Here is a 113,091-nt window from a genome sequence, read left to right as displayed (position 1 = left end):
CCGGCGGCACCGCCTTCGGGTTCAAAGGCCAGCACGAGGGTATCCGGGAAGCGTGTGCGCACCTGTTCCATGGCCTTCGCGGGCCGCTCCCGGTCCGTCAGGATGACCTGGCAGTAGGCCGTTTCGGCCTCAATGTGGGCGGGGTCTGCAAGGAGATCGGCCAGCCGCCCGCGCAGCACGGCCAGCCGCCGGGGCGCAGGCCAGGTGACCGCTTCCACCGAGACCGGCACGCCGTCGTCGAACTCCAGGAGCCAGCCGCCTTTGTCCTGGCGCGCCTCGGAGAAGGAATACGGCAGCGGGGACCCGCTGTACCGCGCTGCCGGACTGAGCTGCTGGCGCCCGTGCAGGTGCCCCAGGGCGGTGTAGGCGAACCCGTCGAAGAGGTCCAGCGGAACAGCGCCCAGGCCGCCGACGGCGAGATCGCGTTCACTGTCGCTGGTGATGCCGCCGCTCGCGAAGGTATGTGCCATGACCACCGCCGCAACGGGCTCGCCGGCCTGTTCCCGGGCCTGGAGATCCGCACGGATGCGTGCCACGGCTGCCGCAGTGACCGTGAAGTGGCTCGGTTCCTCTACCCCCAGCTCCGCGGCTGCCAGCCGGGGCTCGAGGTAGGGAATGCCGTAGACCGCCACGGGCGTGCCGGCCGCAGGCAGGATCACCGGCCGGGCAATGTCCGCATAGCGGGTCCGCAGATGGACCCCTGCCCGTTCAAAGAGTGCGCTGCCGAAACCTAGGCGGGCCGCGGAGTCGTGGTTGCCGCTGGAGAGCACCACCACGGCCCCGGCGGCCGTGATGCGCTCGAGGGCCGAATCCAGCAGCCGGACAGTGTCCACCGCCGGGAGGGCACGGTCATAGACGTCGCCGGCAATCAATACGGCGTCCACCTGCCGTTCCCGGACCGTATCGACGAGGGCGTCGATGAACCCGGCCTGGGCCGGGAGCATCCCTACGCCATGGAAGGATCGGCCCAGGTGCCAGTCTGAAGTGTGCAGTATCCGCATGTCTTCAAAACTACCCGCCGCCTCCGACAGTTAACGGATCGGGGGCAGCGGCGTTCGCCACTGCCCCCGGAGGTTGCTACGGTTTTGCGGTCCTAGCCGCGGGTACCCGGCGTCCCGTCCTGCGGGTCCTCCGGCGAACCGGCGGCCGGCTTGTCGAAGAAGCCGCGGGCTTCCTCGTCCACCACGGGAGCCTCGGTGTCCCGGGCTCGAGCGGCGGACTTGGTGCCGGCCGGGGCCGCTGCGGAGGTGTCCACCGCTGCGTCCGTTGCCGGCTCTGCTGCATAGAAGTCAGGCTCGGAGCGGCGTGCTGCAAGCGTCATGTCCACGCTGCGGAAGATCAGGCCCGCGATGACGGCGCCCAGCAGGGGCGCGGCCCAGAACAGCCAGAGCTGCTGCAGCGCCCATCCTTCAGCGAAGATCGCAGTGGCCGTGGACCGTGCCGGGTTGATGCCGCCGTTGGTAACGGGGGCCAGCACGGTCAGGAGCACGGCGTAGGTCACGCCGACGGCGAAGGCACCGGCGACCGCGCCGGACCGGCGGGCCACTGCACCCAGGAATACGGCGGTCAGCAGGGCACCGGCAATGACCTCAAGAAGCAGCGCACTGGGCAGCGGGAACAGGTTCACGGAATGGTCACCGTAGCCGTTGGAGACGCCGGTGAGGAACTGGCGGGTCTGCTCGCCGATCTGCTCGTGGCCGGTGATGGCCACCCAGAGGATGGCGACGGCAAGGATAGCCCCCAGCAGCTGCGCCAGGATGTAGGGCAGCACGTACTTCCACTGGGTGCGGCCGGCAACCGCACTGCCCAGGGTGATGGCGGGGTTGAAGTGTCCGCCCGAGATGTAGCCCAAGGCGACCATGGCACCGGCCAGCGCCAGGCCGAAGGCCAGCTGCGGGCTGATGCCGCTGCCGGCGGTGAAGATGCCCACCCCGATGCCCGCGAACACGAGCAGGAATGATCCGATCCCCTCGGCCACGGTCCGTCCCACGAACCCGTAGTCGTGGCCGCGGGTGTCGGACGCTGCGTCGCGGACGGGCGTTACGGCCCGGGCTCCGCCGGTTGATAAGGGCTCAGATGACATGGGAGAGACATTCCTAACGTGTGGTGGGCGGCGTTGAACAGGCGTGCCGCCGGTACATAAGCTTCTTGTTGGACTCACAACAAACTACCCCACCGTGTCAGTGCAGTCTGTTAATCCGCTGAATGCCCGCTGTGCAGGAGGTGAATCGCGTCTCCCCGGCCGGATTCCGGCCCCTATGCTGGAAGGGTGAGCACCGAACCGCATTCCGTCCCCTTGTCCTCTTCTTCCACGGCGCTGGCCGCCAAGATCCGTGCCGCGCTGTTGGGCGGGGCATTGGGCGACGCGCTGGGGACAGCCGGTCCGGGATCCGATGAGACCGCGTTGTCGGTTTCCGCGCACACCCAGCTGGCCCTGTATTCATTGGACGGACTGCTCGAAGCCGTCGAATGGGCAAATTCGGGCGTCAGCGCCGATGAAACGGCCTGTATCTGGCTCGCGTACCTCCGCTGGCTCCGGGGCCGGGGCATCGCGCTCCCCGAGACCGGACTGGTTCCCCTGCCCCGTCCGATTGATGCCGAGGAACTGCTGCAGGGTGCGGCGGCAGGCACGGCGGACGCCGGCCTGGATCCCGAGGTGGTTTCCGCCCTGTCCAGCGGCGAAATGGGCACGCGCCAGCGCCCGGTTAACGCCGGATCGCCCAGTCCTGCGGCGCTGGTGCGCTCCGCGCCCTTCGGCCTGCTGCCCTATGTGCCTGCGGAAACCGTCTGCAAGCTCGCCCTGGACGCCGCCTCGCTGACCCACGGCCATCCTGCGGCACGTTCCGCGGCAGCTGTTTTTGCCGCCACCGTGCATGGGCTGTTGACCCCGGGGACAACGCTGGCCGCGGCAGCGGAGAAGGCACTCGAACCCGTTCAGGCGGCGGATTCCGACGGCGGCGCGCCGGGCCTGGCTGCGCGGCTCCGCTCGGTCATCTCCGGGGCGGTCCCGGACAACATCCCCTCGGGCGGCCCGGTTGCCGACGGCAGCACCGCGGAAGACGCGCTGGCCTTCGGACTGTCAGCCGCACTCAGTGCGGAGAATTCCATTGCACGGCAGGCGGAGGCCGGATCTCCTGCCGCCGCCGAAGACACCGTCTCGGCGGCCCTTAGCGAAGCCGCCGCCCGCGGCGGAGCGCCGGCCGCCGTCGTCGCCGGCAGCCTCCTGGGGGCGCTGTTCGGCGAGCTGCCCGAGCCTCTGCTGGCCCGGCTGCGTGAACGCCCTGCGATCGAGCGGCTGGCCGACAGCTATATCTCTGCCACGCTCGCGCCCTAGGCCGCACCCGGCCTGAACTGGTCCCGCCCGGGCTGATTACTGCGAGCCCCGGGGCCAGATACCACCCAGGGTTTGCAGGAATTCGGCTTCGGAGAGCACCTCGATGCGCTGTCCGCGCTCGTGCAGGTCCAGGACCCGCCGTGCCTTGCCCGTGAGGCGTCCGCTGCGCAGGTCCGCCGGTTCGAAGCCGTCCCCCACCACCAGCACCGTAGTGGCACGCGTGACGTTGCTGGCGGTGCGGGCACCTGCCTCGGCCGCGCGGTCCTTCGCGGTCTGGCGGGGCATCCCCAGGTTTCCCGTGAAGACCACCGTCTGGCCGAACAGCGGATGGCGCGGATCCGCCAGCGGGTTGGGCGGCGGATTCTCGCCTTCGGACGGCCAGCCCTGCCAGGGCGTTCCGGCGGCCGCCACGGCAGCAGCGGTTCCGGTTCCCCGGACCAGTGCGTCCCGGGTTGCCTTGGACAGCTGGTGCGCGCCCGGCACATACGCCGGCAGGTGGGATGCCTGCATACCCTGCCGAAGGAAGAAGTCCGGCATGGACACGGCTTCGGCGCGGCGGGCAATGTCGATCATGATGCCGGCGCAGGCGCGGGCATCCTCGGTGGCATCGTGATGGTTCAGCAGCGGAACACCCGCTGCCTCGGCCGCAAACGGCAGCGAATGCGAGGGCAGCTGGTAGGTGCGGCGGGAATGCACCACGGTGCAGGTGTAGTCATAGGCCGGGCCCGCCAGCTCCGAGACTTCCAGTGCGGAGCGGATCACGCCCAGGTCAAAGGCGGCGTTGTGCGCCACGAGCAGGTCGCTGCCGATGAAGGCACCGATTTCCGGGAAGAGCTCGCCGAACCGCGGAGCTCCGGCCACCATTTCCGGTTCGATCCCGTGGATGCGGACATTGCGCGGATCGAAATAGTCGTGCCCCTCCGGGGGACGCATCAGCCAGGAGGCTTCCTCGACAACCTGCCCGTTCCGCACCCGGACCAGACCCACGGAGCAGGGTGAGCCGCGGAAGCCGTTGGCGGTTTCAAAATCTATTGCGGTGAAGCTAAGCCCGGTTTCAGGCATCGGTGCCGGACACCGGCTTCCGCCGCGCACTGCGGATCTTGGCGGTGATGAACCAGACGGCTGCGATGATGACCGCCACGATGACAATCTTCTGGAACACGCCGGCGTAGGCCTCAACCACGTGCCAGCTTTCGCCCAGGTAGAAGCCGGCCACGATGAAGATGGCATTCCAGATCAGGCTGCCGGCGGTGGTCAGGGCGGTAAAGGTCAGCAGGTGCATGCGTTCGATGCCCGCCGGGATGGAAATCAGGCTGCGGAACAGCGGGATCATCCGGCCGAAGAACACCGCTTTGTAGCCGTGACGCTCAAACCAGGCCTCCACCTTGTCAACGTCTTCAAGGTCCACCAGGGGAACCTTGGAGACCAGGCGGCGCATCCGGTCCCGGCCCAGCCAGGCGCCGAGCCCGTACAGTGCCAGCGCACCCACCACCGAGCCGAGCGTGGTCCAGAACAGTGCCGCTGCGATGGAGAAGTTGCCCTGGCTGGCGGTGAAGCCGGCCAGCGGAAGGATGATTTCGCTCGGCAGCGGCGGGAACAGATTCTCCAGTGCGATGGCCAGGCCGGCCCCCGGGGCGCCGATGGCCTCCATCACCCCGACCGCCCAGTCCGCCACACCTCCGAGGGCCGAGGGCTCGGCAGTAGTAGAAGAGGTGGCTGCGGGAACGGCTGCTGTAATAGTCATCTCGCGCTCAATTCTGCCCTAGGCCCCCGGCCCGGGAAGAATCCCCGCGCGCCGCCGCGGCGTGTTTGGGACGCATCACACATCCCTCGCCCTGCGGTCAGGCGCCCGCTGTATCGGCGGCCAGGGCCGAGACCAGCGCGGGAACCAGGGCCCGGAACGCCTTGCCGCGATGGCTGATGGCATTCTTTTCGGCTCCGCTGAGTTCGGCGCAGCTGCGCTCTTCTCCGGCCGGGAGCAGGATCGGGTCGTAACCGAAGCCGCCGTCACCGCGCGGGGTATCCAGCAGGGTGCCGCGCAGCTCCCCGCGTTCGACGGTTTCACCGCCGCCGGGCAGTGCCAGGGCGGCGGCGCAGACAAACGCCGCACCGCGGTGTTCAGCGCCAATATCGGCGAGCTGGGCCAGCAGCAGGGCCAGGTTCGCGGCGTCGTCGCCGTGCCGGCCGGACCAGCGGGCGGAGAATATGCCCGGCGCCCCGCCGAGGACGTCCACGGCCAGGCCGGAATCGTCTGCGACGGCCGGCAGGCCGGTGGCAGCTGCGACCGCGTGTGCCTTGAGCAGGGCGTTTTCCTCGAAGGTCACGCCTGTTTCCGGCACATCGGGAACCCCTGCGGCGGCGGCGTCGATGACCTGGGTGTCGACGTCGAGCCCCGGGACCTGCCCGCGCAGCAGTTCGCGCAGCTCACGCAGCTTGCCCGGGTTGCGGGTGGCCAGGACCAGGCGGGGTGCGGGCGCCATTTACGCTCCGCCCAGGGTCCGGCGCTGGATTTCGGCAAGCTCCGCGGTTCCCTGCAGGGCGAGGTCCAGGAGGGCGTCCAGCTCGGCCCGGTCGAAGGGTGCACCTTCGGCGGTGCCCTGGACCTCCACGAACTTCCCGGATCCGGTCACCACCACGTTCATGTCGGTTTCCGCGCGCACGTCCTCCACGTAGGGCAGGTCCAGCATCGGAACTCCGTCAATGATGCCCACGCTGATCGCGGCCACGGAATCCGTCAGCGGGTTGGCGTTGCGGGCAATCAGCTTGTTGTCCCGGGCCCAGGCCACTGCGTCCGCCAGCGCCACGTAGGCGCCGGTGATGGCTGCGGTGCGGGTGCCGCCGTCGGCCTGCAGGACGTCGCAGTCCAGCACAATGGTGTTCTCGCCCAGGGCCTTGGTATCGATGATCGAACGCAGGGAGCGGCCGATCAGCCGGGAAATCTCGTGGGTGCGCCCGCCCAGCTTGCCCTTGACCGATTCACGGTCGTTGCGGGTGTTGGTGGCACGCGGCAGCATGGCGTATTCGGCAGTGACCCAGCCCTTGCCCTCACCCTTGAGCCAGCGGGGAACCCCGGGGGTCAGGGAGGCGGTGCACAGCACGCGGGTATTGCCGAACTCGATCAGGGCCGAACCTTCTGCCTGCTTCGACCAGCCGCGGGTGATCGTGATGCTGCGCAGCTGGTCGGGGGTGCGGCCGTCGGCGCGCAGGCTTGATGCAGGGGTGGGTGCGGTAGTCATGGGTTCAGTCTATCGCCGGGGTTCTGTCCGCCCGGACAGGGACTAGACGCTGCGTGCCTTCTGTACCGCCAGCGGAGCGGTGAAGGGGCAGCCGACGTCGTAGGAGACGCCGGCGACGGCGACGGCGAGGTCTCCGCTGTAGGACTGGCGTGCTTCGGCGACGCTGACGCTGGCATCGTTCCAGACCGGCAGGTGCGTGAGCAGCAGGCGGCGGGCATTGGCGGCCGTCGCGGCCGCTCCGGCACGCAGGCCGGTGAGGTGGACGCCCTCGATCCCGTCATCGCGGCCCTCGTGGAAGGCGGCCTCGCAGAGGAAGACATCGGTATCCCGGGCAGCTGCCTCCAGGCCGGGGCAGGAATCGGTATCCCCCGAGTAGGCCAGGGTCCGCAGGGTTTCCACACCGTCCACGTCAATGCTGCGTGCTTCCACGCGCAGTGCGTAGGCCTCTTCGGCAGGATGCCGCACCGGGTAGGGAGTGACGGTGAACGGACCGATCTGCTGCGGCTGGCCCGGCGTCCAGTGGGAAAACTCAAAGTCCTCGTGCATGCCCGGATCCAGTTCCAGCCCGTACGCCGTGGCCATCCGGTCCGCCGTGGCGGCAGGCCCCCACACCTTGATGCGGTCCCGGTTCCAGCCCGCGGGGTCCCAGTGCACGGCAACGTGCAGCCCGCACAGGTCCATGCAGTGGTCCGGATGGAGATGGGTCAGGAGAACCGCATCGATATCGCGCAGGTCCATGTAGCGCTGCAGGGCCCCCAGGGAGCCGTTGCCGAGGTCCAGCAGGATCCGCCAGTCGCGTTCGCCGTCGTTGGCGGTCACGAGATAGCACGACGCCGGAGACGCCGGTCCGGGGAATGAGCCGCTGCAGCCCACAATGGTCAGTTTCATGCTGTGCCGTTCCAGAGGGCGCCCTGCGGCGCCCCCGTGCGTTCGGGGGCGTCTGCCCGGGCTGCGGCAATCATCTGCGGAGTAACCCGCGCCATGCTGCCGGTGGGGTAATGCGCTGCCACGTGGTCCACTTGCTGGACGCTGAGCACTTCGGGGCCCAGGAAACGCCGGGCCAGCAGTTCAAAGGAGGCCGCGTCCCCGGTGGCGACAAAAGTGTGCTGCGGAGCCGTCCGTGCCTGCCGCTCGATTCCGTGGCTGATCAGGGCGCGGTAGACGTCCTTGGCGGTTTCTTCGGCACTGGATACGAGGGTCACGCCGTCACCCATGACATAGGAGATCACGCCGGTGAGCAGCGGATAGTGTGTGCAGCCCAGCACGAGCGTATCGACATCCTGTGCACGGAGCGGCGCGAGGTACTCCTCGGCCGTTGCCAGGACGTCCGGTCCCGATGTGACACCGGCTTCCACGAATTCCACGAAGGCCGGGCAGGCGACCGAGGACACCCGCAGGTGCGGTGCGGCGGCAAACGTATCGTCGTAGGCGCGCGAACCCACCGTAGCCGCGGTGCCGATGACGCCGATCCGCCCGGTACGGGTGGCCGCCACGGCACGCCGTACGGCCGGCTGGATGACCTCGATGACCGGAATCCCGTACCGGTGGGTGTAGCGTTCGCGGGCGTCCCGCAGCACCGCGGCCGAGGCGGTGTTGCAGGCAATGACCAGGAGCTTGACCCCTGAATCCACCAGTTCGTCCATAACGCCCAGCGCGTTGGCGCGGACCTCGGCAATCGGGAGGGGGCCGTACGGGCCTTTGGCGGTGTCCCCCACGTACATCACGGCTTCGTTCGGCAGCTGGTCCAGGACGGCACGGGCCACGGTCAGCCCGCCCACGCCGGAGTCAAAGATTCCGATGGGAGCATCCGGGTTCCTGACACGGACCGAAGAGTCAGCGGACATCCTCGGAGCCCGGCCCTGCGGCGACCCCGGGGCGCCCGGTCCGGGTTCCCTCGGAGGCTGCCCCAGAGGATTCTCCCCTGAATGTGCGGACGGGTGGACCGGGTTTGAAATCATAATGTACTGACAATAGTCCTCCCTGCGGCGAGCGCACATTCACTTCCGCGTGCCCTTGCTCACACGTAGTCCCGCACGAATCACATGTGATCCTGCCTGCCCGCGCGCTGCCGCGGCGGAACCGGTCTCAGGGCAGGGATTTCAGCAATGCCTGCATAAGGGTGTCCTGCAGCCATGTGACGAAGTTGTAAACCAGCGCCAGGTATCCGTCCACGTCGCGGGCCTTCGCCGGGTCGGTGATGTCCTGCAGACGCTCGGCGTCTTCATCACTGGCCAGCCCCAGCCTGTCGCCAAGGACCAGCCGGACGTCGTTCAGCGCCCGCGCAAAGAGCTGGGCCTGGGCCGGGTCCAGCCGCAGCGGCGTCGTTTCGAGCTGCAGGGCTGCCGCGCGCAGGGCCGACTGCTTGGTCTCGCGCAGCGAGCGTTCAGTGAACCGGCGGAATTCCAGGGCATCCTCGTCATTGCCCTCAATTCCGTTGGGGAGCAGGCGCAGCAGGGCAGGGTCCTGCGGGACGGCAGCGGTCGTGTCAATCCCGACCATCGCCGCCAGGGGGTCGCTGTCCGCCGCCGTATCGGGTTCCAGCAGCTCCTGCACATCGGCAAAGAGCTTGCGCAGCAGGTCCCGCTCCCCCGGTTCGAAGGTGGCGGTAATGCCCTTGCGGGTGAGCTTGAATCCGGTTGCCACTACTGTCCGTTCCTGTTGACGCGATGTTCGAAGCCTGCCGCCCGGTGCCGGCTCACGCGGCATCCGCCTTCTGGAAGGTGGCCCACAGTCCGTAGGAGTGCATGGCGAGGGTGTCCCGCTCCGCCGATTCCCGTGATCCGGTGGCCACCACCGACCTGCCGGCCTGGTGGACCTCCATCATGAGGCGGTGGGCCTTTGCCTCGGAGTAGCCGAAGTAGCTCTGGAAGACGTAACTGACGTAACTCATCAGGTTCACCGGATCATTCCAGACGATCACGACCCACGGGACATCCGCAGCCGTCAGGGACTCTGTCTCCTCAAGCGTCAGGGTGTCCGTGCCGGGGGCGGTGCTGGTAACCATGGGTTCAATTGTAGTGAGGAATCCGTACGGACCCCGCCCGGGTCCCTCTTCTACTCAACGGGGATGCGCGGGTTAGAGTTTTGCGTGTGAACAGTCCCGCCGCGTGGCACACCCCAAACTCCGCCCTGTATACCGATCACTACGAGCTCACGATGCTCCAGGCTGCCCTCCATTCGGGCACCGCCTCCCGGCGTTCCGTGTTCGAAGTCTTCGCCCGGCGCCTGCCGGACGGCCGCCGCTACGGCATCACGGCCGGCACCGGCCGCATCCTGGAAGCGCTTGAGAGCTTCCGCTTCGAGGCGCCGCAGCTGGAATTCCTGGCCCGCAGCAACGTGGTGGACCAGCGGACCCTCGACTGGCTGGCCGATTTCCGGTTCTCCGGAAACATCTACGGCTATGCCGAGGGCGAGGCCTACTTCCCGAACTCACCGCTGCTGATCGTGGAGTCCACCTTCGCCGAGGCGTGCATCCTCGAGACCATGGTGCTGTCCATGCTCAACCATGACAGCGCCATTGCCTCCGCCGCATCCCGGATGACCTCCGCCGCGGACGGCCGCCCCTGCATCGAGATGGGTTCGCGCCGCACGCATGAGGAGGCGGCAGTGGCTGCAGCCCGTGCCGCTGTGATTTCCGGTTTCCACAGCACCTCCAACCTTGAGGCAGGGCTCCGGTACGGGCTGAAGACCGTGGGCACGGCAGCGCATTCCTTCACCCTCCTCCACGACTCCGAGAAGGAAGCCTTTACGGCGCAGACCGGCGCCCTGGGCCTGGACACCTCGCTGCTGGTGGATACGTACGACGTCGAGCGCGGCGTGCGCAACGCCGTGGAAGTGGCCGGGCCCGCCCTGGGCGGGGTGCGGCTGGATTCCGGCGACCTGGTCGCCCAGGCCCGCTGGGTCCGGGACCTGCTCGATGACCTGGGCAACACCAACACCCGCATCATGGTGACCTCGGACCTGGACGAGTACGCCATCGCCGCACTCGCCTCGGCGCCGGTGGATGCCTATGGCGTCGGCACCTCCCTGGTGACCGGCTCCGGCGCCCCCACCGCCGGCATGGTCTACAAGCTGGTCAGCCGTGAAGGCGACGACCACGAGTTTGTCTCGGTGGCCAAGGCGGCCAAAAACAAGATTTCCCGCGGCGGCCGCAAGTATGCGCTGCGGCGGCTCGACGAACGCGGCAGGGCCACTGCCGAAGTCATCGGCGTGGGCCACGCGCCTGCCGACGACGGCAACGACAGGCCCCTGCTGCACCAGTTTGTGGCTGACGGACAGATCCTTCCCGGCTGGACCGGGCCGGAAGCCGTAATCCGCGCAGCGGAGCGGCATGCACTGTCCCTGGCCGAACTTCCGACCTCGGTGAACCGCCTGCAGCGCGGAGAACCGGTAATCCCGACCGAATACGAGGAGTAGGCATGGCCCGCGCCCTGATTATTGTCGACGTACAAAACGATTTCTGTGAAGGCGGCTCGCTGGCAGTGCCCGGCGGGGCGGATCTGGCCGGTGAAATCACCGACTACGTGGAGACTTCCGCGGGCCGCTATGACTTCGTGGCAGCCACCCAGGACTGGCACATTGATCCGGGGGCACACTTCTCCGAAACGCCGGATTTCGTGGACTCCTGGCCCCGGCACTGCGTGGCAGGGACCCAGGGAGCCCAGCTCCACCCGGACCTGGACACCGAGCTGGTGGACGCGGTGTTCCGCAAAGGCCAGTACGAGGCCGCCTACTCGGGCTTCGAAGGTGTCCTGGCACCGGAGGAGGAAGTCCCCACCGGGGATCCCGAAGCCAGCCCGGAGACTGATGAAGAAACCCTGAGCCTGGATGACTGGCTGCGGGAAAACGACGTGGATGAAGTGGTGGTGGTGGGCCTGGCCGCGGATTACTGCGTTCGCGCCACCGCACTGGATGCCGTGGCCGCCGGCTACACCACTGCCGTGATCCCCGAGCTGTGCCGCGGCATCACCCGCCAGGGCGCCCTGGCGGCCTGGGCCGAGGTGGAAGACGCCGGCGTGGAGATCATCGACCTCTAGGCCGGAAGATCCCCGTGCGGCCAAACACCCGAAAACGCTAAAACGCCCGCCGCATTGCGGCGGGCGTTTTAGCAGTACGGAACTACTTGCGGCCGATGAACCAGTCCTGCAGCTTCTTCAGCCGCTTGTTCAACTGTTCCTCGTTGGCCTGGGCCACGGGCGGGCCGCCGCAGATCCGCCGCAGCTCGCTGTGCACCACGCCGTGGGGCATCCCGGAGCGCGCGGACCAGGCGGACACGTTCTTCGCCAGTTCTCCGCGCAGCTCGGTGAGCCGGCGGTGGTCCACCACCTCGGGCGGTTCGGCCGGCGCCTGGGCCTCGGCACCGCTGCGCTTGCCGCGGCGGGAGAGCTGCTCGTGCTGGCGCTGGCGCAGCAGCACGCTCATCTGGTCCGCGTCCAGGAGCCCGGGAATCCCCAGGAAGTCCTGCTCCTCCTCGCTGCCCAGTGCTCCGCCGGTACCGAATTCGCCGCCGTCGAACAGGACCCGGTCAAAGGAGGCCTGGGATTCCAGCGCTTCGAACTTCTGCTTCATCAGCTCGCCGGAGGCCTTGTCCTCGCGGTTGGCTGCCTCCATCAGGCTGTCCTCCAGCCCGAAGCCCTCTTCTTCCAGATGGTTCTCCGGCCGGTCCAGGGCGTGGTCGCGTTCCAGTTCCATCTGGTTGGCCAGCGCCATCAGGTTCGGCACCGAGGGCAGGAACACGGACGCCGTCTCACCGCGCTTGCGGGCGCGGACAAAGCGGCCCACTGCCTGGGCGAAGAACAGCGGCGTAGCGGTGGACGTGGCGTACACCCCGACCGCCAGGCGCGGGACGTCCACGCCTTCGGACACCATTCGCACCGCCACCATCCAGCGCTGGGTCCCGGCGGAGAACTCCTCGATCTTCTCCGATGCCTTCGCATCGTCGGAGAGGATGACCGTGGGCGATTCGCCCATGATTTTCTTCAGCCAGCCCGCATAGGCCCGTGCGTCGTCGTGGTCGGTGGCAATCACCAGGCCCCCGGCGTCGGGGACGGACCGTCGGACCTCGGTGAGTCGCTTGTCCGCGGCCGCCAGGACGGCCGGAATCCACTCACCGGTGGGGTTCAGTGCCGTGCGCCAGGCCTGCGCGGTGATGTCCTTGGTGACGGCTGCTTCCCCCAGGGAGGCGGCCATTTCGTCGCCCGCACTGGTGCGCCAGCGCATCTGGCCGGAATAGGCCATAAACATCACCGGGCGGACCACGTGGTCCTTCAAGGCCTGGCCGTAGCCGTAGGTGTAGTCGGCTTTCGAGCGCCGGATCCCGTCCCGGTCCTCGACGTACTCGACAAAGGGAATCGCCGCGGTGTCCGAGCGGAACGGCGTACCCGTCAGGGACAGCCGTTTGACCGCCGGTTCGAAGGCCTCCCGGATGCCGTCGCCCCAGGAGAGCGCGTCGCCGCCGTGGTGGATCTCGTCCAGGATGACCAGGGTGCGGGCCGCCTCCGTTTTGGCGCGGTGCAGCATGGGCTTGGAGGCCACCTGGGCGTAGGTGACGGCCACGCCGATGAAGCCGTGGCCGTGCCGGCCGTCGGCGTTCTTGAAGTTGGGGTCGATGGCCAGTCCCACCTTCGCCGCGGCGTCTGCCCACTGCCGCTTGAGGTGGTCGGTGGGCGCGACGACGGTGATGCGGTTGACGATTCCGCGCTCCACGAGTTCGTTGGCAACCCGCAGCGCGAAGGTGGTTTTGCCGGCGCCGGGGGTGGCGACGGCGAGGAAGTCGCTGGCGTTGGAGGCGAAGTACTTCTCCAGCGCTTCCGCCTGCCACTGGCGCAGCTTCGGGGCAGTGCCCCACGCAGCGCGTTCGGGATAGGCGGGAGGCAGGGACGCACCGGCGCCGAAAAGCGTTTCGGAACTCACGCTGGGAACGCAACCTTTCCAGGTACTCGATTGGTTGTTGCCTTGCGGGTGCCGATGTAGGGCATTGCGGGCCGCCTGCACTCAGGCGCAGGCGTAAACACGTTGGTCATGCAGGCATCAGGACTAACTGCCCTCACAGGTGAAGGCTGGAAAACGGGTGGACGCGTCAGGACGGACGGACTACTTCTTGTCCTTGGGCTTGTCTCCGCCGGGGCGCAGGCCCTCGTAGATTTCCTTGCAGGTGGGGCAGACGGGGAACTTCTGCGGATCGCGTCCCGGGGTCCAGACCTTGCCGCACAGCGCGATGACGGGTTCCCCCGACAGGGCGGACTCCATGATCTTTTCCTTGCGCACGTAGTGGGCAAAGCGCTCACTGTCGCCGGGTTCTATCTCTTCACGCAGTTCTTCGCGTTCGATGGTGGCCGTGGACGTCCCGTTGTCATCCAGGCGGCGGGGATCGGATTCGAAAGGATCTGGGGGCAGGCTCATGGCTTCCATCTTAGTACCCGCCGTCTACTTGTTGACGGAGACCTGCTGCAGCAGTTCCGGACCCCGGGCGTCCATCCAGCGCCCGCCCAGCCGGATACCGACCGCCAGCAGCACCGAGCCCAGCACGATGCCCGCTGCCAGGGTCGCATAGCCCCATGCCAGGTTCTCCGTCACCACGGCGAGCACCGCCGGGACCAGCACCGGCACCAGCAGCACCAGCAGGATCACGCCCAGAAGACCCTGGACGAGAAAGGTCCGGCCGGCCGATCCGGGCGGGGTCTTGAACGCGTTCTCACCGGGGAGCGGCACGTTGTAGGTGTATCGGGCGGACACGGCACTGGAGACCCCCATGCCCATCAGCAGTACGCCCAGGCTCACGCCGAGGACGGTGGGAGCCAGATGCGCCAACCCGCTCAGGAACGCCGGCAGGAGCGAGGCCAGCACCACGGCCGGGACGGCGAACACCGCGCAGGCCAGCACGCGTCCCGCCCGGTCTGCCCGCCCGCTGACACCGGTGGCGAGGTGCAGGGCGAAGGCCGTGTTGTCGTAGGAGACATCGGCATGGAGGGTATACCCCAGCAGGAACCCGATCAGCGGGCCGATCACCAGGGTGACCAGCAGCCCGGGGTTGCTGTCCGGCCCCGCATTGTTGGCCATGAACACGACCAGTACCGGCAGGATCGGAATAATCAGCAGCGAGGCGCTGTACCGGGGATCGCGGAACCAGTATGTCAGGGCACGGGCAGCCACGGCGCCGGTGGGAGTGGCAGGAAAACGGGCGAATAACCCGAGCCCGGCGGACTTCCGGCCACCGGCGGAAACCTGCGGCGGATTTACCAGCGCCCGCAGCAGCAACGCTTTCCATACGAGAACCAACACTGCCAGGAACACGAGGCTGATGGCGGTTTTGGCGGCCGCGGCGCCGAAGTGGCCCAGGGCAATGTCCCCCGGGACGGCCCAGACGGCGCCGAGCGGTGTCCAGGAGAGCCCGTCAGCCAGGCGGAGGAGGAACGCGCTGTTCAGGCTGATTCCTTCCACGGCCGCGAGCAGCGGGCCCAGCAGGACCAGCGGAACAATCAGCAGCAGCCCGGTCACGTCCCGGAAACGGCGCGAACCGGTGAGGGATCCCGCGACTGCCACGGTAACCCTGGCGACGATCAGGCAGGTGAAGAGTGCGACGCCCGCCAGCACCAACGCAGCTGCCAGGGCCGCCGGCGAGCGGAACCAGCTCAAGGACTGCGCGAGCACGGCCAGGGCCATGGTCGCCCCTGGGATACCGATCAGGCCGCCCAGTGCCAGGCCGGTGAGCAGCTGTGGCACCGGAATGGCGAACGTGGTGAAGCGTGCGGGGTCCAGGGTCAGGTCCAGGCCGGAGAACACCACCGGAATCAGCGCCCAGCCCAGGATGGCGAGGGCACCGCCGAGGATGACCCCGGCACGGGCCAGGGCAGGATCCGCCCCGGCTACAAACAGGGCTGCCAGCAGGACGGCCAGGATGCCCAAGCTGTACAGGCAGCCGAGTACGATGCCGATCAGCTGCCAGGGGCTGCGCCGGAGCGAGTTGCGCAGCAGAACAAGCTTCAGCTTCAGGAGGTGCGCAACCATTCCAGCCCTTCCGAGTGGGTCCGGCCGCCTACCAGTGAGACGAAGCGGTCTTCCAGGCTGCCGTTGCCGCGGACCTCGTCCACGGTCCCGGCTGCCAGCAGGTTGCCGGCTGCCACCACCGCCACGTGGTCGCACATGCGCTGGACCAGGTCCATGACATGGCTGGAGACGATGACTGTGCCGCCGGAGGAAACATAGCCGGAAAGAATGTCCCGGATATTCGCCGCCGAGACCGGGTCAACCGCCTCGAACGGCTCGTCGAGGACAAGCAGCCGCGGGGCATGGATCATCGCCGCGGCCAGGGCAATCTTTTTCGTCATGCCTGCCGAGTAATCCACCACCAGCTTTCCGGCATCCGCGCTGAGGTCCATTGCCTTGAGCAGGTCCTTGGTCCGGGACGCCACCGTGTCCCGGTCCATTCCCCGGAGCAGGCCGGCATAGGCGACCAGCTGCTCGCCGGTCAGCCGGTCAAAAAGACGCACGCCGTCCGGCAGGATGCCCATCATCCGTTTGGCGTCGAGGTGGCGGGCCCAGACGTCGGTTCCGTGTACCCATACCTGGCCGTGATCGGGCCGGAGCAGGCCGGTGGCCAGGGACAGCAGGGTGGTTTTGCCGGCACCGTTGGGTCCCACCAGTCCGTAGAAGGACCCGGCAGGGACATCCAGGCTGATGCCGTTAACGGCGGTCTTCGGGCCGAAACGCTTTGCGAGTCCCCGGATGGCCAGGGCCGGGGCGGCAGCCGCTGAATCTGTCACAGGCACGGGATCTGTCATACGCCCAGATTAGCGGCCGCCGGTTTCAATGACCTCGGCAGCAGGGACCAGATCCGACGCGCGCAGGCGCCGGTTCCTCCCCCGCGCGGACTACTGCCTGCGGCTAGAACCCGCCGGGACGCCTACCCCGCTCATACTGCGGCACCCAGGGCAGCTTCTGATCCAGCTCGGCGGCTGCCCGCAGCCACCAATGCGGATCCCGCAGGGCTGCCCGGGCTATCAGGGCGGCGTCGGCGGAACCCGCCTGCAGGATGTCCTCGGCCTGGGCACCGGTATCGATCAGCCCGACGGCAGCCGTGGGGATTCCGGCCCCGTGGCGGACTGCCGCCGCGAACTCCACCTGATAATTCGGTGCGACAGGGATGGTTGCGCCCGGAACGGCGCCGCCCGTGGAGACGTCAACCAGGTCAACCCCACGCTCACGGGCCTGGCGGGCGAGCACCACGGAGGATTCGGCGTCCACTCCCCCGGTCATCCAGTCAGTCGCGGAAATCCGGAGCAGCAAGGGCATGGATTCCGGGATGACGGCCCGCACTGCGTCGATGACTTCCAGGGTCAGCCGGTTGCGTCCGGCTTCGTCGCCGCCCCAGGCGTCGGTCCGCGTGTTGACGAGAGGGCTGAGGAACTGGTGCAGCAGGTACCCGTGCGCGCCGTGGATCTCGATGGTGTCGAAACCGGCATCCACCGCACGGACGGCGGCCGCGGCGAAGTCACTGATGACACGGCGGATGCCGTCCTCATCCAGCTGCCGGGGTGCGGCGTAGCTGCCGAATGCCTCGGCGGTGGGGCCGACGGTCTGCCAGCCGCCGTCCGCGGCCGGAACACTCCCGTGACCGGCTGCGAAGGGGGCATAGGTGGATGCCTTGCGGCCGGCATGTGCCAGCTGGATGCCGATCCGGGCGTCCACCGCACCGTGCCGGTGCACGAACTCCGTAATCCGCTGCCACCCCGCAGTTTGTTCCTCATTCCAGATACCGGCGTCCTGGGGACTGATGCGCCCCTCGGGGCTGACGGCTGCCGCCTCGGTGATGATCAGGGCCGCGCCGCCGGCGGCGAAGGAGCCCAGATGCATCAGGTGCCAGTCGTTGGGTACGCCGGGGGCGTTGCCCGGAACATCCGGCAGGACCGGGTCAGCGGAGTACTGGCACATGGCGGCCACCCAGCCGCGGTGGGACAGTTCCAGCCCGCGCAGGGATAGCGGGTCAAACAGTGAAGCCGTTTCCATGGAGGTTCCTGCCGCCTAGAAGAGGGCCCGGGCCAGCGCCGAGCGGGCCTTGGTCACCCGGGGATCGCTAATGCCCACGATTTCGAACAGGTCCAGCAGCCGCAGCCGTGCGGTCTCCCGGTCCTCGCCGTGGACACGCGCGATCAGGGAAATGATGCGCCGGAAGGCATCCTCGACGTGTCCTCCGGCAATATCCAGGTCGGCCACGGCCAGCTGTGCCGCCACATTGTCGGGTTCATCGGCACCGGCCCGGCGCACTGCCTCGGCGTCCGCTCCCCGGAGCCGGATCATCAGCTCCACCTGGGCCAGCCCGGCCTTTGCCTCGGCGTCGGCGGGCTGCTCGGCGAGGGCCTTGCGGTAGGCTGCGGCAGCGCCGTCGTAGTCCTCGGCGTTAATGGCGTCGAAGGCTTCCTGGTGCAGCGGCGGCAGCGGCGCCTCTGCTCCCGGCTCCTCTGCCGCGGCGCCGTCCAGGGACCCGTTCACGCCGTTGGCGGCAGCCACCTGCAGCAGCTCGGCCACCACGGCACGGATCTGTTCCTCCGGCAGTGCGCGGTCAAACATCGGCACCGGCTGACCCTTCAGCACAGCTGCCACCGTGGGCACGGCGATGGCCTGGAAGGCCTGGGCGATCTGCGGGTACGCGTCCACGTCCACCCGGGCCAGGAGCATCCGGCCGTTCTCTTCAGCGGCAATTCCCGCCAGTACTGCCGACACATTCTGCGAGTCCGCGTTGGTCCGCGAGTACAGGTCGATGACCACCGGCACCTCGGCGGAAAGCTGAACAATCTGCGGGAACGTCTGTTCCGAAACCTCCACCACGAACGGCGACGGCGCAGCGGGGGCGCCTGCATCCGACGGCGCGGCCTGTGCAGCCGGTGCGGCAGCTGCCGGCGGGGCCGCGGAGCGGGCCTTCAGCGCGGAGAGGTCAACGGCCCCCCGGAAGTTCATGGAGGACGGGGCCGCCGGTGAGGGGCGGTGGTTCGGTGTGCTCATTTCTTCACCTTATTACCTTGCGCCCGGTCACCGGCAAGCCTGCCTCCGTTCCGGAGCCGTCAGCTACTTCAGGGTTGCTGACAGCAGCTGCTGGGAAGCACCGACGACCAGCGCCTTACCGGTGCCGCCGGCGGCGGGGACGTAGATCATCACTGCCTCGCCGTGCGTCACATCGATGCCGGCGTCCGTATCCGGCGCCCCCGTCAGTGCCTCGTAGATCGTCCCGGCCAGGTTGACGGAATCACCGGCGTCCTTGGGAGTGCTGGAGAACGTGTTGGAGAGGTAGCCGAAAACCAGCGCGCCGCCGTCCTCGGTCCGCAGCGCCTGCGTGGCCTCGGGATCCGGGGTGTGGCTGAACGTGATGTTGGCGAACTCGTTCTTGGGATCCTTCTTCACCCCGTCTTCGAAGGCCACCACGTCGTCGCTGAAGCGGTTGGACTCGAAGGTGTCCTTGTTGCCGCCCTGCGGGTTGGTGAGGGAATCCGCCAGGGCGCTCACGGCCGCCTGGGGTGCCATGGCCAGGCCGTTGTCCGAATCGGCCGGAATCTGGTCCGTGCCGGTTTCGGCAGCGGGAGCCTCGGGGAACGTGCTGGCCGGCAGCATTTCAACCGCGGAGGCGAGCTTGTAGTTATCCCTTGCGGAAGCCTGGACCAGCAGCAGTGCCTGCGGCACCTCGTTCCCTTCGCCCTGGGTGACCGCCACCACGGTGCGGGGCCAGGAGAAGTTGGAGCTCACGGACTGGGTCAGCAAATCCTCCGAAGCCACGGGCACGGGCGCCTTGTGATCCGGGATCTTTGCTGCGGCTGCGTAGTTGGCCTTGCGCATGTCCAGGGCCGCGCCGGTTACCCGCGGATCCAGGGCAGAGGCGTCCTTGGCTGTGTCACCCGCCGCCACCGTGTCGGCCACGGAGGTGAGGATCCGGTTCAGCTGCGAATCCAGAATGACGGGGTGGCTGTCAGCAGGATCTTCTCCGGCAAGCGCGGGAGAGGGTGCGGCCACCAGGACCAGGGCGGCGGCGGCCGCAGCGGCCAGGCCCGGACGACGACGGCCCCGGGACAGGGCGCTGAACGGCACCGTGCTTCCGGAAACGGTTTCGGTGCTGCGCACAGGCGCAGTACCGGTGTCCGGTCCGCTGCTGCGGCGTCCGCTGCGCGGGCCGTCGCCGCCGCTGCGCAGGAAGCCCAGTGCCAGGCCCAGGACGGCCAGCAGTGCGCCGAGAATGATCAGGGGGACGGCAAACGGGCGGCTTGCATCGTTTTCCCAGCTGAGCGTGACATCGGTGGGGGCGGGAGCGGTACCGTCGGTGGCGAGCAGGATTTCCCACTCGCCCTCAGCCGGTGCTTCCCAGGTGTAGGACAGTTCGCCTTCCGCCGCTTCCTCTGCCACCCACATGTCCGAGCCTGCGGGGTTCGGGGCGGTGATGCCGTTGTCGTCCGTGCCCACCTGCAGGCCGAGGCTTCCATCACCCGGGCTCAGGCGGGTGGCAGACGCATCCCCCACCCAGGCCTGCACGTCATTGGCGCGCCCCACTGCCAGGGTGAACGGTGCTTCGGAGCGGACGGTGATGTCCACGCCGTCCGGATATTCGGCCAGCAATTCCGATTCCAGCACGGTAACTACGCCGCCCTGTACCTCCCCGTCCGACGCCCCGGCGGCGGAGACCGATTCGGTCTCCGGGGGTGCCCAGATGGTGCGCTGTCCGATGCCGATCAGCATCAGCAGCACCCCGAGGACTATCAGCGGAACTGCAAATTTGTTTCGCACAATTTACCTATCTTCGGTGAAGTGACATCTCCGGGTCGGCGCCGTCCGGCAGGCAGGAACAAAGCCTGCGGATGTGGTCGGCGGAAGCGCAGCGGTTCATCGGTGTCCTGGCACTTTATAACCCAATGGTAACGAAGTCCCTTGACACGGCCCATTCGAGGGGCCCGGCCCCGATGTCCTTTGAGGTCCCGAAGGAATGGAAACGCCTCCCGGAGCCGGTGCGGCTGATAAGGTTTCGCAACGTATCAGGCACCGCAAACGGCACAGGAAGAGGGCACGGCATGAGCGAAAACGAGGACCTTCCCGTCCACGCACCGCTCCCCGGCCCCGAGCAGGCGCCGGCAGGCGGAGACGTGTCTCCAAAGGAGGCGCCGGGACCCAATGCTGCAACCCCGCGCCGGCTGCCCGGTTTGATCGCCGCGGTCACCGGCCGCCTGCAGCGGGGATTGCCCGGTGCCAGGCCGCGGCCGCGTTTTGAGATCCCGCCGGAGGATCTTTCGGGCCCCGAAGTCGCCGTGGATCCCGATGTCCGCCTTCCGGATGAGCGGCTGGGTATCGGTGGAGCGCAGGCGGTACCGGACCCGGACGCCGGCAGCATGCGGGCACACCCCATTTATTTCGGTTTTATGCTCACCGTGGGCGTGGGCCTTGCCCTCCTGCTGTACTTCGTCATCACCAACGTCGGCGAACTTCTGGTGTGGATCGGTGCCGCACTGTTCATCGCGCTGGGCCTGGACCCGGTGGTCCGCTGGCTCGGTGCGCGGCGCATTCCGCGTCCGGCCGGCATCGCCATCACGGTCCTGGCACTGGCCGGCATCGTTACCGCGTTCTTCGCCACCCTGATTCCCACCATCGTCAGCCAGACCTCCGACATTGTCTCCAAGGCGCCGGGGTACATCGACGATTTCCTGGCCTCCGATTTCTTCGTCAATATTGACCGGCAGTTCCAGGTCCGTGACCGCATTGACGAAGAGGTCACCAAGTTTTTCTCCAACAGCGACGCAGTGGGCGGCATTTTCGGCGGCGTGCTGAGTGTTGGCACCGTAATTGCCAATGGCCTGTTCGGTGCGTTGATCATCCTGGTGCTCACCCTGTATTTTCTGGCTTCCCTGCCCTCGATGAAAAAATGGGCGTACCGGCTGGCTCCGCGCAGCCGCCGCCGGCGGGTGGAGGCACTCTCCGAGGAGATCACCGGCAGCGTGGGCAACTACGTGATCGGCCAGGGCTTCGTTGCCCTTTTGGACGCCACCTATGCGTTCATCGTGATGACCATTACCGGGGTCCCGTTCTCGGTCCTGCTGGCCTTCGTGGTGGCCCTCCTGGCATTCATTCCCCTGGTGGGCCCGCCCATTGCCCTGGTCCTGGTGTCGCTTGTTGCCCTGACCGTGGGCTGGCAGACGGCGGTGGTGTTTGCCATCCTCTACATGGCGTACCTGCAGTTTGAGGCCTACTTCGTTTCGCCGCGCGTGATGCAGCGTGCGGTGGCAGTGCCCGGCGCCGTCGCCGTCATCGCCGTCATTGCCGGCGGCACGCTGCTCGGCGTCCTGGGGGCACTCATCGCCATCCCGACGGCAGCGGCCACGCTGCTCCTGCTGAAGGAAGTCTTTATTGCCCGGCAGGACCGGCACTGACCCCGGCCTGCACTTGCTGCCCGCCTAGTAGCGCCGGCGGGTCCGCCAGCAATGGCTGTGCCAGTGCCGCCTGCCCTCCACGGCGGCCTGCCTGCCGAACAGTGAATCTTCCTGCCAGACCACCAGGTGTGCGGTGCCGGGCGGGATCAGTACGCCGCAGCCGGGGCACCGATAGTCCTTGGCAGCGTTCTGTGCCGTGATCTGCCGCACGGACCACTCGCCGTCGGGACCGCTCTCATGCCGGGGAAGTCCGGCGCGCGTGCGCTCCAAATCGACTTCCGGCGGAGCGGAGGCCCACTTACGGCGGGCATTGCGCCCGGCGGGGCTGCCGGCCGACGGCGCGCGGCGGGGACGGTTGGAGCGGGGCATAGAAGTCATTTTGCCGCAGTGGAGCCGGTAAAGTGCAACTGTGCGTTTAGTAATAGCCCGCTGCTCCGTTGACTACGTCGGCCGCCTCCGTGCCCATCTGCCCCTGGCCGTCCGGCTCCTGATGGTCAAGGCCGACGGTTCCGTCCTGATCCATTCCGATGGCGGATCCTATAAGCCGCTGAACTGGATGAGCCCTCCCGCGACCATGCGCAGCGTGGCGCCGGACGAGACGGACGCAGAGGCCGGGGTTACCGAGGTGTGGAACGTCCAGAGCGCCAAGACCGATGACCGGCTGGTGATCAGCATCCACGAGCGCTTCTCCGACGTCTCCCATGACCTGGGGGTTGATCCCGGCCTGATCAAGGACGGCGTTGAAGCGGACCTGCAGCGGCTCCTGGCCGAGCAGATCAGCCGGCTCGGCGAAGGGCACACCCTGATCCGCCGCGAATACATGACGGCCATCGGGCCCGTGGATATCCTGGCGCGGGACGCTTCCGGGACCACGGTGGCCGTCGAACTCAAACGGCGGGGGGACATCGACGGCGTGGAGCAGCTCACCCGTTATCTGGAACTGCTGAACCGGGATCCCCTGCTGGCACCGGTGAAGGGTGTTTTTGCCGCCCAGCAGATCAAGCCCCAGGCACGCGTCCTGGCAGAGGACCGCGGAATCACCTGCCTGACGCTGGATTATGACGCCATGCGCGGAGTGGATGACCGGGATTCCAGGCTGTTCTGACACCCTGCCCGGGCGGGCATGCCTAGAATCGGTGCATGACGTCCACAGCCCCTGATCAAAGCCGCGGTTGGATCCGCGGTGCCCTGCTCGCCCCGGACGGGCTGGTCCGCGACGGCGTGCTGGCGTTCGAGGGCGACCGTATTGCCCACGCCGGGCCCGCGGACGCGTTCGACCGCGACGGCTGGCCGGACCCGGTTACCGCGCCGGACGGCGCGCTCATCATTCCCGGGCTGGTGGACCTGCATTGTCACGGTGCCGTCGGGAGCGACTTCACCACCGCGGACGGTGAGGGTATACGCCGGGCTGCCGCGTTCCTGCATTCCGCCGGCACCACCACGCTGCTGGCGAGCACCGTCTCCGCCCCGAAGGGGCAACTGCTGGCGGCCGCGGGCCGGCTCGGCGCCCTTGCCCGCGAGGGAACCATTGCCGGCATCCACGCGGAGGGTCCGTTCCTCTCCCCCATCCGCTGCGGAGCGCAGGAACCGGCTTCCCTGCTTCCCCCGGACCCGGACTTCGTGGATGAACTCCTCGCCGCCTCCGACGATGAGCTGGTGACCATGACCTACGCCCCGGAACTGGACGGTGCGGAAGAGCTGGTGGACCGGCTGATCACCCGGGGAGTGACACCCTCCCTGGGCCATTCCGACGCCTCGGACACCACCGCTGCCGAGTCGCTGGAATCTGCCCGTGAGGAGATGGAGGAAGCAGGCTTCGACGGCTACGCCCCGCGCCCAACAGTGACGCACCTGTTCAACGGCATGGCCCCGATGCACCACCGCTCCCCAGGGCCCGTCTCTGCGTGCCTGCGGGCGGCGTCGCAGGGTGATGCGGTGGTGGAAATCATTGCCGACGGCGTGCACCTGGACCCGGCCATGGTCCGCACGGTCTTTGAGCTGGCCGGCGCGGCCAACGTGGCGCTGGTGAGCGATTCCATGGCCGCAACCGGCCTGGGCGACGGCACCTACTCCCTCGGGCCGGCGACCGTCGTCGTCAGCGGCGGTACCGCCCGTTTGGACAACACGGACGGCGGGCTGGCCGGAGGCACCGCCACTCTGCTCCAGTGCGTCCGGACCGCGGTCGGTGCCGGTGTTCCCCTTGCCGATGCCGTGCTGGCAGCCACCGCAGTACCGGCTGAGGTGCTCCGGCTTGCGGATGAAGTCGGTGCCCTGAGGCGGGGGCTGCGGGCCGATGCCCTGCTGGTTTCCCAGGAGCTGGAGCTCCTCGGCGTCCTGCGCTGCGGGGCCTGGCTGAGGCCCCCGGAAAACACGTAGGAAAAACTTGTAAATATTTCGTTTTTGGCATTGACCATCGAAATGGCTTATGCGACTCTATTACCAGTCTTTGTGTAGGTGTTTTTTCATGCTCGCAAGACCGTTGCGAGCGAGAGGCTCCTCAAGGAACTGCTGAACGGCAAGAACTTGGGCTTTCTTGCTTCAGTAACATAAGCCGCACGGAGCGTGCAGGTAAGTTCCATTTATGAGGAGAAACAATGGCTCAGGGTACCGTCAAATGGTTTAACGCCGAAAAGGGCTTCGGCTTCATCACTCCGGACGATTCAGACGGCGACGTCTTTGTCCACTACTCCGAGATCCAGACCAACGGATTCAAGACCCTCGACGAGAACCAGCGCGTTTCCTTCGAGATCGGCCAGGGCGCCAAGGGTCCCCAGGCCACCGGCGTCACCGCCCTCTAAGGATTAGCCAGCAGTAATTCCCGGAAGGGAAACCAGGAAAGCCTCCGGCATATGCCGGAGGCTTTCCTGCGTCTGTACCGTTTCTAACCCCGACCGTTTCTAACCCCGGCGGCGCACCACGTTCGCTCCAAGTCCGCGAAGGTTTTCCATAAACCTTTCATAGCCGCGGTCAATATGGTCAACACCGCGCACTTCGCTGGTCCCGTCCGCGGTCAGCCCGGCAATGACCAGCGCCGCACCGGCTCGGATATCGTTGGCCACGACGGGCGCCCCCGACAGCCGCGGAACACCCTGAATCAATGCATGGTGCCCGTCCAGGCGCACCACGGCGCCCAGGCGTGCCAGCTCCGAGGTAAACCCCCAGCGGGCCTCGAAGACATTCTCGGTCACCATGCCCGAGCCGGTGGACACGGCGTTCAGCGTCACCACAAACGGCTGCAGGTCTGTCGGGAAACCCGGATAGGGCAGGGTGGAGACATTGATGGGCTCCGGCCGCGCCGGCCCCTTGACCGTGAAGCTGTCCTCGCCGGTTTCCACTTCGCACCCGGCCTGGACCAGCTTGTCCAGCACCACGGCGAGGGCGGACGCATCCGCGTGGCGTACTTCAATCGATCCGCCGGTGATGGCGGCAGCGAAGGCCCACGTACCCGCGACGATCCGGTCCGGCACAACCCGGTGCTCCACCGGGTGCAGCTCCTGCACACCGTCGATGACCAGCGTGTTGGTCCCGACGCCGCTGATCTTGGCGCCCATACCGGTCAGCATGAGGGCGATGTCGGTGATTTCCGGTTCGCGGGCGGCGTTGTCGATGACGGTCCTCCCCCGTGCCAGCGTTGCTGCCATCATGAGGTTCTCCGTCGCACCCACGGACGGGAAATCCAGGATATGGGCCGCACCGTGCAGCCCTTCCGGGACCGAGGCCATCAGGTATCCGTGGTCGATGCCGATGGTTGCCCCCATAAGCTCCAGCCCGGCCCGGTGCATGTCCAGGCCGCGTGAACCAATGGCGTCCCCGCCGGGCAGTGCCACCTCGGCACGGCGGCAGCGGGCCACGAGCGGGCCCAGCACCGAGATCGAGGCACGCATCGCCCGCACCAGGTCATAGTCCGCCTGGTGACCCGGCATCGCCGGCACGTCCACGGCCACCGATGCGGCGTCGACGTCGTAATCCACCGCGCACCCCAGCCGGCGCAGCAACTCGGCCATGATCCAGACATCCTGGATGTTGGGCACATTGGTGATCACGGAGCGGCCCTCGGCCAGCAGCGTGGCGGCCATCAGCTTCAGCACGCTGTTCTTGGCACCCGGGACGGTCACTGCTCCGCGGAGCGTGCTGGGACCGGTAACAACAATGACGTCTTCCATTACTCCATCCTAGGCGGACGCAGCCGGACCGCTTCGTCCAACGGGGCCGGGCCGCGCGCGCCTGCGGCTGTAACCGGGCAGCAAAAAAGGCACAGGGATTCTTCCCTGTGCCTTTTTGGCGTTCTCCCGGCTACCGCCAGGTGCCGATGCCGATCACCGGACCGGCCTCGAGCCACGAGGAGAGGCCCGTGTAGGTTTCGTACTTCATGGCCACCAGGAATTCGCTCCCCTGGCAGGACAGAGTAACCACCACGGCGCCCGGCTGGATACGGGGCCGCTCTGCTTCGGTGGGCTCCCGCCAGCCGTTGATTTCCAGCGAGCTGCGCAGGAAACGGTACGGCGGACGGGGACTCAGCGAAACAAGCCGCAGCCACTCCAAGTGGGTGTCCGTATAACGGCAAACCCCCATCCGCCACCCGGCAGGCGGGAGGCAGATGGAGGCATCAAAGGTCCCCAGGGTGCGCCGCAGGGAACTGCGGCGCACCCAGAAAAGCACTACTGCCAGGACCAGCAGCCCGAAGAGGGCTGCCACAGCAATGAACACGTAGGAGCTGTCCATCGGTGGGGGTCAGCGGATCCCGGCGGTTGCTTCGTTGGTCACCTTGGCATTGTCGGCCACAATGACCACGCGGTTGTTGTCCACGGAGAAGAATCCTCCGTCAACGCTTACCTCAATGCGCGAGCCGGACACCGGCTCGATGGCCATGGTGCCCTCTGCCAGGATGGCCAGCACCGGTGAGTGGCCGGGAAGGATCCCGATCTCGCCGTCGCTGGTGCGGGCCTTGACCATCTTTGCTGCACCGGACCACACGAAGTGGTCTGCTGCAACGATCTCAACTTCGAGTTCAGCAGTGTCCGCCATGGGGCTCACTTCCCGGTCTGCTCTTGGATCTTCGCCCACTGACGCTCGACATCGTCCATGCCGCCGACGTTGAAGAAGGCCTGCTCGGCAATGTGGTCAACGTCGCCGTCGCAGATGGCCTTGAAGCCTTCGATGGTGTCCTTGATGGAAACCGTCGAACCTTCAACACCGGTGAACTGCTTGGCGGTGTAGGTGTTCTGGGAGAGGAACTGCTGGATGCGGCGTGCACGCGACACGACGATCTTGTCCTCTTCAGAGAGCTCGTCAACACCGAGGATGGCGATGATGTCCTGCAGTTCCTTGTTCTTCTGAAGGATCTGCTTGACGCGGATGGCCGTGTCGTAGTGCTCCTGGCCCACGTACTGCGGGTCGAGGATGCGCGACGTCGAGGTCAGCGGATCCACGGCCGGGTACAGGCCACGGGAAGCGATTTCACGGGAAAGTTCCGTGGTCGCATCCAGGTGCGCGAACGTGGTGGCCGGAGCCGGGTCGGTGTAGTCATCTGCAGGCACGTAAATGGCCTGCATGGACGTGATCGAGTGGCCCTTGGTGGAGGTAATGCGCTCCTGCAGCAGACCCATCTCGTCAGCCAGGTTCGGCTGGTAGCCCACGGCGGAAGGCATGCGGCCGAGAAGGGTGGAAACCTCGGAGCCTGCCTGCGTGAAGCGGAAGATGTTGTCGATGAAGAGCAGCACGTCCTGGTTCTGCACATCGCGGAAGTACTCCGCCATGGTCAGAGCCGACAGTGCCACGCGCAGACGCGTTCCCGGCGGCTCATCCATCTGGCCGAATACAAGGGCGGTGTCCTTCAGGACGTTCGCCTCTTCCATTTCAACCCAGAGGTCGTTGCCTTCACGGGTACGCTCGCCCACACCGGCGAATACCGAGGTACCGCCGAAGTTGCGGGCAACACGGGTGATCATTTCCTGGATCAGCACGGTCTTGCCGACGCCGGCGCCGCCGAACAGGCCGATCTTGCCACCCTTGATGTACGGGGTGAGGAGGTCGATCACCTTGATGCCGGTTTCCAGCATCTCGGTCGAGCCCTCGAGGTCAGCGAAGTTCGGTGCCGAGCGGTGGATGGGCCAGCGCTCGGAGATCTCCAGCTTGTCTTCGGTAACATCCAGGGGCTGGCCCAGGACGTTGAAGATGTGGCCCTTGACGCCGTCGCCTACGGGGACGGAGATGGGGGCACCCGTGTCGACCACGGCTGCGCCGCGGACCAGACCGTCGGTGGCCTGCAGGGAGATGGCACGGACGAGGTTGTCACCCAGGTGCTGGGAAGTCTCGAACGTGATGGTGCGGGTCTGGCCGTCGAGCGTGAGCTCGGTGGTCAGTGCGTTGTAGATGGTGGGGATTGCGTCAGCCGGGAATTCGACGTCGACAACCGGGCCGATGACACGGGCGATACGGCCGGTGGCACCCGAGGCTACGGAATTAGCTCCGTGCTCGACAGTTTGGGCAGTCATCTCTCTCACTTCACTCAGTTAGATGGCGTGTGGACTAAGTTTTTTATGCGTTGGAACTTATCTTCGACGGCAGATGGTCAGGAGGCGCTGAGCGCGTCCGCACCGGCTACGATCTCGGAAAGTTCCTGGGTGATTTCGGCCTGACGCGCGTTGTTGCGAAGTCGGGTGTACTTCTTGATCAGGTCCGTGGCGTTGTCCCCTGCGGCCTTCATGGCGCGCTGGCGGGCTGCAAGCTCGGAAGCGGCTGCCTGGAGCATGGCTGCGAAGATGCGCGACTCGATGTAGCGCGGCAGCAGTGCGTCCAGAACCTTTTCCGGCTCCGGCTCGTATTCGTAGAGAGGCAGGAACTCAGAGCTTGTCTGGGCTTCTTCCTCGACTACTTCCAGCGGCAGCAGTCGGATAACCGCAGGTTCCTGAATAACCATGGACTTGAAGCGCGTGTACACGATGTGGATTTCATCCACGCCGCCGTCTTCGTAGGCCGTATTGAAGTCATCGAGGAGTGCCTTACCGATTTCACGGGCTGTTTCGAACTCGGGTGCATCGGTACCGCCGGTCCAGACCCGTTCCACGGAACGGTTACGGAATTCGTAGTACGCCTGCCCCTTGCGGCCAACAAGGTAGGTCTTAACTTCCTTGCCCTCTTCACGGAGCAATTCATTGAGTGCTTCGCCCTGCTTGAGGACACCGGCGGAGTAGGATCCGGCAAGACCGCGGTCGGAGGTCATGATGACCACGGCTGCACGCCGAATCTGCTCCGGTTCGGTGGTCAGCGGATGATCGATCTCCGACTGGGATGCCACAGCAGAAACGGCACGGGTGATCGCATTGGAGTAAGGCAGTGACGCAGCCACACGGGTGCGCGCCTTTCCAATGCGAGAGGCAGCAATCAGCTCCATCGCCTTGAAGATCTTCTGCATCGACGTGGTCGACGCGATCTTCTGGCGGTAGACCCGAATTTGGGCTCCCATACTCTTCCTTTCAGTTCCTAGCGTTGGAGCTAGGGGCTAAGGCAATGGCTCTGGGTTCCGCTGCCGGGCACAAGGCCCGGCAGCGGAACTCCACAGCCGCTAGCGCTTCTGCTTGACGATCTTTTCCTGGTCTACGGAGTCCTCGTCCAAGGCCGAGGTCTCTTCGTTGCCGGCGGCAACCATGCGGTTGTCACCTTCGCCGAAGAAGCCCTGCTTGAAGTTGGTGATGAGGTTCTTCATCTCATCCACCGTGGAATCCTCGAGCTTGTTCGTCTCGGCCAGGACGGTCATGACGGACGAGGAGTGGCGTACGTGCTCCAGGAACTCGGTCTCGAAGCGGCGCACGTCCTCAACGGGAACGTCATCCAGGTAGCCGTTGGTGCCCATCCAGATGGAGACAACCTGGTCTTCCACCGGGTACGGAGCGTACTGGCCCTGCTTGAGCAGTTCCATCAGGCGAGCACCGCGGGTCAGCTGCTGGCGGGAAGCCGCATCCAGGTCCGAGGCGAACATGGCGAAGGCCTGCATGTCGCGGTACTGGGCCAGTTCCAGCTTCAACGTACCGGAGACCTTCTTCATGGCCTTCTGCTGAGCTGCACCACCGACGCGGGACACGGAGATACCGACGTCGACGGCGGGGCGCTGGTTGGCGTTGAAGAGGTCCGACTGCAGGAAGATCTGGCCGTCGGTGATGGAAATAACGTTGGTCGGGATGTAGGCCGAGACGTCATTAGCCTTGGTTTCGATGATCGGCAGGCCGGTCATCGAGCCTGCACCGAGCTCGTCGGAGAGCTTGGCACAACGCTCCAGCAGACGGGAGTGCAAGTAGAAGACGTCGCCCGGGTAAGCTTCGCGTCCCGGCGGGCGGCGCAGCAGCAGCGACACGGCGCGGTAGGCTTCAGCCTGCTTGGAGAGATCATCAAAGATGATCAGGACGTGCTTGCCGCCGTACATCCAGTGCTGGCCGATGGCCGAGCCTGCGTACGGTGCCAGGTACTTGAAGCCGGCGGGGTCGGATGCCGGGGAGGCCACGATGGTGGTGTACTCCATGGCGCCCTGGTCTTCCAGCGTGCGCTTGATTTCAGCGATCGTGGAAGCCTTCTGGCCGATGGCAACGTAGATGCAGCGAACCTGCTTCTGCACGTCGCCGGACTCCCAGTTGGCCTTCTGGTTCAGGATGGTGTCCACGGCAATGGCGGTCTTACCCGTCTTGCGGTCACCAATGATCAGCTGGCGCTGGCCGCGGCCGATCGGGATCATGGCGTCGATTGCCTTGAGGCCGGTCTGGAGGGGCTCGTGGACCGACTTACGCTGGGTAACGCCGGGGGCCTGGAGCTCCAGTGCACGGCGTGCCTCAGCCTGGATCGGGCCCAGGTCATCCATCGGCTCGCCCAGCGGGTCGACTACGCGGCCCAGGAAGGCATCGCCTACGGGTACGGACAGGACTTCACCGGTGCGGTGTACTTCCTGGCCTTCTTCGATACCGGCGAAATCGCCAAGTACCACGACACCGATTTCACGGGTGTCCAGGTTCTGGGCGAGGCCCAGCGTGCCGTCCTCGAACCGAAGCAGCTCGTTCGCCATAACGGAGGGCAGGCCCTCCACACGGGCGATGCCGTCGCTGGCGGTGGTTACCCGGCCAACTTCAACGCGCTCTGCGTTTCCGGGTTCGTAGGACGCCGCGAATTCGTTCAACGCATTACGGACGTCGTCGGCGTTGATGGTCAATTCGGCCATCTGCAGTCCCTGCTCTCCTATGTTGTGATCATCGCTTACTTCCGATGACCGTGATTGGTTCTCAATTGTTTCTCTGGCCGTTGCCGGCCCTGAAGGTGACTAGACAGCGAGCTTTCGGCGCAGTTCGGTCAGTCGTGTCGCAACGGTGGAATCAACTACTTCATCCCCCACTGTGACACGGATGCCGCCCAGAATCGTCGGGTCTACGTTGACGTTGATCTTCAGCTCACGGCCATACAGTCCGTTGAGAGAGGACTGCAGACGCTTCTGCTGCTCCTGCGTCAGCGGACGGCTTGACTGCACTTCTGCAATCCACCGCTGCTGCCGGCCGGCTACCAGTTCCATGAACCGCGTGACCAGTGCCGAAGGACGCAGTCCGCGCGGGGCGGTGACCGCCTGGCGAACCAGCACCTTGGCTTCGGCTCCCATACCGGGTACCAGCTTCATAGCCAGTGCCGAACGGGCTTCAGCTGAAGCCTGCGGTTCCTGCAGTGCCCGCTGGACCTCGTGGTTGGCTGCTACTGCCTGGTTGAACCGGAACAGATCGCTTTCCAGGTCTTCCAGGCCGGAGAGGCCGGGGCCCTTGTTTTCCGCTACTGCGGAAACAACCGTTGCACCCAGGGTTTCCAGGGCATCGCCCAGGTCGCGCGGCGTGCGCCACCGGGACTCCACCAGAGAAGCAACAAGCTGCTCGGCATCGGTCGAAACCTTGCCGCCTACCAGCTTGGAGACCAGGGCTGCCTTGGCAGAGGCTTCACGAGCCGGATCCGTCAGGGCACGAAGCAGTCCAGCATCGCTGTCCAGCAGGCCCAGAATTCCAAAGAGTTCCTCGGCCAGGGACAGGCGGGCGCCGGGAAGCATTGTTTCCAGCTTTTCCTGTGCCACGGCCAGTGACTCGCTCGATATACCTGCCATTACTGGACCGCACCTGCGTTCTGGGATTCCAGGTCGTCAAGGAAGCGGTCAACGACACGGGCTGCACGAGCGTCGTCGGCGAGCGACTCGCCAACGATCTTGCTGGCCAGTTCCGTGGCGAGGGTGCCCACTTCGCTGCGGAGCGCAACGACAGCTGCCTGCCGTTCAGCTTCAATGGCGACGTGGGACTGTTCCATGATGCGGGCGGATTCCGCGCCGGCCTTGGCCTTCAGGTCAGCGAGGATCTGGGCGCCTTCGGCGCGTGCTTCCTCACGGATCCGATTGGCTTCGGTACGGGCGTCGATCAGCTGCTGCTTGTACTCGTCCAGAGCTGCACTGGCCTCGGCCTGGGCGGCTTCAGCCTTCTTGAGTCCGCCTTCGATGGCCTCGGTACGCTCTGCATACGTCTTCTCGAACATCGGGACGACGAACTTGACGACGATGTACATCAGCACGGCGAAGCCAAGCAGTGTTACGAGGATCTCCCAGATGTTTGGGACCAGTGGATTCGCGCCCTCTTCGGCGGCGAGGATTAGTGCCTCGTTCATTTCAATCCGTCCTATCTACTTGGTGAGGAAAATTCGCGCTGACGTTACAGAACGAACGCGAAAACCAGACCAAGGATAGCCAGTGCTTCGGTCAGTGCCAGGCCGAGGAAGGCGATGGGCTGCAGGACGCGCTGGGCTTCCGGCTGGCGGGCAACACCGTTGATGTAGGCAGCGAAGACCAGGCCCACGCCGATGGCGCCGCCGATGGCGGACAGACCGTAGCCGACGAGGTTGATGTTGCCGTTGATTTCACCAATCATTATGGCTTTGTTCCTTTCAAGATGCCCGAAGGCAGGTTGTATGGTTCAGGGGGTTCCCCGGGAAGGGGAGGTTTAGTGTTCCTCGGCCAGGGAGCCTTGGATGTAGATCGCAGTCAGCAGGGTAAAGACATAGGCCTGCAGGCACTGGATCAAAACTTCGAACAGGAACATCCCGACGCCGCCAACCAGGGTGAGCACACCCAGCGGCTTCAGCAGTCCTTCAGCCTCGAGCAGCAGGAACGAGGTTCCGGCACCCGCCAGCATGATGATCAGGTGGCCCGAGAGCATGGTTGCGAAGAGTCGCAAGCTGTGCGTGATCGGGCGGACCAGGAAGGTGGAGATGATTTCGATCAGCACCACGAGGGGCAGGATGGCCATCGGCACACCGGAGGGCACAGTGGCGAACTTGAAGTACGAGATACCGTGCTTCCGGATGCCGACAATGATCCAGGTGAAGTAGACAATCGCTGCCAGCGCATAGGCGGTACCCACGTGGGACGTGGTCGGCAGCTGGGCCAGCGGGATGGTGCCCCACAGGTTGTTGATCAGAATGAAGAAGAACAGCGCAAAGAGCAGCGGAGTAAAGGACCTGAAGTCCTTTTCACCGATGATGTCCCGGCCGATCGAGTTGCGGACGAAGTTGTAGCTGAACTCGCCGAGGAACTGCAGCCGGCCCGGAACCATCTGTCCCTTGCGGGCAGCGGCTATGAAGAACCAGCCGATAAGGATGACGGAGAGGAGGATAAGCAGCATCTGCTTTCCAAACCCTTCACCATATTCGGCGCCCCAGGGAAGAATCTCAGGGAGGTGCATGTCTTCGAGGGTGGGTGCGACGAATCCCTCGTCATTGGAGGCGGGAAGCGCAAGCGCGATCAACGCGTTTCCTCTCTGCTGTGTCCATCGTTGGGCATATCATTGGCGGGCGCGCTCAAGGTGCGCCCGTTGTTTCGGTTTTGTGAAATCAATTCGATTTATCCGTATCCGGCTGTTTTCCGCCCTTGGCGGGTCGGTCTGCACCCGAGGCGCGTCTGTGTGCGAAGGCGACATAGTAGCCGCTGACCACACCCAGGACGATACCGGCCGGTAAAATCCAGCGAGTTCCCAGGAGACTATCCAGGCTCCACCCTATCAAACCCAGGGCGATGATTCCCGCCAGCACATACTGCAGTACTGCGCGGCGTCCGGAGGCCGGGTCCTGGAAGGCGGAAGGGGCGGAGGCAGGCTGTTTATTGGGCATGTCAGTCTCCCTTGCGGGCGGGTTCGGGGGCTTCGGAGTAAATCAGGTGGCGGGTCCGGGAGAAGGCCCGGATCTCGGCAGCCTGCCAGAGGACCACTGCACCGACCGCCGTAAGCGCAAACCATTCACGGTGCATCCATTCAGGGACACCCAGCATAAAAAGAATGACGGCGAAGCCGACAACCTTGATGGCGTAGGTGACCACGAACATTCCAATGGCACCGGACGGATTGCTGCGGCCCACAAAGTGCCCGACCAAAAGGCTGATTCCGAAGAACGCAACAATAAGGAACCAGCCAAGGAGTGAACTCGCGGCCGCTTCCGGACCCGATATCACCGCGGCAGCAGCGGCCGCCAGGACTGCACCGCTGCCGGTGACTGCAAGAGCCGCCTTGAGGATCCCCAGCCAGGGGGCCGTCGTTGGCCCGGAGGGTGTCAGGTACCCGCCGGAGCGGGAACCGTCGTCGGATCTCATGGTGTGGGCAGTCTTCCTTGCCTGGGGAGTTACGGGTTTCGATAAGGCGCGGGCTACCGCGACCCTTGAATTCTACAGTACATAGAAGTCGCCGCTTACAGCGCGGCTGACGGGCCCGCACGGGCTCACCATGGCCGCCACGCGAACGGCGTCCGGACCGGGTGCGGCCAGGCCGCGTAACACTAGGCCACGTAGCGGCGGGCGAAGAGGCGCGGGGAGCTCAGGTAGAAAACCACCACGGCTACGGCGAAAAGGGCACCCGCAGCCGTAGCCCCGGCACCGGCGCCTGCCGTCAGCAGCCCGGTTCCGCCGATGGCGAGGGTGCAGGCAGTAACAAAGAGGGAAACCTGGACGTGGCTAAGCCCGCAGTCGGTCAGCCGCTGGTAAACGTGCTGGCGGTGCGCGGTGTACCACCGCTCGCCCCGGCGCACGCGCCGCAGAAGGGTGGAGAAGGTATCCACCAGGTAAATGAGGATCGGGAACAGCAGGTACTCGATATACACGCCTGCCAGGAAGGCAGCTACTGCAATTCCCGCGACGGCGGAACCCAGCAGGTAACTGCCGACGTCGCCCAGGAAAACCTGTCCCCTGCCGAGGTTCCAGGGCAGGAACGCCGCGAAGGCGGCCGCCGTCACGGCGCCGGCAACGGTAAGCCACATATGGTCCGAAAGCACACCGCTGACGGAATAGAGCCCGCCGACAGCCACACCGTGCAGGCCGGAAATCCCGTTGATGCCGTCCATAAAATTGGCCACGTTGATGTAAGCGGCAATGGCAAGTCCCCCCACGGGAACCCACCACCAGCTCTGCTCCATGGTCCAGGCCAGGGCTGCAGTGCCGGCAAGCCCGATCAGCAGCTGGGTACCGGCCCGGGTCCGGACGGAGACGCCCCGCCAGTCTTCGATCCACCCCAGCAGGGATGCCAGTCCGGTAATGACGATGAGGATGGCCACGATGGAGCGGTCCACGGCCACCAGACCGGTGAGCAGGGCGAGGACAAGCCCGGCCAGCACGCCCGCGGCAACGGTGACGCCCACACCGCGGATCACCACGGTGGTGTGGGAGGAACGCTCATTGGGCACATCCAGCACGCCCAGGCGCCGCAGCAGGGGAATGAAAACGAACGGCAGCAGGAGGCTCGTCAGGAAGGCTGCCGCGATGCAGAGGCCCAGCAGCATTAGCCCGTCCGCCGTTCCCGGTAGGCGCCCTCGGCATCCGGACCGGGCAACGGCACAACGTCGTCGGGCGGGGTTTGAAGTCCGCAGCGGCGCAGCCAGTCGGCCAGGTCAAGGTCACCGGGGTTGAGGACGGCTACGGACGCGTGGGAGATCTTGGGATGGAACGGCCTGGAGTCCTCTTCGCCCGAGCCCACCAGGATCTCGTGCATTTTTTCGCCCTGCCGCAGGCCGGTGAAGACTATCTCCACATCCTTGCCGGACATGGCAATCATCCGGCGCGCGACGTCGAGGATCTTCACGGGCTCGCCCATGTCCAGGATCATGACCTCGCCCCCGCGGCCGATGGCTCCGGCCTGGATGACCAGCTGGCAGGCCTCGGGAATGGTCATGAAGAAGCGTGTCACTTCGGGATCGGTCACCGTCACCGGGCCGCCCTGGCGGATCTGTTCGCTGAACAGCGGCAGCATGGAGCCGCGGCTGCCGATCACGTTTCCGAAGCGGACGGAGACGTACCGCTCCCCCGTGGCCCGGGCCATCCATGCGGTGAGTTTTTCGGCCACCCGCTTGGAATGGCCCAGGACAGTGGTGGGATTGGCCGCCTTGTCCGTGGAGATGTTCACGAAGTGGCGCACATCCGCCTTGCGGGCCGCCGCCAGGACATTGGCTGTACCCAGCACATTGGTCTTCCAGGCTTCGTGCGGGTACTGCTCCAGCAGGGAGACGTGCTTCAGCGCTGCGGCATGGAACACGACGTCGGGACGGCGTTCACGGAAGATCTTCTCCAGCGCGTCGGGGTCGCGGATGTCCGCAAGCACCGTGTCCCGGCCGTCCAGCAGGCCGCGGCCGGTGATGGACAGCTGGGTCAGCTGCAGCCCGGTCTCATCCCGGTCCACCATGATCAGCTCGCCCGGATTGAAGGCCGTGATCTGCCGGCAGAGCTCGGAACCGATGGAACCGCCGGCGCCGGTCACCAGGACCTTTTTCCCCGAGAGGTAGCCCGCTACCTCGTCCACGTGGATGTCCACGGGGCGCCGGCCGATCAGGTCCTCCACCGCAACGTCGCGGAAGTCGGTCAGCCCGGCGCCGTCGCCCTTGGCCAGCATGTCCTTGAGCGGGGGAAGCACCAGCACCCGCAGGTCCAGGCCTTCAGCGCGGTCGGAAATCTCGCGCACCTGCTTGGCTTCGATGTCCGCCATCGCCACGATCAATACGGTGGCGCGGGTCCGGTGCACCAGATCGGGCAGGTCAACCAGTTTGCCGATGACGGGAACGGTGGCCAGCCGCAGGTGTTTCTTGGCCGGATCATCGTCGATCAGGCCCACCGGGTAGTAGGGGGATTCGGGGTCCTTCATCATCCGCGAGACCAGGGAGCTGCCCAGGAATCCGGCTCCGTAGATAAGGGCACGCTGGGCTTCCTCGCCCGGACGGGCCCGGCTTTCCACATACATCCGCTTCAGGTAGCGGATGGCGGCCATAAACAGGCAGGCGAAGGGGAAAGCGATCATGCCGGTGCTGCGCGGAATGTCGATCACCAGGCCGAAAAGGGCGCTGGCCAGGACCAGGATGGCCGAGACAATCAGCGTGACGACGGCCAGCAGGCGCATCTCGTGGAAGCTGCCGAAACTGTAGCGTCCGCGGTACAGCGCGAACGAGTATCCGACAACCAGCTGGGTCAATACCGCGACGCCGCAGAAGACCGCCAGGCCGCCGGGGCTGATCTGCTCCACGGTCAGTTCGTAGCGCAGCACCAGGGCAAGCACGATGGACACGATCCATGCCAGCGAGTCCAGCATGTACTGCGACCAGAGCCACAGAACCGGCTTTTCCCCCCGGGGAAGGCTCTTGTTGTCCGTAGGTTTTTGCCTCATGGTCCTCAACGGGTGGATACCCGGCTCTCTTCTCGATGGTGCATAGAACTGGTGGAAGAATCCGGTGTAATAGACTGGAATCTATTCAGCATACTAACTGCACACCCTCTCCTGTTTCGGCTTTGGCCGATGCTCCGGGGTGCTTCGAAAGGAACATCTTGCCGGACTCAGTGGCGGTAGCAGCGGTCACCTTCGACCGCCCCGACGACGTCAAGACGCTCTTGGAAGCCCTGGCCGCGCAGACCGGAAACATCACTTCCGTGGCCCTGGTGGACTCCGGGAAGAGCCCGGTCAAGGATATCGCCGACACCTCGTCCGCGCCGGTCAATTACATCCGTTCCAACACGAACCTCGGCGGCGCCGGCGGATTCTCCCTCGCTATTCTCTCAGCAATGGCTTCGGGTGCCGAATGGATCTGGATTATGGACGACGACGCCCATCCTGAAGATCCGGAATGCGTTGCCACACTTCTTGCGGCGGCAAAGGAACGCGGGCTTGATGTTGTCCTGCCGCTCGTGGTTGCTCCCGGAGCACCCGACACGCTCTCCTTCCACTTCCGCATCGACGGAAAACTCACCCACGACCGCGCCCTGGTGGCTGAACGGGGCTTCCTGCCCAACGTGGGGCATTTCTTCAACGGTGCGCTGATCCGGACCGATGTGTTCTACCGGGTCGGGCTGCCGGATCTGCGGCTGTTCATCCGCGGGGACGAAACCGACTTCATGATCCGGCTGCGGCGTGCCGGCGTCGAGTTCGGCACGGTCACCACGGTGGCCCTGACCCACCCTGCCGCATGGGCGGAGGTGCAGCCGGTGCTGGGCGACCGGATGCACGTGCTGGTTCCGGAAAACGCGTTCAAGCAGTTTTACTTCTACCGCAACCGCGGCCACCTGACGCGCCGCTACCGGCGGGTTCGGTCCCTGGTGGCCGACACGGTGGGCTACCCGGTCCACTTTGCCCGGACAAAGGATCCCCGGGGATTTGTGCAGTGGCTGCGTGCCTACGCAGCGGGCCTGGGCGGCCGCCGCTTCGGACCGCCCTCGGATTTCGGGTTCTAGCGGTGCCCGCCGCGCAGGACCTGCCGGCCAACGAGGCCGCACTGACCATCGTTATCACCACGTTCAACCGCTCGGGTTTCCTGGCCGGCCTGCTGCAGAGCATCCGGGCACTGGATCCCGCCCCCGCGGGCGTGCTGGTGGTGGACAATGCCAGCACAGATGACACCCCCGACGTGGTGGAGGCGGCCAGGGCGGATTTCCCCGTTCCGCTGCAGTCCATCCGGCTGGAGACCAATACCGGCGGAGCCGGCGGATTTGCGGCCGGCACCGAGGCGGCCCTGGCCAACGGGGCACAGTGGCTGTGGCTGATGGATGACGACGTCGAAGTCCTCCCCCATGCAGTGGCCGCACTGCGCAAGTGGACCGGCCGCTACGAGTGCATCCACGGGCGCCGGTACGACGACGCCGGGGCGCCCTTCTTCTGGCAGCACCGCTTTGTGCCGTTCCTCGGCGTGCATCTGCCGGTGCGCGGCAACGTTTTCCGCGACTCCCCCGTTTTCGAAACCAATGTGGGCTGCTTTGAAGGCATGCTTATCAGCGCCGCACAGGTCCGCAGGATCGGGCCGCCGGACGCACGATACTTCATCAACGGTGATGACCTGATCTACGGCTGGCTGGCGTCCCTGGACCGGCCGGTGGCGTACGTCAACGACTTTGTGCTGCGCAAGGTCCGCCCGCAGAAACAGATCGACCTTGGCATCCGGCACCTGAACGATTCAAGCAATCTGGGCCGTTTCACGTCCATGCGCAACCGCGGACACACCGCCCGCTACCTGCAGGCGCACGGCCGCTTCAGCCCGGTGGGCTTCGGGATAGGCACGTTCCTGACCGCGGCTAAGGAGCTGCTGCGCCTGCTGGCGGTGGAGCATACGCTGCACGGCGTGGAACGGCTCTGGACCGGCTGGCGCGGCTCGCGCCGGATCCTGCGGGATCCGTCCTGGACTCCCATGCCTCCGCTGGCAGAACCATCACCACGAAAGCAACAGGTTTGAGCACTCCCTCCACGTCCTCCGGTTCCGCCTCCGTTCCCTCCTCCGCACCTGTGTGGGTGGTTGTGGGCGCCACCGGGTTTATCGGCTCCTCCGTGTACGCCGCGCTCACAGCCCGCGGTGCCCGCGTCCGGACAGTTTCCGCGCCCCGCCTGCAGGCCGCGGACGCCGACGCCCGTACCCTGGCAGCCGCCGCAGCCGGCATGATCTCTGACCGGGAGTCGCTCACCGCAGCCTTCACGGGAGCCGACGTGGTGATCAACGCCGCGGGCCTGGCAACTCCCGGCGCCGGAGATTCTCCCGAGCTGCGGGGCGCAAACGCACTGCTGCCCGTGCTGATCGCCGACGCCGCAGACGCCGCCGGAGTCCGTCGGTTTGTCCATCTGAGCAGTGCTGCCGTTCAGGGCCACCGGCCGTTTTTGGACGAGAGCAGCCACGTTGAGCCCTTCTCCGCGTATTCGCGGGCCAAGGCCCTGGGCGAGCAGGCACTCGCCGCCCGGCAGGCCGGCTCCTGCAGCGTCGTCACCGTCCGGGCGACCTCGGTACAGGGTCCCGGCAGGCCGACGACGGCGAAGCTGGCCAGGCTGGCAGCCTCCCCGCTGGCGTCCGTGGCGGCGCCCGGCACCGCCCCGAGCCCCGTCAGCTCCGTGGATGCCCTGGTGGATTTTGTCCTGACCGTTGCCAGCCATCCCGGCCAGGTACCCGCTGTGGTCCTGCAGCCCTGGGAGCAGGCCTCGGTTTCCTCGGTGCTCGAATCGGCCGGCGGACGCCGGCCGGCCCGGTTGCCTGCCTGGTTCTGCAAGGCCATGCTCCGTACCGGCTACGCGGTTTCATCGCTGGCCGGAGAACGCTTCCACGGTCCCCTGCGCCGCGTCGAAATGATGTGGTTCGGTCAGCGGCAGGAACCGGGCTGGGCCGAGGCTACCGGCAATGTGCCCGAACCGCGGGTGCAGCACGTTTTGGAGTCCTCCCGCAGCTAGCGGCCGGCGGGAGGACCCATCCCGGGAGGGTCTATTCCTTACCCAGGGAAGGTGCAGGCGCCTGGGGCTCCGGTTCCGGCTGCTGTGCCGTCTCCTGCACCGGTTCTTCGTCCAGGTCCAGGATGCCCGGCACCACGGCCCGCAGCGCTTCGAGGCTGACTGCACCGCGGCGGACCACGCGCATCGGCTCACTGGTGGCGTCCACGATGGTGGACGGGATGCCGTCTTCCTTGGCCTCCGGGCGGTGGCCCGCCTCCAGATAGACCTCCACCGATTCAGCCAGCTGGCTCTGCGCCTCGGCTGCGGTCTGTGCTGCCGGGGAGCCGGTGCGGTTGGCGGAGGAAACCGCCAGCGGGCCGGTGACCCCGAGCAGGTCGAGTGCTATCCGGTCATCGGGCATCCGCAGCGCGACGGTCCCCAGGGTGTCGCCCAGGTCCCAGCTCAGCGACGGCTGGGCGTGGAAGATCAGCGTCAGGCCACCGGGCCAGAAGGCTTCGGCAAGGCGGCGGGCATCCTCGGGGATGTCCGTAGCGAGCCCGTCCATGGTCTGCAGCCGCGGGATCAGGACGGGCGGGGGCATGCTCCGTCCACGGCCCTTGGCGGCCAGCAGGGTGGCCACGGCCTGCGGCGAAAACGCGTCCGCGCCGATTCCGTACACCGTGTCGGTGGGCAGCACGATGCAGGCTTTCGCAGCAATGGCCTGCTGCGCGGCCGCAAGGCCTTCGCTGAGTTCTTCGGGGTTGGTGCAGTCATAACTGGTGCTCACGGCAACATTCCTTCATGTGTGGATGCCATCGGTTCGGTTCTCACGGGTTCGGCCGTGACGGGCCGCCGGACGCCTGAGGTGGCACGGGGCCGGCCGTTGAGGTCAAGGTGGGAACGGACATCCGTCCAGGCCGGATCGCCGGCCAGCATGCGGGCTACGGCGGGTGCCTGGACTTCTGCGTGCTCCATCACGAAGTATCCGCCCGGAACCAGCAGCCGTGCCGCCGTGCGCGCAGCAGCCGCGGGCAGTTCCATGCCGTCCGCACCGCCGCCGTAGAGTGCCATCGCCGGATCATGCTCAGCGGCTTCGGGTTCGATGGGAACGGCTTCTGCCGGAATGTAGGGCGGGTTGGAAACCACCACGTCGAAGCGTCCGTTGTAGTCCCCAAACGCGGTGCGCAGGTCCCCCTGTACCAGGTGCACGCCCAGCGGTGAGAGGTTCCGCTCCGCCCAAGCGTAGGCCAGCGGGCTCAGCTCCACGGCGTGCACTTCGGCATCGGGAACTTCGGACGCCACGGCGGCTGCAATGGCGCCGGAACCGGTACCCAGATCCACGACCATCGGCGAGGGGATCCGCCGGGCAGCGTCAATGGCCAGCTGCGCCACGGTTTCGGTTTCCGGACGCGGCACAAACACGCCGGGGCCCACCGCCAGTTCAAGATAACGGAAATGCGCCTTGCCAGTGATGTGCTGCAGCGGCACGCGCGCTGCGCGCTCGGCCACCACGTCGGCAAAGCCTTCCGGAGCCGGGGCATCGGTGAAAGCCAGGGCCCGGACCCTGCCCACCGTCTCCCCCAGCAGGTGCGCGGCAAGCAGTTCCGCATCCACCCGGGGCGAGGGAACACCGGCCTCCGCCAGGCGTGCCGTGGCGCTCCGAAGCGCGGCGTCCAGGGTCTCCCCTGCCGGTCCTGCCGGGTTAGCTTTCGTCACCGATGGCGTCCAGCCGGGCCTGCTCATCCATCTCGATGGCAGCCTGGACCACGGCTTCCAGCTCACCGTTCAGGACGGTATCCAGGTTGTAGGCCTTGTAGCCGGTGCGGTGGTCCACAATCCGGTTTTCCGGGTAGTTGTAGGTACGGATCCGCTCGGACCGGTCCATGGTGCGGATCTGTGACTTCCGGATGTCCGAGTTCGCGGCGTCGATCTTCTCCTGCTCATGCGCGAGGATGCGGGAGCGCAGCACACGCATGGCAGCCTCACGGTTCTGCAGCTGGGACTTTTCGTTCTGCATGGCCACCACAATGCCCGTAGGCAGGTGGGTAATGCGCACGGCGGAGTCCGTGGTGTTCACCGACTGGCCGCCCGGACCCGAGGACCGGTACACGTCAATCTTGAGATCGTTCTGGTTGATCTCGACTTCTTCGGGTTCGTCAACTTCGGGCAGTACCAGCACGCCGGCAGCGGAGGTGTGGATCCGGCCCTGGGATTCGGTGACGGGCACACGCTGGACGCGGTGCACGCCGCCTTCGTACTTCAGCCGGGCGTAAACGCCCTCGGCCGGGTCATTGGAGGAACCCTTGATGGCCATGGAAACATCCTTGTAGCCGCCGAGGTCGGACTCGGTGGCGGAGATGATCTCGGTACGCCATCCGCGGTGCTCGGCGTAGCGGGTGTACATACGCAGCAGGTCGCCGGCGAACAGAGCTGCTTCGTCGCCGCCTTCGCCGCCCTTGACCTCAATGATGACGTCCCGGCCGTCGTTGGGGTCACGCGGAATCAGCAGGCGGCGCAGCTTTTCCTGGGCCTCCGCCAGCTGGTCCTTCAGCACGGGGACCTCGGCGGCGAACTCCGGATCCTCATCTGCCATTTCCGTTGCCGCGGCAAGATCGTCCTCGAGTCCGTGCCACTGGTTGTAGGCATCCACGATCCGGCTGAGTTCGGCGTAGCGGCGGCCGAGCCGGCGGGCCAGGCCCTGGTCCGCGTGTACTGCCGGATCGGAGAGCCGCAGCTGAAGCTCAGCGTGCTCATCCAACAGACCCTGAATGGACTCAAACATGTTTTAGGTTCCTCTTTCGACTGTGTATCCCACAGGCAGTTTATCGGCCCCGGCGGGGTGCGGGCGCGCGGGTGGCTCCGCCGTCCGGTGTTAACGGACAAACCGCCCAGGCTCCGGCCCCGGGTTAACCGGGACCGGAGCATGAGCGGCTCGTAAGGCAGCTAGTCGTCCTTGCTGCCCAGGGTGGTCTTCTGGACCTGCATCAGGAACTCCACGTTGGACTGGGTTTCCTTGATCTTGCCGGTCAGCAGTTCCAGCGCCTGCTGGGTGTCCAGCCCGGAGAGAACACGGCGCAGCTTCCACATGATCTTGACTTCATCGGGAGACAGCAGGTTCTCTTCGCGGCGGGTACCCGAAGCGTTGACGTCCACGGCCGGGAAGATGCGCTTGTCCGCGAGGTTGCGGGACAGGCGCAGTTCCATGTTGCCGGTGCCCTTGAACTCTTCGAAGATGACTTCATCCATCTTGGAGCCGGTCTCGACGAGCGCGGTGGCCAGGATGGTGAGCGAGCCGCCGTTTTCGATGTTGCGGGCAGCACCGAAGAAGCGCTTCGGCGGGTACAGCGCGGAGGAGTCCACGCCGCCGGAGAGGATACGGCCCGACGCCGGAGCGGCCAGGTTGTAGGCACGGCCCAGACGGGTCATGGAATCCAGCAGCACCACAACGTCGTTGCCCATTTCCACCAGGCGCTTGGCGCGCTCGATGGCGAGTTCGGCCACGGTGGTGTGGTCATCGGCGGGACGGTCGAAGGTGGAGGCAATAACCTCACCCTTGACCGTACGCTGCATGTCGGTGACTTCTTCGGGACGCTCGTCTACCAGGACCATCATCAGATGGACTTCCGGGTTGTTGATGGTGATTGCGTTCGCGATGGACTGCAGGATGAGCGTCTTGCCGGCCTTCGGCGGGGAGACGATCAGGCCGCGCTGGCCCTTGCCGATCGGTGCGACGAGGTCAATAACACGCGGACCGATCACCTTGGCCGAGGTCTCCAGGCGCAGGCGCTCGGAGGGGTACAGCGGAACCAGCTTGGAGAAGTCCACGCGGTCCTTGTTGTCTTCGGCGGGCTTGCCGTTGACGGAGGTGAGGCGGACCAGTGCGTTGAACTTCTGGCGCTGGTTCCCGCCCTGGTTTTCACCTTCGCGCGGTGCACGGATGGCGCCAACCACGGCGTCGCCCTTGCGCAGGTTGTACTTCTTGACCTGGGCGAGGGAAACGTACACGTCGTTCGGGCCCGGGAGGTAACCGGAGGTGCGCACAAACGCGTAGTTCTCCAGCACGTCCAGGATGCCGGCTACGGGCAGCAGGACATCGTCGTCAGTGACCTCGACGTCGTCGACCTCGGGGTTCTGGTTGCGGTTGCGGCGACGCTCGTTGCGGTCCCGGAAACGGTCGTTGCGATCGTTACGGTCATTGCGATCGTTGCGGTTCCGGTTGCGGCGGTTGCGCCCGCGGCCGTTCTCTTCGTTGTCGTCGCGGTTGTTGTTCTCGCGGCTGTTGTCGCGGTCGCGGTTATTGCCGCCGTCGCGGTTATTGTCGCGGTCGCGGTTGTTCTCGCGGTTGTTGCCGCCGTCACGGTTGTTCTCGCGGTTGTTGTCGCGGTCGCGGTTGCGGCGTTCACGGCGTTCGCTGCGCTCGTCATCGTTGGAACGGTTCTCCGAACCGTTCCCCTGGGACTGGGACGCACCGTTGGAAGAAGCTGCATCGCTGCTGCCGTTAGAGGATGCGTTGCCGTTGGAGGAAGCAGCTCCGTTCGAGGATGCGTTGCCGCGGTTCTCGCCGTTCTCCTGTGCTTCCGCGCCGGAGGTGCTGGTCTCGCTGCTGTCGCTGCGACGGTTGCGGCTGCGGCGGTTGCCGCGCTCACGCTGGTTTTCGTCGCGGCCGTTGTCCTCGCGGGCCGGGCGCTCAGGTGCCGTCTCGGCCTGCGGAGCCTGCTGTGCGGCTTCCGGGGCGGTTTCGGCCGGGGCTGAGGTGACGACACCGTCACTGGCTGCACGACGGTTGCGGTTCCGGGTCCGGGTGGGACGCTCGGTGGCGGTGCCCTGTGCCGGGGCTTCCGCGGACTGCGCCGGGACTGCCTGTGCAGAGTCGGATCCTGCAGCGGCGCCCTTGCCTGCGGTCTCTTCGCCCGAACGGGATCCCCGCACCGGGCGGTCGGCTACTGCGCCGCCACGCTGGTGGTTGGAGATGGCCGTAACCAGGTCTCCCTTGCGCATCCGGGAGCCGCCGGTGATGCCGAGCTGACCGGCAAGCGCCTGGAGCTGCGCAAGCTTGAGACCGGCAAGACCGGCGCTCTTTGAAGTGTTCTCGCCGGTGGAACCGGCGGATGCTGAATCCACGCCTGCAGTCAGGCTGGTGGTATCTGTCACGAAGGATCCTTCCCCCTCGTCGGGCGGTCCGGCGCATTGCCGGCCGCGGTGATTGACCCCGGACCGATGATCAGACATTGGACCGGGTCCGCCACAATCCGGCCGGAGCCGGGAAAGGGGCGATTCTGCTGGGTGCCTTGTTTAGAAGAATCCACACGGGGTTTCGTCAGCGTTGCTGCCGAACACGCGGCATTCAATGGGACTCGCCGCTTCTTGGCGGTACCGGATGAAGGCTACACCGAAGACAGTGCTTCCGCGGGTAAGGGCGATTGCGTCAACCAAATCACCGGAACGGGTGCAGTTACACCTGGGGCGGTGAAGTGTTTTCAACGAAAGCCCGGGCGGCCCGAAACGGACGGCCATGCCTGCGGGAGCACAAGAACGGTAAAACTACCGCTGGTGCACTTCCACTCTAGCACCATCTCGCTCCACGCCAAGCCGGAGAACACGCCAGTTTTCACCGGCTGCCTGCAGCTCCCGGGCCATCAGCTCCTCCGCCGCCTCTGCGGCAGACGACCCCTCGGCCAGGCACAGGACGGTGGGGCCGGCCCCGGAAACCGTTGCTGCGAACCCCGCAGCGCGCAGCGCCCGGATCAGCGCGGCGCTGGCGGGCATGGCGGGGGCGCGGAAGTCCTGGTGCAGGAAGTCCTGTGTTCCTTCCGGAAGGAGGGCCGGGTCCGTGGTCAGGGCATGGACCAAAAGCGCGGCGCGGCCCGAGTTTGCGGCGGCGGTCCGGTGCGCAACTGTGGCAGGCAGGAGCCCGCGCGCCCGTTCGGTGGACAGCTCGGTGGCGGGGATTGCCACCACCGGCACCACCTCGGGATGGACGACGGCGCGGGCCGAGCGGAAGACGCCGTCGGTCTCCCAGGAAACCGCAAGGTCGCCCGCCAGCGCGGGTGCCACGTTATCGGGGTGGCCCTCCAGAGCCGAGCAGGCGTGCAGGACCCCTGCGGCGTCCAGCCGGTCCTCCTCCGGCAGGAGGGCATTGGCGGCCAGCACGCCGGAGACGATCGCCGCGGCGGACGATCCCAGGCCCCGGCCGTGCGGGATGACGTTCTCGGCGCTGAGGTGCAGGCCGCGGACGGCATAGCCGGCGTCCGCCAGGGTGGAGAGAATCGTGCGCACCACCAGGTGGGAGGAATCCAGCGGAACCTGGTCCGCGCCCTCCCCCGTCACCTGCACGGTAATGCCCGGTTCATCGGCGGTCCGCACCCGGACGGTGTCATACAGCGACAGCGCCAGCCCCAGGGAATCAAATCCCGGTCCCAGGTTGGCGCTGGTGGCCGGGACCGTAACGGTCACTTCCCTGCCGGGGGCCAGCACTGTTGCGCCGGGGAGCTGTCCGGACTCTTCCACCTGCACGGCGGCCCTACTTGGTGCCGGCGGCTGGTGCAGCTGCTTCCAGCCCCAGTGCCGCGGCAACGCTGACGACGTCGAAATCGACCTTCGTGGGCTCAACGTCGGAGCCGTCGGCGGTGCGCAGCGCCCACTGCGGATCCTTCAGGCCGTGTCCGGTGACCGTGATGACAATGGTCTTCCCGGCAGGCACTTCCCCTGCTGCGTGCTTCTTCAGCAGTCCGGCAACGCCTGCCGCGGAGGCCGGTTCAACGAACACACCCTCGCGGGAGGAGAGCCAGCGGTGCGCCTCCAGGATCTCGGTGTCCGTCACGGCTTCGATGAGGCCGCCGGATTCATCCCGCGCAGCGATGGCGGCGTCCCAGGATGCCGGGTTGCCGATCCGGATGGCGGTGGCAATGGTGTCCGGGTCCGTCACCGGATGGCCCTTCACCAGCGGCGAAGCGCCTTCAGCCTGGAAGCCCCACATGTGCGGCGTCTTGGTGGCGACCGGCGCGATTTCCTCGCCTGCCACGTTGGTGTAGGGCGCGGCGTACTCTGTGTAGCCCTTCCAGTACGCGGTGATGTTGCCCGCGTTGCCCACAGGCAGCAGGTGGTAGTCCGGGGCGTCGCCGAGGTAGTCGACCACTTCGAAGGAGGCAGTCTTCTGGCCTTCGATGCGGGCCGGGTTCACGGAGTTCACCAGGAACACCGGGTACGCCTCGGCGAGCTTGCGGGCCACCTCCAGGCAGTTATCGAAGTTGCCGCGCACCTGCAGCAGCTCGGCGCCGTGTGCAATGGCCTGGCTCAGCTTGCCCATGGAGATCTTGCCGTCCGGAACCAGCACGGCGCAGGTGATTCCGGCCTGCGTGGCGTAGGCGGCGGCGGAGGCACTGGTGTTGCCGGTGGATGCGCAGACTACGGCCTTGGCGCCGGATTCAACGGCAGCGGTCATGGCCATGGTCATGCCGCGGTCCTTGAAGGAACCGGTGGGGTTCATGCCCTCCACCTTGAGGTAGACCGTGGAACCGGTCAGTTCCGAGAGCGCCTTGGCGTGCACCAGCGGGGTGCCGCCTTCACCCAGGGTGATGATTTCGGTGCTGTCGGTAACCGGCAGCCGGTCGGCGTATTCGCGGATAACGCCGCGCCATTGGTGAGCCACGGCTCAGACTCCTTCTACCCGCAGGACGGATTTGACGTTTGTGATGACATCGAGGTTCCTGATCGCCTCGACGGTGGCCGCCAGGGCGGCCTCAGATGCACGGTGCGTGACGAAGCGCAGCTCGGCGCTGGCCCCTTCACCGTGGATGGTCTGGCGCATGGTCTCAATGGAGACGCCGTGTTCGGAGAAGACACGGGCGACGGCGGCCAGCACACCCGGCTGGTCTGAAACCTCCAGGCCGATGGAGTAGCTGGTGGTGACCTTGTCCATGGGCAGTGCCGGCAGCTGGCCGGACGGCTGCCCGGCAGGCACGGGCCCGCCGAGGACCAGCCTTCGGGCCGCGGTAACCACGTCGCCCATCACCGCCGAGGCTGTGGGGGCACCTCCCGCGCCCTGCCCGTAGAACATGAGTTCGCCGGCGTTCTCGGCCTCGACGAAGACGGCGTTGAAGGCTCCGTGCACCGCTGCCAGCGGGTGCATGCGCGGCAGCAGGGTGGGGTGCACCCGCACGCTGACGCCTTCGCCGCCCTCACCGTCCGCGAATTTCTCCGCGATGGCCAGGAGCTTGATGACGAATCCGGCGTCCTTCGCGGCGCTGATGTCTTCGGCGGTCACCGAGCTGATGCCCTCGCAGGACACGGCGGAGAGGTCGAAGCCCGTGTGGAAGGCCAGGGACGCGAGAATGGCGCCCTTGGCGGCGGCATCATGCCCTTCCACATCGGCCGTGGGATCCGCTTCGGCGTAGCCCAGCCGCTGGGCCTCGGCCAGGGCGTCGCCGAACTGTGCGCCGGTGGAATCCATGGCGTCCAGGATGTAGTTGGTGGTGCCGTTGACAATACCCATGACCTTGGTGATCCGGTCGCCGGAGAGACTGTCGCGGATGGGCCGCAGGATCGGAATGGCTCCGGCCACCGCTGCTTCATAGGAAAGCTGGACACCGGCGGCGTCGGCCTTCTCATACAGGGCCGCGCCGTCTGCGGCGAGCAGTGCCTTGTTGCCCGTAACGACGGCGGCGCCGTGGCCCAGGGCATGCAGGATCAGGGTGCGGGCCTGTTCCATCCCGCCCATCAGTTCGATGACGATGTCCGCGTCCTTCACCAGGGCTTCGGCATCCGTGGTGAACAGCTCCGCGGGCAGGTCAACATCGCGGGGAGCGTCAACGTTGCGCACGGCGATGCCGGTCAGTTCCAGGCGTGCGCCGAGGCGGGCGGTGAGGTCCGCGGCGTCGTTAATGAGGATCCGGGCAACCTGCGATCCGACGTTTCCGCATCCCAGCAGGGCTACTCTCAGGGTCTTCATTGTGCGTGCCAACTCCTCTAACGGTTAGGAAACGTCGCGTGCCAACAGGTCGTCTTCGGTCTCACCACGCACAATCAGCCGCGCGGTTCCGTTCCGCACTGCGACAACGGGCGGACGGGGAACATAGTTGTAGTTGCTTGAAAGCACCCAGCAGTAGGCTCCGGTGCCCGGAACAGCCAGCAGATCCGACGCGGCCACATCTCCGGGCAGGTAGACGTCCCGCACTACTATGTCCCCGCTTTCGCAGTGTTTGCCAACCACACGCGAAATAACCGCGTCATGTTCGGAGGTGCGGGAGGCCAGAACCGCGGAGTAGTCCGCGCCGTAAAGCACCGGACGGGCGTTATCGCTCATGCCGCCGTCCACACTGACGTAACGCCGCGGGGAGGTGCCGCCGTCGGCCGTGTCCACCCGGACCGTTTTGATGGTTCCGGTGCGGTAGAGCGTGAAGGTGCTCGGACCCGCAATGGCCCGGCCGGGTTCAATGGAAATCCTCGGCACCGCCAGTCCCAGCGCAGCGCAGGTACTGCCGACGACGGCGGCCATGGCGTTGGCGATCTCGGCCGGCGGGCGCGGAGTATCGGCTTCGGTGTAGGCGATGCCGTAGCCGCCGCCCAGGTCCAGCTCGGCCAGTTCGACGCCGTAGGCAGCCTTGACCTCGGCCAGGAAACCCAGCAGCCGGCGGGCGGCCTCTTCGAAGCCGGCCGCATCGAAGATCTGCGAACCGATATGGCAGTGCACGCCCACCAGGTTCACGCCGTCGTGCTTCAGCGCCGTTTCCACCGCCGTCAGAGCCGGGGACCGTCCGTCCAGTTCGGGGTCCGCGACCATGGACAGGCCGAACTTCTGGTCCTCGTGGGCGGTGGCAATGAATTCGTGGGTCGAGGCGTGCACGCCCGGGGTCAGGCGCAGCATCACGTTGGCGCGTTCGCCGCGGGACGCCGCCAGCTGCCCCAGCAGTTCCAGCTCACCCAGGCTGTCCACCACGATCCGGCCCAGCTGCATGTCCAGCGCCCGGGTCAGCTCGGCCACCGACTTGTTGTTGCCGTGCAGGCCCAGCCGGCTGCCCGGCAGTCCGGCGCGGCGGGCGACGGCCAGCTCGCCGCCGGAGCAGGTGTCCAGGCGCAGGCCCTCGGAATCGACCCAGCGGGCCACCTCGGTGCAGAGGAAGGACTTGCCCGCATAGTAGACATCCACTCCCCCGCACAGCGGTGCGAACGCGGCGTCGAAGGAATCCTTGAAGTTTCGGGCCCGGGCACGGAAGTCATCTTCGGACATCACGAAGACCGGCGTACCGAAGTCCTCCGCGATCTTGGAGACGGGAATCCCGGAGATTTCCAGCTCGCCGGTCTCCCCCCGCTGCACGTCGCGCGCCCACATCTGCGGGCGCAGGGCATTGGGGTCCTCCGGGTGGCTCAGCCAGGCGGGGGCCAGGGGTGAAGCAGTCATTACTTACATCCGTTCGGGTGCGGAAACTCCCAGCAGGTCCAGGCCGTTGGCCAGAACCTGGCGTGCGGCGAGGTTCAGCCACAGCCGGGTGCGGTTGGTGTCGGTGATTTCCTCGTCGCCCTGGGGTGCGATCCGGCAGGCGTCGTACCAGCGGTGGTAGGTGCCGGCAATGACCTCAAGGTGGCGGGCCACGCGGTGCGGTTCACGGAAGGCACTGGCCTGGGCGACGACGCCGGGGTACTGGCCCAGCGCGGCAAGCAGTGCGCTTTCGGTCGGGTGGGTCAGCAGCGAGGCGTCGAAGGCGGAATCGTCGACGCCTGCTGCTTCGGCGTTGCGGGCCAGGGCGTGCGTACGGGCGTGGGCGTACTGGACGTAGAACACCGGGTTCTCGTTGCTGCGCTTGGTCAGCAGGTCCAGGTCCACGTCGATGTTGGAGTCTGCGGAGAAGCGGGCCAGCGTGTAACGCGCGGCGTCCACGCCCACGGCCTCCACGAGGTCTTCAAGGGTGACCACGGTGCCTGCACGCTTGGACATCCGGACCGGCTTGCCGTCCTTGACCAGGTTGACCATCTGGCCGATCAGGACCTCCACGCACTCGGGGTCGTGTCCCAGAGCTGCTGCTGCGGCCTTCAGGCGGGCAACGTAGCCGTGGTGGTCCGCGCCGAGCATGTAGACGTTCAGGTCGAAGCCGCGGTCGCGCTTGTTCTGGATGTAGGCAATGTCGCCGGCAATGTAGGCGGCGTTTCCGTCCGACTTGATGACCACACGGTCCTTGTCGTCACCGAACTCGGACGAGTTCAGCCACCAGGCGCCGTCCTTTTCGTACAGGTTTTCCGAGCCCTTGAGCTGTTCCAGGAGCTTCTCGACCTGGCCGCCCTCGTGCAGGGAGTCCTCGTGGAAGAAGACGTCAAAGTCCACGCCGAAGTTGTGCAGGGATTCCTTGATATCGCCGAACATGAAGTCCACGCCGACGGCGCGGAAGCGTTCCTGCGCTTCGTCACCGGGCAGTTCCATGATGCCGGGCTCGGCGGCCAGCACGCGGTTGGCGATGTCCACGATGTACTCGCCGGCGTAGCCGTCTTCCGGTGCCGGCTCGCCCTTGGCCGAGGCCAGCAGGGAGCGGGCGAAGCGGTCGATCTGCGCGCCGTGGTCATTGAAGTAGTACTCGCGGGTGACATCGGCACCCTGGGATTCGAAGACCCGCGCCAGGGCATCGCCGACGGCGGCCCAGCGGGTGCCGCCCAGGTGGATGGGACCGGTGGGGTTGGCGGAAACGAACTCGAGGTTGATCCGGGTTCCCTTGAGGATTTCGGAGGTGCCATAGGCGGGGCCGGCGTCGACAATGGTCTTGACCAGCTCACCGGCGGCACCGGCGTCGAGGGTGATGTTCAGGAAGCCGGGTCCGGCGATGTCCACCTTGGCCACGCCCTCGATCTGCTCGAGGCGGCCCTTGAGGATCTCGGCGAACTGGCGGGGGTTCATGCCGGCCTGCTTGGAAAGCTGCAGGGCAATGTTGGTGGCCCAGTCACCGTGGTCCCGGTTCTTGGGGCGCTCCACGCGCACCTCCCCCGGCAGTTCGATGCTGAAGTCACCGGCATCGATGGCGTCTTGGAGGCAGGCAGTTACGGCGGAGGAAAGTTCTTCAGGAGTCACCGGTTAAGCATAGCCGGGTACGGCGGGCCTCCCGTCGGATATGACAGGGCTTACGCTCTGCGGGCGCGGCACCGTGTCACGGGATGCGATCTAATGAAAGGGAACCGTTTTTCCCGACCCCGTTTCCCGGGGGATCCCCCTTCCAAGGAGAACCGTGAACCGAGCGAGCAAGTCCCTGCTCTGTGCCGCTGCCGGCCTGTCCCTGTTGACCGCCGCCGGCTGCGCTGCGGATGAGCAGGAAGCAGCATCCGAATCCCCGGCCCCGGCAGCCCCTTCGTCAGCAGCACCGACGTCGCCGTCTTCCGGGGGATCCTCCGGCGCGGCATCCGACGCGGCGCAGGCTTCTTCCGGCAGCTACGCCGACGGCGAGTACTCCGGCACCGGCAGCTACATCCCGCCGTCGGGCAAATCTGAAGATGTGGACGTCAAGCTCACGCTCAAGGACAACGTGGTCACCGAGCTGGAGGTGGAGGCCTCCGGCAAGAACCTGCAGTCCAAGCAGTACCAGCGCGAGTTCACCACCAACATCCAGGACCAGGTGGTGGGCAAGAACATTGACGAGCTGGACGTGGACAAGGTGGCCGGTTCCTCGCTGACCAGCCAGGGCTTCAACCGGGCGCTGGATGCCATCCGTTCCGTGGCGGCGTCCTAACCCATGCATTCCTCCGGGTTCGAAGCCATCGGCACGCAGTGGATGCTCTCTACTGCCGAGCCTTTGGCCGCTTCGACCCGGGCTGCGGTGGCCGAGCTGGTGAAGGACTATGACCGCACCTATTCACGGTTCCGCAGCGATTCCACCGTGGCCCGGATGGCGGAGGGCGCCGGAAGCTTCGAGCTGCCCGCCTCCGCTGCCCCGCTGCTGGGCCTTTTCGATGCGTTGCACCGGCTCACCCGGGGCGCCGTCAATCCCCTGGTCGGGCGGTCCCTGGAAGTTCTGGGCTACGACGCCGGGTACAGCTTCCGTGCCTCGGGCGGGCCTTCTCCGGCTGCGGACTGGACGGACACCGTGTCCTGGTCGGCCGGCGGCTCCGGAGTGGAGATCCGGACCGCCGCGCCGGTGACCTTTGACATAGGTGCTGCCGGCAAAGGCCAGCTGGTGGACCTGGTGTCCGCCGTGCTGGAATCCGCCGGGCACCGGGAGTATGTGGTGGATGCCGGATCGGACCTGCGCCATGCCGGAGGCACTCCCCTGCGGGTGGCCCTGGAGCATCCCTATGACACGGCACGGGCGGTTGGTGTCCTTTCCGTCAGGGACCGGTCCCTGTGTGCCTCGGCGGTGAACCGGCGGCAGTGGGGGGACGGGCTGCATCATGTGCTCGATGCCCGGACCGGCACCCCGGTTCAGTCTGTGGCAGCCACCTGGACACTGGCTTCGGACACGTGCACCGCCGACGGCCTGGCTACCGCACTGTTCTTCGCCGAGCCGCAGGAGCTGGCCGCCGAATTCGAGTTTGATTATGTCCGGATGTTTACCGACGGCCGGGCCGACTATTCCCCTGCAATGGCTGGAGTCCTGTTTACATGAGTGTTTCCGCCCCGGTGCAGCCGCGCACCCTGAAAACCTTCCTGGGCCGCTGGACCATGTACCGGCTGACCGTCTGGCTGCTGCTCGCCTGTGTGGCCTGGTCCTTCGTACTCTCCCTAACCGGAGTGCTTTTTTACACGCCCGCCGAGCTCGCTGCGACCGCCGGCACCGCCGTCGTTTCCGCACTGGTCACCAGCCGGGTAGCCGGGCTGCTGCTGCGTACCCGGCCGCAGACCGACTCCTCCCTGATCACCGGGCTGATCCTGTACTTCCTGTTCTGGCCGTCTACCGACGGCGCCCAGCTGGGCATCGTGGCCCTGGCAGCAGGCGTGGCCACAGCCTCAAAGTATGTCCTGGCAGTCCGGCGCCGGCACATCTTCAACCCTGCGGCCGTCGGCGCCTTTGTGGTGGCAGCGGCCGGTTTGGGCGGGGCGGTCTGGTGGGTGGCCACCCCGTGGATGCTCGTGGCCGTGCTGCCGGCGTCCGTCCTGATCCTGTACCGCAACCGGTTGCTGCCGATGGCCGGGGTGTTTGTCCTGACAGCGGCAGCCATCATCTTTGTCCGGTTCCTTGCCGCCGGTGAACCACCGGTCGAAGCGCTGACCGTCATCGCCGGCTCTTACCCCCTCGTGTTCCTGGCCGGTTTTATGCTCACCGAGCCGCTGACCCTGCCTCCGCTGCGCTGGCAGCGCCTGGCCGAGGCCGCCGTCGTCGGCGTGCTGTTTGCCGTGCCGCTTTCGCTGGGTCCCGTAGCCATGTCCCCCGAGCTGGCGCTGCTGATCGGCAACGCCCTGGCCTTTGTGATGGGGCAGCGCGGGGCTGTGCGGCTGCGGCTGAAGACCACCCGTGACCTCACGCCCACAGCCCGCGAACTGGTTTTCGAACCGACGCGGCCGGTCCGGTTCCGGGCCGGCCAGTACCTGGAACTGGCTGTGCCGCATTTTGAGCCGGATTCGCGCGGCTCACGCCGGATTTTCAGCATCACTACAGCACCGTCTGAACCGGACACCGTAGCCGTGGGGTTGCGGGTGGCTGAACCGTCCAGCAGCTTCAAGAAGTCGCTGCTGAAGATGCGTCCGGGAGCCGAAGTGACGGCTACCGCTGTTGCCGGGGATTTCCTGCTGCCTCGGGACCAGAGCAGGCCGGTGCTCATGATTGCGTCCGGTATCGGCATCACACCGTTTATCAGCCAGTTGCGGGAGGCACACGGAGACGGCCGCGACGTGGTTCTGGTGTACGCGGCTTCTTCCACGGATGAGGTGGCCTATGCTGCCGAACTGCAGGAGCTGGACGTCCGGGTCCTTATCTGCACGCCAACAGATCCCGGGATTTCCGGCTGGACCTCGCTTGGTCCGGGGCTTCCCGGTGCGGACGTGCTGAAACGGGAAGTCCCGGATCTTGCGTCGCGGGCGGTCTACGTTTCCGGCTCTCCGCAGGCCGTAGCGGCAGCGCGCAAGGCTGTCCGCGAGGCCGGTGGCCGGGGTGTGAGAACGGATCCGTTCCTGGGGTACTAGTTTCGGGTGTTGGTGGTTCGGGGGTTGGCGCCGGGGGAAGAGTTCTTCTGGCGGGTTGGCACCGCCGGATCAGAAGGGGGCTGCCTCTTCCGGTCCGGGTGCTGAACGTGTGTGTGATTCCGCGTCGTTGAGTTCCAGGAAGGGCTCGGTCCGGTAAACCCGTCCGGTGGGCGAGGTCCATTCCAGCACCCCGGGTTTCGGCTGGCAGGCCTTCCAATAACCGAGGGTTTTGAACCGATGGTGCCTCCGACACAGGTGAGCCAGGTTCGAATGCTCGGTGTTCCCGCCTTTCGCCCAGTCCGTGGTGTGGTCAATCTCGGTCACCCCGGTACTGACCCGGCATCCGGGGAACCGGCAGGTTCCGTCCCGTGCACGCAACCATCGGGCGAGTCCGGCGGGGACTTTCCTCCGCCTGCCCACACCCAGGATCTCGCCGGTATGCGGATCCCGGACGAGTCCGGTCCAGCGGGTGGCGTTGCGGGCCAGCCGTCTGGCCGCTTCGGCGCTGATAGGTCCGTAGCCGTGGAGTTCGGCGGGTTGATCGTCGGCACCGAAGAGGGTTTCGGCATTGATCAGGACCATGATCTCAGCGCGAGGGATGGTCCCGGATTCGTCCGGGTCGGTGGGCACGCGGACGTCGCGAACGGCACCGGCTCTGCCAGCGTGCCTAGCTCCGTCAGCCGGGTCCGCATGACCGCCATGCTCGGCAGTGCCCGCGTGGCCTCCATAGTTGGCCGTTCCAACATGAGCTTCGCTGCAGACCAAGCCCGCGTGACCACCGTCGGTGTTGCCCGCATGCTGACGGCGGCCGCCTGGTCCGAAACTGCCCATCAGGAGTTGGGTCAGGATGTCGGCCCGCAACTGGTCCCTGGTCCGCGGGTCACCGGCCTGCTGTTCTCCTTGTGCACTGGTGCTGAGGGCGGTGTATATCTGCTGGGCCTCCGGGGCCGGTAAAAGGGCTGAGAGCCAGGACATGCCGTCCTCGACCGGATCCAGAATGACCTTCCGCTTCTCGAACGCGCTTTGGTGCCGGGCGGGAATGGTTTGCGGAAACTTCTTTTCCCGGATCCGACGGGCTTTGGCAGAGAACTGGGCCCTGGTCTGACCTTCGGCAGCACTCAGCAGGTCCGCTTCAAGCTCGGGCAGGTCAGCAGCGGGAACGTTCTCGCACTGGTCCAGAAGAACCTGCGCATGCCCGTAACTGAGCGTCCCCTCTTCCAGGGCGGTGAGGGTAGCGGTGTGCGGGCCGCAGAGGCTGCCTGCTTCGTCCATCAGCCGTTGGGCGGTCATTTGCGGGACTCGCAGAATGGCCGCACACTCGGTGGAGGCGAGGCTGAAGGCCATGCCCGGTTCCAGCCGGCCGGTTGCGTCCCGGTAGCTGTCCCGGAAGACCTCCTGCATCCGGTTCATCAGCCGGGCCTGCTGCGCCTGCGCCCAGGCAATCAGATGCGCCATCCGGCCCAGAGCTTCACCGGTCGTGACTTCGTCGAAGCATTCCAGGTTCGCCAGAGCCAGGGTTCCGCTAAAACCGTCCGGGTAGTCGTCGGCGGTGGAGGCAGTGTGCCCCGTCCGGATGGGCTCGGCAGAATCCTCAGCCGGATCAGCACGGTAAACCGCAAGGCTGGGCGCCGCCTTCGAGGGCGCATCCGCACTGCCGGCTGACCCCTCCCGCGGGACGTGGTTACCGGGGGCATCCCCGGTAACGCGCCTGGTTTCCCTGTCCTGATCCATACCTCAGGATTTCATCCGGCACTGACATTTCGGGGCCAAAAACAGGCCGAAAACAGCATCAGGGGAAACCCGAAATACCCGTCTTTTTCGGGCAGCTACCTGCCCCACGTGTCCCGTCGCCAGAGACGCCGAAGACAGGGCCAAACGCCGCCGAACCCACCACAATCCTTCTCCACAGTTCCCCTCAGGAAGCAGGGTTTTCCCCGACCCGCGGAAACCTGCTAAGCTTCTTGAGTCCCACAGGGCGTCCGGATTACCGGAGCCCTTGCCCTCGTAGCTCAGGGGATAGAGCGGTTGCCTCCGGAGCAACAGGCCGTAGGTTCGAATCCTATCGAGGGCACTTTGAGACGCAGAGAAACCCCGCAGCCCAGCTGCGGGGTTTCTCTGTTTTACGGTTTCAAGGGACGGGCAGCGCACACGGACTTCCGGCGCATAAAGCCCTGAAAAGACCCGCCACGATTCCCCACGCCCTGCCTCCGGTCAGGCCTTCCGAACGGCCAGGCACTCCGAACAGGGCCAGGCCCACCGCACAGTCAGGCACTCCAAACAGGGCAGGTCCGCCCTCGGAATCAGTAGCGGATCGCGTCGATGACCTTGACCCGCACCGCCACCAGCGCCGGAATAAGCCCGGCCAACGCACCTACCAGCGTCGCGGACCCCAGCCCGATCAGCGCAGCTTCCACGGGGAACGGCGGCAGCTCGGCAATGCCGCCGCCAATCACCCGTTGGACCGCAGGCAGTTTCACCACCGCAACCGCCACCATGACCCCCACAACGCCGGCCGCAAAAGTGGCGACAACCGATTCCAGCATCACGCCGAAAAATACGCGTCCGGACGTTGCCCCAAAGCTGCGCCGAATACCGATTTCCCGTATCCGGTACTTCACGGTCACCATCGAAATATTCAACAGGCCGAGTGCCCCGAGCAGCATCACCAGAGCGGCGATACCGCCTACCGCCCAGGTCAGACCGCCTAACGGATCACCGTAGGCGGCATAATCCGTCCGGTAAGCGTCCACGTCGGCACCGGGAAACTGTGCCGCCAGATCGCCCTTGATCGCCGGCATCAGCGGTTCACCTAGTTCTTCCGGAACCCACAGCTCCAGGCTCGGTGCCTCCACGTCCAGCCCCAGCCCCGCAAACGCATCGCTGAGCATAATCGCTGCCGGAAGTTCGTCCTGGTACTGGTCGCGCCGGACTCCCACCACGACGGCGTCCAACGGATTGGCGGATTCGATACGGACCACCGGGTGGGTCCTCAAATCCGGGCTGCCCATCTGTCGATGGAAGGCCTCGTTAATGACGACGGCGGGAGCGAGTCTGCGGGCATCGTCCGCAGTGAACCAGGCACCTTCAACCATCGGAATGCGACGCATCTTGGCATAGGCGGGGTCCACCACCTGCGTCTGCATCGGAATGACGCCGTTCGGCAGTTGGAACGGCACAAGAGCCTGATGGGTCAGGGAGGAATACTCCACCGAATACCGCTCGGTCACGTCCCGAAAGGCAGCAGTCACGCTCTCGGTATCCATGGCGGAACCATCCCGCTGGTACACCACGACCGCCAGGGTCGCCGGACGTCCGCTCTGGGCTTCGCTGCCCTGGGCTATCGATTCGCGCACCATATTGCCCAGTGCCACAACCGACGTCAGCGCGGCCACGGACAGTGCAACGCCGATGAGTGCGAGAAGCACGCGGGTCTTATGGATCCGCAGCTCGGTCCACGCCTCCACGAGTGAGGCGACAACCCCGGAGAGGCTCATGCCGCCACCTGCTGGCCCGGTTCCAGATAGCCGTCCTGCAGCAGATAGTGCCGGCCGGCCAGAGCTGCAACTTTCGGGTCGTGTGTGATTGTCACCAGTGCGGCCCCGGATTCCGCCGCCACCTCCGCCAACAGGTCCATCACGGAGGTACCCGTGGCAATGTCCAGCGCACCGGTCGGTTCATCGGCCAGGATCAACCGCGGTGACCGCACCAGGGCACGGGCAATCGCCACCCGCTGCTGCTCACCGCCGGAGAGCTTGGCGGGCCGGTCCTGCAGCCGCTCCCCCAGACCCACCCGCTCCAGCATGGCGGAGGCCAGCTGCTCCCGCTGCCAGAACTGCCTGCCGCGGGCATACAGGAGCGGGGTCATGACATTCTCCAGGGCCGTGCGTTCAGCCAGCAGGTTGAACTGCTGGAAAATGAACCCCACCGACTCGCCCCGGGCTGCGGCCCTGCGTCGCTCGCTCATCCGCTCCACCCGTTCCGAGCCGAACAGCACCTCACCGGAACTCGGCACATCCAGCAGGCCGAGAATATTCAGCAGGGTGGACTTGCCCGAACCGGACCTGCCGACAATTGAGACATGGTCCCCGGGATACACCGTCAGATCCACGCCGGCGAGGATCTGGAGCGAGCGGCCCGGAAGGCTGACTACGCGGGTCACTCCCCTCAGTGACACCAGTGCCCCGTCCATATGCACGGAGCCCGGGGGCTCTTCAACGACCCTGCCGACGGCGTGGTCCCCGGACGCGTGCCCGCCGGCAGTCTCGGCGATACTCACCCGCCCATCACTCCCGGCAGACCCGTCATCGGATCAATATCGGCGGCGGCGCCGGGAACAAACTGCAGGACCATTTCCCCTTCGGCCAGCCCGGAGACAATTTCCACCGTGCTGCCGTCGTTCAGGCCAAGGCCCACTTCCCGCTCCACCGCATCCCCGGCACCGTCCGGTCCGGCATCCCCGGGAGCCACCCACACGATGCCCGACTGCACACTGCCACGGACCGCCGTCGTTGGCACCGTCACCACGTTTTCGGCGTGACCGGCCGTGATCTCGATCGTGGCGCCAAGCCCGGCAAAAACGGGGACTTCCGAAGGCACCGTGCAGCGGACGCTTCCGGCTGCCTCCGGCTGGTCCTGGCCCGCCCCCGTAGGAACACGCTGGGCCTGGGCGCTGGTCCCGCCCTCCGCTGCCGGTGACCCGCCCAGGCTCACGTTGGTGCAGGGGAAGGGCGCCGGACCGCCGTTGATACTGACCTGCGCCGTATTTGTCCGGTCGAGGATCCGGAACTGCTGGTCGCTCGTCAGGGTACCTGTGACCGAGTATGTTCCCGGGTCCAGGGACGCGGCTTCGGCACCTACTGAGAGTTGCTGTTTGGGCAGGACCATTAGCTCGGCGACCGTCCCCGCCGCGGTGGCAACGACGTCGTTGTAGGCGTAAGCGGGCGGCGCAACAGGGCCCGGCTCATCGCCGACGGGCTCAGGGACCTCCAGCCGGGTTTTCACCTGGAACAACGGCTCACCCTTGAGTACGCTCTCCCCGGCCTCAACGAAGATGAACTCCACCGTGCCCTCAGCCGTGCTTTTGACACTCACGAGCGGATCGCTGATGACCGAACCCTGCACAGTCACGAGGTTGGTTACCGTCCCCAGCGAAGCGGGCACCAACGGGGTGGTCAGCTGTGCGGAGGGCTGCTCTGAGACGGCCGCGGCGTCAGCCCGGAGTCCGTCAACGAACGCGAGCTTAAAGAGAGCAGCGGCAATCACGGCGAAGACCACCAGCCACAGGATCGGAAAGACATAGCGCCGCACTGCAGCCATCGGTTCCCCCGTAAAAAGTGACCGCGGCGCCGGTCGCTGTGGTCTGTTGGGCAGGCTACCAGCGGTGCTGCGGCAGAAACCCTTCGGACACGCTCAGGACACGTCGGACGCTTTAATTCCAGCACCGCCAGCGACCGCCACGGCAGCCCGGACCTGGGGAGGGGCCAAAAAGAACCTTGGCTGCAGTTCTTCCCACCCGGGATGCTTTGTTTTCATTCCGTACTCAAGATGGGCCAGGTCCAGGGAATTGTCCGGAATGAGCCCCGGACTCTCCTGGCCGCTCAGCTGGAAGTGGTACATCCACCACGACCCGTCAGCTTCCTGGTTCAGGAAGGTCGCTTCGACAGCCATCAGCTCGCGCTCGAGCGTGGCCACACATTCTTCGTAGCGTTGATGCAGCATCTCCATCCAGTCATCGAAGGATGATTCCGCGCCGTCCAGGAGCCGCGCCCGGCTCAGCTCCAGTCGCATGCCGGGCGGTACGGACGCGGGCATGTTCCAGCCCGGGAATCCCGGCCCGGTCGGCGTAAACGGAATGGGCGGGTGGAGGAAATGGTCCATCCGCAAAACCTTAGCGGCAACCTCCGCTTCGCCATGCCGGAGCGCCGCGCCGAAAAACAATTACGAAAAACCTTGCGCAGAACCCGTCCGCGGGGGTTATGGTGTTCGCACATACCAACCGGTCGGTTCCCTAGCGAAACCGCCGGACCACGACGCGAGAAACCCGGATCCTGCCGCATGAAGACCATGAACATCAAGGAAGAGCTGGCACGGACCTCCGTGGAGCTTTTCGCGCGGCAGGGCTACGCCAAAACCAGTGTCCAGCAGATCGTGGATGCTGCCGGCGTGACCAAGGGCGCGCTGTACCACTACTTCAATTCCAAGGATGACCTGCTCTTCGACATCTATGACCGCATCCTGACCCTCCAGCACGAGCACCTGACCGAGATTATCGGCCGCGGGTTGCCGGCGGCCGAAACCATGCGCCTGGTCTGCGAGGATCTGGTCAGCACCTCCATTGACTGGATCCGGGAGGGCACCGTGTTCTTCCGGTCCCAGCACATGCTCAGTGAAGACCGCCTCGAAGAGGTCCAGCGCAGGCGCCGCGAGTTCAACAAGGCCTTCACCGCCATCCTGGTCCGAGGACAGGAGGACGGCGTGTTCCGCACCGACATTCCCATTCCGGTCCTTGCAGCCAACTTCTTCTCTGATCCGCACTATCTCTCCTACTGGTACTCCCCCGGCGGAGCCATCAGCCGCGAGACCGTCGCGTCCCAGCTGACGGATTTGTATCTGGCCGGACTGCAGGCGAAGTAGCCCGCAGCCCGTCCCGCAGCAGGCACGGCCGGCACCCCGCCGGAAGCACCACGCAGCACCAGCACCTCCCGCACCACCGCACCTCCCGCACCACCGCAGCACATGCGCCACCGCACCTCCCGCACCACCGCACCTCCCGCACCACCGCAGCACATGCGCCACCCGTTATTCACGAAGTACGCACAGCACGCCAGGTAAGAGCAGAGACGATGGAGTACTCATGCAGGAGCAACATACCGACCGGTCGGAAGCACCGCGCCTCCGATTGGATGACATCACCGTCCGGTTCGGCGGGCTGACCGCCCTGGACTCGGTGTCACTGGACATTCCGGCAGGCCGGATCATTGGAGTCATGGGGCCCAACGGTGCCGGAAAGACCACACTTTTCAATGTGATCTGCGGGGTCTTTGCGCCCACCGGCGGCAGCCTGGAACTGGACGGCCGGGGGTTCACGCCCAAACCGCACCGGCTGACCCGCCACGGCGTGGCCCGCACCCTGCAGGGCCTGGGCCTCTTTCCGGGACTGTCCGTCCGGCAGAACGTGATAGCCGGACTCGCAGCGACGTCCCGCCGCGGCCTCGGACTGCTGGCGCTTCCGGGGTCCGTCCGGGATGAGAACCGCCTCGCCGCCCGTGCGATGGACGCCCTGGACTCGCTGGGCGTCGCCGGATACGCCGACGCCCTGCCGGACACCCTGCCGTACGGCATCCGGAAGAAGGTTGCCCTGGCCCGCGCGCTGGTCTCCGAACCGAGGCTGCTGCTGCTCGATGAACCCGCCGGAGGTCTCGGCCACGAAGACATCGAAGAACTGGCAGAGATCATCCGCACCGTGCCGGGTAACGGATGCTCCGTGGTCCTGGTGGAACACCACGTGGACCTGGTGATGTCAGTGTGCGACCGCATCGCCGTCCTGGACTTCGGCAGGCTCATCGCCGAGGGAACACCGGCGGAAATCGGCGCCGACCCGGCCGTCGCGGATGCCTACCTGGGAGTTGAGGTGGCATGAACGGCGGATTGGTCCTTGAAGGCGTCAGCGCAGGTTACGGAGCCGTCCGGGTCCTGCACGAGATAGACCTGAACGTAGCGGATGGCTCCATTACCGCCGTCGTGGGCGCCAACGGGGCGGGCAAGACCACCCTGCTGCGCACCATCACCGGTCAGGTGCGTCCCACAGGCGGGAGCATCCGCCTCGGAAACGGTGCGGACCTGAGCCGGGTCCCCGTGGAGGACATGGTCCGCCACGGCGTTGCCCTGGTCCCGGAGGGCAGAGGGGTCATTACGGAACTGACCGTGGAGGAAAACCTCCGCCTGGGCGGCCTCTGGCGCCAGGACCGTAAAGCGGCCACTGCAGTGTTGGCGGAAATGTACGCCTTGTTCGAACCGCTGGCCCGCCGGCGGAAGGCTGCAGGCCACCAGCTCTCCGGCGGCGAGCGCCAGATGCTTGCGCTGGGCCGGGCACTCATGGCCGCCCCGTCGCTGTTGCTGCTGGACGAGCCATCACTGGGGCTTGCCCCCAAAGTCACTGCCCAGATCCTGGGCATGCTCCGCCGCCTCCGGGATGACACCGGGCTGACGGTTCTGCTCATTGAACAGAACGTCCGCAGCGCGCTTGCCGTCGCCGACCACGGTGTCGTCCTCAACCTGGGCCGGGTTGTCGCCTCGAGGCCGGCCGCCGAACTCGCCGGGGACACCGACCTCCGCCACACCTACCTGGGGTTCTAATGGACAGATTCCTTTTTCTCACCTTTGACGGGCTCGCGCGCGGTGCCGTGCTCGCAGCCTTCGCACTCTCCCTGGTGCTCATCTGGCGTGCCGCGCGGATAGTGAACTTCGCCCAGGGCGCCATGGCGGTCGCGGCAACCTATATCGCCTTCACCGTTACCGCGCTCACCGGCAACTACTGGGCCGGACTGGCAGCCGCACTGGCGGCGGGCTTCCTCATCGGTGCTGTCGTGGAGCGCGGAGTCATGCGGTTCGTGGGCAACGCCTCGCCCCTGAACCCCGTGATTGCGGGTTTGGGACTGCTGATGCTGATCCAGGCGGTCCTCGGCATGATCTTCGGCAACAACTACCGCACCATGGTGACGCCGTTCAGCTCCAATCCGGTGGAGATCTTCGGCATCACTGCCGTCTCCTCCTATGACCTGTTCGTTTTCGCCTGCATCGCCGTCCTCGTGGGCGGCCTGGTACTGCTTTTCACCAGGACCCCGCTGGGCCTGCGGCTCCGGGCGTCGGCCTTCGCCCCGGACCTCGCCCGGCTGCTGGGAGTACGCACGTCCCGGATGCTGACGCTGGGCTGGGCCATGTCCTCGGCCCTTGGTGCCCTGGCCGCCCTCCTGGTAATTCCCACCGAACTGGGACTGAATCCCCATGCCGCGGACACCGTGTTCGTCTACGCCTTCACCGTGGCGGTCATCGGCGGGCTGGATTCCCCGGCCGGGGCGGTACTCGGCGGGCTCGCCGTCGGAGTGCTGCTCAGCTGGGTCAGCGGCTATCTGGGGGCGACGCTGGCTCCGGTAGCCATCCTGGTCCTCCTGCTGGCCGTATTGCTGATCCGGCCCGGCGGCATCTTTTCCATGACAAAGGAGCGAACAGTATGAGCGTCCCGAAACGGTATCTGTTTGCCGCCGTCATTGCCGTAGGGCTGATCGGGCTCACCTTCGCCATTCCCTCCTTCACCTCGTACCAGCTGGCCACCGTCTGCGCCTACCTCTGCGGAATTGCCGGACTCACCCTGCTCACCGGAGCCGGCGGGCAGCTCTCGCTTGGACAGGCGGCCCTGATGGCCGCCGGCGCCTACAGCTACGCGCTGAGCGCCAATGCGATGTCCGACGCCGGTGTGGAGGGCCCGCTGCTGCTGGTCCTTCCGCTGGTGGCAGCGGTGCTCGGTGCGGCTCTCCTGGGTTTGGTGATAGGCCTGGCTGCAGGGAGGTTGCACGGACCCTATCTCGCCGGCTTCACCATGGCACTGGCGGTCGCGCTCCCTGCCGTCACCAGCACCTTCTCCTCCGTCCTCGGCGGCGACCAGGGGCTGTGGATCACCGTGGAGAAACGCCCGACGGCGCTGCGCGGCACGGTATCGAATGAGGCATGGCAGGCGTGGCTCGCCATTATCTGCGCCGTGCTGGTCCTCACCCTGCTGGCAAACCTGCTGCACGGCCGCTTCGGCCGTGAACTGCGGGCCGTGCGCGACAATCCCGTATCCGCAGCGCTCGCCGGAATCAATCCGGCGCGGACAAAGGTGACCGCGTTTGTGGTCAGTTCCGCAGCGGCCGGCATGGGCGGCGGCCTGCTGGCCTACACCACGCAAAGCGCGAGCCCCGGCGCCTATTCCCTGGTCTTTTCCCTCTTCCTCCTGATGGCCGCCGTCGTCGGCGGTATCGGTTCCCTGACCGGCGCTGTCTGGGGCGCAGTGCTCCTGGTGGCCCTGCCGCACCTGATCAGCAGTGCCACGGCCCGCCTGGCATTGCCTGCAGACCTGGCCCAGCGCCTGGACGGCAACCTTTCCGTTGCCATCTTCGGACTGGTCCTCGTCCTGGTGATCCTGCTCGCCCCGCAGGGCATCCAGGGCCTGCTCCAGAAGCTTCGGCGGCGGCTGGCCCGCCCCGCAGCTGCGTCAACCACCCCGGCAGCCCCTGCTGCCGCCGAACAGCCAACATCCCCGTCTCTTCCGCTATCCGTCCGGCACCAGTCGGCGGAGCTACCCGCAACCCAGAAAGGTCAATGATGACTCGTTCTCCGCTCCGCATAGGTGCCGCTGTTTTGGCAGCTGCAGCCCTCGGTCTCTCCTCCTGCGCTTCATCCGAGGGAGGTACCGACGCCGCCGCCGAAGATGTTCCGGGCATCACCGACACCACGGTCACCGTGGGCACCCACCAGCCCCTGACCGGTCCTGCTGCGGCCGGCTATTCCACCATCTCCCCCGCCACGAAGGCCTACTTCGACTACGTGAACGACAACGGCGGGGTGAACGGCCGCACCATTGAATACATCGTCAAGGATGACGGCTACAACCCTGCCAACACGCAGACAGCCGTACGCGAAATGGTGCTCCAGGACGAAGTGTTCGCCCTGGTGGGCGGGCTCGGCACGCCGCCGCACAGCGCCGTGCTGGACTTCGTCAACGACAATGAGGTGCCGGACCTTTTTGTGGCCTCCGGCAGTCCCACCTGGAACCAGCCCGAGGATTACCCGTACACCTACGGCTTTAATGTGGACTACCCCACCGAATCACGGATCCTGGCCCACCATGCGATGGAAGAGTTCCCGGATGCGACCTACTGCTTCTTCGGCCAGGATGACGACTTCGGCGAGGAGTTCCAGGCCGGAGTGGAATCGGTGGTCGGCGCCGACGGGCTGGCCAGCACCCAGGTCTACTCCACCGCCAACACGGACATCGCAGCCCAGATCAGCGCCATGAAGGCCGCTGGCTGCGAGGTCAACTTCCTGGCCACTATCAACGGCTTCAGCGCGCAGGCCGTGGGCACGGCAGCAAAACTGGACTACTTCCCGCAGTGGATGGCTTCCTCCTCCGGTGGAGACTTCAACACCCTCTCCGGCTACCTCGGGGAAAACACCAATGCACTGCTGCAGGGCTTCATCAGCGCGAACTACCTTCCCGCGTACTCCGACACCGAGGACGAATGGACCAACAAGTTCAAGGAGATCAACGAGGAGTACAACGCCGGAGCCGCCTTCGACGGAAACACGATCTTTGGCATGTCGATGGCCTACCTGTTTGTCGAGGCACTGAAGGAAGCGGGCGAGAACCCCACCCGTGAATCCCTGATCGAGGCACTGGAGTCCGGCAATGTCACCGGCAACGGCCACACGCCGCTGGGATTCGGTGAGGACAGCCACCAGGGTTACACCGGTGCCATGCTGACCAAGGTGCAGGACGGGGTACAGTCCTACTTCGGCACTCCGTACGTGGTCTCCGGAGACGAGATCACGGAGTACACCGAAGAGCGCGCGGCAATGCCGGCCGACGGCCTGCCGGAGTAATCCCGAGCAATTCCGGTAGTTCCTGAAATAAACAGGTGGGGCCCGTCCATACGGACGGGCCCCGCCTGTTTATCCGTCCCCGGCGGGACGGGTGGTCCTGCTATCCCATAACGTAGAGCGAAATGGACTCCGCCACGGCTGCGGGTTTATCCACGCCCTCAATCTCGATGATCACCTTCAGCTTCACCCGCACGCCCTGGGGCACGGGCTCCACCGCGGCAATCTCCGAATGGGCACGGACCCGGCTTCCCACCGGCACCGGATGCGGAAACCGGACCCGGTCCAGGCCGTAGTTCACGCCCATGACCATCCCCTCCACCCGGAACCGGCCGGAGGCGAGCGCCGGCAGCAGGGCCAGGCTCAGGTAGCCGTGGGCAATGGGGCCGCCGAAGGGGCCCTGCCTGGCATGTTCAGGATCCACATGGATCCACTGGTGGTCATCGGTGGCATCGGCGAAACGGTTCACCCGTTCCTGGTCGATGGTGATCCATTCACTGGTCTCCGTCTGCCCCACTGCGGCGGCAAGCTCCTCCACGGAGCTGAACTGTGCCACCGCTAGGCCTTCGGTCCACCGGCGACGTAGAGCACCTGGCCGGAGACGAAGGACGCCTCTTCACTGGCAAAGAAGGATGCTGCGGCGGCAATGTCCTCCGGCTTTCCGGGCCGGCCGACGGGGATCTCCTTCGCCGCGTGCGCCACGAAATCCTCGAAGGGCACACCGACGCGTTCCGCCGTCGCCCGCGTCATATCGGTTTCGATGAAACCGGGGGCAATCGCGTTGGCGGTGACGTTGTACCGGCCGAGCTCGATGGCCAGGGTCTTGGTGAACCCCTGGATGCCGGCCTTGGCCGCGGCGTAGTTCGCCTGCCCCCGGTTGCCCAGGGCGGAGGTGGAGGAGAGATTGATGATGCGTCCCCATTTTTCCGTGACCTGGTGCGCCTGCACTGCCCGGCTCATCAGGAAGGCCCCGCGCAGATGAACCCCCATCACGGCATCCCAGTCCGTTTCGCTCATCTTGAACAGCAGGTTGTCCCGCAGGATTCCTGCGTTGTTGACCAGGATGGTGGGCGGGCCCAGTTCCGCGGCTATCTCGGCCACTGCCTGTTCGACGGCGGCGGCATCGGACACATCGGCGCCAATGCCCAGTGCCTCTCCCCCGTTTTCACGGATGGCATCAACGGTCCGTTTGGTGTCCTGCTCCCGCAGGTCAATGACAGCGACGGCGTTTCCGTCCGCGGCCAGCCGGGTGGCGACGGCGGCACCGATGCCCCGTCCGGCACCGGTAACTACTGCTACGCGGCGGGTGGAGCTGGTGGGTGTTTCAGACATGGCTCTCCTAAGTTGCCGCCCGGGCGTCAGCGCGCGGACAGGCGTGGCGGGTGTGGCGATGTGGACCTGACAATACCGACCAGCCGGTATGCACGCAATGGTCGGGGCCGGACGTTCCGGGCGGGTCCCTGCTCCGTACCGGTCAGGAACTCGACACAACAGGAGTTCGACGGGACAGGAACTCGACATGACAGGAGTTCGACACGACACGCGCCCGATATGACACGCCCAATATGACACCGCCGGACCGGTCAGGAGCTGTGCACGGGACTCCGGCCCCTGAAGGTCCGGCGGTACGCCGCGGGGCTGACACCGAGTCCCCGGCGAAAATGGTGCCGCAGCAACCCGGCCTGGCCGAAACCCGTGGCTCTGGCGACATCCTCCATGCCCAGGTCTGTCTGTTCCAGCAGTTCCTGGGCCTGCAGGACGCGCTGCCGGGTGAGCCAGACAGCCGGTGTGGTTCCGGTCTCCGCCTTGAACCGTCGCGCAAATGTCCGCTCAGACATATTGGCCCGGGCGGCCAGTGATTTCACCGTATGTTCCTGCGCAAGGTTTCCGCCCACCCACTGAAGCAACGCTTCCAGTGTCTCGGCGGCTGCTTCCGGAACCTGCCGGGCGATGAACTGGATCTGGCCGCCCTCGCGGTGCGGGGGCACCACCATGTCCCGGGCAATGGCGGCCGCTACGCCTGCCCCCAGTTCCAGGCGTACCAGGTGCAGCGCGGCGTCGATCGCCGCTGCCGTTCCGGCACTGGTGAGTATGCGTCCGTCCTGGACGTACAGCACGTCCGCATTCACCTCACACTGCGGATACCGCTCTGCCAGTTCGCGCGAGTACATCCAGTGCGTGGTGGCCCGGCGTCCGTCCAACAGTCCGGCCTCGGCAAGCAGGAATGCGGCCGAGCAAACGCTCATGACCCACGCACCGCGCTCATGGGCATCGCGGAGCGCCGCTGCCGCGGACTCGGACAGCCGGTTTGCCGTCCCCTCGGAGGGAGCCACCACTACCAGGTCCGCCCGGGCCGCCGCTTCCAGCCCGTGGTCGACGTTCAGGCTGAATCCTGCCTTGGTGCGAACCGGTCCCGGATGAGGAGTGCACACCGTGAAGTCAAAGGCGGGGACGCCGCCCGGCCGCTGCGACCGGTCAATACCGAAGACCTCGGCCAGCACGCCGAGTTCAAACACGGCCAGTCCATCCAGAACGATTACCGCCACCGATTTCAGCATGCGGCCAGTATGGCAGTTTCTTGACGATTATGGTCTTCTCTGCCACTTATTTTTCGGGCGGAGCGGCATCAGGCTGAGGATATGGATTTTCTTCCGGCTTTGGTCATTACGGTCCTCCTGGTCGCAGGGTTTGCGGTGCTCCTCATGGCGTTGGTCCGTGCCGTACGCACCGACGGAAACGGTCATCTGCCCCCGATCATCACGCATGGCGGAGCAGACGTGCCGCCAGGTGCGGGGGCCCCGGACCGGACCGGTCAGCGCAGCCCGTGGGCATAGAGGTCCCGCAGCAGCGCGACCTCGGCCAGGTGGTGGATCATTTCGCGGTTGATATGCAGCACCAACACGGACATCGGTTCCTGCGCCCAGCGGCCTTCAGCCTCCCCCACCGGTGCGGCAAGCTGCTCCGGAGTAAGGGACCCCACGAGGAGATGGGCGAGCCGCCACGCAATGGTGGTCACCGGGGCGGGGACGGGTTCGGGAAACGCAAAGTCGATTGTGTAGTCCCTGGTACCAGCCTGCACCGGCGCGTTACCCGTGCCGCGCGGGTGAACGTTCCAGCTGCCCGGCACCGGTTCCCAGAAGTATTCAGCGTCGGTCAGCCCGGTCAGCCGGGGCCGGGCCTGGTTCTCCCAGTGCCAGCGCAGCTGCGCGGCAAGGACCGCCGCCGGTTCCTGCAGCCCATGACCGGTCTGCTGCCGGCGCTGTTCCTGGTGTTCCTGCTGTCCCTGCCTCATGCCTGACACCTTTCGTTGAGGGAATTTCCCCAGCGTAAAAACAAATCAGGACAGCTTTTGACCTCAAGCGGGAGTAGTTTGAAGTTCATGTTGGAAACCTCCGCACGGCTGCTGCAGCTGCTGTCCCTGCTGCAGATGCGCCGGGAATGGACCGGGGCTGCGCTGGCGGAACGGCTTGCCATCACCGAGCGCACGGTTCGCCGCGACATCGGCAAGCTGCGGACCCTGGGCTACCCCATCTCCGCGTCCCCCGGGATTGCCGGCGGCTATCAGCTCGGTGCCGGGGCCCAATTACCTCCCCTCCTGCTCGATGATGAAGAGGCCCTCGCCGTAGCCCTAGGCCTGACCGCGGTGGCCACGGGGCCCGTCACCGGCATCGGGGAGGCCTCGGTGCGTGCCCTGGCGAAGCTGGAACAGGTGCTGCCCGGGCGGCTCCGGCCGAAGTTCTCGGCACTGCGCCAGTCCGTGTCCACCCTCGACGGCCCGCCCGGCGGCGTCGACCCGCAGATCCTCACCGCGTTTTCCGCCGGCATCACCGAACGGCGGGTGGTGAGTTTCCGCTATACCGCGGCCGACGGCGGTTCGGCCCGGCGGATGGTGGAGCCGTACCGGCTGGTAAGTACCGGCCGGCGCTGGTACGCCGTAGCCTGGGACCTCGAGCGCGGCGACTGGCGGACCTTCCGCGTGGACCGGTGCGACAGCACTCCCGCGCAGCGCGAGCGTTTTGCGCCCCGTCCGCTGCCGGCACAGGACCTGGCCGCCTATGTGCAGGAATCCATCACCCGCAACCCCTACCGTTACACCGTGGTGGTCCGGCTGGCAGCACCCCTGTCCGTGCTTGCCGAGCGCGTACCGCCCGACGTCGCGAGCCTGACCGCCGATGGTCCGGGCCACACCATTGTCCGAGGCGGGTGGGATTCGCTGGACCTGCCACTGATCAAACTGACGGCCTGGGGCGTGCCCTTTGAGATCCTCGAGCCGCCTGAAATGCGGGAGCGGGCCCGCCGTGCCGTCGCCCTGCTGCAGCAGGCGGCGGAAATCCCGCCGACGGCGGAATCCGGGAAGCCGCGCGGCCCGAGCCACTAGACTGGTGGCAATCATGGCACTGACAATTTCCTATCCCGCACAGCTGCCCGTTTCGGAGCGCCGCGAAGACATCATGGCTGCCATCGCAGCCAACCAGGTCACCGTCATCGCCGGCGAAACCGGGTCCGGCAAAACCACGCAGATCCCCAAGATGTGCCTGGAACTGGGCTTGGCGGAGAAGGGCCTGATCGGCCACACCCAGCCGCGACGTCTCGCGGCACGCACCGTCGCTGAGCGCATCGCGTCCGAGCTCGACGTCGAAATAGGCGACGAAGTGGGCTTCCAGGTGCGGTTCACCGGTGAAACAAGCCGGAAAACCAAGGTCAAGCTGATGACCGACGGCATCCTCCTGGCCGAGATCCAGCACGATCCGAAGCTGAAGAAGTACAGCACCATCATCATCGATGAGGCCCATGAGCGGAGCCTGAACATCGACTTCATCCTGGGCTACCTGCGCCGGCTGCTGCCCGAACGTCCGGACCTGAAGGTCATCATCACCTCGGCCACGATCGATCCGCAGCGTTTCGCCGAGCACTTCGCCCTGGACGGCAAGCCGGCGCCGATCATCGAGGTCTCCGGCCGTACCTTCCCGGTGGAAATCCGCTACCGGCCGCTGAACCAGCCCGCTGACGGCGGCAGCGACGAAGACGGCGTCGAGGACGAGCTGGAGGAGGACCGCGACCCGGTCGACGCCGTGTGCGACGCCGTGGATGAACTCTCCCGCGAGGCACCCGGCGACGTTCTGGTCTTCTTCTCCGGCGAGCGCGAAATCCGCGACGCCGCCGACGCCCTGCGTTCCTCCGTGTCCCGCAACCCCCGGCTGGCGAACACGGAAATCCTGCCGCTGTACGCCCGGCTGTCCCTGGCCGAACAGCACAAGGTCTTCTCCCCCGGCAGGAACCGCCGGATTGTGCTGGCCACCAACGTGGCCGAAACCTCGCTGACGGTCCCCGGCATCAAGTACGTGATCGACACCGGCACCGCCCGCATCTCGCGCTACTCGCACCGCACCAAGGTCCAGCGGCTGCCCATCGAACGCATCTCCCAGGCCTCGGCCAACCAGCGCTCCGGGCGCTGCGGCCGCGTGTCCGACGGTATAGCCATCCGCCTGTACTCGCAGGAGGACTTCGAGTCCCGGCCCGAATTCACCGATCCGGAAATCCTGCGCACCAACCTCGCCGCCGTGATCCTGCAGATGGCGGCCATGGGCGTGACGAAGGGACCCAAGGACGTCTCCGACTTCCCGTTCGTCCAGCCGCCGGATTCCAAGGCCGTTAACGACGGCGCGGTGCTGCTGCGTGAGCTGGGCGCCCTGCACCCCAAGGGCGGCATCACCCCGGTCGGCCGGAAGCTTTCCCAGCTGCCGGTGGATCCTCGGCTGGGCCGGATGATCGTCGAAGCCGGACAGCGCGGCTGCGCCAAGGAGGTCATGGTCCTCACCGCCGCGCTGACCATCCAGGACCCGCGTGAACGTCCCTCCAAGGATGATCCGGCCCGCGCCCAGAAAGCCGCGGAAATGCATAAGCGGTTCGTGGATGAGAAGTCCGACTTCACCGGGTACCTAAACCTCTGGCGCTATATCCAGGAAAAGCAGAAGGAGCTCTCCTCCTCCGCCTTCCGGCGGCTGTGCAAAAACGAGTTCCTGAACTTCCTGCGCATCCGTGAATGGCAGGACCTGTTCGCCCAGCTGCGCCAGCTGGCCAAGCCGCTGGGCATCACGCTCTCCCCGGACCCGGTGGACCCGGTGGGCCGGCATAAGGAAATCCATATGTCGCTGCTGGCGGGCCTGCTCAGCCACATCGGCCTCTATGACCAGCGCAAGCGGGAGTATGCCGGTGCCCGCGGCACCCGCTTCGCGGTCTTCCCCGGCTCGGCCCTGTTCAAGAAGTCCCCGGACTGGGTCATGGCCGCCGAACTGGTGGAAACCTCCCGGCTCTGGGCCCGGGTGGCGGCTTCCTTCGATCCGCTCTGGGCCGAGGAAGTGGCACCGCACCTGGTCAAGCGCACCTACAGCGAACCGCACTGGTCCAAGAGCCGCGGCGCGGTCATGGCTTATGAAAAGGTCACCCTCTACGGCGTGCCCGTGGTGCCGCAGCGCAGCATCAACTACGGCCGGATCGACCCGGTGCTCTCCCGCGAAATGTTCATCCGGCATGCCCTGGTGGAGGGCGACTGGCGCACCCACCACAAGTTCTTCCACCGTAACCAGGCGCTGCTCGCCGAGGTGGAGGAACTGGAGAACCGGGTACGCCGCCGCGGCCTGCGCGTGGATGATGAGACGCTCTTCGAGTTCTATGACGAACGCGTGGGCGCCGACGTCGTCTCCGAACGGCACTTCGACAAGTGGTGGAAGCACGCACGGCATGAGAATCCCGCCCTGCTGGACTTCGATCCGGATGCCCTGCGCACCGACGACGCCGCCGGCCTGGACGAGAACGACTTCCCCAAGTCCTTCTTCTACGGCTCCTTTGAGCTGCCGCTCTCCTACGAGTTCACCCCCGGGGTGCCCGCAGCCAACGACGGCGTGACCGTGGAAGTGCCCGTGCTGTTCCTGAACCAGCTCACGCCCGGGCCGTTCGCCTGGCAGATCCCGGGCCTGCGCGCCGAGCTCATCACTGCACTGATCAAGTCCCTGCCCAAGGCAGTGCGGAAGAACTTCGTCCCGGCCCCCGACGTCGCCCGCGCCGCAGCCGCAGCGCTGGCCGCCGACTTTGATCCGGCGTCGGATGAGCTGGAGCCGTCGCTGGAACTGGTGCTGCGCCGGCTCAAGGGCTCCATCATTCCGCCCGGGTCCTGGAACTGGAACGCCGTGCCGGAACACCTGCGGATGACCTTTACCGTGGTGGATTCCTCCGGCCGGGTGCTGGACGAGGGCAAGGACCTGGCTGCCCTGCAGGAGTCCCTGGCCCCGGCCACCCGCCGGGCGATTGCCGAATCCCTCGGTGCCACGCCGTCGACCGTGCAGCCGCGCGGCCCGAAGAACACCAAGGGCCCCAAGTCCGGGAAGGCCGCAGCCAACGGTTCCGCATCCGGCGCCGCGGCTACCGGTTCCTCCGTGGCGGAGCAGACGGGGCTTACAGAATGGAGCGTGGGCACCCTCGAGAAACAGGTACAGCGGCTGGTGGCAGGCCACACCGTCACGGGTTACCCCGCTTTGGTGGACGAGGGGAAAACCGCCGGCGTGCGGATCTTCCAAAGTGCCGGCGAACAGCAGGCAGCCATGCGCGCCGGTGTCATTCGCCTGCTCGTACTGCGGGTGCCCAGCCCGGCTAAGTATGTGCTGGAACATCTGAGCAATGCCGAAAAGCTGACCTTCAGCCAGAATCCGCACGGCAGCGTCGCGGCCCTTATTGAGGACTGCACACTCGCCGCGGTGGACAAGCTCACCCCGGAAGCCCTGCCCTGGTCCCGCGCGGAGTTCGATGCGCTGTATGAAACCGTGCGTGCCGAACTCATCGACACCGTCTTCACCGTGACGGCGATCGTGGAGAAAATCCTCTCCAGCACCCGCCGCATCAACAAGGCGCTGAAGGGCACCACCTCCCTGGCCCTGATCAGCGCCCTGAATGACATCAAGGCCCAGTTGGACAACCTCGTGTACCCGGGGTTCGTGGCCCGCACCGGCTACGCCCAGCTGATGCACCTGCCCCGGTATCTGGCAGGGATCGAGCGCCGGCTGGAGAAGCTGCCGAACAACGTGCAGCGGGACGGGCTGTCCATGGCAGTGGTGCAGGGTCTGGAGGATGACTACGACGACGCCGTGGCGGCCCTGGCGCCAGGGCGCGGGACTCCCCCGGAACTCGCCGACGTCCGGTGGATGATCGAGGAACTGAGGATCAGTTTCTTTGCCCAGGAACTGGGCACGGTCCGGTCCGTCTCGGAGAAGCGGATCCGGACAGCGCTGAACTCGGCGCTGGCACCGGCCTGATCCCCCGCTCCCGAAGTTTTCGGGAAGACAAACGGCAGTTCCACCCATACGGGTGGAACTGCCGTTTTTTGTTCGTCCAGTTTTAGCTCGTGCAGCGCAGTTTTAGCTTCATGCAGTGCAGGCTCAGGCGGCCGGCACAAACTCCCCGTAGCCGGCGTCCTGCAGGGCTGCCCTGAGCTTCTGCGCGTTCAGGTCCATCCGCTCCGGGTCCGGATTCGTTTCGGCCCTGCTGAAATCGAAATCCTCCAGCGAGTTGGCCGGCCAGACGTGCAGGTGGAGGTGATCCACCTCGAATCCCGCAATGCTCAGGCCGGCTCGTTCGGAGCCGAAGACCTGGACCTGTGCCTGGCCGACGGCCTGGGCCACGGTGATGAGCTTCTGCATCAGCTCGGCCGGGGCATCCGTCCATTTGTTGATTTCCTGCCGCGGAACCACCAGCACGTGGCCGTCGCTGAGCGGACCGATGCTCAGGAACGCCACGACGTCGTCGTCCTTCCACACGAAACGGCCGGGAATCTCACCGTTGATGATTCGGGTGAACAGGGTGGGCATGGGTTCTCCTTTGTGGTGTTCCGTCCGGCGGGCGGCGGGCAGGGGTGCCCGCAGGGGCGGCGGGACGGGTCGGCCGGTAAACATCCTTTGACGCTACCCTTTTTCCGGCGGCTCTTCAGCCCGGCCGGCTTCGGGGCCCGTGGCCACGGGGGCCCCGGGGATATTGGACCATTGCGACCAGGACCCCGGATACAGTGCCGCGGGGATGCCGGCCCGGGCCAGCGCGGCCACCTCGTGGGCGGCAAAGATCCCCGAGCCGCAGTACGCTGCCACCGGAGCTCCGCACTGCACGCCCAGCGCCTGGAACGCGTCGCGCAGCTCGTCCGGCGTGCGGAAGGTGCCCTCCGGTGTCAGGTTATCTGTTGACGGACGGTTGACCGCTCCGGGGATGTGCCCGGCACGGGGGTCCACCGGCTCGGTTTCGCCGCGGTAGCGTTCCGGTGCCCGCGCGTCGATCAGCGTTCCCGCCGCAGCTACCCCGGATACATCCGCGAGGCCGGCCACTGGCATATGGCCCCAGGACAACTGTGCGTCTCCGTTCGGGACTCTCACCGGTCCGCTTGCCAGGGCCAGGCCGGCAGCGCGCCAGGCGCCCAGCCCGCCGTCGAGCAGGCGCACGCTGTTCCACCCCGCGTGCCGCAGCAACCACCAGGCGCGGGCTGCCGAGGTGCCGCCGGCGTCGTCGTAAACAACCGCCGCATCACCCTCGTTCAGCCCCCAGCTGCGCGCCGCCTCGGCAAAGGCAGCCGGGTCCGGCAGCGGGTGGCGGCCTCCGGCGGGCGCCGCGGGTGCGGACAGCTCGGTCTCCATGTCTACGTAGACGGCCCCCGGCAGGTGCTCCTGCAGGTATTTCTGCCGTCCGTCGCTGGCACCGAGGATCCACCGGACGTCCAGCAGTACCGGAGGCCGGTCCGTATCAAGGGCCTTCGCCAGCTCCGGTACGGAGATCACTACGTCCACTACAGATCCACGGATTCGCCGGCATCCAGGTGGCGGAACTCGGTACCGTAGGTCTTCCCGAACCGGGTGACATGCCCCTCGGCCATCCCCAGTCCGGTCTCGTTCAGGAGTGCGTCGTGGATGTTGTATGCCCGCTCGGCGCCCGTGGCGATCACGAAATCGATGACCTCCCCCACCTTGGACCACGGGGCGTGGAGGGGCACCAGCACGGTCCGCGGCCGCAGCCCGTTCGGAACCACAAACGAATCACCGGGGTGGTAGACCCGTCCCTCCACGAGGTAGCCGATATTGGCCACCATGGGGATCAGCGGGTGGATCAGGGCATGCTGGCCGCCGAAGGACTGAATGCCGAAGCCGGCGATGGTGAAGCTGGCGTTGGGTTCCACCTCGTGGATGCGGCCGGCGAGGTCGCCGGCCTCGGCGCGCAGGGAATCGGCGAGGGTTTTCGGCGCGAACAGCTCCAGGCCGGGCTGCTTCTGCATCTGTGTAAACACCCGGTCACGGTCCAGATGGTCTGCGTGCTCATGGGTGACCAGGACGGCGTTTGCACCGTCGAGGGCAGTCTCGACTTCGGAAAATGTCCCGGGATCCAGGACGAGGACATTGCCGCCTTGTTCGAAGCGGACACAGGAATGCGTGTACTTCGTCATTTTCATAGCGCCACCCTACTCTGTGCCGGCCGGGCCCGGCAGATTCCGGGTCCCCCGGGGTTCACGGCCCGCGGCTGATAATCTAGGTGGAGTGTCCGTACACCTATTGCCGGGAGGGGAATCCGTGTCATCCGAGACATCCCGGCCGTCCAAACGAGTACCGGAACAGCGGGTGACCCGCCAGCGGCTCGCCGTGGGCCGCACCCTCGACGAGCTGGACGACTTTGTCAGCACCCAGGAGCTCTTTCGGCTGCTGCAGGAACGCGGGGAACGCGTTTCGCTGGCCACCACCTACCGCATCCTGCAGTCCATGACGGATGAGAACCTGGTCGATGTGCTGCGCAATGGTGACGGCGAGGCAATCTACCGCCGCTGCGCCGTCGAACACCATCACCACCATCTGGTGTGCCGTGACTGCGGCAAGGCCGTGGAGGTGGAAGCGCCTGCCGTTGAGTCATGGGCCGCAGGCCTGGGGGCCCGCCACGGTTTCACCGATGTGGCCCATACCGTGGAGGTTTTCGGACTCTGCCCGGAGTGCAGTGCCCGCAAGGCCTAGCGGCGGGGCGCAGCGCCAGGCCTAGCGGCGCCCTGCGGAGGGCGGTCAGGCGCCGGCAGTGGCCGTGTTCCGGCTAAGTTCCTTCCGGCCGCCCCCGGTGCGGAACCGGCGGATCAGCCGGCAGACCAGGTAGATGGCGAAGGACACGGTGGTCACGTACGGGCTGATCGGAATACGCCCGCCCAGGGCCAGCAGGATCCCGCCAACGGAGGAGACCAGCGCAAAGGCGACGCTCAGGAACACCACCAGGCGCGGCGAGGAAGTCACGAGCAGGGCCGCAGCCGCCGGGGTAATCAGCAGCGAGAGCACCAGCAGCGCCCCCACCACCTGGATGGAGAGTGCCACGGCAAGTCCAAGCAGGAACATAAAGACAATCGACAGCACGCGTACCGGCACGCCGCGTGCTTCTGCCAGGTCCGGATCGGCGCTGGCGAAGGTCAGCGGACGCCAGATGAACAGCAGGGCGGCCACGACCACCGCGGCGACGCCCGCCAGCAGGTTGAGCTGCACGGTGTCCACCGCTACGATCTGGCCGGTCAGCAGCCCGAATTTGTTGGCCGAGCGGCCCTCGTAAAGACTGAGGAACAGGATGCCCAGGCCCAGGCCGAAGGGCATGATGACGCCGATGATCGAGTTCCGGTCCCGAGCCCGCAGACCCATCACGGCCAGCAGCACGGCCGCTGCCACTGAGCCCGCCAGGGAACCGATCACCACGTTGACCCCGATCAGCAGGGCAAAGGAGGCCCCGGCGAAGGAGAGCTCGGCAATGCCGTGCACCGCAAAGGCCAGGTCCCGCATCAAAACGAAGGTGCCGATAAGCCCGCCGACAAGGCCCAGAATGGCGGCTGCCCAGATGGAGTTCTGGACCAGGGGCAAAAGCTCCCCATAATCACTGAAATCGAAAACCGCCTCGAAGAAGCTACGCAGGTCCAAGATCGCCCTCGCTCTCTCCGTGGTGGTGTGTGGTGGCGTCAGGGATGCCCAGCACCACTATCCGTCCGTGGCTGCGCAGCACTTCAACGCGGCTGCCGTACATTTCCGAGAGCACGTCGCTGCGCAGCACCTCGGATGGTGTTCCGGTGCGGAACTGTCCACCGGCCAGATAGAGGACCCGGTCCACATAGTCGATCACCGGGTTGATCTCGTGGGTCACAAAGACCACGGCTGAGCCATCGTCATGGCAGCGCCGTTCAATCAGGGAGCTGATGGCCTGCTGGTGATGCAGGTCCAGGGAAAGCAGCGGTTCGTCGCAGAGCAGCAGATCGGGGTTTGTTGCGAGGGCCTGGGCGGCGCGCAGCCGCTGCAGCTCCCCTCCGGAGAGGCGTCCCACGGGTTCGTCGGCGTAGGCCAGCGCGCCCACCTGCTCCAGCAGGCGGTCCACCCGGCGGCGCACCGGTGCCCGGCGCACCCGCAGCCCCCAGTGGTCGCCGTCGACGCCGAGGCCCACGAGGTCCCGGCCGCGCAGCGGGGTACCCGGGCTGAAGGTCTTCTGCTGCGGGATGTACCCGATGTCCTTGCTGCCGCGGTGCACATTTCGGCCGTTGATGGTCACGGTTCCGCCGCTGAGCGGCTGCAGGCCGAGCAGGACTTTCAGGAAACTGGTTTTGCCCGACCCGTTGGGGCCCAGCACCGCCAGGAATTCGCCGGCATTGATGTCCAGGTCAAGGTTCTTCCAGAGCGTGCGCTCCCCAAAGGAGAGGCCTGCATCGCGCAGGCGCACTACCGGTGACGGGGCTGCTGCGGATGTCACTGCAGGGCACCTTCAATGGCCGCGGTATTCGCTGCCATCCACTGCAGGTAATCCTGGCCCTCCGGCAGGGTCTCGGAGAAGTCCAGCACCGGCACTCCCCGGTCCAGCGCGGCTTCGCGCACGGCGTCGGTCTGAGGAGTGGACGTCTGTTCGTTGTAGCCGAGGAAGACGATGGAACCGCCGGTGACGAGGTCCTGCATCTCCTTGAGGACCTGCGGCGGCACGTCGGCACCCTCCTCCACCGCTTCAGTGAAGTCCGAGGGAGTGGCATTGTGCAGTCCGGCGTCCTCCACCAGGTAGTCCGGCACGGGTTCGGTCAGGGCCACGTCACGGCCGTCCGCGACTGGACGCAGTCCGGACAGGGTGGCATTGATGTCCTCGATTCCCGCATTGAAGTCCGCGGCGTTGCTGCGGAAGGTTTCGGCGGCATCGGGACTCAGCTCGGCGAGCCGTTCGGCGGCTGCCTCGGCGAGCAGCCCCATCGCCTCGGGGCTGTACCAGACGTGCTCGTTGAAGGAGCCGTGGCTGTGCCCGCCGTGGGAGTGGGCGTCGTCGGCATGGTCCTCGTCCGAATGCTCCTCTTCCGAATGATCTTCTGCTGAATCGTCGAGCCCGGAGATCTCCACCGCGTTGAGGATGTCCTCCGCGGGAACGCCTTCATCGGCGGCCAGCTTTTCCATGAAGCTGTCATATCCTCCGCCGTTGAGCACCACCAGGTCGGCCTTGGACACGGCAAGCCGGTCCCGGGCGGTGGCCTCATAGGAGTGCGGGTCCTGGCTCGGCCGGTCAATCAGTGCAGTGACTTCAACGTTTGACCCGCCCACGCTGGAAAGAATGCTGCCGTAAACGTCGGTGGAAGCCACCACGTTCACCACACCGTCATCCGCGGGGCTGCCGCCGGAGGCATCCCCGTCTCCGCCGCTGCAGCCGGTAAGGACCAGTGCTGCTGCGGCAAGTGCGGTTCCGGCCAGGCGGGCGGGGGTACGGCGCATGTGTTCGATATCCCTGGGATAGGTGGTGGCGTGGACGGTGGCATGGCAGGGCGTACGGGCACGGCTGACAAAGCCTCTCCAGCATAACCTAAACGCGAATCGTTCGCATCTAGGTATTTCGCCGGTGGCTACAGGCTTTCGCCGGTGCGGCGGAACCCCTGCGCCTGGGTGGCGTCGCGGATCTCGCCCACCAGCTGTTCAATGATGTCCTCCAGGAACAGCACGCCCCGGGTGCTTCCGTCCGGCGCCAGCACACGGGCCAGATGCGACCCTGTCCGCTGCATGACGGCCAGCGCGTCTTCGATTTCATCGTCGAGGCGCAGGTTCGCCAGGGTGCGCACCTTGTTTTCGGTAATCGGCCGTTCGTACGCCTCCGGCGGGATGGACATGATGTCCTTCAGATGCATGTAACCGGTGAGGTTTCCCGCTTCATCCACCAGCACGAACCGGGAGAAGCCGGTACGGCCCACCGCCCGCTCAAACTCTTCCGGCGTGGAATCCGTCCGCAGCGTCACCAGCTCGTCCAGCGGCACCATGACTGTTCCGGCGCTCTGCCCGGAGAACTCCAGCGCACCTGAGATCACGCCGGAATTGTCTGCCACGGTACCCAGCTTCGTGGACTCCTCCACGATCGACTGCATTTCCTCGAGGGTGAAGGCGGAAGCGACCTCATCCTTGGGCGTTATGCCCACCACACGCAGTGCGTGGTTTGCGAGCCAGTTGAGTGCGGCGATCACGGGCCGGACCAGCTTGGAAATGAAGACCAGCGGCGGCGCCAGCAGCAGCACCGCCCGGTCCGCCACGGATACCGAGATGTTCTTGGGGACCATTTCGCCGATGGTGACGTGCAGGAAGGTCACCAGCAGCAGAGCCGCCAGGAATCCTGCGCCGTCCGCGGCTTCGGTTGGCAGCCCCACTGCCTCCAGCGGCGCCGAGAGCAGATGGTGGATGGCAGGCTCGGCTACGGAGAGGATCAGCAGGGAGCACACCGTGATACCGAGCTGGGCGCAGGCGAGCATCAGGGAAACATGCTCCATGGCCCACAGCGTGGTCTTGGCCCGCTTGGAGCCGGCTTCTGCATACGGCTCAATCTGGCTGCGCCGGGCTGACATCACGGCAAACTCCGCGCCAACGAAGAAGGCATTGCCCAGCAACAGCACGACCAGCCAGAAAATACCTGCGAGATCGCTCATCGGATGCCCTCCCTTCGCGCCGAACGGTCCTTGCGGGCTTCGGACCGGGCACCGCCGTCGCCGTGTTCGGACTCGCGCTCCGCGTCGGCGTCCTCGGCGGCGGGGATGAAACTGACCCGGTCAATCCGACGGCCGTCCATACGTTCCACTTCGAGCATTCCCCCGGGGACCTCCACGCGGTCGCCCGCCTCTGCAATGCGGCCAAGTTCGGCCATGATGTAGCCGCCAACGGTTTCATACCCGGCTTCGTCAGGCATCCGCAGCAGCGGCACGAGCGCGGAGACTTCATCAGGGCGCATGATTCCGGGGAAGTACCAGGCACCGGAGGCGCTCTGCAGCACCCCGGGTTTGGCCTTGTCGTGTTCGTCCGAGACTTCTCCGACGATTTCCTCCACCAGGTCCTCCAGGGTGGCGACCCCCGCGGTTCCGCCGTATTCGTCCAGAACGACGGCGAGCTGCAGGTTGGCGTTGCGGAGTTCGGAGAGCAGCGAATCCAAGTGGACCGTTTCCGGCACCCGGAGGATGTCACTCATGATTGCGGCGGCCGGCAGGGTCGACCGCTTGCTGCGGGGCACGGCCACCGCCTTCTTGACATGGACCACTCCCCGGATGTCATCGGGGGAATCCCCCAGCACCGGAAAGCGCGAATAGCCGGTCCGGCGGGCCGCCTCAATGACATCGGCGACGGGCTGCTCGGCGTCGATGGTTTCAAGCCGGATACGCGGGGTCATGACATCCGCCGCAGTACGTCCGGCAAAGGAGAACGTCCGGGAGAGGAAGGCCGCGGTGTTTTTGTCCAGGGTGCCCATCTCGGCGGACCGGCGTGCCATGGAGGACAGTTCGGCCGGGGTGCGTGCACCGCTGACCTCTTCCTTGGCTTCGAGCCCGAAGAGGTGCAGGATCCGGTTGGCGAATCCGTTCAGCAGCAGGACCGCGGGCTTGAAGACCACGGTGAAGGCCAGCTGGGGCCGCGCCAGTACCTTGCCCACACGGAAGGGCATGGCGATGGACATGTTCTTGGGGATCAGTTCGCCCAGCAGCATGGACAGGAACGTAGCCAGGATCATCGCGACGGTGACCGAGACCGAATCGACCAGCAGGGGCGGGAGCCCCAGCCCGGCCAGCGGCCCTTCCAGCAGGCGTCCCACGGACGGCTCCATCACGAAGCCCGTCAGCAGTGTTGTCAGGGTGATACCCAGCTGGCAGCTTGAGAGCTGGGTGGAGAGCGTGGTCAGGCAGCGCAGAAGGGGTTCAGCGGCCTTGTCGCCGTTTTCCACCGCACGGCGCACGGCGGGCTGGTCCAGGGCAACCAGGGAGAATTCGACGGCGACGAAAAAGCCCGTACCGAAGATAAGGAGCAGTCCGAAGAGCAGGTAGAGCCATTCCATATCAGGCGTTCACCGCCACATGGCCGCAGCGCCCGGCAGATGTTACTGCGGGCTGCGTTGAGGAAAGAGGCAGCCGCCGGGAAAACCGGGAAACAGGCACTGCCGGGATACGTTCAGAGGGAGGGTGGTCGGCTGAGGCCGGACTGGAAGGCTCCGATGAAACGGCAGGCGAATGCTGGGTGGATCGTGCGCGGGCTTTGCCGGCTCGGGGCGAACCGGCTGCGGGGGCCGCAGTCCGGGACGCAGGCCGGCGCCTAGAAAAACTGTCCATAGGAGAGCAAGTTTACAGGTTTGCGGCACGCCCGCCACAGGTGCCTGCTACAGCACTTATGAACCGATCGCGTCGGGCGTACTTCATGCAAGAGCACGGGATTGGCCAGTTCTTCGAATATGTCACTAGACTGGCATGAAGTCTCGGTCACTGCGCACCGGGCCGCACCAACAAGTTCTTGTAGCGGAACCGCTCAGATCATGGTGCCATCAGGGCAAACGGCAACTCATGGAAGAGGCGTATATCTAGTGCCAGACCAATCCAACCACCGCCTGCCGGAAGAATTCGGCGGCAACGAGTGGCTTGTCGATGAACTGTACGAACAGTATTTGTCGAACAAGGATTCCGTTGACAAAAAGTGGTGGAGCATCTTCGAGTCCTTTAAGGCCGAAGACTCCCAGAACGGCTCCAACCCGAAGGCATCCGGCTCTCCCTCAGAGCTTGGCGCAAACCCGGTCACCCGGCAGCTGCCCGTGGTGAAGGCCGAAGCCACGGCCCCCAACGCACCCAAGGCCTCCGGCGAATCCCCCGCTGCAACGCAGCAGTCGGGCAAGCCTCCGGTAGCCAAGGAAAAGCCGAAGGCAGAGGCTGCCCCGCAGCAGGCTGCCAAGAGCGAGCCCGTCCCCAAGGCTGCTCCCATCCCCGCACAGCTGCCCAAGACCCAGCCCAGCGATGCTGCTGCGGAAGAGGACAAGGTCACCGTCCTGCGCGGGCCGGCCAAGGCAATTGCCACCAACATGGACCTCAGCCTGAGTGTCCCCACGGCCACGACGGTCCGCGCCGTGCCGGCCAAGCTGCTGATTGACAACCGCATCGTCATCAACAGCCACCTGGAGCGGGCACGCGGCGGCAAGGTGTCCTTCACCCACCTCCTGGGCTACGCCATCATCCGCGCCGCGGCCCAGTTCCCCTCCATGAACGTGCATTACGACGAAGTGGACGGCAAGCCCGTTGCCGTCCAGCCCGCGCATGTGAACTTCGGCCTGGCCATCGACATGCCCAAGCCGGACGGCACCCGCCTGCTGGTGGTACCGAACATCAAGAAGGCCGAAACGCTGAACTTCTCGGAGTTCTGGCACGCCTACGAAGATCTGGTCAAGCGCGCCCGCGCCGGCAAGCTCGGTGCCGACGACTACCGCGGCACCACCATCTCCCTGACCAACCCCGGTGGTATCGGCACCGTGCACTCGGTTCCGCGCCTCTCGAAGGGCCAGGCCGCGATCATCGGCGCCGGCGCCCTTGAGTACCCGGCCGAGTTCCAGGGCGCCAACGAGAAGATCCTTGCCCGCAACGCGATCAGCAAGATCATCACGCTGACCTCCACCTATGACCACCGCGTCATCCAGGGTGCAGGCAGCGGTGAGTTCCTGCGCATCATCCACCAGCTGCTGCTGGGCGAGCAGGGCTTCTACGACGAGATCTTCGAATCCCTCCGGATCCCGTACGAACCCGTGCGCTGGAGCCCGGACATCCAGGTGAACCCGGATGAGCAGATCAACAAGGTCGCCCGCATCCAGCAGCTCATCCACGCCTACCGCGTCCGCGGCCACCTGATGGCCGACACGAACCCGCTGGAATACGTCCAGCGCCGGCACGCCGACCTGGACATCCTGAACCACGGCCTCACGCTGTGGGACCTGGACCGCGAGTGGCCCACGGGCGGCTTCGGCGGCAAGCCCATGCTCAAGCTGCGCAAGATCCTCGGCGTCCTGCGGGATGCGTACTGCCGCACCGCCGGCATCGAGTACATGCACATCCAGGATCCCGAAGAGCGCCAGTGGTTCCAGGACCGCCTGGAAACCAAGTACACCAAGCCCAACCGCGAAGAGCAGCTGCGCATCCTCAGCAAGCTCAACGCTGCCGAAGCGTTTGAAACCTTCCTGCAGACCAAGTTCGTTGGCCAGAAGCGCTTCTCGCTGGAAGGCGGCGAATCCCTGATTCCGCTGCTGGACGCCGTGATTTCCGGTGCCGCCGACGACGGCCTGGAAGAGGTCGGCATCGGCATGGCCCACCGCGGCCGCCTCAATGTCCTGACGAACATTGCCGGCAAGACCTACGCCCAGGTCTTCCGCGAGTTTGAAGGAACCCAGGACCCGCGCAGCGTGCAGGGCTCCGGCGACGTGAAGTACCACCTCGGCACCGAGGGAACCTTCACCTCCGACAACGGCAACCAGACCAAGATCTACCTTGCCGCCAACCCCTCCCACCTGGAAGCCGGCGACTCGGTCCTTGAGGGCATTGTCCGCGCCAAGCAGGACCGGCTGGACAAGGGCGACGAATTCCCCGTGCTGCCGATCCTGATCCACGGCGATGCAGCCTTCGCAGGCCAGGGAGTCGTGGCGGAAACGCTGAACCTCTCCCAGCTGCGCGGCTACCGCACCGGCGGCACCATTCACGTGGTGGTCAACAACCAGGTGGGCTTCACCACCTCCCCCACCTCGTCCCGCTCCTCGGTTTACTCCACCGACGTCGCGAAGATGGTCCAGGCACCGATCTTCCATGTCAACGGAGACGATCCCGAAGCAGTGGTCCGCGTGGGCCAGCTGGCGTACGAATACCGCCAGCGGTTCCACAAGGACGTTGTCATCGACATGGTCTGCTACCGTCGCCGCGGCCACAACGAAGGTGACGATCCTTCGATGACGCAGCCGATGATGTACAGCCTGATCGAAGCCAAGCGCTCGGTACGCAAGCTGTACACCGAGTCCCTGATCGGACGCGGGGACATCAGCCAGGAAGAGGCCGAACAGGCGCTGCGCGACTACCAGGGCCGCCTGGAGCGGGTCTTCGCTGAGACGCACGCAGCCCAGACCTCCCCCATCCCGGTCATCACGAAGGACTCGGAAGCGGTTTCCGACCTGGAGCGGCCCGCCGCCCAGCAGGAAGGCACCACCATCATCAAGCCGGCCAGCACGGCGGTTTCGGCCGAGGTCCTGGCCCACATCGGCAAGGCCCACGTGGCAGTGCCGGAAGGCTTCACGATCCACCCGAAGCTCAAGGCCCTGCTGGAGAAGCGCGAGCAGATGTCCCGCGAGGGCAACATCGACTGGGGCTTCGCCGAAATTGCGGCCTTTGGCACCCTGCTGATGGAAGGCGTCCCGGTACGCCTGGCCGGCCAGGATTCACGCCGCGGAACGTTCACCCAGCGCCACGCGGTCTTCCACGACCGCGCGACCGGCGAAGAGTGGATGCCGCTGGCCGAGCTGGACCCGAACCAGGCAAAGCTGTGGATCTACGATTCCCTGCTGTCCGAATTCGCTGCCATGGGCTTTGAATACGGCTACTCCGTCGAGCGTCCGGACGCACTGGTGCTGTGGGAAGCCCAGTTCGGCGACTTCGTCAACGGCGCCCAGACCATCATCGACGAGTTCATTTCGTCAGCCGAGCAGAAGTGGGGCCAGCGCTCGTCGCTGGTGCTGATGCTCCCGCACGGTTACGAAGGACAGGGCCCGGACCACTCGTCCGCCCGGATCGAGCGCTTCCTGCAGATGTGCGCGGAAGACAACATGATTGTTGCCAACCCCACCACGGGCGCATCCCACTTCCACCTGCTGCGCCGCCAGGCCTACAGCCGCCCGCGGAAGCCGCTGGTGATCTTCACGCCGAAGCAGCTGCTGCGCCTCAAGGCGGCGGCAACATCGGTGGATGAGTTCACGCACGGCGAGTTCCAGCCGGTAATCCCCGAGCACGCGGAGCTGGATGCAAACGCCGTGGACCGGGTACTGCTGGTTTCCGGACGTCTGTACTACGATCTGCTGGCCAACCGCCAGAAGACCGGCGACGAAAAAACGGCAATCATCCGCGTGGAGCAGCTTTACCCGCTGCCGGTGGAAGAGATCCGGGCCGCCGTCGGCAAGTATCCGAATGCGGAGATTGTCTGGGCCCAGGACGAGCCGGCGAACCAGGGTCCGTGGCCGTTCATCGGCCTGAACCTGCCGCAGTACCTGGACAGCAGGCTCCGCCTGGTTTCCCGTCCGGCGTCGGCGTCCACCGCCACCGGTTCGGCCAAGCGCCACGCCGTGGAGCAGGACATCCTCGTGAAAAAGGCCTTCGAACGCCAGTAGGCTACGTTTGGGTGGGGCGCTTCGGCGTCCCACCCTGTTTTTTTGACCCGAGAAGGTGACTAGTGGAACAACGCAGAATCCGGCTTGCTGCGGTAGGTGACGAGCTGTTGGCCGGACACGGGGATCCGCGGGCACTTGGCTGGCTGGGCCGTGTCCTGGCCCGGACCTCGCCGGAAAACGTGGACCTGCAGGCCTACAGCCTCGCGGCCCCTCACGAAGGCACCGAGGCCCTGGCCAACCGGTGGCTCGCCGAGGCCGGGCGGCGCTTTGATGACGGCTGTGAAAACCGCCTGGTCATCGGTCTGTCCGACCGTGACCTGGATTTGGAACTCACCACCGCACGGAGCCGCCTGAACCTGGCCAACATCCTCGACGGTGCGGCGCAGATGAGCATCAAGGTGTTCGTCGTCGGACCTCCCCCTGGACTGGACCCTGAACGGAACCGGAAGCTCGCGGACCTCTCTGCGGCTTTCGGCGACGTCACCACCCGCCGCAAGCATGTCTACGTGGACACGCTCAATCCGCTGCTGAACCACGAACAGTGGCGCAACGATCTCGCGGCGAACGGCGGCACCCCCGGGCAGGCCGGGTATGGCCTGATGGCCTGGCTGGTGCTGCACCGGGGCTGGTACCACTGGCTGGACCTCCCCGACATGAATTAGCCCGACCCACATCAGCCAGGCATGGATCATGCCTGGCCGGCTGAAACCGGCTCCGTAAGACATCATCCTGCGGAACGGAACGCAAGGCCCCTGCGGACAATCCGCAGGGGCCTTTTTACGTCTCCTGGCAGCTTTGCGTCATTCTGTTCCCGCCCTTGACCACGATCAGGTAACGATCAGTTAACAACCTGTAACTTGTCTCACAGCTGAAACATTTAGTGGTTAGTGTTTCACCACATGTGGCGGCTATCACTGGCCGCTTGGGGGGCCATCTTTGGTGGTTCCTGACTCCTCATCACCAGTTAGGACTACAGATGCGTACTAAGCGCACGGCAGCTCTTGCCGCACTCTCCGTGGGAGCCCTGTTCCTGGGCGCCTGCGGATCCGCCGGGGGCGGAAACGAAGGCGACGGCGAAACCGCCCAGGCGGAAAACCTTGCCTCAACCATTACGGTTGCCATCAGCCAGGCACCCGATGCCTACAACTCCGGCACAGCCAACACCAACAGCTCGTACAACAGCTACGTTGACAACCTGGTGCACAGCAACTTCGTGGAATACAGCCCCAACGGCGTCATCCACGACGAGGAGTTCGGCACCTTCGAAAAGACCAGTGACGATCCCCTGACGGTGAAGTACACCATCAACGAGGACGCCAAGTGGTCCGACGGCACCCCCATCGACTTCGATGACGTGCTGCTGAACTGGGCCGCGTACTCCGGCAAGACCGTGGGTGCCGACGGCGAAAACATCTTCCAGCCGTCCTCCACCAACGGCTACTCGCAGACCAAGATGATCGAGGGCGAAGCCGGCGCCAAGGAATTCGAGATGGTTTTCGAAACCCCTTACGCTGACTGGGAAGCCATGATGATCGGCCCCATCATGCCGGCGCACGTTGCTGCTGAGCAGGGCGGCCTCAGCGTTGACAACAACGGCGAAGCCCTGGTCAAGGCCATTCAGGACAACGACACCGCAGCGCTGACCGCTGTCGCCGAGTTCTGGAACACCGGCTGGAACTACGAAGCCGACCTGACCACCCTCCCGGATGCCGCACTCATCCCCTCCTCCGGCCCGTACGTGCTGGACAACGCCACCGACGGCACGCTGACCCTGAAGGTCAACGAGAACTACTGGGGCGAGGCACGCAAGGGCCAGACCGAGAACATCGTCTTCAAGGCGATCGAGGACACCGAAGCCGTGCAGGCACTGGAGAACGGCGACGTCGACATCATCGAGCCGTCCGGCCCCACCGTCGACACGAAGACCTCCATCGAGAACATCGGCGACACCGTCACCATGCTCACCGGCCCGGAACTGACCTTCAGCCACATTGACCTGGACCAGTCCGAGAGCGGCGTCTTCAAGGACCTGGCCGTACGCCAGGCCTTCGCCAAGTGCGTTCCGCGCGAGGACATTGTCGAGAAGTTCGCCAAGCCCATCGATGAGAACGCCACCGTGGACAATCTGCGCGAATACCAGCCCGGCCAGGAAGACTACGAAGATGTCCTGGCAGGCGCACCGTCCGCCAGCGAGTACGACGAAGTCGACATCGAAGGTGCCAAGAAGCTCCTTGCCGACGCCGGCAAGACCGAGCCTGTCTCGGTCCGCCTGATGTTCTCCGCCACAAGCCAGCTGCGTGCGGACATCGTGACTCTGATCAAGACCTCCTGCGACCAGGCCGGGTTCGAGATTGTTCCCACCCCGGACAAGGACTGGAGCGCCAAGCTCAATGAGCCCGGCGCCTGGGATGCCATCCTCTTCGCCTGGGCCGGTTCCGGCCTGGCTGCCAGCGCCCAGTCCATCTATGTCTCCGACGGCGAGCAGAACTACGGCAAGTTCGCCAACGAAGAACTGGACAAGATCTGGGACCAGATCGCCCAGTCCACTGACGACGAAGAAGTCAAGGAACTGAAGACCCAGGCCGAGGAAATCCTCGCCTCCGAGGTCTACAACGTGGTTCTTTACGCGAACTCCGGGGTGGTTGCCCACTCCTCCAAGATGGAGAACGTTGAACTGAATCCGAGCCAGAACGGCATCACCTGGAATGCCTACAAGTGGACAAAGCAGGCCTAGCAGCAGCACCACGCTAGCCGTGTGAGAGGCGGGGATGGTCAGACCTCGGTCTGCCCATCCCCGCCTTGTGCACGCGGTGTCCAGTCCCATCCCCAAGGAGCCTTCGGTGTTCTACTTCATTCTCAAAAGAACGGTAACCTCGTTCTTTATCCTTCTGGCCGCCACGGCGCTGATGTTCGTCCTGGCTGTCAATTCCGGTGATCCCCTCCACGATCTGGCGGAACTGCGCAACGCAGACCGGGAATCCCGCATTGCCGCCCGGACCGAAGCCATGCATCTGGATGAGCCCGTCTACATCCGGTACCTGCTGTGGCTGCAGGAGATCGGCCGCTGTGTCATTCCCGGCGGCGCCCAGTGCACCCTTGGCCTGGACCGGGTCGGAAACCCGGTGATCATCCAGCTGCAGTCCGCCGCCGGATCCACCTTCCGCCTTGTGGTTGTCGCCACCGTGCTGGCCATCATCCTCGGCGTCCTCGTCGGCGTCGTTACGGCCCTGCGCCAGTACAGCGTATTCGACTACTCCATTACCTTCGTTGCCTTCCTGCTCTTCTCGATGCCGCTGTTCTGGCTCTCCACCCTGCTCAAGCAGTACCTGGCCATCGGCCTCAACACCTGGCTCGCTAATCCGGCAATGTCCTATCTGGGCCTGTTGCTGATGGGACTGATAGCCGGCGTGATCTGGATGGTCGTCATCGGCGGAGACCGTAAACGCCGCCTGCAGGTATTCGGCATCGCCGCAGTGGCCACCTCAGGCACCTTCCTGGTGCTGCTGGAGACCAACTGGTTCAAGACCCCCGGGTTCGGGCCGGTAGGCATCCTCGTCAGCGCGTTCGCCGTCGCCCTGGGCGTCACGGCCCTGTTCGCCGGCTTCCGGCGCCGCCGGATCGTGTATGCCGCCCTCGCTACTGCTGCCGCCGGTTTCATCGGTTACTTGGTCACCATGAGCATCATGGAAGATCCCAACTGGCTCACCATCGCCGGCCTGGCAGTCGTAACCCTGGCGGTTTCCGCCGCCATCGGCCATTTTGTGGGCGGCCCGTACGCCAAGCAGACGCGTACGCTGACCGCCGTCATCGGCCTGCTGATCGGTTTCATCATCTTCGTGGATGCCCTGCTGCACGCCTACCCCTCGCTTTCGCAAAAGAACGGCGGACGGCCCATTCCTACGACCGGATCCTCCACTCCCAACCTGGAGGGCACGTTCTGGGAAGTGAACCTGGACTACGCGCTGTATCTGATTCTGCCCACGATCGCCATCATGCTGATCTCCTTCGCCATGTACACCCGCTACACCCGGGCCAGCCAGCTCGACGTGATGACCCAGGACTACATCCGCACTGCGCGTGCGAAGGGCCTGAGCGAGCGCACCGTGGTCGTCAAACACGCCTTCCGCAACGCGATGATCCCCATCACCACGCTGATGGCCTTCGACTTCGCAGGCGTGCTCGGCGGAGCAGTCATTACGGAGGCCGTGTTCGGCTGGAACGGCATGGGCAAGATGTTCACCGACGGCCTGAACAACACCGACCCAAACGTGATCATGGCGTTCTTCCTCGTCACGGCTGTGGCCGCGGTGACCTTCAACATGCTGGCTGACATCGCGTACGCGTTCCTCGACCCGCGCATCAGCCTGAACTGATTGGTAGAGCAATGACAGAAAACAATCCCTCAGCGGACGGGCCGAAGGACAGCAGCCAGGAACTGGCCGCCATGACGCTGGCAAGCCAGCGCACGGTCACCGCGGACGCACCCGCTACCCGGGACATCATCACGGAACCTAAAATCACCGAGGCAAAGAGCCAGTCCCGGCTGGTCCGGGAACGCTTCTTCCGGCATAAAGGCGCCCTCGGCGGCATGATCGGCCTGGCCCTGATTGTGCTGCTGGCCTTCTCTTCCATCGGCTTCCATATCGGCCCGCTGCACATTCCGGGCTGGTGGAAGCACTCCTTCACCGATGTCATGGCCACCGTCGACGGCGGCAAGCCCACGCTGTCCTGGACCGGACTGGGCGAGCATCCCTTCGGCCAGGACGCCCTGGGCCGGGACTACTTCGCCATGACCATGCGCGGGGCGCAGATCTCCCTGATCATCGCGTTCATCGTCGGGATTGTGGGTACCATCATCGGCACCGTGATCGGCGCCCTGGCCGGCTACTACCGCGGCAAGGTGGAAGCGGTACTGATGCGCTTCACCGACGTCATCATCACCATCCCCCTGCTGGTGGTCGCTGCCGTGCTCTCCACCATCGTGGCCAAGGCCGGCATCGTGGTGTTCGCCATCTTCCTCGGCATGCTCACATGGACCGGGCTCGCCCGTATTGTCCGCGGCGAGTTCCTGTCCCTCCGGGAGAAGGAGTTCGTGGAGGCGGCGAAGTCGGTGGGTGCGAGCTCCTCGCGGATCATCTTCAAGCACATCCTGCCCAACACCGTGGGCGTCATCATCGTGTCGGCCACGCTGGCCATTTCCGGTGCCATCCTGCTCGAAACCGCGCTCGGCTTCCTGGGCCTGGGCGTGCAGGAGCCGGACACCTCCCTCGGCAAACTGATTAATGAAAACCGGTCCGCGATGACCGTCCGCCCGTGGGTCTTCCTATGGCCCGGCGTCTTCATCGTGGCCATCGCCCTCACCGTGAACTTCATCGGCGACGGCCTCCGGGATGCGTTTGATCCCCGACAGACAAGGAACAAGCAATGACCTCCACACCGGTATACAGCGACGCCCCGGCCACGGGAACCGGAACCCCCATCCTTGAGGTCTCCGGGCTGGGCGTCGATTTCAATGTCGACAATGAATGGGTCATGGCGGCCGAGGACGTCAACTACCGTGTCTACCCGGGCGAGATCCTGGCCATCGTGGGCGAATCCGGGTCCGGAAAAAGCATGTCCTCCATGGCGCTGCTCGGCCTGCTTCCGGGCAACGGCCGTTCCAAGGGCAGCGCAAAGCTGCAGGGCAAGGAGCTCATCGGCGCGCCCCAGTCGGCGCTGCGGAAGGTCCGCGGCAATGACATTGCCATGATCTTCCAGGAACCGATGACGGCGTTGAACCCCGTGCTGACCGTCGGCGAACAGGTCAAGGAGATCATCGAACAGCACACCGATGCTTCCCCTGCCCAGGCGAAGGAACGGGCCATTGAGCTGCTGCGCATGGTGGAGATTCCCAACCCGGAAGAGCGTTACGAGAACTATCCGCACCAGTTCTCCGGCGGGCAGCGGCAGCGTGCCATGATCGCCATCGCGATTGCCAATGACCCCATCCTGCTCATTGCGGACGAGCCCACCACGGCCCTTGACGTCACCGTGCAGGCCGAAGTGCTGGAACTGCTGCGCAAGCTCAACAAGCGCCTCAACAGCGCCATCCTCCTGATTACCCATGACATGGGCGTGGTGGCCGACCTTGCGGACAACGTCATCGTGATGCAGAACGGCCGCATCGTGGAAGCCTCGTCGGCGACGGACCTCTTCGGCGCCCCGCAGCAGGCCTATACGCGGGCGCTGCTCGATGCCGTGCCGCACCTTGGCTCAAAGGTGGGCGGCGTACTCGCGGCCGTGGAGGTCGAGGACGACGGCTCGCTGCAAATCACCGAGGCCCCCCGCGAGGTGATGATCGCCTCCGAGGAGGTGGCCGAGCCGACGTCGTCGCAGACCCCCGCCCTCCAGCTGGAGAATGTCGCCATCGAATACCCCGGGAGGTTCCGCCAGCCGGCGTTCCGCGCGGTGTCCGATGTTTCGTTCACCATCATGCCCGGCGAGGTGATGGGCCTGGTGGGCGAATCCGGATCCGGCAAGTCCACCATCGGCCGGGCAGTGACCGGGCTGCTTCCGGTGGCGGACGGCAGCGTCCGGATCAACGGCACCGACATTGCCGGGCTCTCGCCCAAGAAGATGCGGCCGCTGCGGCGCAAGTTCGCCATTGTCTTCCAGGACCCGGCGGCGTCGCTGAATCCGCGCATGTCCATCGGTGAAAGCATCGGCGAGCCGCTCTTCCTGCATGAGAAGCTGAGCAAGGCCGAGCTGGATAAGCGGGTGGAAGGGCTCCTGGATGACGTCCAGCTGCCCAAGGCGTTCCGGAACCGGTACCCGCACGAGCTCTCCGGCGGCCAGCGCCAGCGCGTAGGCATTGCCCGCGCCCTGTCGCTGCGGCCCTCGCTGCTCGTGGCGGATGAACCGACGTCGGCCCTGGACGTGTCGGTGCAGGCCCGGGTGCTCGCGCTGCTGCAGGACCTGCAGCAGGAATACGGCTTTGCCTGCCTCTTCGTCAGCCATGACCTGGCCGTGGTGGAAATACTCGCCAGCCACATCGCGGTGCTGAACAAGGGGCGCATGGTCGAGCAGGGATCCACCGAGCAGGTCCTGAAGTACCCGCAGGATCCGTACACCCGCCGCCTGCTGGCGGCGGCCCCGGTACCGGATCCGGCAGAGCAGGCCTACCGCCGCGAGCAGCGCAACGCCCTGCTCGCGGCCGGCAGCACCGAATAGCCGGATCGCCGGCGTACGGCGGCGGCGTCAGTGGCGGAAGACAATCTTCCCCACAACGTCGCCGTCGTGCATTTTGCGGAAGCCCTTCTCCGCGTCCTCCAGGGGCAGCACGGAATCAATCTCCGGCCGGACTCCGGTTGCCACGAGGAAGTTCACCAGCCGCTGCAGTTCGGCGCGGGTTCCCATGGTGGAGCCCAGCACCCGCAGCTGCAGGAAGAAGACCCGGTTGAGATCTGCCGGCGGATTGGGGCCGCTCGTGGCTCCGCAGGTGACCACGGCACCGCCGGGCTTCAGGGATTTCAGCGAGTGCGCCCAGGTGGCCTGGCCCACCGAATCGAAGACGGTATCCACCCGCTCCGGCAGCCGTGCACCGGACTCAAAGACCTGGTCCGCTCCGAGCGTCAGCGCGTGCTCCCGCTTCTCCGCGCTCCGGCTGGTGGCCCACACCCGGTAGCCGGCCGCCGAGGCCAGGCTAATGAGTGCAGTCGCCACTCCCCCGCCGGCGCCCTGGACCAGGAGGGTGGAACCGGGCGCGGCAGGATTGACCGTAAAGAGCATCCGGTAGGCCGTCAGCCATGCCGTGGGCAGGCAGGCTGCCTCCTCGAAGCTCAACTCCGCGGGCTTCGGCACCAGGTTCCGGGCCGGGACCCACACCTCGTCGGCCATGGCGCCGGGGAGCCGTTCGGACAGCAGGGTGCGCTTCGGGTCCAGGGTTTCATCGTCCTCCCAGTCCGGTGAGGAGATGACACCGTGGACGATCACCTCGTTGCCGTCGTCGTCGATCCCGGCCGCGTCGCAGCCCAGGACCATCGGCAGGGCATCGGCTGCCAGGCCCACCCCCTGCAGGGACCACAGGTCATGATGGTTCAGTGCCGATGCCTTGACCCGGACCCGGCGGAACCCTTCGGGCGGCTGCGGAGCATCGAAATCACCCACCTGCAATCCGCTGATCGGATCTTCCGCGGACTGCTTCTGTGCATACACTGCTCGCATCGTGAACTCCCTCACATCGGGTTCGGTTTTCTGGCGTGCCCTCCATCCTAGGGGACCGTGCCTGCGGCCGCCCGACGCGCGTTAGGTGTGCACATAAAGCATGTGGGACACTGGAGGGCAGAACTTTTCGAATCAAAGGAGGCAGCTATGAGCAAGCGTGCACGCAAGCGTCGTGACCGTAAGCGCGGCGGCGCTAACCACGGTAAGCGTCCCAACACCTAAGCAGTGCTTGGTAGCCGCGTGGCCCACGGGCCAGGCACAAAGAACCCCCGGAACCTGACGGTACCGGGGGTTCTTTATTGCGTTGGGTGCGCGGCTAGTGGTCCGCGGTCTGGATCTGGCTGATGCGGCTAAGGATGTTGGCCTTCAGGGTTGCCGGGGCCGCTTCCGTGCAGGAACGCTTGACCACCGAACGGATAACGCATTCGAGGTCATGCTCCTCTGCACATTCCGGGCACCCCTCCAGGTGTTCCTTGATCTCCACAAGATCCTCGTGGGACAGGGCACCGTCCAGGTATTCGTACAGCCGTTCAATGCGGGCGTCTTCGCAATCGCCCAGGCTTTGGCAATCGCTCATAGCTCATTCCCCTGTTTCTTGGTTGATGCGCCAACGGCTTCGGCTGCGGGCACCTTGCCTTTGATTCCGCGCTCATGGGCGTATTCCGCCAGGAGCTCGCGGAGCAGCTTACGCCCGCGGTGCAGCCGTGACATCACGGTGCCGATCGGCGTGTTCATGATTTCTGAAATTTCCTTGTACGCGAACCCCTCCACGTCGGAGAAGTACACGGCCAGCCGGAATTCCTCCGGTATGGACTGCAAGGCGTCTTTGACATCCGAATCCGGCAGATGGTCCAGCGCAACGGCTTCAGCCGAGCGAAGCCCGGTGGAGCTGTGTTCCGCCGCCCGTGCCAGCTGCCAGTCCTCCACACCGTCCGAATTCGCCTGCAGGGGCTCCCGCTGGCGCTTCCGGTAAAGGTTGATGTAGGTGTTGGTCAGAATCCGGTACAGCCACGCCTTGAGGTTGGTCCCGGGGCGGTACTGGTGAAAGGCGGAGAAAGCCTTGGTGTAGGCCTCCTGCACCAGATCCTCCGCGTCCGACGGGTTCCTCGCCATGCGCATGGCGGCAGAATAAAGCTGGTCCACATACTGCATGGCGTCCTGCTCAAAGCGCAGCTTGCGTGCCTCGTCCGTTTCGGTGGCAACGTCGAGCTCGAAGTTTTCCACGTGGGGGCTGCCTTCCGGCGCGTCAGTTCTCATCACCTCCCAGTCTACGGTGCGGGCGGGCACCCGTACGCGTAGCTTCGGCTCACGGTCGGCCCGCGCCTGTATCAGCGTGGCGGCTGGCACTATACGTCTCCTGACGGTTGGTTGCCTTGCGATATATGTGCCAACGATGCCCCCGGGCACGGTATTCCCGCAGATTCCCGCAGCCCCGGTACCGGAACTCAGGACCGCCCGCTGTGCCTTGCCGGCGGAATGCCAGACTAAGGTGGAGGCAGCACCAAATGTTGTTTTTTCGCGTAACTTGTGGATTCACCAGGAGGCCCTTATGTCGATAGTCCGTTTGTTTGCCCGCCCGCTTCTCGCCACAGGCTTCGTCGCTGTGGGCGTGGAACGCCTCAGGAACGTTGACCAGACAGCGGAGCAGCTGGCGCCGACCCTGAAGCGAATCGGAAGCACTGTGCCCTCCGCGGCGTCCCTGGTCGCCAACCCGACAATGGTTGCCCGCGTCCTCGGCTACACCCAGGTGGGGGCCGCATCCCTGCTCGGCATGGGCAAGATGAGCCGGCTCGCCTCGCTGCTGCTGGCAGGCACGGCTGCCCTGAACTCCGTGGTGGAGTACCGCAACGCCGAGGCGTCCACCGCGCAGGAGCGCAAGGAACGCCGCTACCAGCTGCTCAAGAACCTTTCCCTCATCGGCGGCGTCCTGCTCTCCGCCGTCGACACGAACGGCCGTCCCGGCCTGGCCTGGCGGGCCAACCACCTGGCAGCGGACACCGGCCGGAAGACCCGGGCGGTATCCAAGTCGGTAAAGAAGAGCACCCGCAAGCAGCTCGCCGCCGTTTCCAACGCCGCTTCGGACATCGTGGGTTCCTAGCTGCAATGAATGCTCCAAACGCCGGGGCGCCGGCAATCTGGCCGGCGCCCCTCGCCACCTCCCCCGTGGACGCGGTCCTGTCCGTCCCCGGCTCCAAATCCCTGACCAACCGTTACCTGGTCCTCGCAGCCCTGACGGAGGGCCGGTCCAGGCTGCGGGCTCCGCTTCATTCCCGGGATTCGGAGCTGATGGTCGCAGCCCTCAGGGCCCTTGGCGCCACGGTGACCGAAGCCGAAGGAACCGGAGCCTTCGGCCCGGACCTGCTGGTTGATCCCCTGCCGGCAACCGCTCCCGGCGGTCCGAGGCAGGTGGACTGCGGGCTGGCCGGCACGGTCATGCGTTTCGTACCTCCCCTGGCCGCCCTGCTCCGGGGCAACACCTCCTTCGACGGCGATCCCCACGCCCGTACCCGGCCCATGTCCGCCATCATCGACGCGTTGCGCGCCCTGGGGGTGGGTATTGACGACGGCGGCACGGGCTCCCTGCCTTTCACCGTTTCCGGTTCGGGACAGGTGGCCGGCGGCCGGCTGGAGATCGATGCCGACGCATCCTCGCAGTTCGTCTCCGCCCTGCTCCTGGCCGCCCCCCGCTTCGAGCAGGGACTGCACCTGATCCACACCGGCCGCGTCCTGCCCAGCCCGGACCACATCGCCATGACTGTTTCGGTGCTGCGCAGCGTCGGTGTTGACGTGGATGATTCCGTCCCCTTCGAGTGGCGGGTGGCCCCCGGGCCCGTGGCGGCCTTCGACGTCACCATTGAGCCCGACCTTTCCAACGCCGGACCGTTCCTGGGCGCCGCCCTGGTGACCGGCGGCACCGTCAAGGTGACCGGCTGGCCGGAGAAGACCGACCAGGTCGGCGATAAATGGCGCAGCATCCTTCCGGCACTGGGGGCCAGTGTCTCCCTCTCGGACGGAACCCTTACGGTTACCGGCACCGGCACCATCCACGGTGCCGAACTGGCGGACACCAGCGAACTGGCACCCACCGTCGCCGCCCTCCTGGCCCTGGCAGATTCGCCCTCGGTCCTCACCGGGATCGCCCACCTGCGCGGGCATGAAACGGACCGGCTGGCGGCACTGGTCACCGAAATCAACCGGCTCGGCGGAGATGCCGAGGAGACCGCCGACGGCCTGCTGATCCGGCCGGCGGCCCTGCACGGCGGAACCTGGGAAACCTATGCCGACCATCGGATGGCCACGGCAGGTGCGCTGATCGGCCTGACGGTGCCCGGCGTCGTCGTCAGGGACATCGGCACCACTGCGAAAACCCTGCCGGAGTTCCCCGAACTCTGGCAGCAGCTGACCAACACGGCGGTGTCCTGACATGGCGCGCAGCACCTCCGGCTGGGATGAATCAGATGTTCGGATCCGGCCGAACAAAAAGGGCTCCCGTCCGCGGACCAAGGACCGGCCGGCCCATGAGGACGCCGTCATCGGCCGCATCATCACCGTGGACCGGGGACGGTACACGGCGGTCGTGGATGAGGACACCGCGCAGGAACGCACGGTAATCGCAGCCCGGGCACGGGAACTGCGCCGCACCCCTGTGGTGGCCGGAGACCGGGTGGCACTGGTGGGCGACGTGTCCGGCGCCCCGGACACCCTGGCCCGCCTGGTGCGGGTCGAGGAACGCGACACCGTGCTGCGGCGCAGCGCCGACGATACCGATCCGGTGGAACGGGTGGTCGTCGCCAACGCGGACCAGCTCGTCATTGTGGTGGCCGCCGCCAACCCGGAGCCGCGTACCGGATTCATAGACCGCGCCCTCGTGGCCGCCTACGACGCCGGCATCTCCCCCGTTCTGTGCATCACCAAGGCGGACATCAAGGATCCCGCCGAGCTGCTGGCCAATTACGAGCACCTGGATATGGACGTCATCATCAGCCGCACCGCGGCCGCCGATGCCTCCGGCATCGATGCCCGTTCGGACGACGGCCTTTCCGCCCGGCTGCAGGGCACCGCCGTTGAAGCACTGCACGAAGTACTGAAGGGCAGTGTCAGCGTCCTGGTGGGCCCGTCCGGCGTCGGCAAGTCCACCCTCGTCAACGCCCTGACCGGTTCCACCCGTGCCACCGGCGGCGTTAACGCGGTGACCGGACGCGGCCGGCACACCTCCTCGTCCGCTCTCGCGCTGCGCCTGAGTGACGCTCCGGCGGGCAGCTGGATCATTGACACGCCCGGCATCCGTTCCTTCGGACTGGCCCATGTGGATCCGGACCGCATCCTGCAGGCCTTCCCTGACCTGGAACCCGGTACCGCCGGCTGCGAGCGGGGCTGCCGGCACGATGCGGCAGCCGTGGGCTGCGGGCTGGACCCATGGGTGGAGGAAGGCCATGCCGGACCGGCCGGACCCGCCCGGCTGGCCTCGCTTCGCCGGCTGCTGGGTACCGGCACCCGGACCGAAAACAAATCCTCCGCCAAGGAGCTTGGCGAACAGTAGGCACGGGCTCCCGCCCGTCCCATCCGCAGGACACTGCCCCGGTGTGGGCGTAATGCCGGGCAGTGTCCGCCGAATAAGGATAAGTTGAACAGTATGCCGTTCGTTCAGAACTACAACGATGACCTACGCCTGGCCCATGTCATGGCCGACTCCGTGGATGACCAGACCATGTCCCGGTACCGGGCGCTGGACCTGAAGATCGAGACCAAGCCCGACTTCACCCCGGTCACTGACGCCGACAAGGCCGCCGAAGACGCCATTCGGGGCCAGCTCTCCCGCGCCCGTCCCCGTGATGCTGTCCTGGGCGAGGAATTCGGTTCCTCCGGTTCGGGACCCCGCCGCTGGATCATCGACCCGATCGACGGCACCAAGAACTTCATCCGCGGTGTGCCCGTCTGGGCCACCCTGATTGCCCTGGTCGACGACGGCGTGCCCGTTGTCGGGCTCGTCAGCGCCCCGGCGCTGGGCAAGCGGTGGTGGGCGGCTACCGGGACCGGAGCCTACATGGGCCGTTCCCTCGCTGCCGCCACCCGGCTGCACGTCTCCAACGTGTCCAACCTGTCCGATGCGTCCCTCTCCTATTCCAGCCTGGGCGGCTGGAAGGACCGGGGAAACCTGGAGGAATTCCTGGACCTCACCGAATCGGTGTGGCGCACCCGGGCCTACGGCGACTTCTGGTCCTACTGCATGGTGGCCGAGGGCGCCGTCGACATTGCCTGCGAACCCGAGCTGAACCTGTATGACATGGCTGCCCTCGTGCCGATCGTGACCGAGGCCGGCGGGCGTTTCTCCTCCCTCGACGGCGAGGACGGACCGTTCGGCGGGAATGCCCTGGCCACCAACGGACTGCTGCACAGTGAAGTGCTGCAGCGGCTGAATCCCGACCTGGACGACCTGCTGTAGCAGTGGGTGCCACCGGACCACGGCTCGAGTCCCTGAGGCGCCGGCAGCTGGCCGACAGCTATCGGGAGGGCGGCGAGCATTATGACCGCATCCGCCCCGGTTACCCTGCCGAAGCCGTTCACTGGCTGGTTTCCCGTCCCGGCTCCCAGCCCGTCCGCGACGTGGCCGACGTTGGTGCCGGCACCGGGAAATACACCCGCGAGCTGCACGCCGCCGGGCTGAACGTCCATGCGGTGGACCCCTCTGCAGACATGCTTTCCCAGCTTTCCAGGGCGCTGCCCGGGGTACCCGCCACCATCGGCACGGCCGAGCAGACGGGGCTGCGGGATTCCTCCATGGACGCCGTCACCGTGGCCCAGGCCTGGCACTGGTGTGATCCGGATGCCGCCAGCCGCGAATTCGCGCGCATCCTGCGACCGCACGGCATCCTTGGGCTCATCTGGAACCAGCTGGACGTCAGCGTTCCCTGGGTACACCGCTACTCACGCATCATCCACGCCGGTGACGTTATCCGCCCGGGCTTCCGGCCCGTCCTCGGCCCGGAATTCTCCCTTGACGAGTTCTCCACCGTGGCCTGGACGCAGCCGATGACTCCCGAGGACCTGTTCGAGCTGGCCAAATCCCGCGCGTTCTATCTTTCGGCCGCCCCGGAAGCACGCCGGCGGCTGGAGTCGAACCTGGCCTGGTACCTGTACGAGCACCTTGGCCACCGGCCCGGAGACCCGCTTGACCTGCCGTACCTGACCCTGAGCTGGCGGGCCCTGCGGACCTGAACCGGGTGCTTTCCGCCTGCAGCGCTACGTAGAATTGTCTCGGTCCGGTGTTTCCTGGCGCAGGGAGATATTCAGATGGCCTCACCTTTCGGCATTGAAGAAGAGTTCCTCCTTATTGATCCGCTGACCGGGTTCCCTACCGGTTCCCAGCAGGTGATGCGCACCCTCACAGCCGCCGTACGCCCCAACTTCAACTCATCGGTGGAACTGCTTGAGGCGCAGGTGGAAAGCTCCACTCCGGTGTGCACCAGTACGCAGGAAGCGATGGACTCCCTGTTGGAGTTCCGCACCCTGCTGGCGTCCGCATCCTCGGCCGCCGGAGTGCGTGTAGCCGCCACCGGAGCGGCCCCGCACATTCCGGACACGCCACCCTTGCTGACCGCTACGGAGCGCTACCGGAAAATGGGCCAGCTGACGGGCGGGGTTGCCCGCGAGCAATACGTCAACGGGACCCACATCCATGTGGGTATACCCACCCGGGATGCCGGCGTACATGTGCTCAACGGGCTGCGGCCGTGGCTGGCCCTGCTGGGGGCCGTCGCGGCGAACTCCCCCTACTGGCGGGGGCAGGACACCGGCTTTGCCAGCTGGCGGATGGTGCACTACCGGCGCTGGTCCGTGCAGGGCTGCCCGCCGGTCTTCGCCGATGCCGCCGACTACGACCGGCGGCTGCAGGGCCTGCTGGAGACCGATGTGGTGCTCGACGCCGGCCACGTAGGCTGGGCGGCGAGACTCTCCGAAAGCTACCCCACGGTGGAGGTCCGGATCGCCGACGCACAGCTCGAGGCCGGGGACTCCGTGCTGCTGGCCGCGCTGGTCCGGGGGCTGGTCAGCTCCCTCGCGGCCGGCGAGGCACCGGCCCCGCCGGACCCGGAGCTGCTCGACGTCGGACTGTGGCAGGCAGCCCGCTTCGGGTTGGGGGCGAACCTGGTGGCCCATCCCGGCGGCAGCGCGCCGGCCGCAGCCCAGCTGGCCGCACTCCTGGATTTTGTATCTCCGGCCCTGGACGAGGCCGGGGACACGGACTTCGTCACCGCCGGGATCCACCGCATCCTGGGCGGACACTCCGGCTCCGCCGCGGGTTCAGGGACGGGGGCCGAACGGCAGCGCCGGGCTGTCCGCCAGGGCGGCGAACCGGCCCTGGCCGAGCTCTTTACCCGTTCCCTGGTCCTCGAAGCCTGAGATGCCCCTGTCCGGGAAGCTGCGGCCGGACAGTCCAGCTTCATGCCAAGGTTGCGGATTTTCCGCTGACGCCGGGCGGAACTAGTCTCGGGGAGGAACAAAAACTGCGGCGCCGGTTGGGGTCCGGCTCGAAAACCCACGGGAGACACACATGGCGACATTGGGCATCGAAGAGGAATACCTTCTCCTTGATCCATCCACCGGGCTGCCGGTGCATAAGGCAGCCGAGGTGGAGGCCTTCCTGCACCGCTCCTCCCGGATCACCGAAGGTGAAATCCAGCGGGAGCTGCTGAGCTGTCAGCTGGAAACCGCCACGCCGGTGTCAGCCACCCTCACCGAAGCCGAAGAGTACCTCCTTAATTTCCGCGGCCAGCTGGAGGCGGGTGCCCGCAAGGCCGGTGTCATTGCCGCCGGCACGGCCAGCGCGCCACGCACCGAAGAGCACTACCCGGAGCTGACGGACAAGGACCGCTACCGCGACCTGCAGGCAAGCGCGCCGGGAATTGTCGGCGACCAGTTCGTCAACGGCCTCCACGTCCATGTGTCCGTCCCGGACCGCGAAACCGGCGTCCAGGCACTGAACCGCATTCGTGAGTGGCTTCCCGTCATCATTGCCCTCAGCACCAATTCACCGTTCTGGCTGGACCGGGACAGCGGCTTCGGCAGCTGGCGTGTGGTGCATTACCGCCGGTGGCCGGTCCAGGGCTGCGCACCGGTCTTCCGTGACGCGGCGGATTACGAGCGCCGGATCCAGCGGCTGGTGGATTCGGGTGCCATCATCGACCGCGGTGTGCTGACCTGGATGGCCCGGCTGTCGGACACCTATCCCACACTGGAGGTGCGCGCCGGGGATGCGCAGCTTCAGGCCCGGGACAGCGTCCTGCTCGGCGGCATCATCCGCGGGCTGGTCAGCACAGCAGTGGCCGAGGCCCGTGCGGGCGTGCCGTATTCGAGTCCGGACGACGAGCTGCTGGATGCCGCCATGTGGCAGGCGGCGCGGGACGGGCTCACGGGAGAACTCGTGAACCCGCTTACCGCCCGGCTTCTGCCTGCCCGGGAACGCGTGGACGCGTTGATGGCGTTCATTGCAGAGGCCCTGGAGCAGGAGGGAGATACCCAGTGGGTGCAGGCCGGCCTGGCCGGGCTGTGGGAAAAGGGCACCGGCGCACAACGCCAGCGGCAGGCCATGCGGGAAGGCGGAATGCCCGGACTGTTGGAGCTGTACGCGGCAACACTGACCGGTGAAGCGTAGGCGGCGCCTCATCCCCCGCGCCTCATCCCCCGGGGTACAGGGACACGTCCAGGATCCTTGCTTCCCACGGACGCAGCAGACGGTGGTCGCCCGGAACCGTGTAGTTGCCCAGGACCAGTTCGCCTGACTCCAGATTTGCAGGCACACCGAGTTCCGCGCCGGAGACATTGCCCAGGACTAGCAGCGCCTGGTCTCCGCGCGTGCGCTTGAAGGCAAACAGTGTCGGGTGTGCCGGATCAAGCATGCGGAAGTCGCCCATGGATACCAGCTCCGACTCGTGCCGCAGCCGGATCAGCTGCTGGTAGTAGCGAAAAACGGACTTCTCAGCGGCCCGGTCCGCCTCCACGCTCGTTTCGGGAAACCCCTTTCCCAGCGGGATCCACGGCTCGGCTGTGCTGAACCCGGCGTAGGGTCCGGAGGTCCACTGCATGGGGGTGCGGGCGTTGTCCCGGCTCATCCGGCGCAGGGACTCCAGCACGGCTTCCTGATCCATCCCCAGTCGCAGGGACTCGGCGTAGTGGTTGAGTGACTCCACGTCCCGATACTGCTCGATCGAGGTGAACCCGGCACTGGTCATACCGATCTCTTCGCCCTGATAGACGTAGGGAGTCCCGCGCTGCAGATGCAGCAGGGTCGCCCACAGGGTGGCGGATTCATACCGGTACCGTTCCTCATCGCCGAAGCGCGAAACGATCCGGGGTTGGTCATGGTTGCTCAGGTAAAGGCTGTTCCACCCGGTTTCCGCCAGTCCCCGCTGCCAGCGGTTCCAGGAGGTTTTCAGATCGGCCAGGTCCAGGCCACGGTAGTCGAACTTCCCGCCCGGTCCCTGGTCCAGGCTGACGTGTTCAAACTGGAAGACCATGTCCAGCTCATGCCGCCTCCGGTCCGTATACAGGCGCGCCTGCTCCACCGTTGCGCCGGGGGTCTCGCCCACCGTGAGGTACTCACCAACGCGTTCGCTGAAGACCCTTTGGTGCATCTCCTGCAGGAACTCGTGGATCCGCGGCCCATTGACGTAGTACGGGCTTCCGTCGCCCCAGACGCCCTTTGTTTCAGAGACTCCGTCCGGCAAAGCGGGATCCTTGGAGATGAAGTTAATGACGTCCATACGGAACCCGTCTACACCCTTGTCCAGCCACCAGTTCATCATCTCGTAGACACGCTCCCGGACCCTGGATACTTCCCAGTTCAGGTCCGGCTGCTGCGGCGTAAACAGATGCAGGTAGTACTGTCTGGTGTGCTGGTCGAAGGTCCACGCCGACCCGCCGAACAGGGACCCCCAGTTGTTCGGCTCGGCACCGGGTTCCCCCGCGGTGAAGCCGGGCCTGGGATTCCGCCACCAGTAACTGTCCCGCCGCGTGGAGCTGCGGGAGGACCTCGACTCCACAAAAGCGGGATACTCACTGGAGGTATGGTTCACCACCAGGTCCATAATCAGTTTGATCCCGCGCCCGTGCAGGCCCTCCAACAGTTCATCCAACTGCTCGTTGGTGCCGAACAGCTCGTCCACCCGGCGATAGTCGCTGATGTCATAGCCGTTGTCGAACTGCGGCGACTGGTGGATCGGCGACAGCCAGAGAACATCAATGCCCAGGTCCTGCAGATGGTCAAGGTGTTCAATGATCCCGCCGATGTCGCCGATGCCATCGCCGGTTGTATCGGCGAAACTGCGGGGATAGATCTGATAGACCACTGCGTTGGCCCACCACGGGGTACTCGGTTCCATGGCAGGCCGTCCTTTCCCAGTCCCTGGCCTCTCTCCCTGCATGCTACGTCGGCGGGCGCCGCCGGCACAGGCCCCGGACGACTTCCCGCCCAAGCTCCCCGCGGATGGCTTTTTGCCTTGTACGCGCCCCATGCACACCGATAACGTTGGCGCTGCCGGCGGGTCCCTAGTGCGGACACCTTCGTCGAACTCAACCGTTTGGAGTAACTGCCATGGCAACACTGACCGTTTGGAAATTCTCTGACGCGGGGGCCGCGGAACGCGCCACGGAAACCCTCGCCAGCCTGCAGTCCCAGGGGCTGATCACTGTCCAGGATGAAGCAATAGTCACCTGGCCCGAAGACAAGAAAAAACCCAAGACCATCCAGGAACATCATCTGGTGGGAGCGGGAGCCCTGGGCGGCGGCTTCTGGGGGCTTTTGTTCGGCCTGATTTTCTTTGTTCCGCTGATCGGCGCGGCCGTCGGCGCAGCAGTGGGTGCGCTTTCCGCATCCATGGTCGACGTGGGAATCAACGACGACTTCATCAAGCAGGTACGTCAGGAAGTGACGCCGGGCACCTCCGCCCTGTTCGTCCTGTCCAGCGACGCGGTGGAAGATCGGGTGGCCGAAGCGTTCAAGGGCTACGAGGGCATGAAGCTGATCTACACCAACCTCTCAAAGGACCAGGAAGCCAACCTCCGCGAGGCCTTCTCTGAGGCCACGCCGGCCTAGGCACAAGCCCTGTAACACCGAATCACCGTGGCGGGATGGTGGCCGCATGGCCGCCGTCCCGCCACCGGCGTTTCAGCGGCTCGCTGCGTGATTCGGACGCAGCCCGGCACGCCGTATCGTTTAACTGATGATTACTCGACGCCAAGCCGCACAGATACTTGATATTCCGCTCGAAATGGCCACCCGTCACGGCCTGCCGCCACGGATGGAGGACGCCGAGCTGGCCAGGCTCCAGGCGGACCCGCCCGGATGGCTGCGCCAGTCCCGGGCCAACCGGACAGGGAAACGCCCGGTATGGGTGGAGCTCTCCTGCACCGTGTGCGGGTATTCCGAAACTGCACGGCCGAAGAAGTGGTGGCCGGAGTTCACGTTCCTTGCGTGCGAGGACCACAGCATCCGGGAACTGCCTGCGCTGCCCGACGGTGCGGTGCGCAGCGAGTACCCCGGAGTGGGTTCCCGGTTCATTGGCGTGGTGGACTCTGCCGTTGGTTCCCCCGCAGACCGGGACTGAGAACTCCCCGGGCCCGGCCGGCGGGGCCGGGCCCGGAAAACCGGTGCAGCGCACCGGGTAGGGGTTAGCGGGCCGGGCTCAGACCGGTTCGCGCCATTGCGTCGGTATAGGCGGCCTTCATGTCGTCCAGCGCCTCCTGCTGGCGCTCGGCGGTGGCGCCGAAGGAACGCCCGGAGAGGGAGCGGGCCTTGTAGACCTTGAAGCTCCGGCGGTAGATCATCCGGTTCTCGGTCTTCAGGAAAGCAGCAGCCAGGCGCTGCGCCTCCGTACCGTGGGCCACGATGACCGAAGCGCGCGGCACTAGTGCAAGGAAACGCAGCAACGGGCGAAGCCCTTCCTGCACCTGTTCCTTGGTGAGCTTGCCGTTCGGCTCGCCGGGCACGTGCCAGGGATAGGTGTTCCACGGCATCACAAACTCGGGGCGCAGACCGGCCTGCCAGTGGACGCCGAGGAGCCGCGCCATGGCGTCGTTGTCCCCCGCCGTGATGAATCCGGACTCGTGCGCTTCGCCGATGTTGGAGAAAAGGCTGACGATCCGGCACTCACCGATATCGTGCATGGGGTCCACGTAAGGGACCTGGCTGCCCGGCTTTATTTCGGCGAGGGCGTCGCAAAGCTGGTTCACTTCCGCAACATTGGGGTCGTACCGTCGGTTCCAGAGGTCATCATGCTGGGATTCAACTGCCGGGCTTTGCATAAAGTGGTGCGTCTCCTACGAGGTCTTTCGACCGGTCATATCGCCCGCTCCGGTGGGGGCCGGCGCGGGTAGTGCTTCAGTGCAAGTTTAGCAACGTGTCCCGCACGCCCCGGCTGCAGGGGCCCGGTTGACGGGCCAAACGGGTGCGGGTGTGAGAAACAACTCCGCGCAGCATGCCGCCTGTTGTTAAACACAAAACGGGACGCGTCCGCGGACACGTCCCGTTGTGAGTGGAACACAGTGGAGATGGGGGGAATCGAACCCCCGTCCGATGTCGCTTTGTCAGGGCTTCTCCGGGCGCAGTCTGCATCGGATTTTCTCGGTCCCAGCCATCACGCAAACAAGTGGCTGATCCGGACCCAGCCGTCTAAAAGTCCCGAACACCCCAACGGCGAAGGTGTTCAGCAGTGGCTCTCTAAATGACGCCAGACACCGGGGCGAGAGCATCCCCGGGCTGACGGACTATGCCTTACTGCTTAGGCAGCAAGAGCGAAGTCAGTGCGCTTTGATTCGGCACTTATTGGTTTACAGAGATCGTTAACGAGATAACCCTGTATCCTCGGCCCGCTTCCCCTGTCTCAACAAAACATCGTCGAAACCGGTCATCCCCTTATTGAGTTGCCAATCCGGCCGGAGCCGGAACACCCATTGTAGCCCATGCACCCGGGGAGGGGTTTCAGAGGGTGAACCCCAGAACGACAACAGGCGCCTGCCAGGCGACGAGGAGGATCCAGGAGACCAGGACAAAAAGGACGGAGAGAATACTCAGCGCCGTCATTCCCGGCGCCTTGCGTCGGAAGGCCCAGGCAAACAGGGCTATGTTGGCCCCGACCAATACGGGGGCCAGCCACACCAGCACTGTAGCCAGATAGAGATAGAAGGCGAGGAAGAAGGGCACCACCACCAGGATCACCACGGGCAGGACGGCAAGGACTATCAGCAGGTCAACGGCTGCCACTGCCCAGGTCCAGGCCGGCTTACGGACCGACACGTCCTCGGCGGCATCCGGCTGCGCTTCCCAGAAGGTACCGCTCATGCGCCGCGGTTCTTCTCCCGCATGGCCCGCAGTGCCTCACGGTTGTCCTGCTTCTCCCGCAGGGTGTGGCGTTTGTCGTACTCGCGCTTACCGCGTGCAACGGCTATCTCAACCTTTGCCCGCCCGTCAACGAAGTAGAGCTGAAGCGGGACGATGGTGAAGCCGGATTCAGTGGTCTTGCGCATGATTTTCTCGAGCTGCTCGCGGTGAAGCAGGAGCTTGCGCCGGCGGCGGGCAGCGTGGTTGGTCCAGCTGCCGTTGAGGTATTCGGGGATGTAGGCGGCTTCGAGCCAGAGTTCGTTGTTGTAGAACGTGGCGAAGCCGTCCACCAGCGAAGCCCTGCCCTCCCGCAGCGATTTCACCTCGGTTCCCATCAGGACCATACCGGCCTCATAGGTGTCCAGGATTTCGTAATCGTGCCGGGCCTTGCGATTGGTGGCCACTACCTTCCGGCCACTTTCCTTAGGCACGGGGCAACTCCTTAGTAATTCAGCGTCAGCTGGTCTTTGAGCGAAAGTTCTATTGTAGGCCTACAACAGACCCATCGGGTCAACCAGGTTGCCGTTGAGCACCGTCTCGAAGTGCAGGTGGCAGCCGGTCGAGTTGCCGGTGCTGCCGACATAGCCGATCAGCTGGCCCTGGTTGACCCACTGTCCCCCGCGAACGGCGAAGCCGTTGAGGTGGTAGTAGTTCGTAGCGAGGACATTGCCGCCCACCACGCCGTGGTTCAGGACAATCCGGTTGCCGGTGCCGATCATTTCGCCGCCGCCCTGGTCCGCGCGCCAGACCTCGCCGGCGGCCGCGGCGTAGACGGGCGTGTTGCAGGCCGGAGCAAAGTCGATGCCCGAGTGCAGGTACCCGCCGTTGCCGAAGAAGTCGATGGAGCCGGCCGGGGTGGCACGCCATCCGTAGCCGGAGGAGACGGGTGCGCTGACCACCGGGTACCGCAGGCCGAAGGACGAGGGGCTCGAGGGTGCCGGAACGGTTTGGACGGGAGGAGCCGGCCGGTTGTTACGGGCGGCCTCTTCGGCTGCTGCCCGGTTCGCGGCATCGATGCGGGCCTGCTCACGCTTGCGGTGCTCCTCGAGGAGTATCCGCTGCCGCTCGGCGATATCCGCGGTAACCTGCGCGCTTTCCTTCTCCAAGGTGGCCATCTGCGCCTGCAGCTTGGGTTTCTGCGCCTCGAGTTCCTTGTTCATGGCGGAGGTCTCCGCGATGAGGCTGTCCACTTTGGCCTTCTCGGCGGCGGCGGCGTCGCGCGCTGCCTGTTCAGCCTTCAGCGCTTCTTCCGCCTGGGCCTTCAGCTTATTGATCTCCTCCGCGACGGCGGCCAGCCGTGCTTCGGAGTTGAGGTTGTTCGCATTCTGCTGGGAGAGCTTCTCCACTGCTGCGTTCTGCCCCTTGAGCGCCTGTTCGGCCATCCCGAGCGAATCCGTCAGGCTGTCGGCACCCTTTGCACCGAACATCAGCGACAGGGTGGAGGGGACTCCGCCGTTTTTGTAGGCCTGGGACGCAATCTGGCCGATGGCCTTCTCGGTGGCCGCTATCTCTTCGCGGTCCTTTTCGATCTGGCCCATGATGGTCTCGTGCGTGTCCTGCGCCAGGGCCACCCGGTCATTGAGTGCTCCGACCTTGTCCGCGGCGGTGTTCACCCGGCCCTCGGCATCAGCCAGCTGCTGTTGCGCAGCCGGCAGCTGGCCGTTGTAAATGTTCAACTTGGCCACGGTCTCGGCAATGTCCGCACCAAGATACTCGTAGTCCTGCTGGACCTGCTGCTTTTCGGCCTCGATGGCTTCGAGCCGGTTGTCCAGTTCGTCAGCGCTGGCGGTACTGGTGAAGGCTATTGAAAGGGTCATGGTCAGGAGCACAACAACACCCGCGACCGCCCGTGATGCATGGGCGCGTCGGGACCGCTTGGACACGGCATTATCCATTGACGAGACTCTCCATGATGTTCAGCTTTCTGTTCGCCCAGGTACTGCTCATGACTCTAAACCTTCAGGTAACGACGGAGTGTCAAGAGCGAGGATACGCCAGCCAATAGCGCCCCGAGAACAAGTAAGACGGGTGTCAGATACAGAACCTGTTCCGAGGAGATAAAGGCTGTGGTGGGGTACTGCTTGGCCAGCGCCCCGATAAAGAAGTGTGCAGTGCTCCACAATGCCACAGAAGCGAGGATTGCGCCGATAACGGCTGCAATCACGCCCTCCAGGACAAAGGGCAGCTGGATGACGGCCTTGGAGGCCCCGACCAGGCGCATGATGCCCGTTTCGCGCCGGCGGCTGAAGGCCGAGAGCCGGATGGTTGTCGCTATCAGCAGGATGGCGCAGATCAGCATCACCGCTGCCACACCGAGGGCAGCCACGGATGCCAGGTTCAGATACGTGAACATTTTCTCGAAGAGCTCGCGCTGGTCGCTGACTGATTCCACTCCGGGTTTGGAGGAAAACGCCTCATTGATGACTTCATACTTTTCCGGGTCCACCAGGCTCACGCGGAAGGACTCCGGCAGCATTTCCGCGGTAATGCTGTCCACGATGGGCGAATTCGCAAACTGCTCGCGGAAGTGCGTCAGCGCGGTTTCCTGGTCTTCGTACTCCACGCTTTCCACGTACCGGTCGGCCCGCAGATCGGCTTCGACGGCGTCGCGCTGTTCATCGGTCACCGCGCCCGCGGCACAGGAGGCGGAGGTGTCGTTGTCGGTGCACAGGTATACGGCCACCTGCACCCGGTCATACCAGTAGCCCTTCATCTGCCCGATCTGCAGCTGCAGCAGCCCGGCCGCGCCCACGAACGTCAGGGACACAAAAGTCACGAGGACTACCGAGACCACCATGGACAGGTTCCGGCGCAGGCCCGAACCGATTTCACCGAGGACAAATGCCAGCCTCATTCGGACACCCCGCTTTCCTGGCGGCCGGGTGCTTCGGGCAGCGGCTCCGGATCCTGTTCGGCCCCGGGCTCGCCCAGGTAGATGCCTTCACGTTCATCACGGATGATCTGCCCGTTGCGCAGTTCCACCACGCGCTTGCGCATGGCATTGACGATGTCGTCGTCGTGGGTGGCCATGACCACGGTGGTGCCGTTCTGGTTCACCCGGTCCAGCACCTTCATGATTCCCAGCGACGTGGTGGGATCGAGGTTGCCGGTGGGTTCATCCGCGAGGAGGATTCCGGGCTTGTTGACAATGGCGCGGGCGATGGCCACACGCTGCTGCTCGCCGCCGGAGAGTTCATGCGGCATGCGGTTGTCCTTACCCTCCAGTCCTACCGTCTTGAGGACTTCGGGTACGGAGTCACGGATCACCGCACGGCTGCGTCCGATCACCTGCATGGCGAAGGCAACATTGGCGAAAACCGTTTTGTTGGGCAGCAGGCGGAAGTCCTGGAAAACGACGCCGATTCCGCGGCGGAGCCGGGGAACCCGCCAGCTGGGGATTTTCGCGACATTCGCCCCGGCAACGTAGACCGTGCCCTTGGTGGCGTGCTCTTCCTTCATGAT

The 113,091-nt window shown here is 65.8% G+C and carries 107 protein-coding genes, 1 tRNA gene and 1 other RNA gene (2 of these 109 only partly in view); 40 read left to right on the top strand and 69 right to left on the bottom strand.

What is annotated here, in order from left to right; translation table 11 throughout:
* Positions 1-1,001: the 5' portion of an exonuclease SbcCD subunit D gene (locus AC5RTS_RS06490; protein ID WP_493991252.1), read on the bottom strand. The gene continues 163 nt to the left of window position 1, outside the view; the window shows 1,001 of its 1,164 coding nt (coding positions 1-1,001); it begins with the start codon at positions 999-1,001; the stop codon falls past the left edge of the window.
* Between the two features lie 92 nt (positions 1,002-1,093).
* Complete coding sequence (locus AC5RTS_RS06485) at positions 1,094-2,083, bottom strand: aquaporin (protein WP_493991251.1); 990 nt, start codon at positions 2,081-2,083, stop codon at positions 1,094-1,096.
* Positions 2,084-2,269: 186 nt separating this feature from the next.
* Here AC5RTS_RS06485 and AC5RTS_RS06480 point away from each other — a divergent pair, with 186 nt between their 5' ends.
* Positions 2,270-3,334, top strand: coding sequence for an ADP-ribosylglycohydrolase family protein (locus AC5RTS_RS06480; protein WP_493991250.1), 1,065 nt, complete (start codon positions 2,270-2,272; stop codon positions 3,332-3,334).
* A gap of 36 nt (positions 3,335-3,370) precedes the next feature.
* On the opposite strand, the gene AC5RTS_RS06475 is transcribed toward AC5RTS_RS06480, so the two are convergent.
* From AC5RTS_RS06475 to clpS, 8 genes are all read right to left on the bottom strand, one after another.
* Positions 3,371-4,396 carry a 3'-5' exonuclease gene (locus AC5RTS_RS06475; protein ID WP_493991249.1) on the bottom strand — a complete coding sequence of 342 codons (1,026 nt, stop codon included), beginning with the start codon at positions 4,394-4,396 and terminating at the stop codon, positions 3,371-3,373.
* Positions 4,389-5,078 carry a DedA family protein gene (locus AC5RTS_RS06470; RefSeq protein WP_493991248.1) on the bottom strand — a complete coding sequence of 230 codons (690 nt, stop codon included), beginning with the start codon at positions 5,076-5,078 and terminating at the stop codon, positions 4,389-4,391. The genes AC5RTS_RS06475 and AC5RTS_RS06470 overlap by 8 nt, the downstream gene beginning before the upstream one ends.
* Before the next feature lie 97 nt (positions 5,079-5,175).
* Positions 5,176-5,814, bottom strand: coding sequence for an RdgB/HAM1 family non-canonical purine NTP pyrophosphatase (gene rdgB / locus AC5RTS_RS06465; protein ID WP_493991247.1), 639 nt, complete (start codon positions 5,812-5,814; stop codon positions 5,176-5,178).
* Complete coding sequence (gene rph / locus AC5RTS_RS06460; protein WP_493991246.1) at positions 5,815-6,570, bottom strand: ribonuclease PH; 756 nt, start codon at positions 6,568-6,570, stop codon at positions 5,815-5,817.
* 42 nt (positions 6,571-6,612) lie between these two features.
* The gene (locus tag AC5RTS_RS06455; protein WP_493991245.1) at positions 6,613-7,458 is read right to left on the bottom strand and encodes an MBL fold metallo-hydrolase; all 846 of its coding nucleotides are present in this window, start codon (positions 7,456-7,458) and stop codon (positions 6,613-6,615) included.
* On the bottom strand, positions 7,455-8,414 hold the full coding sequence (murI, locus tag AC5RTS_RS06450; RefSeq protein WP_493991244.1) for a glutamate racemase: 960 nt from the start codon (positions 8,412-8,414) through the stop codon (positions 7,455-7,457). Before murI ends, AC5RTS_RS06455 begins: the two co-directional genes overlap by 4 nt.
* Positions 8,415-8,655: 241 nt before the next feature.
* On the bottom strand, positions 8,656-9,213 hold the full coding sequence (locus AC5RTS_RS06445) for a DUF2017 domain-containing protein (RefSeq protein ID WP_493991243.1): 558 nt from the start codon (positions 9,211-9,213) through the stop codon (positions 8,656-8,658).
* A gap of 52 nt (positions 9,214-9,265) precedes the next feature.
* The gene (clpS, locus tag AC5RTS_RS06440; protein ID WP_493991242.1) at positions 9,266-9,574 is read right to left on the bottom strand and encodes an ATP-dependent Clp protease adapter ClpS; all 309 of its coding nucleotides are present in this window, start codon (positions 9,572-9,574) and stop codon (positions 9,266-9,268) included.
* An 86-nt stretch (positions 9,575-9,660) separates the two neighbouring features.
* Here clpS and AC5RTS_RS06435 point away from each other — a divergent pair, with 86 nt between their 5' ends.
* Together AC5RTS_RS06435 and AC5RTS_RS06430 are read left to right on the top strand one after the other, a co-directional pair.
* Entirely contained in the window at positions 9,661-10,986 is a 1,326-nt protein-coding gene (locus AC5RTS_RS06435; RefSeq protein WP_493991241.1) for a nicotinate phosphoribosyltransferase, read from the top strand.
* A gap of 2 nt (positions 10,987-10,988) precedes the next feature.
* The gene (locus tag AC5RTS_RS06430; protein ID WP_493991240.1) at positions 10,989-11,606 is read left to right on the top strand and encodes an isochorismatase family protein; all 618 of its coding nucleotides are present in this window, start codon (positions 10,989-10,991) and stop codon (positions 11,604-11,606) included.
* An 82-nt stretch (positions 11,607-11,688) separates the two neighbouring features.
* Here AC5RTS_RS06430 and AC5RTS_RS06425 read toward each other — a convergent pair whose 3' ends face one another.
* The 7 genes from AC5RTS_RS06425 to AC5RTS_RS06395 form a co-directional block, all read right to left on the bottom strand.
* Positions 11,689-13,482 (bottom strand): DEAD/DEAH box helicase, encoded by a 1,794-nt coding sequence (locus AC5RTS_RS06425; protein WP_493991239.1) that lies wholly within the window; start codon positions 13,480-13,482, stop codon positions 11,689-11,691.
* Between the two features lie 180 nt (positions 13,483-13,662).
* Positions 13,663-13,971 carry a DUF3039 domain-containing protein gene (locus AC5RTS_RS06420; RefSeq protein ID WP_423723748.1) on the bottom strand — a complete coding sequence of 103 codons (309 nt, stop codon included), beginning with the start codon at positions 13,969-13,971 and terminating at the stop codon, positions 13,663-13,665.
* A 24-nt stretch (positions 13,972-13,995) separates the two neighbouring features.
* Positions 13,996-15,576, bottom strand: a complete 1,581-nt coding sequence (locus tag AC5RTS_RS06415; RefSeq protein WP_493991238.1) for a transporter — start codon at positions 15,574-15,576, stop codon at positions 13,996-13,998.
* Complete coding sequence (locus AC5RTS_RS06410; RefSeq protein WP_493991237.1) at positions 15,558-16,349, bottom strand: ABC transporter ATP-binding protein; 792 nt, start codon at positions 16,347-16,349, stop codon at positions 15,558-15,560. The genes AC5RTS_RS06415 and AC5RTS_RS06410 overlap by 19 nt, the downstream gene beginning before the upstream one ends.
* A gap of 103 nt (positions 16,350-16,452) precedes the next feature.
* Positions 16,453-17,574 carry an NADH:flavin oxidoreductase/NADH oxidase gene (locus AC5RTS_RS06405; RefSeq protein ID WP_493991236.1) on the bottom strand — a complete coding sequence of 374 codons (1,122 nt, stop codon included), beginning with the start codon at positions 17,572-17,574 and terminating at the stop codon, positions 16,453-16,455.
* A 15-nt stretch (positions 17,575-17,589) separates the two neighbouring features.
* Positions 17,590-18,567 carry a co-chaperone YbbN gene (locus AC5RTS_RS06400; protein ID WP_493991235.1) on the bottom strand — a complete coding sequence of 326 codons (978 nt, stop codon included), beginning with the start codon at positions 18,565-18,567 and terminating at the stop codon, positions 17,590-17,592.
* A 63-nt stretch (positions 18,568-18,630) separates the two neighbouring features.
* Positions 18,631-20,331, bottom strand: a complete 1,701-nt coding sequence (locus AC5RTS_RS06395; protein ID WP_493991234.1) for a DUF8094 domain-containing protein — start codon at positions 20,329-20,331, stop codon at positions 18,631-18,633.
* Between the two features lie 281 nt (positions 20,332-20,612).
* Here AC5RTS_RS06395 and AC5RTS_RS06390 point away from each other — a divergent pair, with 281 nt between their 5' ends.
* A complete protein-coding gene (locus AC5RTS_RS06390) occupies positions 20,613-21,962 on the top strand; it encodes an AI-2E family transporter (protein WP_493991233.1) in 1,350 nt (449 codons plus the stop codon).
* A gap of 24 nt (positions 21,963-21,986) precedes the next feature.
* On the opposite strand, the gene AC5RTS_RS06385 is transcribed toward AC5RTS_RS06390, so the two are convergent.
* Entirely contained in the window at positions 21,987-22,331 is a 345-nt protein-coding gene (locus AC5RTS_RS06385) for an Rv1322 family protein (protein WP_493991232.1), read from the bottom strand.
* A 40-nt stretch (positions 22,332-22,371) separates the two neighbouring features.
* On the opposite strand from AC5RTS_RS06385, the gene nucS reads away from it, so the two are divergent.
* From nucS to AC5RTS_RS06370, 3 genes are all read left to right on the top strand, one after another.
* Positions 22,372-23,067, top strand: coding sequence for an endonuclease NucS (nucS, locus tag AC5RTS_RS06380; protein ID WP_493991231.1), 696 nt, complete (start codon positions 22,372-22,374; stop codon positions 23,065-23,067).
* A 35-nt stretch (positions 23,068-23,102) separates the two neighbouring features.
* On the top strand, positions 23,103-24,338 hold the full coding sequence (locus AC5RTS_RS06375) for an N-acetylglucosamine-6-phosphate deacetylase (protein WP_493991230.1): 1,236 nt from the start codon (positions 23,103-23,105) through the stop codon (positions 24,336-24,338).
* A 218-nt stretch (positions 24,339-24,556) separates the two neighbouring features.
* Complete coding sequence (locus AC5RTS_RS06370) at positions 24,557-24,760, top strand: cold-shock protein (protein WP_146361532.1); 204 nt, start codon at positions 24,557-24,559, stop codon at positions 24,758-24,760.
* A gap of 99 nt (positions 24,761-24,859) precedes the next feature.
* Here the strand turns inward: AC5RTS_RS06370 and murA are convergent, their stop codons facing one another.
* The 14 genes from murA to AC5RTS_RS06300 all read right to left on the bottom strand — a co-directional run bounded on the left by murA (position 24,860) and on the right by AC5RTS_RS06300 (position 37,645).
* Positions 24,860-26,125 carry a UDP-N-acetylglucosamine 1-carboxyvinyltransferase gene (gene murA / locus AC5RTS_RS06365; protein WP_493991229.1) on the bottom strand — a complete coding sequence of 422 codons (1,266 nt, stop codon included), beginning with the start codon at positions 26,123-26,125 and terminating at the stop codon, positions 24,860-24,862.
* A gap of 130 nt (positions 26,126-26,255) precedes the next feature.
* Positions 26,256-26,684 (bottom strand): DUF2550 domain-containing protein, encoded by a 429-nt coding sequence (locus tag AC5RTS_RS06360; protein WP_493991228.1) that lies wholly within the window; start codon positions 26,682-26,684, stop codon positions 26,256-26,258.
* A 9-nt stretch (positions 26,685-26,693) separates the two neighbouring features.
* Positions 26,694-26,987: a F0F1 ATP synthase subunit epsilon gene (locus AC5RTS_RS06355; RefSeq protein WP_227903344.1), complete on the bottom strand. Its 294-nt coding sequence runs from the start codon at positions 26,985-26,987 to the stop codon at positions 26,694-26,696.
* A gap of 5 nt (positions 26,988-26,992) precedes the next feature.
* A complete protein-coding gene (atpD, locus tag AC5RTS_RS06350) occupies positions 26,993-28,456 on the bottom strand; it encodes a F0F1 ATP synthase subunit beta (RefSeq protein WP_493991227.1) in 1,464 nt (487 codons plus the stop codon).
* Between the two features lie 77 nt (positions 28,457-28,533).
* Entirely contained in the window at positions 28,534-29,427 is an 894-nt protein-coding gene (locus AC5RTS_RS06345; protein ID WP_493991226.1) for a F0F1 ATP synthase subunit gamma, read from the bottom strand.
* 99 nt (positions 29,428-29,526) lie between these two features.
* Entirely contained in the window at positions 29,527-31,164 is a 1,638-nt protein-coding gene (atpA, locus tag AC5RTS_RS06340; protein WP_493991225.1) for a F0F1 ATP synthase subunit alpha, read from the bottom strand.
* 99 nt (positions 31,165-31,263) lie between these two features.
* The gene (locus AC5RTS_RS06335) at positions 31,264-32,079 is read right to left on the bottom strand and encodes a F0F1 ATP synthase subunit delta (RefSeq protein ID WP_493991224.1); all 816 of its coding nucleotides are present in this window, start codon (positions 32,077-32,079) and stop codon (positions 31,264-31,266) included.
* Positions 32,079-32,627 (bottom strand): F0F1 ATP synthase subunit B, encoded by a 549-nt coding sequence (locus AC5RTS_RS06330; protein WP_493991223.1) that lies wholly within the window; start codon positions 32,625-32,627, stop codon positions 32,079-32,081. Before AC5RTS_RS06330 ends, AC5RTS_RS06335 begins: the two co-directional genes overlap by 1 nt.
* A 44-nt stretch (positions 32,628-32,671) precedes the next feature.
* Positions 32,672-32,887: an ATP synthase F0 subunit C gene (atpE, locus tag AC5RTS_RS06325; RefSeq protein ID WP_191807777.1), complete on the bottom strand. Its 216-nt coding sequence runs from the start codon at positions 32,885-32,887 to the stop codon at positions 32,672-32,674.
* Between the two features lie 72 nt (positions 32,888-32,959).
* A complete protein-coding gene (gene atpB, locus AC5RTS_RS06320; protein WP_493991222.1) occupies positions 32,960-33,763 on the bottom strand; it encodes a F0F1 ATP synthase subunit A in 804 nt (267 codons plus the stop codon).
* 85 nt (positions 33,764-33,848) lie between these two features.
* Entirely contained in the window at positions 33,849-34,124 is a 276-nt protein-coding gene (locus AC5RTS_RS06315; RefSeq protein ID WP_493991221.1) for a hypothetical protein, read from the bottom strand.
* A gap of 1 nt (position 34,125) precedes the next feature.
* Entirely contained in the window at positions 34,126-34,599 is a 474-nt protein-coding gene (locus AC5RTS_RS06310) for a hypothetical protein (protein WP_493991220.1), read from the bottom strand.
* 182 nt (positions 34,600-34,781) lie between these two features.
* Positions 34,782-35,777: an MraY family glycosyltransferase gene (locus AC5RTS_RS06305; protein ID WP_493991219.1), complete on the bottom strand. Its 996-nt coding sequence runs from the start codon at positions 35,775-35,777 to the stop codon at positions 34,782-34,784.
* The gene (locus AC5RTS_RS06300) at positions 35,777-37,645 is read right to left on the bottom strand and encodes a polysaccharide biosynthesis protein (protein WP_493991218.1); all 1,869 of its coding nucleotides are present in this window, start codon (positions 37,643-37,645) and stop codon (positions 35,777-35,779) included. The genes AC5RTS_RS06305 and AC5RTS_RS06300 overlap by 1 nt, the downstream gene beginning before the upstream one ends.
* 158 nt (positions 37,646-37,803) lie before the next feature.
* Here AC5RTS_RS06300 and AC5RTS_RS06295 point away from each other — a divergent pair, with 158 nt between their 5' ends.
* The 3 genes from AC5RTS_RS06295 to AC5RTS_RS06285 are packed head-to-tail and all read left to right on the top strand — an operon-like array spanning position 37,804 to position 40,672.
* The gene (locus AC5RTS_RS06295) at positions 37,804-38,703 is read left to right on the top strand and encodes a glycosyltransferase (RefSeq protein WP_493991217.1); all 900 of its coding nucleotides are present in this window, start codon (positions 37,804-37,806) and stop codon (positions 38,701-38,703) included.
* Between the two features lie 2 nt (positions 38,704-38,705).
* On the top strand, positions 38,706-39,695 hold the full coding sequence (locus AC5RTS_RS06290) for a glycosyltransferase (protein ID WP_493991216.1): 990 nt from the start codon (positions 38,706-38,708) through the stop codon (positions 39,693-39,695).
* Positions 39,692-40,672: an NAD-dependent epimerase/dehydratase family protein gene (locus AC5RTS_RS06285; protein WP_493991215.1), complete on the top strand. Its 981-nt coding sequence runs from the start codon at positions 39,692-39,694 to the stop codon at positions 40,670-40,672. The genes AC5RTS_RS06290 and AC5RTS_RS06285 overlap by 4 nt, the downstream gene beginning before the upstream one ends.
* A gap of 31 nt (positions 40,673-40,703) precedes the next feature.
* Here AC5RTS_RS06285 and AC5RTS_RS06280 read toward each other — a convergent pair whose 3' ends face one another.
* From AC5RTS_RS06280 to argS, 9 genes are all read right to left on the bottom strand, one after another.
* Positions 40,704-41,438: an L-threonylcarbamoyladenylate synthase gene (locus tag AC5RTS_RS06280; protein ID WP_493991214.1), complete on the bottom strand. Its 735-nt coding sequence runs from the start codon at positions 41,436-41,438 to the stop codon at positions 40,704-40,706.
* A complete protein-coding gene (gene prmC / locus AC5RTS_RS06275) occupies positions 41,435-42,394 on the bottom strand; it encodes a peptide chain release factor N(5)-glutamine methyltransferase (protein WP_493991213.1) in 960 nt (319 codons plus the stop codon). Before prmC ends, AC5RTS_RS06280 begins: the two co-directional genes overlap by 4 nt.
* Positions 42,354-43,433, bottom strand: coding sequence for a peptide chain release factor 1 (prfA, locus tag AC5RTS_RS06270; RefSeq protein ID WP_493991212.1), 1,080 nt, complete (start codon positions 43,431-43,433; stop codon positions 42,354-42,356). The genes prmC and prfA overlap by 41 nt, the downstream gene beginning before the upstream one ends.
* Positions 43,434-43,594: 161 nt before the next feature.
* Complete coding sequence (gene rho / locus AC5RTS_RS06265; RefSeq protein ID WP_493991211.1) at positions 43,595-45,802, bottom strand: transcription termination factor Rho; 2,208 nt, start codon at positions 45,800-45,802, stop codon at positions 43,595-43,597.
* A 390-nt stretch (positions 45,803-46,192) separates the two neighbouring features.
* Positions 46,193-47,164, bottom strand: coding sequence for a homoserine kinase (gene thrB / locus AC5RTS_RS06260; RefSeq protein WP_493991210.1), 972 nt, complete (start codon positions 47,162-47,164; stop codon positions 46,193-46,195).
* 7 nt (positions 47,165-47,171) lie between these two features.
* Positions 47,172-48,299: a threonine synthase gene (thrC, locus tag AC5RTS_RS06255; protein WP_493991209.1), complete on the bottom strand. Its 1,128-nt coding sequence runs from the start codon at positions 48,297-48,299 to the stop codon at positions 47,172-47,174.
* A 3-nt stretch (positions 48,300-48,302) separates the two neighbouring features.
* Positions 48,303-49,598, bottom strand: a complete 1,296-nt coding sequence (locus tag AC5RTS_RS06250; protein ID WP_493991208.1) for a homoserine dehydrogenase — start codon at positions 49,596-49,598, stop codon at positions 48,303-48,305.
* Positions 49,599-49,622: 24 nt separating this feature from the next.
* Positions 49,623-51,047 carry a diaminopimelate decarboxylase gene (gene lysA / locus AC5RTS_RS06245; protein ID WP_493991207.1) on the bottom strand — a complete coding sequence of 475 codons (1,425 nt, stop codon included), beginning with the start codon at positions 51,045-51,047 and terminating at the stop codon, positions 49,623-49,625.
* A 3-nt stretch (positions 51,048-51,050) separates the two neighbouring features.
* A complete protein-coding gene (gene argS / locus AC5RTS_RS06240; protein WP_493991206.1) occupies positions 51,051-52,700 on the bottom strand; it encodes an arginine--tRNA ligase in 1,650 nt (549 codons plus the stop codon).
* Positions 52,701-52,854: 154 nt separating this feature from the next.
* On the opposite strand from argS, the gene AC5RTS_RS06235 reads away from it, so the two are divergent.
* The 3 genes from AC5RTS_RS06235 to AC5RTS_RS06225 are packed head-to-tail and all read left to right on the top strand — an operon-like array spanning position 52,855 to position 55,739.
* Positions 52,855-53,352, top strand: coding sequence for an FMN-binding protein (locus AC5RTS_RS06235; protein ID WP_493991205.1), 498 nt, complete (start codon positions 52,855-52,857; stop codon positions 53,350-53,352).
* Between the two features lie 3 nt (positions 53,353-53,355).
* Positions 53,356-54,225 (top strand): FAD:protein FMN transferase, encoded by an 870-nt coding sequence (locus AC5RTS_RS06230; RefSeq protein WP_493991204.1) that lies wholly within the window; start codon positions 53,356-53,358, stop codon positions 54,223-54,225.
* The gene (locus tag AC5RTS_RS06225) at positions 54,222-55,739 is read left to right on the top strand and encodes an FAD-dependent oxidoreductase (protein WP_493991203.1); all 1,518 of its coding nucleotides are present in this window, start codon (positions 54,222-54,224) and stop codon (positions 55,737-55,739) included. Before AC5RTS_RS06230 ends, AC5RTS_RS06225 begins: the two co-directional genes overlap by 4 nt.
* Positions 55,740-55,808: 69 nt before the next feature.
* On the opposite strand, the gene AC5RTS_RS06220 is transcribed toward AC5RTS_RS06225, so the two are convergent.
* Positions 55,809-57,470 (bottom strand): HNH endonuclease signature motif containing protein, encoded by a 1,662-nt coding sequence (locus AC5RTS_RS06220; RefSeq protein WP_493991202.1) that lies wholly within the window; start codon positions 57,468-57,470, stop codon positions 55,809-55,811.
* A gap of 267 nt (positions 57,471-57,737) precedes the next feature.
* Here AC5RTS_RS06220 and AC5RTS_RS06215 point away from each other — a divergent pair.
* Positions 57,738-57,810: transfer RNA gene (locus AC5RTS_RS06215), tRNA-Arg, on the top strand.
* 229 nt (positions 57,811-58,039) lie between these two features.
* Here AC5RTS_RS06215 and AC5RTS_RS06210 read toward each other — a convergent pair.
* The 4 genes from AC5RTS_RS06210 to AC5RTS_RS06195 form a co-directional block, all read right to left on the bottom strand.
* Positions 58,040-59,233: an ABC transporter permease gene (locus AC5RTS_RS06210; protein ID WP_493991201.1), complete on the bottom strand. Its 1,194-nt coding sequence runs from the start codon at positions 59,231-59,233 to the stop codon at positions 58,040-58,042.
* The gene (locus tag AC5RTS_RS06205) at positions 59,230-59,928 is read right to left on the bottom strand and encodes an ABC transporter ATP-binding protein (protein WP_493991308.1); all 699 of its coding nucleotides are present in this window, start codon (positions 59,926-59,928) and stop codon (positions 59,230-59,232) included. Before AC5RTS_RS06205 ends, AC5RTS_RS06210 begins: the two co-directional genes overlap by 4 nt.
* 83 nt (positions 59,929-60,011) lie before the next feature.
* Positions 60,012-61,055, bottom strand: a complete 1,044-nt coding sequence (locus AC5RTS_RS06200; RefSeq protein ID WP_493991200.1) for an efflux RND transporter periplasmic adaptor subunit — start codon at positions 61,053-61,055, stop codon at positions 60,012-60,014.
* 93 nt (positions 61,056-61,148) lie between these two features.
* On the bottom strand, positions 61,149-61,676 hold the full coding sequence (locus tag AC5RTS_RS06195) for a DUF6176 family protein (RefSeq protein WP_493991199.1): 528 nt from the start codon (positions 61,674-61,676) through the stop codon (positions 61,149-61,151).
* A 117-nt stretch (positions 61,677-61,793) separates the two neighbouring features.
* Here AC5RTS_RS06195 and AC5RTS_RS06190 point away from each other — a divergent pair, with 117 nt between their 5' ends.
* The 6 genes from AC5RTS_RS06190 (at position 61,794) to AC5RTS_RS06165 (ending at position 67,376) form a co-directional block, all read left to right on the top strand.
* Complete coding sequence (locus tag AC5RTS_RS06190) at positions 61,794-62,372, top strand: TetR/AcrR family transcriptional regulator (protein WP_493991198.1); 579 nt, start codon at positions 61,794-61,796, stop codon at positions 62,370-62,372.
* 220 nt (positions 62,373-62,592) lie between these two features.
* Positions 62,593-63,378: an ABC transporter ATP-binding protein gene (locus AC5RTS_RS06185; protein WP_493991197.1), complete on the top strand. Its 786-nt coding sequence runs from the start codon at positions 62,593-62,595 to the stop codon at positions 63,376-63,378.
* Positions 63,375-64,094, top strand: a complete 720-nt coding sequence (locus tag AC5RTS_RS06180) for an ABC transporter ATP-binding protein (RefSeq protein WP_493991196.1) — start codon at positions 63,375-63,377, stop codon at positions 64,092-64,094. The genes AC5RTS_RS06185 and AC5RTS_RS06180 overlap by 4 nt, the downstream gene beginning before the upstream one ends.
* Positions 64,094-64,972 (top strand): branched-chain amino acid ABC transporter permease, encoded by an 879-nt coding sequence (locus AC5RTS_RS06175; RefSeq protein WP_493991195.1) that lies wholly within the window; start codon positions 64,094-64,096, stop codon positions 64,970-64,972. The genes AC5RTS_RS06180 and AC5RTS_RS06175 overlap by 1 nt, the downstream gene beginning before the upstream one ends.
* Entirely contained in the window at positions 64,969-66,099 is a 1,131-nt protein-coding gene (locus AC5RTS_RS06170; RefSeq protein ID WP_493991194.1) for a branched-chain amino acid ABC transporter permease, read from the top strand. The genes AC5RTS_RS06175 and AC5RTS_RS06170 overlap by 4 nt, the downstream gene beginning before the upstream one ends.
* The gene (locus tag AC5RTS_RS06165; protein ID WP_493991193.1) at positions 66,099-67,376 is read left to right on the top strand and encodes an ABC transporter substrate-binding protein; all 1,278 of its coding nucleotides are present in this window, start codon (positions 66,099-66,101) and stop codon (positions 67,374-67,376) included. Before AC5RTS_RS06170 ends, AC5RTS_RS06165 begins: the two co-directional genes overlap by 1 nt.
* A 100-nt stretch (positions 67,377-67,476) precedes the next feature.
* Here the strand turns inward: AC5RTS_RS06165 and AC5RTS_RS06160 are convergent, their stop codons facing one another.
* From AC5RTS_RS06160 to AC5RTS_RS06150, 3 genes are all read right to left on the bottom strand, one after another.
* Entirely contained in the window at positions 67,477-67,929 is a 453-nt protein-coding gene (locus tag AC5RTS_RS06160) for a MaoC family dehydratase (protein WP_493991192.1), read from the bottom strand.
* A gap of 2 nt (positions 67,930-67,931) precedes the next feature.
* Positions 67,932-68,705 carry a 3-oxoacyl-ACP reductase FabG gene (gene fabG, locus AC5RTS_RS06155; protein ID WP_493991191.1) on the bottom strand — a complete coding sequence of 258 codons (774 nt, stop codon included), beginning with the start codon at positions 68,703-68,705 and terminating at the stop codon, positions 67,932-67,934.
* Positions 68,706-68,956: 251 nt separating this feature from the next.
* A complete protein-coding gene (locus tag AC5RTS_RS06150; RefSeq protein ID WP_493991190.1) occupies positions 68,957-69,931 on the bottom strand; it encodes a GlxA family transcriptional regulator in 975 nt (324 codons plus the stop codon).
* A gap of 81 nt (positions 69,932-70,012) precedes the next feature.
* Here AC5RTS_RS06150 and AC5RTS_RS06145 point away from each other — a divergent pair, with 81 nt between their 5' ends.
* Positions 70,013-70,207 carry a hypothetical protein gene (locus AC5RTS_RS06145; protein ID WP_493991189.1) on the top strand — a complete coding sequence of 65 codons (195 nt, stop codon included), beginning with the start codon at positions 70,013-70,015 and terminating at the stop codon, positions 70,205-70,207.
* Here AC5RTS_RS06145 and AC5RTS_RS06140 read toward each other — a convergent pair.
* On the bottom strand, positions 70,186-70,665 hold the full coding sequence (locus tag AC5RTS_RS06140) for a DinB family protein (RefSeq protein ID WP_493991188.1): 480 nt from the start codon (positions 70,663-70,665) through the stop codon (positions 70,186-70,188). The genes AC5RTS_RS06145 and AC5RTS_RS06140 overlap by 22 nt on opposite strands.
* A gap of 87 nt (positions 70,666-70,752) precedes the next feature.
* On the opposite strand from AC5RTS_RS06140, the gene AC5RTS_RS06135 reads away from it, so the two are divergent.
* Together AC5RTS_RS06135 and hrpA are read left to right on the top strand one after the other, a co-directional pair.
* Positions 70,753-71,751 (top strand): helix-turn-helix transcriptional regulator, encoded by a 999-nt coding sequence (locus AC5RTS_RS06135; protein ID WP_493991187.1) that lies wholly within the window; start codon positions 70,753-70,755, stop codon positions 71,749-71,751.
* A 13-nt stretch (positions 71,752-71,764) separates the two neighbouring features.
* Positions 71,765-75,679, top strand: a complete 3,915-nt coding sequence (gene hrpA, locus AC5RTS_RS06130; RefSeq protein ID WP_493991186.1) for an ATP-dependent RNA helicase HrpA — start codon at positions 71,765-71,767, stop codon at positions 75,677-75,679.
* A gap of 123 nt (positions 75,680-75,802) precedes the next feature.
* Here the strand turns inward: hrpA and AC5RTS_RS06125 are convergent, their stop codons facing one another.
* From AC5RTS_RS06125 to AC5RTS_RS06115, 3 genes are all read right to left on the bottom strand, one after another.
* A complete protein-coding gene (locus tag AC5RTS_RS06125; protein WP_493991185.1) occupies positions 75,803-76,231 on the bottom strand; it encodes an HIT family protein in 429 nt (142 codons plus the stop codon).
* 93 nt (positions 76,232-76,324) lie between these two features.
* Complete coding sequence (locus AC5RTS_RS06120; RefSeq protein ID WP_493991184.1) at positions 76,325-77,191, bottom strand: sulfurtransferase; 867 nt, start codon at positions 77,189-77,191, stop codon at positions 76,325-76,327.
* Positions 77,191-77,847, bottom strand: a complete 657-nt coding sequence (locus AC5RTS_RS06115; RefSeq protein WP_493991183.1) for an MBL fold metallo-hydrolase — start codon at positions 77,845-77,847, stop codon at positions 77,191-77,193. Before AC5RTS_RS06115 ends, AC5RTS_RS06120 begins: the two co-directional genes overlap by 1 nt.
* Before the next feature lie 118 nt (positions 77,848-77,965).
* Between AC5RTS_RS06115 and AC5RTS_RS06110 the strand changes: the two genes are divergently transcribed.
* Entirely contained in the window at positions 77,966-78,397 is a 432-nt protein-coding gene (locus AC5RTS_RS06110) for a Fur family transcriptional regulator (RefSeq protein ID WP_493991182.1), read from the top strand.
* Between the two features lie 45 nt (positions 78,398-78,442).
* Here AC5RTS_RS06110 and AC5RTS_RS06105 read toward each other — a convergent pair whose 3' ends face one another.
* From AC5RTS_RS06105 to AC5RTS_RS06085, 5 genes are all read right to left on the bottom strand, one after another.
* Positions 78,443-79,330: a metal ABC transporter permease gene (locus AC5RTS_RS06105; RefSeq protein ID WP_493991181.1), complete on the bottom strand. Its 888-nt coding sequence runs from the start codon at positions 79,328-79,330 to the stop codon at positions 78,443-78,445.
* A complete protein-coding gene (locus AC5RTS_RS06100; RefSeq protein WP_493991180.1) occupies positions 79,317-80,147 on the bottom strand; it encodes a metal ABC transporter ATP-binding protein in 831 nt (276 codons plus the stop codon). Before AC5RTS_RS06100 ends, AC5RTS_RS06105 begins: the two co-directional genes overlap by 14 nt.
* Positions 80,144-81,139: a metal ABC transporter solute-binding protein, Zn/Mn family gene (locus tag AC5RTS_RS06095; protein ID WP_493991179.1), complete on the bottom strand. Its 996-nt coding sequence runs from the start codon at positions 81,137-81,139 to the stop codon at positions 80,144-80,146. The genes AC5RTS_RS06100 and AC5RTS_RS06095 overlap by 4 nt, the downstream gene beginning before the upstream one ends.
* 128 nt (positions 81,140-81,267) lie before the next feature.
* Positions 81,268-82,332, bottom strand: coding sequence for a hemolysin family protein (locus AC5RTS_RS06090; protein WP_493991178.1), 1,065 nt, complete (start codon positions 82,330-82,332; stop codon positions 81,268-81,270).
* Positions 82,329-83,720, bottom strand: coding sequence for a hemolysin family protein (locus AC5RTS_RS06085; RefSeq protein ID WP_493991177.1), 1,392 nt, complete (start codon positions 83,718-83,720; stop codon positions 82,329-82,331). The genes AC5RTS_RS06090 and AC5RTS_RS06085 overlap by 4 nt, the downstream gene beginning before the upstream one ends.
* 519 nt (positions 83,721-84,239) lie before the next feature.
* Here AC5RTS_RS06085 and AC5RTS_RS06080 point away from each other — a divergent pair.
* The 6 genes from AC5RTS_RS06080 to AC5RTS_RS06055 all read left to right on the top strand — a co-directional run bounded on the left by AC5RTS_RS06080 (position 84,240) and on the right by AC5RTS_RS06055 (position 95,264).
* Entirely contained in the window at positions 84,240-88,055 is a 3,816-nt protein-coding gene (locus AC5RTS_RS06080) for a multifunctional oxoglutarate decarboxylase/oxoglutarate dehydrogenase thiamine pyrophosphate-binding subunit/dihydrolipoyllysine-residue succinyltransferase subunit (RefSeq protein ID WP_493991176.1), read from the top strand.
* A gap of 62 nt (positions 88,056-88,117) precedes the next feature.
* Entirely contained in the window at positions 88,118-88,717 is a 600-nt protein-coding gene (locus AC5RTS_RS06075; RefSeq protein ID WP_493991175.1) for a GDSL-type esterase/lipase family protein, read from the top strand.
* A gap of 314 nt (positions 88,718-89,031) precedes the next feature.
* Positions 89,032-90,789, top strand: coding sequence for an ABC transporter family substrate-binding protein (locus tag AC5RTS_RS06070; protein WP_493991174.1), 1,758 nt, complete (start codon positions 89,032-89,034; stop codon positions 90,787-90,789).
* Positions 90,790-90,895: 106 nt separating this feature from the next.
* Positions 90,896-92,428, top strand: coding sequence for an ABC transporter permease (locus tag AC5RTS_RS06065; protein WP_493991173.1), 1,533 nt, complete (start codon positions 90,896-90,898; stop codon positions 92,426-92,428).
* A gap of 11 nt (positions 92,429-92,439) precedes the next feature.
* Positions 92,440-93,483 (top strand): ABC transporter permease, encoded by a 1,044-nt coding sequence (locus AC5RTS_RS06060; protein WP_493991172.1) that lies wholly within the window; start codon positions 92,440-92,442, stop codon positions 93,481-93,483.
* On the top strand, positions 93,480-95,264 hold the full coding sequence (locus tag AC5RTS_RS06055) for an ABC transporter ATP-binding protein (protein ID WP_493991171.1): 1,785 nt from the start codon (positions 93,480-93,482) through the stop codon (positions 95,262-95,264). Before AC5RTS_RS06060 ends, AC5RTS_RS06055 begins: the two co-directional genes overlap by 4 nt.
* Before the next feature lie 27 nt (positions 95,265-95,291).
* Here AC5RTS_RS06055 and AC5RTS_RS06050 read toward each other — a convergent pair whose 3' ends face one another.
* Positions 95,292-96,257: a zinc-binding dehydrogenase gene (locus AC5RTS_RS06050; RefSeq protein ID WP_493991170.1), complete on the bottom strand. Its 966-nt coding sequence runs from the start codon at positions 96,255-96,257 to the stop codon at positions 95,292-95,294.
* A gap of 147 nt (positions 96,258-96,404) precedes the next feature.
* Between AC5RTS_RS06050 and AC5RTS_RS06045 the strand changes: the two genes are divergently transcribed.
* Positions 96,405-96,479: a 50S ribosomal protein bL37 gene (locus AC5RTS_RS06045; protein ID WP_369299106.1), complete on the top strand. Its 75-nt coding sequence runs from the start codon at positions 96,405-96,407 to the stop codon at positions 96,477-96,479.
* A 94-nt stretch (positions 96,480-96,573) separates the two neighbouring features.
* On the opposite strand, the gene rsrA is transcribed toward AC5RTS_RS06045, so the two are convergent.
* Both rsrA and AC5RTS_RS06035 read right to left on the bottom strand, forming a co-directional pair.
* The gene (gene rsrA / locus AC5RTS_RS06040) at positions 96,574-96,834 is read right to left on the bottom strand and encodes a mycothiol system anti-sigma-R factor (RefSeq protein WP_493991169.1); all 261 of its coding nucleotides are present in this window, start codon (positions 96,832-96,834) and stop codon (positions 96,574-96,576) included.
* Complete coding sequence (locus AC5RTS_RS06035) at positions 96,831-97,514, bottom strand: sigma-70 family RNA polymerase sigma factor (RefSeq protein ID WP_227903418.1); 684 nt, start codon at positions 97,512-97,514, stop codon at positions 96,831-96,833. The genes rsrA and AC5RTS_RS06035 overlap by 4 nt, the downstream gene beginning before the upstream one ends.
* Positions 97,515-97,806: 292 nt before the next feature.
* Between AC5RTS_RS06035 and AC5RTS_RS06030 the strand changes: the two genes are divergently transcribed.
* The 7 genes from AC5RTS_RS06030 (at position 97,807) to AC5RTS_RS06000 (ending at position 104,907) form a co-directional block, all read left to right on the top strand.
* Positions 97,807-98,355, top strand: coding sequence for a DoxX family protein (locus tag AC5RTS_RS06030; RefSeq protein ID WP_493991168.1), 549 nt, complete (start codon positions 97,807-97,809; stop codon positions 98,353-98,355).
* Positions 98,356-98,360: 5 nt separating this feature from the next.
* On the top strand, positions 98,361-99,680 hold the full coding sequence (gene aroA / locus AC5RTS_RS06025) for a 3-phosphoshikimate 1-carboxyvinyltransferase (RefSeq protein WP_493991167.1): 1,320 nt from the start codon (positions 98,361-98,363) through the stop codon (positions 99,678-99,680).
* Between the two features lies 1 nt (position 99,681).
* Positions 99,682-100,797 (top strand): ribosome small subunit-dependent GTPase A, encoded by a 1,116-nt coding sequence (rsgA, locus tag AC5RTS_RS06020; RefSeq protein ID WP_493991166.1) that lies wholly within the window; start codon positions 99,682-99,684, stop codon positions 100,795-100,797.
* 93 nt (positions 100,798-100,890) lie between these two features.
* Positions 100,891-101,700: a histidinol-phosphatase gene (gene hisN / locus AC5RTS_RS06015; protein ID WP_493991165.1), complete on the top strand. Its 810-nt coding sequence runs from the start codon at positions 100,891-100,893 to the stop codon at positions 101,698-101,700.
* Between the two features lie 2 nt (positions 101,701-101,702).
* Complete coding sequence (locus AC5RTS_RS06010) at positions 101,703-102,473, top strand: class I SAM-dependent methyltransferase (RefSeq protein WP_493991164.1); 771 nt, start codon at positions 101,703-101,705, stop codon at positions 102,471-102,473.
* A 75-nt stretch (positions 102,474-102,548) separates the two neighbouring features.
* Complete coding sequence (locus tag AC5RTS_RS06005) at positions 102,549-103,655, top strand: carboxylate-amine ligase (RefSeq protein WP_493991163.1); 1,107 nt, start codon at positions 102,549-102,551, stop codon at positions 103,653-103,655.
* A 151-nt stretch (positions 103,656-103,806) separates the two neighbouring features.
* Positions 103,807-104,907 (top strand): carboxylate-amine ligase, encoded by a 1,101-nt coding sequence (locus tag AC5RTS_RS06000; RefSeq protein ID WP_493991162.1) that lies wholly within the window; start codon positions 103,807-103,809, stop codon positions 104,905-104,907.
* A gap of 22 nt (positions 104,908-104,929) precedes the next feature.
* On the opposite strand, the gene AC5RTS_RS05995 is transcribed toward AC5RTS_RS06000, so the two are convergent.
* Positions 104,930-106,633 carry a glycoside hydrolase family 13 protein gene (locus AC5RTS_RS05995; RefSeq protein WP_493991161.1) on the bottom strand — a complete coding sequence of 568 codons (1,704 nt, stop codon included), beginning with the start codon at positions 106,631-106,633 and terminating at the stop codon, positions 104,930-104,932.
* Between the two features lie 212 nt (positions 106,634-106,845).
* On the opposite strand from AC5RTS_RS05995, the gene AC5RTS_RS05990 reads away from it, so the two are divergent.
* Together AC5RTS_RS05990 and AC5RTS_RS05985 are read left to right on the top strand one after the other, a co-directional pair.
* The gene (locus tag AC5RTS_RS05990; RefSeq protein ID WP_493991160.1) at positions 106,846-107,346 is read left to right on the top strand and encodes a DUF1269 domain-containing protein; all 501 of its coding nucleotides are present in this window, start codon (positions 106,846-106,848) and stop codon (positions 107,344-107,346) included.
* 127 nt (positions 107,347-107,473) lie between these two features.
* Positions 107,474-107,857: a hypothetical protein gene (locus AC5RTS_RS05985; protein ID WP_493991159.1), complete on the top strand. Its 384-nt coding sequence runs from the start codon at positions 107,474-107,476 to the stop codon at positions 107,855-107,857.
* A gap of 64 nt (positions 107,858-107,921) precedes the next feature.
* Here the strand turns inward: AC5RTS_RS05985 and AC5RTS_RS05980 are convergent, their stop codons facing one another.
* From AC5RTS_RS05980 to ftsE, 7 genes are all read right to left on the bottom strand, one after another.
* Positions 107,922-108,554 (bottom strand): uracil-DNA glycosylase family protein, encoded by a 633-nt coding sequence (locus AC5RTS_RS05980; protein ID WP_493991158.1) that lies wholly within the window; start codon positions 108,552-108,554, stop codon positions 107,922-107,924.
* Between the two features lie 238 nt (positions 108,555-108,792).
* Positions 108,793-109,164, bottom strand: a transfer-messenger RNA (tmRNA) gene (ssrA, locus tag AC5RTS_RS05975).
* 66 nt (positions 109,165-109,230) lie between these two features.
* Entirely contained in the window at positions 109,231-109,590 is a 360-nt protein-coding gene (locus AC5RTS_RS05970; protein ID WP_493991157.1) for a hypothetical protein, read from the bottom strand.
* Complete coding sequence (gene smpB, locus AC5RTS_RS05965) at positions 109,587-110,060, bottom strand: SsrA-binding protein SmpB (RefSeq protein ID WP_493991156.1); 474 nt, start codon at positions 110,058-110,060, stop codon at positions 109,587-109,589. Before smpB ends, AC5RTS_RS05970 begins: the two co-directional genes overlap by 4 nt.
* 60 nt (positions 110,061-110,120) lie before the next feature.
* Positions 110,121-111,446 carry a peptidoglycan DD-metalloendopeptidase family protein gene (locus AC5RTS_RS05960; protein WP_493991155.1) on the bottom strand — a complete coding sequence of 442 codons (1,326 nt, stop codon included), beginning with the start codon at positions 111,444-111,446 and terminating at the stop codon, positions 110,121-110,123.
* 134 nt (positions 111,447-111,580) lie between these two features.
* On the bottom strand, positions 111,581-112,483 hold the full coding sequence (ftsX, locus tag AC5RTS_RS05955) for a permease-like cell division protein FtsX (RefSeq protein ID WP_493991154.1): 903 nt from the start codon (positions 112,481-112,483) through the stop codon (positions 111,581-111,583).
* On the bottom strand, positions 112,480-113,091 hold the 3' portion of the coding sequence (ftsE, locus tag AC5RTS_RS05950) for a cell division ATP-binding protein FtsE (RefSeq protein WP_493991153.1). 144 nt of this gene lie beyond the right edge of the window; the window shows 612 of its 756 coding nt (coding positions 145-756); its start codon lies beyond the right edge, outside the window — the gene reads right to left on this strand; it ends in the stop codon at positions 112,480-112,482. The genes ftsX and ftsE overlap by 4 nt, the downstream gene beginning before the upstream one ends.

Source organism: Arthrobacter sp. MDT1-49-2 (genome assembly GCF_059090185.1).
The sequence above is the reverse complement of the archived record's forward strand: the minus strand, read 5'-3'. Positions and strand labels throughout refer to the sequence as shown.

Bases quoted from the DNA above. Each gene is read 5' to 3' on its own strand.
- AC5RTS_RS06035 (WP_227903418.1), bottom strand. From the start codon at position 97,514: ATGAGAACTGACGCGCCGGAAGGCAGCCCCCACGTGGAAAACTTCGAG.
- atpD (WP_493991227.1), bottom strand. From the start codon at position 28,456: ATGACTGCCCAAACTGTCGAGCACGGAGCTAATTCCGTAGCCTCGGGT.
- AC5RTS_RS05960 (WP_493991155.1), bottom strand. From the start codon at position 111,446: ATGACCCTTTCAATAGCCTTCACCAGTACCGCCAGCGCTGACGAACTG.
- AC5RTS_RS06200 (WP_493991200.1), bottom strand. From the start codon at position 61,055: ATGGCTGCAGTGCGGCGCTATGTCTTTCCGATCCTGTGGCTGGTGGTC.
- prfA (WP_493991212.1), bottom strand. From the start codon at position 43,433: ATGTTTGAGTCCATTCAGGGTCTGTTGGATGAGCACGCTGAGCTTCAG.
- AC5RTS_RS06455 (WP_493991245.1), bottom strand. From the start codon at position 7,458: ATGAAACTGACCATTGTGGGCTGCAGCGGCTCATTCCCCGGACCGGCG.
- murA (WP_493991229.1), bottom strand. From the start codon at position 26,125: ATGGAAGACGTCATTGTTGTTACCGGTCCCAGCACGCTCCGCGGAGCA.
- AC5RTS_RS05970 (WP_493991157.1), bottom strand. From the start codon at position 109,590: ATGAGCGGTACCTTCTGGGAAGCGCAGCCGGATGCCGCCGAGGACGTG.
- AC5RTS_RS06180 (WP_493991196.1), top strand. From the start codon at position 63,375: ATGAACGGCGGATTGGTCCTTGAAGGCGTCAGCGCAGGTTACGGAGCC.
- AC5RTS_RS06335 (WP_493991224.1), bottom strand. From the start codon at position 32,079: ATGGCAGGTATATCGAGCGAGTCACTGGCCGTGGCACAGGAAAAGCTG.
- AC5RTS_RS06360 (WP_493991228.1), bottom strand. From the start codon at position 26,684: ATGGACAGCTCCTACGTGTTCATTGCTGTGGCAGCCCTCTTCGGGCTG.
- aroA (WP_493991167.1), top strand. From the start codon at position 98,361: ATGAATGCTCCAAACGCCGGGGCGCCGGCAATCTGGCCGGCGCCCCTC.
- AC5RTS_RS06405 (WP_493991236.1), bottom strand. From the start codon at position 17,574: ATGGAAACGGCTTCACTGTTTGACCCGCTATCCCTGCGCGGGCTGGAA.
- AC5RTS_RS06030 (WP_493991168.1), top strand. From the start codon at position 97,807: ATGTCGATAGTCCGTTTGTTTGCCCGCCCGCTTCTCGCCACAGGCTTC.
- hrpA (WP_493991186.1), top strand. From the start codon at position 71,765: ATGGCACTGACAATTTCCTATCCCGCACAGCTGCCCGTTTCGGAGCGC.
- AC5RTS_RS06125 (WP_493991185.1), bottom strand. From the start codon at position 76,231: ATGCCCACCCTGTTCACCCGAATCATCAACGGTGAGATTCCCGGCCGT.
- AC5RTS_RS06005 (WP_493991163.1), top strand. From the start codon at position 102,549: ATGGCCTCACCTTTCGGCATTGAAGAAGAGTTCCTCCTTATTGATCCG.
- AC5RTS_RS05985 (WP_493991159.1), top strand. From the start codon at position 107,474: ATGATTACTCGACGCCAAGCCGCACAGATACTTGATATTCCGCTCGAA.
- AC5RTS_RS06420 (WP_423723748.1), bottom strand. From the start codon at position 13,971: ATGAGCCTGCCCCCAGATCCTTTCGAATCCGATCCCCGCCGCCTGGAT.
- lysA (WP_493991207.1), bottom strand. From the start codon at position 51,047: ATGACTGCTTCACCCCTGGCCCCCGCCTGGCTGAGCCACCCGGAGGAC.
- AC5RTS_RS06055 (WP_493991171.1), top strand. From the start codon at position 93,480: ATGACCTCCACACCGGTATACAGCGACGCCCCGGCCACGGGAACCGGA.
- AC5RTS_RS06145 (WP_493991189.1), top strand. From the start codon at position 70,013: ATGGATTTTCTTCCGGCTTTGGTCATTACGGTCCTCCTGGTCGCAGGG.
- AC5RTS_RS06370 (WP_146361532.1), top strand. From the start codon at position 24,557: ATGGCTCAGGGTACCGTCAAATGGTTTAACGCCGAAAAGGGCTTCGGC.
- AC5RTS_RS06250 (WP_493991208.1), bottom strand. From the start codon at position 49,598: ATGAAGACCCTGAGAGTAGCCCTGCTGGGATGCGGAAACGTCGGATCG.
- AC5RTS_RS06090 (WP_493991178.1), bottom strand. From the start codon at position 82,332: ATGAGCGATCTCGCAGGTATTTTCTGGCTGGTCGTGCTGTTGCTGGGC.
- AC5RTS_RS06185 (WP_493991197.1), top strand. From the start codon at position 62,593: ATGCAGGAGCAACATACCGACCGGTCGGAAGCACCGCGCCTCCGATTG.
- AC5RTS_RS06135 (WP_493991187.1), top strand. From the start codon at position 70,753: ATGTTGGAAACCTCCGCACGGCTGCTGCAGCTGCTGTCCCTGCTGCAG.
- AC5RTS_RS05995 (WP_493991161.1), bottom strand. From the start codon at position 106,633: ATGGAACCGAGTACCCCGTGGTGGGCCAACGCAGTGGTCTATCAGATC.
- AC5RTS_RS06410 (WP_493991237.1), bottom strand. From the start codon at position 16,349: ATGACAGATCCCGTGCCTGTGACAGATTCAGCGGCTGCCGCCCCGGCC.
- AC5RTS_RS06470 (WP_493991248.1), bottom strand. From the start codon at position 5,078: ATGACTATTACAGCAGCCGTTCCCGCAGCCACCTCTTCTACTACTGCC.
- AC5RTS_RS06070 (WP_493991174.1), top strand. From the start codon at position 89,032: ATGCGTACTAAGCGCACGGCAGCTCTTGCCGCACTCTCCGTGGGAGCC.
- AC5RTS_RS06165 (WP_493991193.1), top strand. From the start codon at position 66,099: ATGACTCGTTCTCCGCTCCGCATAGGTGCCGCTGTTTTGGCAGCTGCA.
- AC5RTS_RS06310 (WP_493991220.1), bottom strand. From the start codon at position 34,599: ATGAGATCCGACGACGGTTCCCGCTCCGGCGGGTACCTGACACCCTCC.
- AC5RTS_RS06175 (WP_493991195.1), top strand. From the start codon at position 64,094: ATGGACAGATTCCTTTTTCTCACCTTTGACGGGCTCGCGCGCGGTGCC.
- rsgA (WP_493991166.1), top strand. From the start codon at position 99,682: ATGGCGCGCAGCACCTCCGGCTGGGATGAATCAGATGTTCGGATCCGG.
- AC5RTS_RS06300 (WP_493991218.1), bottom strand. From the start codon at position 37,645: ATGAGGCAAAAACCTACGGACAACAAGAGCCTTCCCCGGGGGGAAAAG.
- AC5RTS_RS06385 (WP_493991232.1), bottom strand. From the start codon at position 22,331: ATGCCCCGCTCCAACCGTCCCCGCCGCGCGCCGTCGGCCGGCAGCCCC.
- ftsX (WP_493991154.1), bottom strand. From the start codon at position 112,483: ATGAGGCTGGCATTTGTCCTCGGTGAAATCGGTTCGGGCCTGCGCCGG.
- hisN (WP_493991165.1), top strand. From the start codon at position 100,891: ATGCCGTTCGTTCAGAACTACAACGATGACCTACGCCTGGCCCATGTC.
- atpA (WP_493991225.1), bottom strand. From the start codon at position 31,164: ATGGCCGAATTGACCATCAACGCCGACGACGTCCGTAATGCGTTGAAC.
- AC5RTS_RS06485 (WP_493991251.1), bottom strand. From the start codon at position 2,083: ATGTCATCTGAGCCCTTATCAACCGGCGGAGCCCGGGCCGTAACGCCC.
- AC5RTS_RS06170 (WP_493991194.1), top strand. From the start codon at position 64,969: ATGAGCGTCCCGAAACGGTATCTGTTTGCCGCCGTCATTGCCGTAGGG.
- AC5RTS_RS06305 (WP_493991219.1), bottom strand. From the start codon at position 35,777: ATGCTGCTGGGCCTCTGCATCGCGGCAGCCTTCCTGACGAGCCTCCTG.
- AC5RTS_RS06230 (WP_493991204.1), top strand. From the start codon at position 53,356: ATGCATTCCTCCGGGTTCGAAGCCATCGGCACGCAGTGGATGCTCTCT.
- AC5RTS_RS06330 (WP_493991223.1), bottom strand. From the start codon at position 32,627: ATGAACGAGGCACTAATCCTCGCCGCCGAAGAGGGCGCGAATCCACTG.
- AC5RTS_RS06150 (WP_493991190.1), bottom strand. From the start codon at position 69,931: ATGCTGAAATCGGTGGCGGTAATCGTTCTGGATGGACTGGCCGTGTTT.
- AC5RTS_RS06220 (WP_493991202.1), bottom strand. From the start codon at position 57,470: ATGGATCAGGACAGGGAAACCAGGCGCGTTACCGGGGATGCCCCCGGT.
- AC5RTS_RS06060 (WP_493991172.1), top strand. From the start codon at position 92,440: ATGACAGAAAACAATCCCTCAGCGGACGGGCCGAAGGACAGCAGCCAG.
- AC5RTS_RS06475 (WP_493991249.1), bottom strand. From the start codon at position 4,396: ATGCCTGAAACCGGGCTTAGCTTCACCGCAATAGATTTTGAAACCGCC.
- AC5RTS_RS06225 (WP_493991203.1), top strand. From the start codon at position 54,222: ATGAGTGTTTCCGCCCCGGTGCAGCCGCGCACCCTGAAAACCTTCCTG.
- AC5RTS_RS06140 (WP_493991188.1), bottom strand. From the start codon at position 70,665: ATGAGGCAGGGACAGCAGGAACACCAGGAACAGCGCCGGCAGCAGACC.
- rsrA (WP_493991169.1), bottom strand. From the start codon at position 96,834: ATGAGCGATTGCCAAAGCCTGGGCGATTGCGAAGACGCCCGCATTGAA.
- AC5RTS_RS06000 (WP_493991162.1), top strand. From the start codon at position 103,807: ATGGCGACATTGGGCATCGAAGAGGAATACCTTCTCCTTGATCCATCC.
- AC5RTS_RS05990 (WP_493991160.1), top strand. From the start codon at position 106,846: ATGGCAACACTGACCGTTTGGAAATTCTCTGACGCGGGGGCCGCGGAA.
- murI (WP_493991244.1), bottom strand. From the start codon at position 8,414: ATGTCCGCTGACTCTTCGGTCCGTGTCAGGAACCCGGATGCTCCCATC.
- AC5RTS_RS06205 (WP_493991308.1), bottom strand. From the start codon at position 59,928: ATGGACGGGGCACTGGTGTCACTGAGGGGAGTGACCCGCGTAGTCAGC.
- prmC (WP_493991213.1), bottom strand. From the start codon at position 42,394: ATGAGCAGGCCCGGCTGGACGCCATCGGTGACGAAAGCTAACCCGGCA.
- atpE (WP_191807777.1), bottom strand. From the start codon at position 32,887: ATGATTGGTGAAATCAACGGCAACATCAACCTCGTCGGCTACGGTCTG.
- AC5RTS_RS06355 (WP_227903344.1), bottom strand. From the start codon at position 26,987: ATGGCGGACACTGCTGAACTCGAAGTTGAGATCGTTGCAGCAGACCAC.
- rdgB (WP_493991247.1), bottom strand. From the start codon at position 5,814: ATGGCGCCCGCACCCCGCCTGGTCCTGGCCACCCGCAACCCGGGCAAG.
- AC5RTS_RS06210 (WP_493991201.1), bottom strand. From the start codon at position 59,233: ATGAGCCTCTCCGGGGTTGTCGCCTCACTCGTGGAGGCGTGGACCGAG.
- AC5RTS_RS06190 (WP_493991198.1), top strand. From the start codon at position 61,794: ATGAAGACCATGAACATCAAGGAAGAGCTGGCACGGACCTCCGTGGAG.
- AC5RTS_RS06115 (WP_493991183.1), bottom strand. From the start codon at position 77,847: ATGAAAATGACGAAGTACACGCATTCCTGTGTCCGCTTCGAACAAGGC.
- clpS (WP_493991242.1), bottom strand. From the start codon at position 9,574: ATGGTTACCAGCACCGCCCCCGGCACGGACACCCTGACGCTTGAGGAG.
- fabG (WP_493991191.1), bottom strand. From the start codon at position 68,705: ATGTCTGAAACACCCACCAGCTCCACCCGCCGCGTAGCAGTAGTTACC.
- AC5RTS_RS06345 (WP_493991226.1), bottom strand. From the start codon at position 29,427: ATGGGAGCCCAAATTCGGGTCTACCGCCAGAAGATCGCGTCGACCACG.
- rph (WP_493991246.1), bottom strand. From the start codon at position 6,570: ATGACTACCGCACCCACCCCTGCATCAAGCCTGCGCGCCGACGGCCGC.
- AC5RTS_RS06050 (WP_493991170.1), bottom strand. From the start codon at position 96,257: ATGCGAGCAGTGTATGCACAGAAGCAGTCCGCGGAAGATCCGATCAGC.
- AC5RTS_RS05980 (WP_493991158.1), bottom strand. From the start codon at position 108,554: ATGCAAAGCCCGGCAGTTGAATCCCAGCATGATGACCTCTGGAACCGA.
- AC5RTS_RS06400 (WP_493991235.1), bottom strand. From the start codon at position 18,567: ATGAGCACACCGAACCACCGCCCCTCACCGGCGGCCCCGTCCTCCATG.
- AC5RTS_RS06095 (WP_493991179.1), bottom strand. From the start codon at position 81,139: ATGCGCCGTACCCCCGCCCGCCTGGCCGGAACCGCACTTGCCGCAGCA.
- AC5RTS_RS06085 (WP_493991177.1), bottom strand. From the start codon at position 83,720: ATGGAATGGCTCTACCTGCTCTTCGGACTGCTCCTTATCTTCGGTACG.
- AC5RTS_RS06415 (WP_493991238.1), bottom strand. From the start codon at position 15,576: ATGGTTGCGCACCTCCTGAAGCTGAAGCTTGTTCTGCTGCGCAACTCG.
- AC5RTS_RS06315 (WP_493991221.1), bottom strand. From the start codon at position 34,124: ATGCCCAATAAACAGCCTGCCTCCGCCCCTTCCGCCTTCCAGGACCCG.
- AC5RTS_RS06390 (WP_493991233.1), top strand. From the start codon at position 20,613: ATGAGCGAAAACGAGGACCTTCCCGTCCACGCACCGCTCCCCGGCCCC.
- AC5RTS_RS06430 (WP_493991240.1), top strand. From the start codon at position 10,989: ATGGCCCGCGCCCTGATTATTGTCGACGTACAAAACGATTTCTGTGAA.
- AC5RTS_RS06375 (WP_493991230.1), top strand. From the start codon at position 23,103: ATGACGTCCACAGCCCCTGATCAAAGCCGCGGTTGGATCCGCGGTGCC.